The organism is Stenotrophomonas maltophilia group sp. vghtpe118 (genome assembly GCF_052605195.1).
In genome coordinates this window covers 1,298,299-1,409,386 of record NZ_CP199672.1, presented here as the reverse complement: position 1 = coordinate 1,409,386, position 111,088 = coordinate 1,298,299, and the positions used below count along the sequence as shown (strand labels likewise).

106 protein-coding genes and 8 tRNA genes (2 of these 114 running past the window's edge) are annotated in these 111,088 nt (G+C 66.6%); 72 read left to right on the top strand and 42 right to left on the bottom strand.

All coding sequences use genetic code 11. From position 1 onward, the window contains the following. The 17 genes from nuoH to ACUDTM_RS06585 all read left to right on the top strand — a co-directional run. Nucleotides 1–278: the 3' end of an NADH-quinone oxidoreductase subunit NuoH gene (gene nuoH / locus ACUDTM_RS06665; protein WP_072168488.1), read on the top strand. It extends 817 nt beyond the left edge of the window; 278 of the gene's 1,095 nt are visible here — the last part of the coding sequence; the start codon falls outside the window, past its left edge; the stop codon is at nt 276–278. A 3-nt stretch (nt 279–281) separates the two neighbouring features. Then, complete coding sequence (nuoI, locus tag ACUDTM_RS06660; RefSeq protein WP_005417924.1) at nt 282–770, top strand: NADH-quinone oxidoreductase subunit NuoI; 489 nt, start codon at nt 282–284, stop codon at nt 768–770. Between the two features lie 9 nt (nt 771–779). Further along, the gene (locus tag ACUDTM_RS06655; protein ID WP_005417923.1) at nt 780–1,436 is read left to right on the top strand and encodes an NADH-quinone oxidoreductase subunit J; all 657 of its coding nucleotides are present in this window, start codon (nt 780–782) and stop codon (nt 1,434–1,436) included. Further along, the gene (gene nuoK / locus ACUDTM_RS06650; protein WP_005417921.1) at nt 1,433–1,738 is read left to right on the top strand and encodes an NADH-quinone oxidoreductase subunit NuoK; all 306 of its coding nucleotides are present in this window, start codon (nt 1,433–1,435) and stop codon (nt 1,736–1,738) included. The genes ACUDTM_RS06655 and nuoK overlap by 4 nt, the downstream gene beginning before the upstream one ends. 7 nt (nt 1,739–1,745) lie before the next feature. Continuing rightward, a complete protein-coding gene (gene nuoL / locus ACUDTM_RS06645; protein ID WP_445391220.1) occupies nt 1,746–3,911 on the top strand; it encodes an NADH-quinone oxidoreductase subunit L in 2,166 nt (721 codons plus the stop codon). Between the two features lie 23 nt (nt 3,912–3,934). Next, nucleotides 3,935–5,443, top strand: a complete 1,509-nt coding sequence (locus ACUDTM_RS06640) for an NADH-quinone oxidoreductase subunit M (protein ID WP_227836938.1) — start codon at nt 3,935–3,937, stop codon at nt 5,441–5,443. Between the two features lie 15 nt (nt 5,444–5,458). Continuing rightward, nucleotides 5,459–6,919 (top strand): NADH-quinone oxidoreductase subunit NuoN, encoded by a 1,461-nt coding sequence (gene nuoN / locus ACUDTM_RS06635; protein ID WP_049415243.1) that lies wholly within the window; start codon nt 5,459–5,461, stop codon nt 6,917–6,919. A gap of 127 nt (nt 6,920–7,046) precedes the next feature. Continuing rightward, nucleotides 7,047–7,123 (top strand) — tRNA-Met (locus ACUDTM_RS06630). Nucleotides 7,124–7,205: 82 nt separating this feature from the next. Beyond that, nucleotides 7,206–7,282 (top strand) — tRNA-Met (locus ACUDTM_RS06625). A gap of 366 nt (nt 7,283–7,648) precedes the next feature. Further along, on the top strand, nt 7,649–8,239 hold the full coding sequence (gene rimP / locus ACUDTM_RS06620; protein WP_005417913.1) for a ribosome maturation factor RimP: 591 nt from the start codon (nt 7,649–7,651) through the stop codon (nt 8,237–8,239). A 4-nt stretch (nt 8,240–8,243) separates the two neighbouring features. After that, complete coding sequence (gene nusA / locus ACUDTM_RS06615) at nt 8,244–9,755, top strand: transcription termination factor NusA (protein ID WP_005417911.1); 1,512 nt, start codon at nt 8,244–8,246, stop codon at nt 9,753–9,755. A gap of 92 nt (nt 9,756–9,847) precedes the next feature. Then, nucleotides 9,848–12,496 carry a translation initiation factor IF-2 gene (infB, locus tag ACUDTM_RS06610; protein WP_053499259.1) on the top strand — a complete coding sequence of 883 codons (2,649 nt, stop codon included), beginning with the start codon at nt 9,848–9,850 and terminating at the stop codon, nt 12,494–12,496. 132 nt (nt 12,497–12,628) lie between these two features. After that, nucleotides 12,629–13,012 carry a 30S ribosome-binding factor RbfA gene (rbfA, locus tag ACUDTM_RS06605; protein WP_005410447.1) on the top strand — a complete coding sequence of 128 codons (384 nt, stop codon included), beginning with the start codon at nt 12,629–12,631 and terminating at the stop codon, nt 13,010–13,012. A gap of 105 nt (nt 13,013–13,117) precedes the next feature. Further along, nucleotides 13,118–14,026, top strand: coding sequence for a tRNA pseudouridine(55) synthase TruB (gene truB / locus ACUDTM_RS06600; protein ID WP_134972535.1), 909 nt, complete (start codon nt 13,118–13,120; stop codon nt 14,024–14,026). 173 nt (nt 14,027–14,199) lie between these two features. Next, a complete protein-coding gene (rpsO, locus tag ACUDTM_RS06595) occupies nt 14,200–14,460 on the top strand; it encodes a 30S ribosomal protein S15 (RefSeq protein ID WP_005417886.1) in 261 nt (86 codons plus the stop codon). 151 nt (nt 14,461–14,611) lie between these two features. After that, the gene (pnp, locus tag ACUDTM_RS06590; protein WP_005417884.1) at nt 14,612–16,720 is read left to right on the top strand and encodes a polyribonucleotide nucleotidyltransferase; all 2,109 of its coding nucleotides are present in this window, start codon (nt 14,612–14,614) and stop codon (nt 16,718–16,720) included. 280 nt (nt 16,721–17,000) lie between these two features. Then, entirely contained in the window at nt 17,001–18,191 is a 1,191-nt protein-coding gene (locus ACUDTM_RS06585) for a glycoside hydrolase family 18 protein (RefSeq protein WP_188240779.1), read from the top strand. A 37-nt stretch (nt 18,192–18,228) separates the two neighbouring features. Here ACUDTM_RS06585 and ACUDTM_RS06580 read toward each other — a convergent pair whose 3' ends face one another. The 3 genes from ACUDTM_RS06580 to ACUDTM_RS06570 are packed head-to-tail and all read right to left on the bottom strand — an operon-like array spanning nt 18,229 to nt 20,358. After that, nucleotides 18,229–19,788: a PepSY-associated TM helix domain-containing protein gene (locus ACUDTM_RS06580; protein WP_445391219.1), complete on the bottom strand. Its 1,560-nt coding sequence runs from the start codon at nt 19,786–19,788 to the stop codon at nt 18,229–18,231. Nucleotides 19,789–19,798: 10 nt separating this feature from the next. Beyond that, a complete protein-coding gene (locus ACUDTM_RS06575) occupies nt 19,799–20,062 on the bottom strand; it encodes a hypothetical protein (RefSeq protein WP_061478092.1) in 264 nt (87 codons plus the stop codon). Next, the gene (locus ACUDTM_RS06570) at nt 20,062–20,358 is read right to left on the bottom strand and encodes a hypothetical protein (protein WP_005410439.1); all 297 of its coding nucleotides are present in this window, start codon (nt 20,356–20,358) and stop codon (nt 20,062–20,064) included. Before ACUDTM_RS06570 ends, ACUDTM_RS06575 begins: the two co-directional genes overlap by 1 nt. Nucleotides 20,359–20,786: 428 nt before the next feature. Here ACUDTM_RS06570 and thrS point away from each other — a divergent pair, with 428 nt between their 5' ends. The 11 genes from thrS (at nt 20,787) to ACUDTM_RS06515 (ending at nt 29,237) form a co-directional block, all read left to right on the top strand. Then, nucleotides 20,787–22,688, top strand: coding sequence for a threonine--tRNA ligase (thrS, locus tag ACUDTM_RS06565; RefSeq protein WP_262222731.1), 1,902 nt, complete (start codon nt 20,787–20,789; stop codon nt 22,686–22,688). A gap of 48 nt (nt 22,689–22,736) precedes the next feature. Then, on the top strand, nt 22,737–23,279 hold the full coding sequence (gene infC, locus ACUDTM_RS06560; protein WP_080104334.1) for a translation initiation factor IF-3: 543 nt from the start codon (nt 22,737–22,739) through the stop codon (nt 23,277–23,279). Nucleotides 23,280–23,545: 266 nt separating this feature from the next. After that, the gene (rpmI, locus tag ACUDTM_RS06555; RefSeq protein ID WP_005410436.1) at nt 23,546–23,743 is read left to right on the top strand and encodes a 50S ribosomal protein L35; all 198 of its coding nucleotides are present in this window, start codon (nt 23,546–23,548) and stop codon (nt 23,741–23,743) included. A gap of 11 nt (nt 23,744–23,754) precedes the next feature. Next, nucleotides 23,755–24,114 (top strand): 50S ribosomal protein L20, encoded by a 360-nt coding sequence (gene rplT, locus ACUDTM_RS06550; protein WP_005410435.1) that lies wholly within the window; start codon nt 23,755–23,757, stop codon nt 24,112–24,114. Nucleotides 24,115–24,307: 193 nt separating this feature from the next. Beyond that, nucleotides 24,308–25,303: a phenylalanine--tRNA ligase subunit alpha gene (locus ACUDTM_RS06545; protein WP_072169124.1), complete on the top strand. Its 996-nt coding sequence runs from the start codon at nt 24,308–24,310 to the stop codon at nt 25,301–25,303. A gap of 87 nt (nt 25,304–25,390) precedes the next feature. Further along, nucleotides 25,391–27,772 carry a phenylalanine--tRNA ligase subunit beta gene (pheT, locus tag ACUDTM_RS06540; RefSeq protein WP_438914978.1) on the top strand — a complete coding sequence of 794 codons (2,382 nt, stop codon included), beginning with the start codon at nt 25,391–25,393 and terminating at the stop codon, nt 27,770–27,772. A 27-nt stretch (nt 27,773–27,799) separates the two neighbouring features. After that, a complete protein-coding gene (locus ACUDTM_RS06535; protein WP_005410432.1) occupies nt 27,800–28,099 on the top strand; it encodes an integration host factor subunit alpha in 300 nt (99 codons plus the stop codon). Next, nucleotides 28,080–28,436, top strand: coding sequence for a MerR family transcriptional regulator (locus ACUDTM_RS06530; protein ID WP_053518690.1), 357 nt, complete (start codon nt 28,080–28,082; stop codon nt 28,434–28,436). The genes ACUDTM_RS06535 and ACUDTM_RS06530 overlap by 20 nt, the downstream gene beginning before the upstream one ends. Before the next feature lie 68 nt (nt 28,437–28,504). After that, nucleotides 28,505–28,581: transfer RNA gene (locus tag ACUDTM_RS06525), tRNA-Pro, on the top strand. A gap of 117 nt (nt 28,582–28,698) precedes the next feature. Next, nucleotides 28,699–28,899, top strand: coding sequence for a hypothetical protein (locus ACUDTM_RS06520; protein WP_088496157.1), 201 nt, complete (start codon nt 28,699–28,701; stop codon nt 28,897–28,899). Next, complete coding sequence (locus tag ACUDTM_RS06515; RefSeq protein WP_188240782.1) at nt 28,896–29,237, top strand: low molecular weight protein tyrosine phosphatase family protein; 342 nt, start codon at nt 28,896–28,898, stop codon at nt 29,235–29,237. Before ACUDTM_RS06520 ends, ACUDTM_RS06515 begins: the two co-directional genes overlap by 4 nt. A 203-nt stretch (nt 29,238–29,440) precedes the next feature. On the opposite strand, the gene ACUDTM_RS06510 is transcribed toward ACUDTM_RS06515, so the two are convergent. Further along, on the bottom strand, nt 29,441–29,956 hold the full coding sequence (locus ACUDTM_RS06510) for a DUF3011 domain-containing protein (protein WP_088496159.1): 516 nt from the start codon (nt 29,954–29,956) through the stop codon (nt 29,441–29,443). A gap of 242 nt (nt 29,957–30,198) precedes the next feature. Between ACUDTM_RS06510 and ACUDTM_RS06505 the strand changes: the two genes are divergently transcribed. After that, nucleotides 30,199–30,594, top strand: coding sequence for a hypothetical protein (locus tag ACUDTM_RS06505; RefSeq protein WP_061478088.1), 396 nt, complete (start codon nt 30,199–30,201; stop codon nt 30,592–30,594). Nucleotides 30,595–30,606: 12 nt separating this feature from the next. Here ACUDTM_RS06505 and ACUDTM_RS06500 read toward each other — a convergent pair whose 3' ends face one another. Further along, nucleotides 30,607–31,299 carry an aspartate/glutamate racemase family protein gene (locus tag ACUDTM_RS06500; protein ID WP_088496163.1) on the bottom strand — a complete coding sequence of 231 codons (693 nt, stop codon included), beginning with the start codon at nt 31,297–31,299 and terminating at the stop codon, nt 30,607–30,609. A gap of 86 nt (nt 31,300–31,385) precedes the next feature. Here ACUDTM_RS06500 and ACUDTM_RS06495 point away from each other — a divergent pair, with 86 nt between their 5' ends. From ACUDTM_RS06495 to ACUDTM_RS06475, 5 genes are all read left to right on the top strand, one after another. Then, nucleotides 31,386–31,697, top strand: a complete 312-nt coding sequence (locus tag ACUDTM_RS06495) for an ArsR/SmtB family transcription factor (protein ID WP_072169128.1) — start codon at nt 31,386–31,388, stop codon at nt 31,695–31,697. Next, nucleotides 31,697–32,047: a polyketide cyclase gene (locus ACUDTM_RS06490; protein ID WP_134971698.1), complete on the top strand. Its 351-nt coding sequence runs from the start codon at nt 31,697–31,699 to the stop codon at nt 32,045–32,047. The genes ACUDTM_RS06495 and ACUDTM_RS06490 overlap by 1 nt, the downstream gene beginning before the upstream one ends. 37 nt (nt 32,048–32,084) lie before the next feature. Next, the gene (locus tag ACUDTM_RS06485; RefSeq protein WP_005417839.1) at nt 32,085–32,693 is read left to right on the top strand and encodes an ATP-dependent Clp protease proteolytic subunit; all 609 of its coding nucleotides are present in this window, start codon (nt 32,085–32,087) and stop codon (nt 32,691–32,693) included. A gap of 98 nt (nt 32,694–32,791) precedes the next feature. Beyond that, on the top strand, nt 32,792–33,433 hold the full coding sequence (locus ACUDTM_RS06480; RefSeq protein WP_072169130.1) for a LysE family translocator: 642 nt from the start codon (nt 32,792–32,794) through the stop codon (nt 33,431–33,433). 94 nt (nt 33,434–33,527) lie between these two features. Continuing rightward, complete coding sequence (locus tag ACUDTM_RS06475) at nt 33,528–33,701, top strand: DUF1328 domain-containing protein (protein ID WP_005417836.1); 174 nt, start codon at nt 33,528–33,530, stop codon at nt 33,699–33,701. A 22-nt stretch (nt 33,702–33,723) separates the two neighbouring features. On the opposite strand, the gene ACUDTM_RS06470 is transcribed toward ACUDTM_RS06475, so the two are convergent. From ACUDTM_RS06470 to ACUDTM_RS06460, 3 genes are read right to left on the bottom strand one after another with little or no spacing between them, the layout of a single operon-like run. Next, nucleotides 33,724–34,056: an SMR family transporter gene (locus ACUDTM_RS06470; protein WP_053499229.1), complete on the bottom strand. Its 333-nt coding sequence runs from the start codon at nt 34,054–34,056 to the stop codon at nt 33,724–33,726. A 33-nt stretch (nt 34,057–34,089) separates the two neighbouring features. Then, nucleotides 34,090–34,323: a DUF1653 domain-containing protein gene (locus ACUDTM_RS06465; protein ID WP_072169132.1), complete on the bottom strand. Its 234-nt coding sequence runs from the start codon at nt 34,321–34,323 to the stop codon at nt 34,090–34,092. 12 nt (nt 34,324–34,335) lie between these two features. Beyond that, on the bottom strand, nt 34,336–34,620 hold the full coding sequence (locus tag ACUDTM_RS06460) for a hypothetical protein (RefSeq protein WP_445391218.1): 285 nt from the start codon (nt 34,618–34,620) through the stop codon (nt 34,336–34,338). A 401-nt stretch (nt 34,621–35,021) separates the two neighbouring features. On the opposite strand from ACUDTM_RS06460, the gene ACUDTM_RS06455 reads away from it, so the two are divergent. From ACUDTM_RS06455 to ACUDTM_RS06445, 3 genes are all read left to right on the top strand, one after another. After that, nucleotides 35,022–35,228: a hypothetical protein gene (locus tag ACUDTM_RS06455; protein WP_072169134.1), complete on the top strand. Its 207-nt coding sequence runs from the start codon at nt 35,022–35,024 to the stop codon at nt 35,226–35,228. A gap of 132 nt (nt 35,229–35,360) precedes the next feature. Further along, a complete protein-coding gene (locus ACUDTM_RS06450) occupies nt 35,361–35,927 on the top strand; it encodes a DUF3011 domain-containing protein (protein WP_445391217.1) in 567 nt (188 codons plus the stop codon). Between the two features lie 174 nt (nt 35,928–36,101). Next, on the top strand, nt 36,102–36,305 hold the full coding sequence (locus tag ACUDTM_RS06445; RefSeq protein ID WP_005417823.1) for a hypothetical protein: 204 nt from the start codon (nt 36,102–36,104) through the stop codon (nt 36,303–36,305). A gap of 132 nt (nt 36,306–36,437) precedes the next feature. On the opposite strand, the gene dxs is transcribed toward ACUDTM_RS06445, so the two are convergent. Then, on the bottom strand, nt 36,438–38,345 hold the full coding sequence (gene dxs, locus ACUDTM_RS06440; protein WP_061478102.1) for a 1-deoxy-D-xylulose-5-phosphate synthase: 1,908 nt from the start codon (nt 38,343–38,345) through the stop codon (nt 36,438–36,440). 105 nt (nt 38,346–38,450) lie between these two features. Further along, a complete protein-coding gene (locus ACUDTM_RS06435) occupies nt 38,451–39,116 on the bottom strand; it encodes an HNH endonuclease (protein ID WP_032954353.1) in 666 nt (221 codons plus the stop codon). A gap of 323 nt (nt 39,117–39,439) precedes the next feature. On the opposite strand from ACUDTM_RS06435, the gene ACUDTM_RS06430 reads away from it, so the two are divergent. Further along, nucleotides 39,440–40,791, top strand: a protein-coding gene (locus tag ACUDTM_RS06430) for an IS3 family transposase (RefSeq protein ID WP_445391216.1) whose coding sequence is annotated in 2 segments (ribosomal slippage) — nt 39,440–39,887 and nt 39,887–40,791 — 1,353 coding nt in all. Because the reading frame shifts where the segments join, the coding sequence is not laid out codon by codon here. 155 nt (nt 40,792–40,946) lie between these two features. On the opposite strand, the gene ACUDTM_RS06425 is transcribed toward ACUDTM_RS06430, so the two are convergent. The 5 genes from ACUDTM_RS06425 to ACUDTM_RS06405 form a co-directional block, all read right to left on the bottom strand. Further along, nucleotides 40,947–42,737, bottom strand: a complete 1,791-nt coding sequence (locus tag ACUDTM_RS06425; RefSeq protein ID WP_438914470.1) for an acyl-CoA dehydrogenase C-terminal domain-containing protein — start codon at nt 42,735–42,737, stop codon at nt 40,947–40,949. 64 nt (nt 42,738–42,801) lie between these two features. Continuing rightward, a complete protein-coding gene (locus ACUDTM_RS06420; RefSeq protein ID WP_072169136.1) occupies nt 42,802–43,278 on the bottom strand; it encodes an NDR1/HIN1-like protein in 477 nt (158 codons plus the stop codon). A 142-nt stretch (nt 43,279–43,420) separates the two neighbouring features. Further along, entirely contained in the window at nt 43,421–43,972 is a 552-nt protein-coding gene (locus ACUDTM_RS06415) for a lipocalin family protein (RefSeq protein WP_005417806.1), read from the bottom strand. Between the two features lie 159 nt (nt 43,973–44,131). Next, a tRNA-Phe gene (locus ACUDTM_RS06410) sits at nt 44,132–44,207 on the bottom strand. Between the two features lie 71 nt (nt 44,208–44,278). After that, nucleotides 44,279–44,354: transfer RNA gene (locus tag ACUDTM_RS06405), tRNA-Phe, on the bottom strand. Between the two features lie 364 nt (nt 44,355–44,718). Here ACUDTM_RS06405 and ACUDTM_RS06400 point away from each other — a divergent pair. Next, nucleotides 44,719–45,744 carry an NADP-dependent oxidoreductase gene (locus tag ACUDTM_RS06400; protein ID WP_088496594.1) on the top strand — a complete coding sequence of 342 codons (1,026 nt, stop codon included), beginning with the start codon at nt 44,719–44,721 and terminating at the stop codon, nt 45,742–45,744. 44 nt (nt 45,745–45,788) lie between these two features. Here ACUDTM_RS06400 and ACUDTM_RS06395 read toward each other — a convergent pair whose 3' ends face one another. Then, nucleotides 45,789–46,631 (bottom strand): bifunctional transcriptional activator/DNA repair enzyme AdaA, encoded by an 843-nt coding sequence (locus ACUDTM_RS06395; protein WP_334271393.1) that lies wholly within the window; start codon nt 46,629–46,631, stop codon nt 45,789–45,791. A 132-nt stretch (nt 46,632–46,763) separates the two neighbouring features. On the opposite strand from ACUDTM_RS06395, the gene ACUDTM_RS06390 reads away from it, so the two are divergent. After that, the gene (locus tag ACUDTM_RS06390; RefSeq protein WP_072169139.1) at nt 46,764–47,525 is read left to right on the top strand and encodes an SDR family oxidoreductase; all 762 of its coding nucleotides are present in this window, start codon (nt 46,764–46,766) and stop codon (nt 47,523–47,525) included. A gap of 6 nt (nt 47,526–47,531) precedes the next feature. On the opposite strand, the gene ACUDTM_RS06385 is transcribed toward ACUDTM_RS06390, so the two are convergent. Then, nucleotides 47,532–48,017: a hypothetical protein gene (locus ACUDTM_RS06385; protein WP_072169140.1), complete on the bottom strand. Its 486-nt coding sequence runs from the start codon at nt 48,015–48,017 to the stop codon at nt 47,532–47,534. A gap of 159 nt (nt 48,018–48,176) precedes the next feature. On the opposite strand from ACUDTM_RS06385, the gene ACUDTM_RS06380 reads away from it, so the two are divergent. Then, the gene (locus tag ACUDTM_RS06380; RefSeq protein ID WP_162838143.1) at nt 48,177–48,347 is read left to right on the top strand and encodes a hypothetical protein; all 171 of its coding nucleotides are present in this window, start codon (nt 48,177–48,179) and stop codon (nt 48,345–48,347) included. 62 nt (nt 48,348–48,409) lie between these two features. Here ACUDTM_RS06380 and ACUDTM_RS06375 read toward each other — a convergent pair. Next, nucleotides 48,410–48,485: transfer RNA gene (locus ACUDTM_RS06375), tRNA-Ala, on the bottom strand. Nucleotides 48,486–49,003: 518 nt separating this feature from the next. On the opposite strand from ACUDTM_RS06375, the gene ACUDTM_RS06370 reads away from it, so the two are divergent. Then, nucleotides 49,004–51,334 (top strand): TonB-dependent receptor, encoded by a 2,331-nt coding sequence (locus ACUDTM_RS06370; protein ID WP_088496275.1) that lies wholly within the window; start codon nt 49,004–49,006, stop codon nt 51,332–51,334. Nucleotides 51,335–51,409: 75 nt separating this feature from the next. Here the strand turns inward: ACUDTM_RS06370 and ACUDTM_RS06365 are convergent, their stop codons facing one another. Together ACUDTM_RS06365 and rnd are read right to left on the bottom strand one after the other, a co-directional pair. After that, nucleotides 51,410–52,483, bottom strand: a complete 1,074-nt coding sequence (locus ACUDTM_RS06365) for a hypothetical protein (RefSeq protein ID WP_164093380.1) — start codon at nt 52,481–52,483, stop codon at nt 51,410–51,412. Between the two features lie 90 nt (nt 52,484–52,573). Next, complete coding sequence (rnd, locus tag ACUDTM_RS06360; RefSeq protein WP_019660532.1) at nt 52,574–53,653, bottom strand: ribonuclease D; 1,080 nt, start codon at nt 53,651–53,653, stop codon at nt 52,574–52,576. 84 nt (nt 53,654–53,737) lie between these two features. On the opposite strand from rnd, the gene ACUDTM_RS06355 reads away from it, so the two are divergent. The 3 genes from ACUDTM_RS06355 to ACUDTM_RS06345 all read left to right on the top strand — a co-directional run bounded on the left by ACUDTM_RS06355 (nt 53,738) and on the right by ACUDTM_RS06345 (nt 58,437). Continuing rightward, nucleotides 53,738–55,630 (top strand): formylglycine-generating enzyme family protein, encoded by a 1,893-nt coding sequence (locus tag ACUDTM_RS06355; protein ID WP_088496276.1) that lies wholly within the window; start codon nt 53,738–53,740, stop codon nt 55,628–55,630. Nucleotides 55,631–55,718: 88 nt separating this feature from the next. Next, entirely contained in the window at nt 55,719–56,615 is an 897-nt protein-coding gene (locus ACUDTM_RS06350) for a M48 family metallopeptidase (RefSeq protein WP_065186028.1), read from the top strand. 470 nt (nt 56,616–57,085) lie between these two features. After that, nucleotides 57,086–58,437 (top strand): IS3 family transposase gene (locus ACUDTM_RS06345; protein WP_445391216.1). Its coding sequence is split into 2 segments (ribosomal slippage): nt 57,086–57,533 and nt 57,533–58,437, totalling 1,353 coding nucleotides; the frame shifts between segments, so codons are not numbered across the junction. Nucleotides 58,438–58,608: 171 nt separating this feature from the next. Here ACUDTM_RS06345 and xseA read toward each other — a convergent pair. Both xseA and queG read right to left on the bottom strand, forming a co-directional pair. Beyond that, nucleotides 58,609–59,940 (bottom strand): exodeoxyribonuclease VII large subunit, encoded by a 1,332-nt coding sequence (gene xseA / locus ACUDTM_RS06340; protein ID WP_111007930.1) that lies wholly within the window; start codon nt 59,938–59,940, stop codon nt 58,609–58,611. 44 nt (nt 59,941–59,984) lie between these two features. Further along, nucleotides 59,985–61,055: a tRNA epoxyqueuosine(34) reductase QueG gene (gene queG / locus ACUDTM_RS06335; RefSeq protein ID WP_061478065.1), complete on the bottom strand. Its 1,071-nt coding sequence runs from the start codon at nt 61,053–61,055 to the stop codon at nt 59,985–59,987. Nucleotides 61,056–61,078: 23 nt separating this feature from the next. Between queG and ACUDTM_RS06330 the strand changes: the two genes are divergently transcribed. From ACUDTM_RS06330 to ACUDTM_RS06305, 6 genes are all read left to right on the top strand, one after another. After that, nucleotides 61,079–62,563 carry an NAD(P)H-hydrate dehydratase gene (locus ACUDTM_RS06330; protein WP_445391215.1) on the top strand — a complete coding sequence of 495 codons (1,485 nt, stop codon included), beginning with the start codon at nt 61,079–61,081 and terminating at the stop codon, nt 62,561–62,563. Next, nucleotides 62,560–63,042: a tRNA (adenosine(37)-N6)-threonylcarbamoyltransferase complex ATPase subunit type 1 TsaE gene (gene tsaE, locus ACUDTM_RS06325; protein ID WP_072168411.1), complete on the top strand. Its 483-nt coding sequence runs from the start codon at nt 62,560–62,562 to the stop codon at nt 63,040–63,042. Before ACUDTM_RS06330 ends, tsaE begins: the two co-directional genes overlap by 4 nt. An 82-nt stretch (nt 63,043–63,124) precedes the next feature. Continuing rightward, nucleotides 63,125–64,696 carry an N-acetylmuramoyl-L-alanine amidase gene (locus ACUDTM_RS06320; RefSeq protein WP_061478062.1) on the top strand — a complete coding sequence of 524 codons (1,572 nt, stop codon included), beginning with the start codon at nt 63,125–63,127 and terminating at the stop codon, nt 64,694–64,696. 121 nt (nt 64,697–64,817) lie between these two features. Further along, the gene (mutL, locus tag ACUDTM_RS06315) at nt 64,818–66,719 is read left to right on the top strand and encodes a DNA mismatch repair endonuclease MutL (protein WP_061478061.1); all 1,902 of its coding nucleotides are present in this window, start codon (nt 64,818–64,820) and stop codon (nt 66,717–66,719) included. Nucleotides 66,720–66,730: 11 nt separating this feature from the next. After that, nucleotides 66,731–67,660: a DUF1684 domain-containing protein gene (locus tag ACUDTM_RS06310; protein ID WP_188240787.1), complete on the top strand. Its 930-nt coding sequence runs from the start codon at nt 66,731–66,733 to the stop codon at nt 67,658–67,660. 2 nt (nt 67,661–67,662) lie between these two features. After that, complete coding sequence (locus ACUDTM_RS06305; protein WP_005417757.1) at nt 67,663–68,625, top strand: TraB/GumN family protein; 963 nt, start codon at nt 67,663–67,665, stop codon at nt 68,623–68,625. 74 nt (nt 68,626–68,699) lie between these two features. Here ACUDTM_RS06305 and phaR read toward each other — a convergent pair whose 3' ends face one another. The 3 genes from phaR to gluQRS form a co-directional block, all read right to left on the bottom strand. Further along, on the bottom strand, nt 68,700–69,233 hold the full coding sequence (gene phaR / locus ACUDTM_RS06300; protein WP_072168416.1) for a polyhydroxyalkanoate synthesis repressor PhaR: 534 nt from the start codon (nt 69,231–69,233) through the stop codon (nt 68,700–68,702). A gap of 182 nt (nt 69,234–69,415) precedes the next feature. After that, nucleotides 69,416–70,156 (bottom strand): acetoacetyl-CoA reductase, encoded by a 741-nt coding sequence (gene phbB, locus ACUDTM_RS06295; RefSeq protein WP_088497642.1) that lies wholly within the window; start codon nt 70,154–70,156, stop codon nt 69,416–69,418. Nucleotides 70,157–70,173: 17 nt separating this feature from the next. Further along, the gene (gene gluQRS, locus ACUDTM_RS06290; protein WP_353080622.1) at nt 70,174–71,094 is read right to left on the bottom strand and encodes a tRNA glutamyl-Q(34) synthetase GluQRS; all 921 of its coding nucleotides are present in this window, start codon (nt 71,092–71,094) and stop codon (nt 70,174–70,176) included. A gap of 93 nt (nt 71,095–71,187) precedes the next feature. On the opposite strand from gluQRS, the gene htpX reads away from it, so the two are divergent. Then, on the top strand, nt 71,188–72,054 hold the full coding sequence (htpX, locus tag ACUDTM_RS06285; RefSeq protein WP_049415827.1) for a protease HtpX: 867 nt from the start codon (nt 71,188–71,190) through the stop codon (nt 72,052–72,054). Nucleotides 72,055–72,731: 677 nt separating this feature from the next. Here htpX and ACUDTM_RS06280 read toward each other — a convergent pair. Further along, nucleotides 72,732–73,559, bottom strand: coding sequence for an inositol monophosphatase family protein (locus tag ACUDTM_RS06280; protein WP_005417749.1), 828 nt, complete (start codon nt 73,557–73,559; stop codon nt 72,732–72,734). 120 nt (nt 73,560–73,679) lie between these two features. On the opposite strand from ACUDTM_RS06280, the gene ACUDTM_RS06275 reads away from it, so the two are divergent. From ACUDTM_RS06275 to ACUDTM_RS06265, 3 genes are all read left to right on the top strand, one after another. Further along, nucleotides 73,680–74,450: an RNA methyltransferase gene (locus tag ACUDTM_RS06275; protein WP_072168405.1), complete on the top strand. Its 771-nt coding sequence runs from the start codon at nt 73,680–73,682 to the stop codon at nt 74,448–74,450. A 103-nt stretch (nt 74,451–74,553) separates the two neighbouring features. Next, the gene (locus ACUDTM_RS06270; protein WP_227836954.1) at nt 74,554–75,429 is read left to right on the top strand and encodes a phosphate/phosphite/phosphonate ABC transporter substrate-binding protein; all 876 of its coding nucleotides are present in this window, start codon (nt 74,554–74,556) and stop codon (nt 75,427–75,429) included. Continuing rightward, nucleotides 75,426–77,552 carry a putative bifunctional diguanylate cyclase/phosphodiesterase gene (locus ACUDTM_RS06265; RefSeq protein WP_005417742.1) on the top strand — a complete coding sequence of 709 codons (2,127 nt, stop codon included), beginning with the start codon at nt 75,426–75,428 and terminating at the stop codon, nt 77,550–77,552. Before ACUDTM_RS06270 ends, ACUDTM_RS06265 begins: the two co-directional genes overlap by 4 nt. 70 nt (nt 77,553–77,622) lie before the next feature. On the opposite strand, the gene epmB is transcribed toward ACUDTM_RS06265, so the two are convergent. Continuing rightward, nucleotides 77,623–78,663: an EF-P beta-lysylation protein EpmB gene (gene epmB / locus ACUDTM_RS06260; RefSeq protein WP_353080620.1), complete on the bottom strand. Its 1,041-nt coding sequence runs from the start codon at nt 78,661–78,663 to the stop codon at nt 77,623–77,625. Nucleotides 78,664–78,759: 96 nt separating this feature from the next. Between epmB and efp the strand changes: the two genes are divergently transcribed. From efp to ACUDTM_RS06235, 5 genes are all read left to right on the top strand, one after another. Then, nucleotides 78,760–79,326 carry an elongation factor P gene (gene efp / locus ACUDTM_RS06255; RefSeq protein ID WP_005410381.1) on the top strand — a complete coding sequence of 189 codons (567 nt, stop codon included), beginning with the start codon at nt 78,760–78,762 and terminating at the stop codon, nt 79,324–79,326. Between the two features lie 205 nt (nt 79,327–79,531). Continuing rightward, nucleotides 79,532–80,875, top strand: a complete 1,344-nt coding sequence (locus ACUDTM_RS06250; RefSeq protein WP_053500540.1) for a TRZ/ATZ family hydrolase — start codon at nt 79,532–79,534, stop codon at nt 80,873–80,875. Between the two features lie 24 nt (nt 80,876–80,899). After that, complete coding sequence (gene ubiG, locus ACUDTM_RS06245) at nt 80,900–81,616, top strand: bifunctional 2-polyprenyl-6-hydroxyphenol methylase/3-demethylubiquinol 3-O-methyltransferase UbiG (RefSeq protein ID WP_049412667.1); 717 nt, start codon at nt 80,900–80,902, stop codon at nt 81,614–81,616. Next, nucleotides 81,613–82,308: a phosphoglycolate phosphatase gene (locus ACUDTM_RS06240; RefSeq protein WP_445391214.1), complete on the top strand. Its 696-nt coding sequence runs from the start codon at nt 81,613–81,615 to the stop codon at nt 82,306–82,308. The genes ubiG and ACUDTM_RS06240 overlap by 4 nt, the downstream gene beginning before the upstream one ends. An 11-nt stretch (nt 82,309–82,319) precedes the next feature. Continuing rightward, nucleotides 82,320–83,024 (top strand): squalene/phytoene synthase family protein, encoded by a 705-nt coding sequence (locus ACUDTM_RS06235; protein ID WP_072168401.1) that lies wholly within the window; start codon nt 82,320–82,322, stop codon nt 83,022–83,024. Nucleotides 83,025–83,111: 87 nt separating this feature from the next. Here ACUDTM_RS06235 and ACUDTM_RS06230 read toward each other — a convergent pair whose 3' ends face one another. From ACUDTM_RS06230 to yidD, 3 genes are read right to left on the bottom strand one after another with little or no spacing between them, the layout of a single operon-like run. Next, nucleotides 83,112–83,960, bottom strand: a complete 849-nt coding sequence (locus ACUDTM_RS06230; protein ID WP_353080619.1) for a M23 family metallopeptidase — start codon at nt 83,958–83,960, stop codon at nt 83,112–83,114. After that, complete coding sequence (locus ACUDTM_RS06225) at nt 83,960–85,306, bottom strand: dihydroorotase (protein ID WP_061478048.1); 1,347 nt, start codon at nt 85,304–85,306, stop codon at nt 83,960–83,962. The genes ACUDTM_RS06230 and ACUDTM_RS06225 overlap by 1 nt, the downstream gene beginning before the upstream one ends. Nucleotide 85,307: 1 nt before the next feature. Then, the gene (yidD, locus tag ACUDTM_RS06220; RefSeq protein WP_014037867.1) at nt 85,308–85,562 is read right to left on the bottom strand and encodes a membrane protein insertion efficiency factor YidD; all 255 of its coding nucleotides are present in this window, start codon (nt 85,560–85,562) and stop codon (nt 85,308–85,310) included. A gap of 272 nt (nt 85,563–85,834) precedes the next feature. On the opposite strand from yidD, the gene dksA reads away from it, so the two are divergent. Then, the gene (gene dksA, locus ACUDTM_RS06215) at nt 85,835–87,061 is read left to right on the top strand and encodes an RNA polymerase-binding protein DksA (RefSeq protein WP_072168399.1); all 1,227 of its coding nucleotides are present in this window, start codon (nt 85,835–85,837) and stop codon (nt 87,059–87,061) included. A gap of 675 nt (nt 87,062–87,736) precedes the next feature. Here dksA and ACUDTM_RS06210 read toward each other — a convergent pair. From ACUDTM_RS06210 to cysS, 3 genes are read right to left on the bottom strand one after another with little or no spacing between them, the layout of a single operon-like run. Beyond that, the gene (locus ACUDTM_RS06210) at nt 87,737–88,984 is read right to left on the bottom strand and encodes an MFS transporter (RefSeq protein ID WP_072168398.1); all 1,248 of its coding nucleotides are present in this window, start codon (nt 88,982–88,984) and stop codon (nt 87,737–87,739) included. Beyond that, entirely contained in the window at nt 88,981–89,433 is a 453-nt protein-coding gene (locus ACUDTM_RS06205) for a SufE family protein (RefSeq protein WP_095378134.1), read from the bottom strand. Before ACUDTM_RS06205 ends, ACUDTM_RS06210 begins: the two co-directional genes overlap by 4 nt. Before the next feature lie 54 nt (nt 89,434–89,487). Further along, nucleotides 89,488–90,864, bottom strand: a complete 1,377-nt coding sequence (gene cysS / locus ACUDTM_RS06200) for a cysteine--tRNA ligase (protein ID WP_072168397.1) — start codon at nt 90,862–90,864, stop codon at nt 89,488–89,490. 188 nt (nt 90,865–91,052) lie between these two features. On the opposite strand from cysS, the gene ACUDTM_RS06195 reads away from it, so the two are divergent. The 11 genes from ACUDTM_RS06195 (at nt 91,053) to ACUDTM_RS06145 (ending at nt 102,427) form a co-directional block, all read left to right on the top strand. Beyond that, the gene (locus ACUDTM_RS06195) at nt 91,053–91,616 is read left to right on the top strand and encodes a hypothetical protein (RefSeq protein ID WP_445391470.1); all 564 of its coding nucleotides are present in this window, start codon (nt 91,053–91,055) and stop codon (nt 91,614–91,616) included. A gap of 318 nt (nt 91,617–91,934) precedes the next feature. Then, nucleotides 91,935–92,945, top strand: coding sequence for an N-acetylornithine carbamoyltransferase (locus tag ACUDTM_RS06190; RefSeq protein WP_072168395.1), 1,011 nt, complete (start codon nt 91,935–91,937; stop codon nt 92,943–92,945). A gap of 67 nt (nt 92,946–93,012) precedes the next feature. Beyond that, complete coding sequence (locus tag ACUDTM_RS06185) at nt 93,013–94,209, top strand: argininosuccinate synthase (RefSeq protein ID WP_072168394.1); 1,197 nt, start codon at nt 93,013–93,015, stop codon at nt 94,207–94,209. Between the two features lie 152 nt (nt 94,210–94,361). Further along, a complete protein-coding gene (locus ACUDTM_RS06180) occupies nt 94,362–95,450 on the top strand; it encodes an acetylornithine deacetylase (protein WP_445391213.1) in 1,089 nt (362 codons plus the stop codon). Nucleotides 95,451–95,526: 76 nt separating this feature from the next. Then, the gene (locus ACUDTM_RS06175) at nt 95,527–96,855 is read left to right on the top strand and encodes an acetylglutamate kinase (RefSeq protein WP_445391212.1); all 1,329 of its coding nucleotides are present in this window, start codon (nt 95,527–95,529) and stop codon (nt 96,853–96,855) included. A gap of 3 nt (nt 96,856–96,858) precedes the next feature. Further along, on the top strand, nt 96,859–97,461 hold the full coding sequence (locus ACUDTM_RS06170; protein WP_188240793.1) for a GNAT family N-acetyltransferase: 603 nt from the start codon (nt 96,859–96,861) through the stop codon (nt 97,459–97,461). Beyond that, complete coding sequence (gene argC, locus ACUDTM_RS06165) at nt 97,458–98,411, top strand: N-acetyl-gamma-glutamyl-phosphate reductase (RefSeq protein ID WP_072168393.1); 954 nt, start codon at nt 97,458–97,460, stop codon at nt 98,409–98,411. The genes ACUDTM_RS06170 and argC overlap by 4 nt, the downstream gene beginning before the upstream one ends. A 20-nt stretch (nt 98,412–98,431) precedes the next feature. Beyond that, entirely contained in the window at nt 98,432–99,727 is a 1,296-nt protein-coding gene (gene argH / locus ACUDTM_RS06160; RefSeq protein WP_072168392.1) for an argininosuccinate lyase, read from the top strand. Beyond that, nucleotides 99,727–99,990 (top strand): YciI family protein, encoded by a 264-nt coding sequence (locus ACUDTM_RS06155; protein WP_111200729.1) that lies wholly within the window; start codon nt 99,727–99,729, stop codon nt 99,988–99,990. Before argH ends, ACUDTM_RS06155 begins: the two co-directional genes overlap by 1 nt. 11 nt (nt 99,991–100,001) lie before the next feature. After that, nucleotides 100,002–101,159 (top strand): glutamate 5-kinase, encoded by a 1,158-nt coding sequence (proB, locus tag ACUDTM_RS06150; RefSeq protein WP_088497652.1) that lies wholly within the window; start codon nt 100,002–100,004, stop codon nt 101,157–101,159. Continuing rightward, entirely contained in the window at nt 101,156–102,427 is a 1,272-nt protein-coding gene (locus tag ACUDTM_RS06145; RefSeq protein ID WP_353080618.1) for a glutamate-5-semialdehyde dehydrogenase, read from the top strand. The genes proB and ACUDTM_RS06145 overlap by 4 nt, the downstream gene beginning before the upstream one ends. 79 nt (nt 102,428–102,506) lie before the next feature. Here ACUDTM_RS06145 and pgaD read toward each other — a convergent pair whose 3' ends face one another. From pgaD to cydB, 9 genes are all read right to left on the bottom strand, one after another. Then, nucleotides 102,507–102,977, bottom strand: coding sequence for a poly-beta-1,6-N-acetyl-D-glucosamine biosynthesis protein PgaD (gene pgaD, locus ACUDTM_RS06140; protein WP_072168388.1), 471 nt, complete (start codon nt 102,975–102,977; stop codon nt 102,507–102,509). Then, the gene (gene pgaC / locus ACUDTM_RS06135; RefSeq protein WP_061478032.1) at nt 102,974–104,230 is read right to left on the bottom strand and encodes a poly-beta-1,6-N-acetyl-D-glucosamine synthase; all 1,257 of its coding nucleotides are present in this window, start codon (nt 104,228–104,230) and stop codon (nt 102,974–102,976) included. Before pgaC ends, pgaD begins: the two co-directional genes overlap by 4 nt. Before the next feature lies 1 nt (nt 104,231). After that, complete coding sequence (gene pgaB / locus ACUDTM_RS06130; RefSeq protein WP_072168387.1) at nt 104,232–106,118, bottom strand: poly-beta-1,6-N-acetyl-D-glucosamine N-deacetylase PgaB; 1,887 nt, start codon at nt 106,116–106,118, stop codon at nt 104,232–104,234. A gap of 1 nt (nt 106,119) precedes the next feature. Next, a complete protein-coding gene (pgaA, locus tag ACUDTM_RS06125; protein WP_111007918.1) occupies nt 106,120–108,147 on the bottom strand; it encodes a poly-beta-1,6 N-acetyl-D-glucosamine export porin PgaA in 2,028 nt (675 codons plus the stop codon). A 342-nt stretch (nt 108,148–108,489) separates the two neighbouring features. Continuing rightward, complete coding sequence (locus tag ACUDTM_RS06120) at nt 108,490–109,695, bottom strand: CynX/NimT family MFS transporter (RefSeq protein ID WP_072168385.1); 1,206 nt, start codon at nt 109,693–109,695, stop codon at nt 108,490–108,492. A gap of 222 nt (nt 109,696–109,917) precedes the next feature. Then, a tRNA-Pro gene (locus ACUDTM_RS06115) sits at nt 109,918–109,994 on the bottom strand. A 140-nt stretch (nt 109,995–110,134) separates the two neighbouring features. Beyond that, nucleotides 110,135–110,211: transfer RNA gene (locus ACUDTM_RS06110), tRNA-Pro, on the bottom strand. A 55-nt stretch (nt 110,212–110,266) separates the two neighbouring features. Then, a complete protein-coding gene (gene cydX / locus ACUDTM_RS06105) occupies nt 110,267–110,383 on the bottom strand; it encodes a cytochrome bd-I oxidase subunit CydX (RefSeq protein ID WP_072168384.1) in 117 nt (38 codons plus the stop codon). 53 nt (nt 110,384–110,436) lie between these two features. Beyond that, nucleotides 110,437–111,088, bottom strand: the 3' portion of a protein-coding gene (cydB, locus tag ACUDTM_RS06100) for a cytochrome d ubiquinol oxidase subunit II (RefSeq protein WP_053501030.1). 500 nt of this gene lie beyond the right edge of the window; only the last 652 of its 1,152 coding nucleotides appear in the window; its start codon lies beyond the right edge, outside the window; its stop codon occupies nt 110,437–110,439.

The following is a 111,088-nucleotide window of genomic DNA, read 5'->3' as shown; positions in this document are numbered from 1 at the left end:
TCTTCCTCGGCGGCTGGCTGAGCCCGGTCCAGGGCTGGGTCGATTTCGGCAATGTCTCGCCGCTGGTCGACTGGATCTGGAAGGGCGGTGCACCGTGGTTGTTCGTCAAGGTGTTCTTCTTCGCCAGTGCCTACATCTGGTTCCGTGCCAGCTTCCCGCGCTTCCGCTATGACCAGATCATGCGCCTGGGCTGGAAGGTCTTCATCCCGCTGGCCATTCTGTGGATCGCGGTTACCGCCGTCATGGTGTTCTTCGGCGTGATTCAAAAGGGCGTCTAAGTGATGAACAGGATTACCCATTACTTCAAGAGCCTGCTGCTGCTCGAACTGCTGGCCGGCCTCTGGCTGACGCTGAAGTACAGCTTCAAGCCGAAGTACACGATGATGTACCCGATGGAGAAGTTCCCGCAGTCGCCGCGCTTCCGCGGCCTGCACGCCCTGCGCCGTTATCCCAACGGCGAAGAGCGCTGCATTGCCTGCAAGCTGTGTGAAGCGGTGTGCCCGGCGCTGGCCATCACCATCGACTCGGCCAAGCGCGAGGACGGCACCCGCCGCACCACCCGCTACGACATCGACCTGTTCAAGTGCATCTTCTGCGGCTTCTGCGAAGAAAGCTGCCCGGTGGACTCGATCGTCGAAACCCACATCCTCGAGTACCACTTCGAGAACCGTGGGGAAAACATCGTTACCAAGCCGCAGCTGCTGGCCCTTGGCGACCGTCTCGAGTCCGAGATCGCCGAGCGTCGTGCCGCCGATGCCGCTTACCGCTGAGGTCGAGAGATGGATTGGGTAAATATCGCTTTCTGGGTGTTCGCCATCGCGGCAACGGTTTCGGCCGGTGCGGTGATCAGCGTGCGCAACCCGGTTCACGCCGTGCTCTGCCTGGTGCTGACCTTCTTCTCCATTGCCTGCGTGTGGCTGCTGGTGGGCGCCGAGTTCCTCGGCGTGGCGCTGGTGCTGGTCTACGTTGGCGCGGTGATGGTGCTGTTCCTGTTCGTGGTGATGATGCTGGACATCGACCCCACCAAGCTGCGTGAGGGCTGGGTGCGCTACCTGCCGGTCGGCCTCATTGTGGCGGTGGCGATGCTGGCGCAGATGCTGATCCTGATCGGCGTCAAGGCACGCTCGGTCACGCCGTTCCCGGCCGACAACGCCGCTGCGGTCGCCGCCGACAGTTCCAACATCACCTGGCTGGCACGCACGCTGTTCACCGAGTACCTGCTGCCGTTCGAGTTCGCCGCCGTCATCCTGACCGTGGCCGTGGTTGCCGCCGTGATGTTGACCCTGCGCCGCCGTACCGGCGTCAAGAGCCAGAACCCGGGCGAGCAGACCATGGTCAAGGCCGGCCAGCGCCTGCGCATGGTCAAGATGGGTGCCGAAGCACCGGTCGTGCACAGCAACAGCAAGCCGGCCACCGGCGAGGAGACCCAGCCGTGATTACCCTTGGCCACATCCTTGCGCTTGGCGCGGTGCTGTTCGCCATCAGCCTGGCCGGCATCTTCCTCAACCGGAAGAACGTCATCGTCCTGCTGATGTCGATCGAACTGATGCTGCTGTCGGTGAACATCAACTTCGTCGGCTTCTCGCGCCAGCTGGGCGATCCGTCCGGCCAGCTGTTCGTGTTCTTCATCCTGACCGTCGCCGCCGCGGAAGCCGCCATCGGCCTGGCGATCCTGGTGACCCTGTTCCGTACCCGCCGCACGATCAATGTCGGCGAAGTCGATTCGTTGAAGGGCTGATCCACAGATGGAAATCACTCTCTCCAAGAGTCTGTTGATCGCAGTGGTGCTCGCACCGCTGTTCGGCAGCATCATCGCCGGCCTGTTCGGTCGCCAGGTCAAGCGCTTCGGCGCGCAGACCATCACCATCCTCGGCGTCGCGGTGGCCTGCGGCCTGTCGATGTACACGTTCTACCAGTTGATGTGGGGCGGCGCGCAGCCGTTCAACCAGAACATCTACACGTTCTTCGAAGTCGGCCAGTACTCGGCCCACGTCGGCTTCATGGTCGACAAGCTGACCGCGATGATGATGGTGGTGGTGACCTTCGTGTCGCTGCTGGTCCACATCTACACGATCGGCTACATGCAGGACGATCCGGGCTACCAGCGGTTCTTCAGCTACATCTCGCTGTTCACGTTCTCGATGCTCACCCTGGTGATGAGCAACAACTTCCTGCAGCTGTTCTTTGGCTGGGAAGCGGTGGGCCTGGTGTCGTACCTGCTGATCGGCTTCTGGTTCAAGCGCCCGACCGCGATCTTCGCCAACATGAAGGCGTTCCTGGTCAACCGCGTCGGTGACTTCGGCTTCCTGCTCGGCATCGCCGGCGTGCTGTGGGTGTTCGGCACCCTGGACTACTCGCAGGTGTTCTCGCAGGCCGGCATGCTGGCCGACCCGCGCGCCCAGCTGCAGATCTGGGACGGCACCCTCCTGGGCATGCAGCTGCTGAACGAGCCGGTGATCTGGTCGATCGCCACCGTCATCTGTATCTGCCTGTTCATCGGTGCCATGGGCAAGTCGGCCCAGGTCCCGCTGCACGTGTGGCTGCCCGACTCGATGGAAGGCCCGACCCCGATCTCGGCACTGATCCACGCCGCGACGATGGTGACCGCCGGCATCTTCATGGTCACCCGCATGTCGCCGCTGTTCGAGCTGTCGCAGACCGCGCTGAATTTCGTGCTGTTCATCGGTGCCACCACCGCCTTCTTCACTGGCCTGATCGGCATCGTGCAGAACGACATCAAGCGCGTCGTCGCGTACTCCACGCTGTCGCAGCTGGGCTACATGACGGTTGCACTGGGCGTGTCGGCCTACTCGGCAGCCGTGTTCCACCTGATGACCCACGCCTTCTTCAAGGCGCTGCTGTTCCTGGGTGCCGGCTCGGTCATCATTGCCATGCACCACGAGCAGGACATGCGCAAGATGGGTGGCCTGCGCAAGTACATGCCGATCACCTTCATCACCATGTGGATCGGTACGCTGGCACTGGTGGGTACGCCGTTCTTGTCCGGCTTCTACTCGAAGGACACCATCATCGAGGCCGCCGAGCTGCACGCGCACCTGTCCAACAACTGGGTGGCCACCTACGGCTACTGGGCAGTGCTGGGTGGCGTGATCGTCACCAGCTTCTACAGCTTCCGCCTGCTGTTCCTGACCTTCCACGGCAAGGAGCGTTTCCGCGACGTGCATCATGACGATCATGGTCACGGCCATGACGATCACCACGCCGCCGACGCCCACCACGGCGATGCGCATCACGATGACCACGGCCATGGCCACGGTCCGCATGAGCCGCACGAAACCCCGTGGGTGGTGACCCTGCCGCTGATCCTGCTGGCCATCCCGTCGATCGCCATCGGTTTCTTCAGCATCGGTCCGATGCTGTACGGCACCGACTGGGCCGGCCACCATGCCCACGATGCCATCAAGGGCCAGGCGCATACGTTCTTCACCGGCATCGTCGACTTCTACGATCCGGCCAAGAACACCATCGGCTTCCTGGGTGAGGAGTTCCACGGCCCGGTCGCCTTCGCGCTGCACGGCATGATGGCTCCGGCGTTCATGCTGACCGTCGCGGGCTTCCTGCTGGCCGTACTGTTCTACCTGTGGAAGCCGGACCTGTCGGGCAAGGCGCGCAAGGCCTTCGCTCCGCTGGTGTCGGTGCTGGAAAACAAGTACGGCTTCGACAAGCTGTGGATCGATGGCTTTGCCGGTGGCAGCGTCAAGCTGGGCAAGGTCTCGCGCTGGATCGACAGCAACATCGTCGACGGCGTGGTCAATCTCTCGGCACGCGTTGTGGACGTCGCAGCCGGCGTGCTGCGTCGTACCCAATCCGGTTTCCTCTATCACTACGCCTTCGCGATGATCATCGGCCTGATTGCCCTGCTGGGCGTGCTGATGCATTACCTGCGTTGATGACCTGTACGGAATAAGAAGACGTGTCGAACTGGCCTCTACTCAGTGTCCTCATCTGGCTGCCGATCATCGGTGGCGCCCTGATCCTTGCGATCCGTGATGCGCAGACCGCCCGCTGGGCGTCGCTGGGCGTAGCGGTGCTGACGTTCGTGGCGAGCCTCTCGCTGCTGAGCAGCTACAACGCGGGCATCGACGGTCTGCAGTTCGTCGAGACCCATGCGTGGATCCCGGCGTACAAGATCGGCTACAACCTGGGCGTGGACGGCATTGCCGTGGCGCTGATCCTGCTGACCACCCTGGTCAGCGTGCTTGCCCTGATCGGCGCCTGGAGCGCCATCGACAAGCGCGTGAACCAGTACGTGGCGGCCTTCCTGATCCTGGAAGGCGTCACGGTCGGTATCTTCGCGGCGACGGACGCGATGCTGTTCTACGTGTTCTTCGAAGCCATGCTGATCCCGATGTTCCTGATCATCGGTGTCTGGGGCGGCCCGCGCCGCATCTACGCTGCGCTGAAGTTCTTCCTGTACACCTTCCTCGGCTCGGTGCTGATGCTGGTGGCGTTGATCTACCTGTACATGAAGGGCGGCAGCTTCCAGCTGGCCGACCTGTATGCACTGCCGCTGTCGGCCAAGGAACAGACCTGGATCTTCTTCGCGTTCCTGATCGCCTTCGCGGTCAAGGTGCCGATGTTCCCGGTCCATACCTGGCTGCCGGACGCCCACGTGGAAGCGCCGACCGCCGGTTCGGTGATCCTGGCCGCCATCGCCCTGAAGATCGGTGGCTATGGCTTCCTGCGCTTCAACCTGCCGATCGTCCCGGACGCTTCGCAGGAATGGGCCTGGCTGGTGATCGCGCTGTCGTTGATCGCAGTGATCTACGTTGGCCTGGTCGCCCTGGTGCAGGACGACATGAAGAAGCTGATCGCCTATTCGTCGATCGCGCACATGGGCTTCGTCACCCTGGGCACCTTCATTGCCCTGTGGCTGGTGCGTGAAGCCGGCAACGCCGATGCCGCCCGCCTGGGCCTGCAGGGCGCCATGGTGCAGATGATCTCGCACGGCTTCGTGTCCGGCGCTATGTTCTCCTGCGTCGGCGTGCTGTACGACCGCATGCACAGCCGCCGCATCGCCGATTACGGCGGCGTGGTCAACGTGATGCCGTGGTTCGCCACCTTCGCCATGCTGTTCTTCATGGCCAACGCGGGCCTGCCCGGTACCAGCGGTTTCGTCGGCGAGTTCATGGTCATCCTCTCGGCCTTCCAGCGTAATCCGTGGATCGCGCTGGGCGCGGCCACCACCCTGATCATCGGCGCCGCCTACACCCTGTGGCTGTACAAGCGCATCTTCTTCGGTGAAGTGGCCAACAGCCATGTTGCCGAACTGAAGGACATCAACGGCCGCGAATGGCTGGTGCTGGGCGTGTTCGCCATCGGCGTGCTGGCCCTGGGCATCTATCCCAAGCCGCTGACCGACCTGATGGAGCCCTCGATCGCGAAGCTGGCGATGCAGATCGCATCCAGCAAGCTGCTGTAATTCCAGGATTTGATGATGACCACCTCGCCGCTGCTGCCATTGACCGCCGCTGACCTGCCACCGCTCGCTCCCGAGCTGGTGCTGATCGGCAGCGCCTTCGCCCTGATGATCCTCGACCTGTTCGTCAGCAACCGGAACAAGATCGTCACCCACCTGTTCTCGCTCGCTGCGCTGGCCGTGGTGCTGTTCATGCTGGCCACCGGCGTGGGCGGGCAGGGCGAGGTCTTCCATGGCATGTTCGTGCGCGATACCGCCGCGGACGTGATGAAGACCGGGATCGTGCTGCTCAGCGGCCTGACCCTGGTCTATGGCTGGCGTTATCTGCGTGACCGCAACCTGTTCCAGGGCGAGATCCCGGTGCTGATCCTGTTCGGCACCGCCGGCATGATGATCCTGGTGTCGGCCGGCAGCCTGCTGATGGTCTACCTGGGCCTGGAACTGCTGGCGCTGTGCTCCTACGCCCTGGTCGCCAGCAACCGCGAAAACGGCCTGGCCTCGGAAGCGGCGATGAAGTACATCGTGCTCGGCTCGCTGGCCTCTGGCCTGCTGCTGTACGGCATGTCGCTGATCTACGGCGCTACCGGCAGCCTGCACCTGGACGTCATCCGTGACGCCATCCCGCACTCGGAAGAGCGCGTGCTGCTGATCACCGGTGCGGTGTTCATGATCGCCGGCGTCGCCTTCAAGCTGGGTGCGGCACCGTTCCACATGTGGCTGCCGGACGTGTACCAGGGTGCCCCGGCACCGATCGCGCTGTTCATCAGCTCGGCGCCGAAGCTGGCCGCCTTCGGCATGGCCTACCGCCTGCTGGAAATGGGCGTGGGCCCGCTGTCGACGGAACTGCAGCTGCTGATCGCCGGGCTGGCCGCAGTCTCGCTGGTCATCGGCAACCTGATGGCCATCGCGCAGAGCAATCTCAAGCGCATGCTGGCGTTCTCCACCGTTTCGCACATCGGCTTCCTGCTGATGGGCATCGCCGGTGGTGGCGCACAGGGCTATGCCGCTGCGCTGTTCTACGCACTGGCCTACGCCATCATGTCGACCGCCGCCTTCGGCGCGATCATCGCGCTGTCGCGTGCCGGCTTTGAAGCCGAGAACATCGAGGACTTCAAGGGCCTCAATGCCCGCAACCCGTGGATGGCCGGCCTGGTGCTGTGCATCATGGCGTCGCTGGCCGGCATCCCGCCGTTCCTGGGCTTCTGGACCAAGCTGGCGGTGCTGGGCGCGGCCGTCAACGGCGGCCTGCTGTGGCTGGCCATCCTGGGCGTGCTGTGCGCCGTGGTCGGCTGCTTCTACTACCTGCGCGTCATCAAGGTCATGTACTTCGATGAGCCGGTGGGCGAGGCCATGCCGCGCAACAACGACCGCGTGCTGGGTGTGGTGCTGGGCGTCAATGCCCTGGCGCTGCTGGCCCTGGGCCTGGCCTGGAACCCGATCATGGTCTGGTGCCAGCAGGCATTTGCGCATCTTGCATAAAAGTTGACACAAAGCTGCGCGATTCGTGTAATATGCGCAGCCTGAGTTGTCACTGCAGCGGTTCAGCCAGAACATCGTTGCGGTAGCCCTCCTCGAAAGAGCAGGGCAGCAGTTCAAACACTTCCGGTGCGGGGTGGAGCAGTCTGGCAGCTCGTCGGGCTCATAACCCGAAGGTCGCAGGTTCAAATCCTGCCCCCGCTACCAACTTCCGATCGGCGCCAACCGGTTTGATGAATGAGGGAAGGCTTGCAGTTTTTGGAGCCATCGCTCATAATTCCGCTTCTGATGCGGGGTGGAGCAGTCTGGCAGCTCGTCGGGCTCATAACCCGAAGGTCGCAGGTTCAAATCCTGCCCCCGCTACCAAGTAAGAAGATCGCCTTCGAAGTCCTGCTTCGAGGGCGTTTTTCTTTGGGCGGGTTCCGTTTTTGTAGGGTCGAGCCATGCTCGACTTCCGGTATGGAAAAGGGATCTGACCCGGCCCCGCACCTTGCACCAGCGCGGTGCAGCCGCTATCATCAGCGGCCTAGCAGTACCCCTGAAGGCGGCCTCCCAGCGGGAGTCCGGACCCGGAAGGAGGGCCGCAACCGGCAGGCAATGCAGGTTGCAACCGGAATCCAGTCACCGGAGTCTTTCCGGAAAAGGGGCCCAACGGGCCCTTTGTCGTTTCCGGGGCGTCATGTTTCCACGCCGGCCAAGGCCGGCACCCAACCATAGAGATCAAGGCAGGCTGTGAGCGACAAGGCAACCGACATCGCGAATCTGCTCGCCCCGACCGTTGTGTCGCTGGGCCTGGAGCTGCTGGGCGTTGAGTATCTGCCGGCCCCCGGCGGTGCGACCCTGCGCCTTTACATCGACGTGCCGCTGGCTGAACAGCCCGAGCGCATCATCAATGTCGACGACTGCGAGCGGGTCAGCCGCGAAGTCTCGGCGCAGCTGGACGTCGAAGACCCGATCAGCGGCAATTACACGCTGGAAGTGTCCTCGCCGGGCGTGGACCGTCCGCTGTTCAACCTGGAGCAGTTCGGCCGCCACCAGGGTGAATCGGCCAAGGTGACGCTGAAGCTGCCGCAGGACAACCGTCGTCGCCTGCAGGGCCGCATCGAAGCGATCGACGAGGCCGCGGGCACCATCACCTTCATCGTCGACAAGGCTGAAGTGGTCGTGTCGGCCGACAACATCGACAAGGCACGGATCATGCCCGACTGGGTGGCGCTGGGGCTGGCCCCGAGCAAGCCGACCGGTCCGGCACCGAAGCGTCCGAAGCCGAACACGAATTCTTCTTCCAACGAGCCGGCGGCAAAGAAGCCGCGCGCGGAGTGAGCCAATGAGCAAGGAACTGTTGCTGGTAGTCGACGCAGTCGCCAACGAGAAGGGCGTGCCGCGTGAAGTGATCTTCGATGCCATCGAGGCCGCCCTGGCCTCGGCAGCGAAGAAGCGCTATCCCGAGGAGGAAGTGCTGACCCGCGTGGTCATCGACCACAAGGATGGCAGCTACGAAACCTTCCGCCGCTGGGAAGTGGTGGCCGATGACGTGGTCATGGAATCCCCGGATCGCCAGATCCGCCTGATGGACGCCGTCGACGAGGCCGAAGGCGTCGAGGTCGGCGACTACATCGAAGAGCAGATCGAGAACCCGGACTTCGGCCGCATCGCTGCCCAGGCCGCCAAGCAGGTCATCGTCCAGCGCGTGCGCGAAGCCGAGCGCCAGCAGGTCGTGGATGCATGGAAGGATCGCGTGGGTGAGCTGATCACCGGTGTGGTCAAGCGCGCCGAGCGCGGCAACATCTACGTCGACCTCGGTGGCAATGCCGAAGGCTTCATTCCTAAGGACAAGGGCATTCCGCGCGACGTGCTGCGTGCCGGCGACCGCGTGCGCGGCTACCTGGCCGAAGTGCGCTCGGAGCCGCGTGGCCCGCAGCTGTTCATCAGCCGCGCCGCGCCGGAGTTCATGATCGAGCTGTTCAAGCTGGAAGTGCCGGAAGTCGGCCAGGGCCTGGTCGAAATCAAGGCCTGCGCCCGCGATCCGGGCGACCGCGCCAAGATCGCCGTGCTGGCCCACGACCAGCGCACCGATCCGATCGGTGCCTGCATCGGCATGCGCGGTTCGCGCGTGCAGGCCGTGTCCAACGAGCTCAATGGCGAGCGCGTGGACATCGTGCTGTGGAACGACAACCCGGCCAACTTCGTCATCAACGCGATGGCGCCGGCCGAAGTGCAGTCGATCATCGTCGATGAGGACAAGCACTCGATGGACCTGGCCGTTGCCGAAGACCGCCTGGCCCAGGCGATCGGCAAGGGCGGCCAGAACGTGCGCCTGGCCAGCCGCCTGACCGGCTGGCAGCTCAACGTGATGACCCAGGACCAGGTCACTGCCAAGTCGGAGGCCGAGCAGGCTGCCGCCCGCCAGCTGTTCATGGACAAGCTGGAAGTGGACGAGGAAATCGCCGGCATCCTGGTCAGCGAAGGCTTCGGCACCGTCGAGGAAATCGCATATGTCCCGGTCGGCGAACTGCTGGCCGTGGAAGGTTTCGACGAGGACATCGTCGAAGAGCTGCGCGCTCGTGCCCGCGATGCGCTGCTCAATGAGGCCCTGGCAGTCGAGGAAGGCCTTGAAGACGGCCAGCCGGCGCAGGACCTGCTGTCCCTGAAGGGCATGGACGAAGCCACCGCATATGCGCTGGCCGGCCACGGCGTGCGTACCAGCGAGGACCTGTCCGACCTGGCCGCCGACGAGGTCATGGACTTCGGCATCGAAGGACTGGATCAGGCGCGCGCCGCTGCGCTGATCCTGGCCGCCCGTGCCGAGGAGATCGCCCGACTGGAACGCGGCGAATGAGCCGGCAATGAACAGGGCCCTGAGCCGCTCAGGGCGTAGAATCCGCGCCACCTCCAGATGCGGGGGGGCGCCCACAAGATCATAGGATCCGAATGTCGCAGCAAACCACCATCCGCAAGCTTGCCGAACTGGTCAACACGCCGGTCGAAAAACTGCTGGAACAGCTGGCCGGTGCCGGCATGAAGTTCAGCGGTCCCGACCAGGTCGTGACCAGCTCCGAGAAGGTAAAGCTCCTGGGCTTCCTTCGTCGTTCGCACGGCAAGCCCGAGCAGGCCCCGGAAGAGACCGATCAGTCTGCGAAGAAGATCACGCTCAACCGCCGGAAGCAGCAGGAAGTGACGGTCAATTCCGGTCGCAGCAAGACGACCGTGAATGTCGAGGTGCGCCAGAAGCGTACCTACGTCAAGGATGGTGCTCGCGCCATGACGCCGGACGAAGAGCGCGCCGACATCCTGCGCAAGCTGGAAGAGTCGCGTGCGCGCAACCTCGCCGAACAGCAGGCCCTGGCCGAGAAGGATCGTCTGCGCGACGAGGCCATCGTCCGTGCCCGTGAGGAAGAGGCCGCCGCCAAGGAACGCGCCGAAGCCGAGAAGAAGGCTGCCGAGGAAGCTGCGGCTGCGGCCAAGGCGGCCGAGGCACTGGCCGCCAGCAAGCCCAAGCGTGCTCCGATCGACGAAACCGCGCCGCGCCCGCCGCGCGCCCCGGCCGCCGCCCCGGCTGCGCCGCGTGGTGCTCCGCCGCCGCCGCCGCGCAACGACGAGCGCAACAACCGCAGCGCGCCGCGCAACGAGCGTGGCCCGGGCGACCGCTTCGCCGGCCAGATGCACCTGTCGGCCGCCGATCGTGCGCGTCGCGGCAACAGCAACAACAGCAATTCGCGTGGACGTCCGGGTGGCCGCAACCAGTCCGGTGGCCGTCGCGACATGTCGCGTGGTGGCAACAATGCCGGCCCGCACGCGTTCGAACGCCCGACCGCCCCGGTCGTGCGTGAAGTCGCGATCGGCGAGACCATCACCGTGGCCGACCTGGCGCAGAAGCTCGCGCTGAAGGGCGGCGAGGTGGTGAAGGCGCTGTTCAAGATGGGCGTGATGGCGACCATCACCCAGTCCATCGACCACGACACCGCTGCGCTGGTGACCGAAGAACTCGGCCACAAGGCGATCCGTGCCAACGACAACGATGCCGAAGACGCGCTGCTGGCTTCGACCGGTGAAAACCAGGGCGAAGCCGTGCAGCGCCCGCCGGTGGTCACCATCATGGGGCACGTCGACCACGGCAAGACCTCGCTGCTGGACTACATCCGCCGCACCAAGGTTGCCCACGGCGAAGCCGGCGGCATCACCCAGCATATCGGTGCCTATCACGTCGAAACGCCCAAGGGCGTCATCAGCTTCCTGGATACCCCGGGCCACGCCGCGTTCACCTCGATGCGTGCCCGCGGCGCCAAGCTGACCGACATCGTGGTGCTGGTGGTTGCTGCCGACGACGGCGTCATGCCGCAGACCAAGGAAGCGATCCAGCACGCCCGTTCGGCGGGTGTGCCGCTGATCGTGGCGATCAACAAGATCGACAAGTCCGGTGCCGATCCGATGCGGGTCAAGAACGAGCTGCTCTCCGAGCAGGTCGTGGCCGAAGAGTTCGGTGGTGACATCCAGATGGTGGAGATCTCGGCCAAGACCGGCCTGGGCATCGACGACCTGCTGGACGCGGTGTCGGTGCAGGCCGAACTGCTGGAACTGAAGGCCGTCGACGAAGGCCGCGCCTCGGGCGTGGTGATCGAATCGTCGCTGGACAAGGGCCGCGGCCCGGTCGCTACGGTGCTGGTGCAGCAGGGCCGCCTGAAGAAGGGCGACTACCTGGTGTGCGGTATCCAGTACGGCCGCGTGCGTGCGCTGTTCGACGAAACCGGCAAGCAGCCGGAGTTCGCCGGCCCGTCGATCCCGGTGCAGGTCCTGGGCCTGTCCGGTGTGCCGGAAGCCGGAGACGACTTCGTGGTGGTCGAGGACGAGCGCCTGGCCAAGGATGTTGCGCAGCAGCGTGAGACCAAGCGTCGTGAGTCGCGCCTGGTCGCCACCGCTGGCAGCCGCATGGAAGACATCATGGCGACCCTGGGCAAGGGCGAGGGCCAGCAGGTCCTCAACCTGGTCATCAAGGCCGACGTGCAGGGTTCGGTGCAGGCCCTGAGCCAGGCACTGGTCGCGCTGTCCAACGAAGACATCCGCATCAACGTGATCCACTCCGGCGTCGGCGGCATCACCGAATCGGACGCCAACTCGGCGGCTGCTTCGAAGGCCACCGTCATCGGCTTCAACGTGCGTGCGGATGCTTCGGCCCGCCGCATCATTGAATCCAACGGCGTCGACCTGCGTTACTTCTCGATCATCTATGACGTGATCGATCAGGTGAAGCAGGTGGCATCCGGTCTGCTGGGCGTGGAGATCCGCGAAGAGATCATCGGTATCGCCGAGGTCCGCGACGTCTTCCGCAGCTCCAAGCTGGGCGCCGTTGCCGGCTCGATGGTCATCGAGGGCGTGGTCAAGCGCAACAAGCCGATCCGCGTGCTGCGCGACAGCGTGGTGATCTTCGAGGGCGAGCTGGAATCGCTGCGTCGCTTCAAGGAGAACGTCGAGGAAGTCCGCAACGGTACCGAATGCGGTATCGCGGTGAAGGCCTACAACGACGTCAAGCCGGGCGACCAGATCGAGTGCTTCGAGCGTATCGAAGTGCCGCGCACCCTGTAATGCTGCAAGGTGGCCCGACCAACGGTCGGGCCCTACCATGTACCTGTAGCGCCCGGCCGTTGGTCGGGCGACAATCGAATCAAAGGTAGTGCCCCACCGTTGGTCGGGCGACAACTGAACCAAGAGCTCCTCGTGCCCAAGACTTTCCATCGAACCGACCGTGTCTCCGCCCAGCTGCGCCGTGAGCTCGGCACCCTGGTGCACAACGCCGTGCGCGAGCACGGGTTGCCCTCGGTGAGCGTGTCCGACGTGGAAATCACCCGCGACATGGCCCATGCCAAGGTGTTCGTCACCGCCCTGATGCCGGAACGCTCGGCTGAAGCCGTGGCCGGCCTGAAGGAGCTGGGCTACCGCCTGCGCATGGACCTGGCCCGTGCGATGAAGCTGCGCCACGTGCCGGAGCTGCATTTCCACTACGACGATTCGGTCGACCGTGGTGAGCACATCGACAACATCCTGCGCGACCTGCCCGATACGCTGGCCGCGGAGAAGCGTCGCGAGAGCGACGAAGAATAAGCTAGCGCCGGGCCCATGCCCGGCGTCTTTCCATTCCGGCAACGCGATGCCTGTGCGGGCCGCGCCGCTGCAGCCGAGCATGGCTCGGCTCTACAACATCCTGTCATGACCCGAATTCAGTTCCGCCGCCTGGATGGCATCCTGCTGCTCGACAAGTCGACCGGCATGAGCTCCAACGCCGCCCTGCAGGTGGCGCGCCGCCTGTTCCGTGCCGAGAAGGGTGGCCACACCGGCAGCCTCGACCCGTTGGCCACCGGCCTGCTACCGCTATGCTTCGGCGAGGCGACCAAGATCGCCGGCCTGCTGCTGGGTTCGGCCAAGGCGTACGATGCCGAGATCGTCCTCGGCCAGACCACGGACACCGATGATGCCGAGGGCCAGGTACTGCTGCAGCGCCCGGTGCCGGCGATCAGCGCCGAGGCCCTGCAGGCTGCGCTGGCGCCACTGACGGGGAACATCCGCCAGCGGGCTCCGATCTATTCGGCGCTGAAGCAGGGCGGTGAACCGTTGTATGTGAAGGCCCGCCGCGGCGAGGCCATCGAGGCCCCGGAGCGCGAGGTCCAGGTGCACGCCATCGAGGTACTCGAGCAGCAGCCGGAACGGCTGCGGCTGCGCGTGACCTGTGGCTCCGGCACCTACATCCGCAGCCTGGCACGCGACCTCGGCGAACGCCTGGGCTGCGGCGCCCATATCAGTGCGCTGCGACGGCTGTGGGTCGAGCCGTTCCGTGAACCGGTGATGGTCACCCTGGACCAGCTGCGGGTGATGGCCGAGGCCGGCGACGAGGCGGGCATGGACGCGCTGCTGCTGCCGTTGGCGGCCGGCCTGGCCGAGTATCCGCGGGTCGACCTCGACGCCGCCCAGGCTCACCGTTTCTGCGTCGGCCAGCGCCAGCGTGACATGTCCTGGCCGCATGGCCTGGTGGCCGTGTTCGGTCCGGACGATGCTGTCCAGGGCCTGGGCCAGGTCGACGACAGTGGCCTGCTGGCCCCGCAGCGCCGTTTCAACCTCTGACCGGGGCAGGGTGGTTCAGCCCCGGTCCTTGTCCCGGAAGCCCCTGGCCGTTACAATTTCGCGGCCGTTTTCCGGCAACCTGCCTCGCGCAGGTTTCATCCTCGTAGTCCACGGCGAGCCTGGCGGTGCGCGAAGCGCGTTCCTGCCGGCCACGCATCACAGAGAAAAAAGAAATGTCGATCGACACCCAGAAGGTCATTGAAGACAACAAGCGCAGCGCCGCTGACACCGGCTCCCCGGAAGTCCAGGTTGCCCTGCTGACCGCCCGCATCGAACTGCTGACCGGCCACTTCAAGACCCACAAGAAGGATCACCACAGCCGCCGCGGCCTGCTGCAGATGGTCAACCGCCGTCGCAGCCTGCTCGACTACCTGAAGAAGAAGGACGTCGAGCGTTACAAGGCCCTGATCGAAAAGCTTGGCCTGCGTCGCTAAGCAACGAATCCCCCGCGGCGCAGCGATGCGCCGCGGTTTTGTTTTGTAGCACCGCAATCCCCGATTCAGGCCGGAACGATCCGGCCACCCGCTGGCGGCAAGGGTCGCCGACGGTCCAAATTCGCAGACAGCATCCCCAAGGACACCCTCCGTGGCAAAAATCACCAAAACCTTCCAGTACGGCAAGCACACCGTCACGCTTGAGACCGGCGAAGTCGCCCGCCAGGCCAGCGGCGCGGTCATCGTCAAGATGGACGACACCGTACTGCTGGTCACCGCCGTCGCCGCCAAGAGCGCGCGCGAAGGCCAGGACTTCTTCCCGCTGACCGTCGATTATCAGGAAAAGTTCTACGCCGGCGGCCGCATCCCGGGTGGTTTCTTCAAGCGTGAAGGCCGTGCAACCGAGAAGGAAACGCTGATCTCGCGTCTGATCGACCGTCCGATCCGTCCGCTGTTCCCGGAAGACTACAAGAACGAAGTGCAGATCATCGCCACGGTCATGTCGCTGAACCCGGACGTGGACGGCGACATCCCGGCCCTGATCGGCGCCTCGGCTGCGCTGGCCCTGGCCGGCACCCCGTTCATGGGCCCGATCGGCGCTGCCAAGGTCGGCTACAAGAACGGCGAGTACATCCTGAACCCGACCGTCAGCGAACTGGCTGACTCGCAGCTGGAACTGGTTGTCGCCGGTACCTCCAACGCCGTGCTGATGGTCGAATCCGAAGCCGCGCTGCTGTCCGAAGAAGTGATGCTGGGCGCCGTGACTTTCGGTCACCGCGAAATGCAGAAGGTCATCAACGCGATCAACGAGCTGACCGTCGAAGCTGGCACCAAGCCGTCGACCTGGGAAGCCCCGGCCAAGAACGACGCGCTGATCTCCGCGCTGAAGGAAGCCATCGGCCCGCGCCTGGGCGAAGCCTTCCAGGTGCGCGACAAGCTGCAGCGCCGTGACGCCATCTCGGCGATCAAGAAGGACGTGTTCGAAGCCCTGGCCGGCCGCGTGGCCGCCGAAGGCTGGAACCCGGCCGAGCTGTCGAAGGAATTCGGCGAGCTGGAATACCGCACCATGCGTGACTCGGTGCTGGACACCAAGGTCCGCATCGACGGCCGTGCGCTGGACACCGTCCGCCCGATCACCGTGAAGACCGGCGTGCTGCCGCGTACCCACGGTTCCTCGCTGTTCACCCGTGGCGAAACCCAGGCCATCGTGACCATCACGCTGGGCACCGCCCGTGACGGCCAGGTCATCGACGCCGTTGCCGGTGAGTACAAGGAAAACTTCCTGTTCCACTACAACTTCCCTCCGTTCTCGGTGGGTGAGTGCGGCCGCATGATGGGCCCGAAGCGCCGCGAAATCGGCCACGGTCGTCTGGCCAAGCGCGGCGTGCTGGCTGTCATGCCGTCGCTGGAAGCCTTCCCGTACACCATCCGCGTCGTCTCGGAAATCACCGAGTCGAACGGTTCCTCGTCGATGGCCTCGGTCTGCGGCTCGTCGCTGGCGCTGATGGACGCCGGCGTGCCGGTGAAGGCACCGGTGGCCGGTATTGCCATGGGCCTGGTCAAGGAAGGCGACCGTTTCGTGGTCCTGTCCGACATCCTGGGTGACGAAGATCACCTGGGCGACATGGACTTCAAGGTGGCCGGTACCGCTGAGGGCATCTCCGCCCTGCAGATGGACATCAAGATCGAAGGCATCACCGAAGAGATCATGAAGCAGGCCCTGCAGCAGGCCAAGGCTGGCCGTCTGCACATCCTGGGTGAAATGGCCCACGGCCTGACCGCTCCGCGTGAGGAGCTGTCGGACTACGCGCCGCGCCTGCTGACCATCAAGATCCACCCGGACAAGATCCGCGAAGTGATCGGCAAGGGTGGCTCGACCATCCAGGCGATCACCAAGGAAACCGGCACCCAGATCGACATCCAGGACGACGGCACCATCGTCATCGCGTCGGTCAACGCCATCGCTGCCCAGGCTGCCAAGGCCCGCATCGAGCAGATCACCTCGGACGTCGAGCCGGGCCGCATCTACGAAGGCAAGGTCGCCAAGATCATGGACTTCGGTGCGTTCGTCACCATCCTGCCGGGCAAGGACGGCCTGGTCCACGTGTCGCAGATCTCCAGCGAGCGCGTCGAGAAGGTCGGCGACAAGCTGAAGGAAGGCGATGTGGTCAAGGTCAAGGTGCTGGAAGTCGACAAGCAGGGCCGTATCCGCCTGTCGATGAAGGCCGTCGAAGAAGGCGAAGGCGCCAGCGCCGAATAATCGGTACTGCTGATCGTGCGGTGGGTGAGGACCGTTGGTCCTCACGCTTTCGCAAATGAGAAAGCGGGCTTCGGCCCGCTTTTTCTTTGCCTCGATGTTGTGAAGAGACGCTCATCCAGGTCGCTGCATGTCCTGCTGCAGTGCATGATCGCCGCCACGCAGCCATCGTTCTGTCACCGTTGCACGGATCGCGCCTGTCCATGGGACGACATGCCGCGACATCCGTACCGCAGCCCTATCGGTTTGCTAACGTGGCGGCGCCTTTGAACCGGGAGATCCCATGTTCCGCCAGACCGTGGCCGTCCTTGCCGTGCTGATTGCCGGTGCCTTGCCCATTGCCGCGCACGCAGCGCCCGCACAGCAGCCGATCTTCGGCGCCTATTACCCTGGTGGATCGGCCGAGCGCTATCCGGTGTCGAGCATTCCGGCCGAGCGCCTGACCCACCTGTTCTACGCGTTCTCCACCATCGAGGACGGCCGCTGCACGGTCGGTGCGGAAGCGCCGAAGAATTTCGCCGCACTGGCCGAACTCAAGAAGGCGCACCCGCACCTGCGCACGCTGATCTCCATTGGCGGCTGGGGCGCGGGCGGCTTCTCCGATGCGGCACTGACCGAAACCAGCCGCAAGCGCCTGGTCGACTCATGCATGGCGCTGTTCTTCGAGCGCCATGCAGGCAGCTTCGATGGTGTGGACATCGACTGGGAATTCCCGGTCAGTGGCGGGCCGGAGGAGCTGGCACACCGCCCGCAGGATCGCGCCAACCTGACCCGGCTTGCGCAGGCCTTCCGCCAGGCACTCGATGCGCGCGGTCGCAAGGTTGGCCAGCCGATGCTGCTGACCGCCGCGTTGGCCGCCGGTCGCCTGCAGACCGATGGCCCCTATGATCCGGCGGCGAGCTACGACCTGCCGGCGCTGGCCAGGGTGTTCGATTTCATCAACCTGATGAGCTACGACATGGGCACCGGCTTCTCGTCGGTGTCGACCTTCAATGCGCCCTTGCATGAAGTGCCGGCCGATCCGCTGGCGCCGGAGCTGCGCCGCTGGAACAACGTGGCCGGCGCGGTGCAGTACTACCGCGAGCACGGTGTACCGGCCGACAAGCTGGTGCTGGGCGTGCCGTTCTACGGGCGCGGCTTCAAGGTCACCGGCGATGCACCGGATGGCCTGTATCAGCCTTACAGCACACCGGCCGACGCCGGCGACTGGCGGGTGATCAAGGCGCGCTATCTCGACCAGCCGGGCTGGACCAGGCACTGGCAGCCGCAGGCGCAGAGCCCGTGGCTGTACAACGCCGAACAGAAGGTCTTCATCAGCTATGAAGACCCGCGCTCGATCGGGCTGCGTGCGCAGTTCGCCCGCGAGCAGGGCCTGGCCGGGGTGTTCATGTGGGAGCTGACCGGCGACGACGAGCAGGCCAGCCTGCTCAACGCCATGCTCGGCCCGTGGCAGAAGGCGCGCATCGGCGATTGAGTCGCGTGCTGGCGCCGGGCTCATGCCCGGCGACGCTTCAGTTCGCCCAGACGCTGTTCGGATCGCCGTTGCGGGCGCGGCGCTGGCTGGCGACGGCCAGGCGGGCGAAGCCGAAGGCCATGGCCAGCGCGATGGCATCGATCCAGAACAGCGGCCACTGGCCACGCCCGGCGGCGCGCCACAGCCAGTCACCATTGAGTGCACCGTGCAGGACCGGCACCAGTGCAGTGCTGATCGCTGCGGCCCACAGCAGTTCGCGCGCGGCCTGCGCGGGACGGCGCAGTGCAGCCCACAGCGCACAGGCTGCCCAGCTGCCGAAGCAGGCCCAGCGGATGCCGTGGTCGACCGCCGACGGTGCCAGCCGCTCCAGCACCAGTGCGGTGACGAACGCGACCGAGATCGCCACGCACAGGCCGATGCACACGCCGACCGTGGCCCGCGCCATGTTCACACCGGCACGTGGCTGTTGTGGCTGGCGACGCTTGCGCCGCGACTCGATCCACAGCAGGTTGCCGGAGTAGAACAGGAACGCACCGCCGAGGCCGAGCAGGAAGTACAGCCAGATCACCACGCCGTTGCCGAACTCACCGAAGTGCAGCGCGTAGGCGGCGCTGAGCGTGGCGTGGTTGGCGTCGCGCTGGCCCGGCAGCTGCGACGCGAGCAGGTTGCCGGTGGCGACGTCCAATGCCACGGCACCAAGCGGGCCGAGGGTGCCACTGGCCTCGCCGGTGATCTCGATCGTGGCGTTGGCATCGCCGCCATTGGCCAGCTTCAGGTAGGCCGGTTCAAAGTTGGCCACGCCCTGCGCGCGGGCCACTTCAAGTGCGCGCGCATGCAGCACGCGCAGGCTGCCCGGTGGCGCCGGAATCCCGCTGGCATCGCGCACCGGCGCAGTGTCCATCGCGGTCGGTACCGCTTGCAGCGCCTTGCCGTCGTAGATCAGCGGATTGAGCAGGGCCATCTGCACGAACACCAGGCACAGCAGGGCGCCCGTGACTGCGAACATCAGGTGGAAAGGCAGGCTGAGCACGCCGATCACGTTGTGCGCGTCCTGCCACAGCTGCTTCAGGTTGCGGCCCGGGCGCAGCGCGAACAGGTCGCCGAACAGCCTCGGCAGGTGGATCACCAGGCCGCTCAGCAGCGCCATGCCATACAGCAGGCTGACGATGCCCATCACATAGATGCCGGCCACCGGCAGGCCGAGGCTGTAGTGCAGTTCGTTGACCAGTTCTGCCAGTCCGGTCTGCGGCGGCGAGGGGCTGCCGGCGATCTGGCCCGGCCAGGCGTAGCGCCAGCTGCCGTCATCGGCCTGCCAGTACGCCAGGGGCTGCGGGTGTTCGGTGCCGGGGAAGGTCATGCCAACGTGGCGGCGGGCCTCCGGGTGTGTCGCCAGTACGTCTTCCAGCAGGTACTGCGCATCGTCCAGGCCCGCCGGCAAGGCGGTGGCTGCGCCCGGGGTCTGCCACAGCGGCAAGTCGTGATGGAACAGGGTCAGCGCACCCGCATAGAAGGCCACGAAAAGGCCGAAGCCGGCGACCAGGCCGACCCAGGTGTGCAGGGTGGTGAATGTGCGCAGCGTCTGCGAACTGAACTTCATGGGGGAGCTCTCATTGCACCGCGCCGGCCAGGCGCAGCAGCCCGAGCACGGCGAAGCCGGCCGCGGCGCTGCCACCCAGAACCAGCCAGGCGCGCAGTGCGCTGCGGAAGCTGAACGCCCACAGGGCGGCCAGCATCCATAACGGGATGAAGGCGATCAGGGTCGGCACCAGTGCGCGCTGCCACGGGCCGGGCGGCAGCCAGGCCAGCAGGCCGGTCGCGGCGGCCGCAAGCAGGAAGCCAGCGATGATGCCGGCGATGGCGCGCGACCACATCACGGCGACTCCGTGCCCGGGCGATGCCAGGCGGCCAGCGCCGGCAGCAGCATCGCGGCGAGCATCCAGGTGCACAGCATCGCCACCAGACCGGCAGCGAAACCGAGTTCGGCCATCCACAGCCACAATGCGGCAGCCGCGGCGACCAGGCCGATCTGGCGGCCGAGGCGACCGGCGCGGCGCAGGCGCGGCCAACGGCAGTGCGGCGAGGCGGCATAGAAGGCCAGTGCCGAAAACATCGCTGCCAGCATGCCCAGGCTGCAGAAGCCCAGGGTGGAAAGGCCGACGGTGATCATTGCGGGCGGGCGCCGCGGCAGTGGGCCGGCGAACGCGGGGCACGGGCGGGGCCGGCGGGAGCCGGTCGGAGCGGGTGGCGCATCACGAGGTCCTGGGGGAAGCGGGCAGGCTGGCACGGGGCGGGCTGCGCGGACATGGTAATCATTGCGTTTTCACGCCGCCAGCGCCGGCCATTCAGCGGACCGTACGGCAGCCCTTGGGCTTTCCGGTGCGCTGGTTTAAGATCGTCGCAGACTCTTGACTGGAACAAGGTGGCCCGCGCCCAGCGCCGGCCGAGCGTGCGACATGAGCACTACCACCGCCCACTGTTGACCTGCCCCCGAAGGCCCTGTGTTCCAGGCGCCCTCGCGGCGCTTTTTTATTGCCCGGGCCGCGGCCCGGGAACGCTTTCCAGCCCGCCCCGCGGGCCCCGCACGAAGCCAATGCGATGATCAACATTACCCTTCCCGACGGCAGCCGCCGCGAGTTCGAAAATCCCGTCAGCGTCATGGACGTCGCCCAGTCGATCGGTGCCGGCCTGGCCAAGGCCACCATCGCCGGTTCCGTCGATGGCGTGCTGGTCGATGCCAGCGACGTCATCGACCACGATGCCAGCCTGCGCATCATCACCGCCAAGGACGAGGAGGGCGTGGAGATCATCCGCCACTCCTGCGCCCACCTGGTCGGCCACGCCGTCAAGCAGCTGTACCCGGACGTGAAGATGGTGATCGGCCCGGTGATCGCCGAGGGCTTCTATTACGACATCTATTCCGAGCGCCCGTTCACGCCGGACGACATGGCCGCGATCGAGAAGCGCATGGGTGAACTGATCGCCCAGGACTACGACGTCATCAAGAAGATGACGCCGCGCGCCGAGGTGATCGAGATCTTCAAGGCCCGTGGCGAGGACTACAAGCTGCGCCTGATCGAAGACATGTCCGACGACATCCAGGCGATGGGCATGTACTACCACCAGGAATACGTGGACATGTGCCGCGGCCCCCACGTGCCGAACACGCGCTTCCTGAAGGCCTTCAAGCTGACCCGCATCTCCGGCGCCTACTGGCGCGGCGACGCGCAGAACGAGCAGCTGCAGCGCATCTACGGCACCGCCTGGGCCGACAAGAAGCAGCTCGAGGCGTACATCAAGCGCATCGAGGAAGCCGAGATGCGTGACCACCGCCGCATCGGCAAGCAGCAGGACCTGTTCCACCTGCAGGAAGAAGCCCCGGGCCTGGTGTTCTGGCACCCGAAGGGCTGGGCACTGTGGCAGGTGGTCGAGCAGTACATGCGCAAGGTCTACCGCAGCAGCGGCTACGGCGAAGTGCGCTGCCCGCAGATCCTGGACGTGAGCCTGTGGAAGAAGTCCGGCCACTGGGACAACTACCAGGACAACATGTTCTTCACCGAATCGGAGAAGCGCACGTACGCGGTCAAGCCGATGAACTGCCCGGGCCACATCCAGGTGTTCAACCAGGGCCTGCACAGCTACCGCGACCTGCCGATCCGCTACGGTGAATTCGGTTCCTGCCACCGCAACGAGCCATCCGGCGCGCTGCACGGCATCCTGCGCGTGCGTGGTTTCACCCAGGACGACGGCCACGTGTTCTGCACGGAAAACCAGATCGAGTCGGAAGTGACGGCCTTCCACCAGCAGGCGCTGGCGGTTTACCGGCACTTCGGTTTCGACGAGATCCAGATCAAGATCGCGCTGCGTCCGGAATCGCGCCTGGGTGACGACGCCACCTGGGACAAGGCCGAAGGCGCGCTGCGCTCGGCACTGACCGCCTGTGGCGTGGAATGGCAGGAGCTGCCGGGCGAGGGGGCCTTCTACGGCCCGAAGATCGAGTACCACCTGAAGGACGCGATCGGCCGTACCTGGCAGCTGGGCACCATGCAGGTCGACTTCATGATGCCGGGTCGCCTCGGCGCCGAGTACGTGGACGAGAACAGCCAGAAGAAGCACCCGGTCATGCTGCATCGCGCCATCGTCGGCTCGATGGAGCGCTTCCTGGGCATCCTGATCGAGCACCATGCCGGCCAGTTCCCGGCCTGGCTGGCGCCGACCCAGGTGGTGGTGGCCAACATCACCGATGCCCAGGCCGACTACGTCGCGGGCGTGACCAAAACCCTTGCGGAGCAAGGCTTCCGCGTCAGCTCGGATTTGCGTAACGAGAAGATCGGCTATAAAATCCGCGAGCATACGTTGCAGCGCGTGCCCTACCTGCTGGTCATCGGTGACCGCGAGAAGGAGAATGGGGCTGTAGCGGTGCGTACGCGTTCTGGCGAAGACCTGGGCAGCATGAGCCTGCAGGCCTTCATCGAGCGGCTCCACGCCGAGGGCGCGTAAGCAAAGGTCCGGTCCGGGCGCACAGGCACCCGGACCGGTTCGATACCCTTGGGAGAACGTAATATCAGCACCCCTGACAACAAACAGAACCGCAAGAATCAGGAAATCCGTGTGCCGCGCGTCCGCGTGATCGGCAGTGACGGAGAAATGATCGGCGTGTTGTCGCGCGACGAAGCGCTGTCCATGGCCGAAGATGAAGGCCTGGACCTGGTCGAGATCCAGCCGCAGGCCGATCCGCCGGTCTGCAAGATCATGGACTTCGGCAAGTTCAAGTTCGAAGCGCAGAAGAAGGCCAGCGAGGCCAAGAAGAAGACCAAGCAGGTCGAGATCAAGGAAGTGAAGTTCCGTCCGGTCACGGACGAGGGCGACTACCAGATCAAGCTGCGCAAGATGCGCGGGTTCCTTGAAGAAGGCGACAAGATCAAGGTCAACATCCGCTTCCGTGGCCGTGAAATGAGCCACCAGGAACTGGGACGTGAAATGGCCAACCGGATCGAGGCCGATCTGGGCGAGGACATCGTCATCGAATCCCGTCCGCGCCTGGAAGGGCGTCAGATGGTCATGATGATCGCGCCGAAGAAGAAGACCTGAGGCATGACGGGCCGCCTTGCGGGGCGCCTGGCTGAATGGTTCAGGGTAAAGGGGCGCCGCTGGCGTCCCTTTGCTTTTGCAGGAGGCCGGCGAAGTGCCGGCGAAAGGGTTGCAGGGGCTGGTGGCAGGGCGGTTTTGCCTGTATCATGCCCGGCTCGACCCACCCAGGACGGGTCGTACGCCGATCATGGCAGGACGGAAAGAGCGGCCCAGGCCGCCGCCAGATCAGTCAGAAACCAGGGTCATATCCCATCAAGGACATTGCAATGCCCAAGATCAAGACCAACCGGGCAGCGGCCAAGCGTTTCCGCAAGACCGCCTCGGGCAAGTACAAGTGCGGCCACGCCAACCGTAGCCACATCCTCACGAAGAAAGCGACCAAGCGTAAGCGTAATCTGCGTCAGACGGGCCATGTCCGTGCAGAAGACGCAGGCCGTCTGGACCGCATGCTCCCTTACCTCTGAGGAACTGAAAAATGGCACGAGTTAAGCGTGGCGTACAGGCGCGTCGCCGCCACAAGAAGATTCTGGATCTCGCCAAGGGCTATTACAACGCCCGTCGCAAGGTCTTCCGCGTCGCCAAGCAGGCGGTCATCAAGGCACAGCAGTACGCCTACATCGGCCGTAAGCAGAAGAAGCGCAACTTCCGTTCGCTGTGGATCACCCGCATCAACGCGGCTGCCCGCATCAACGGCCTGAGCTACAGCCGCTTCATGAACGGCCTGCTGAAGGCCGGCATCACCCTGGATCGCAAGGTCCTGGCTGACATCGCCGTGCACGACGCAGCCGGTTTTGCTGCGCTGGCCGAAAAGGCCAAGGGCGCGCTGGCGGCATAAGTCCTTCCCGATGCCGTAACCGTTCACTCGGAACGGTGTCAGGTCAAGGCAATGCATGGGGAAGGGCGCAAGTCCTTCCCCATTCTTTTTTGGGTTCCGGCGAGGCCATGGCGGCAGCGCGGGGACGGCGGTGGCGACAGGGGTCGGCCCTTCGCGCATCGCGATGGCAGATCGACTGGAGTTCCGGCCCCCCATGAGCGACATCCAATCCCTCACCACCCAGGCGCTGGCCGATGTGGCCGCCGCACAGAGTCCCGACGTGCTGGAACAGCTGCGCGTTGCCCTGCTTGGCAAGAGTGGGAGCATCACCTCGCAGCTCAAGCAGCTCGGCGCCCTGCCGGCGGACGAGCGCAAGGCCGCTGGTGAAGCGATCAACCAGGCCCGCGACGCGCTGACCCGCGCGCTGGGCGAGCGCAAGGCGCTGCTGGAAGACGCGGCGCTGGATGCGCGCCTGGCCGCCGAAGCCATCGACATCACCCTGCCGGGCCGCAACGGCGAGCGTGCCGGCCTGCACCCGATCACCCGCACCCTGGAACGCATCACCGGCATCTTCGGCCGGCTGGGCTACGAGCTGTCGGAAGGGCCGGAGATCGAGGACGACTGGCACAACTTCGAGGCGCTGAACTTTCCGCCGCACCACCCGGCGCGCGCCATGCACGACACCTTCTACTTCGGCGACGGCCGCCTGCTGCGCACGCACACCTCCGGCGTGCAGGTGCGCTACATGGGCGACCACGCGCCGCCACTGCGCATGATCGCCGCCGGCAAGGTGTACCGCAGCGACAGCGACCAGACCCACTCGCCGATGTTCCACCAGGTCGAAGGCCTGCTGGTGGACGAGCATTCGACCTTCGCCGACCTGAAGGGCACGCTGGCCGAGTTCGTGCGCGCGTTCTTCGAGCGCGATTTCGAGATGCGTTTCCGCCCCAGCTACTTCCCGTTCGTGGAGCCGGGCGCGGAAGTGGACATTGCCTGGCAGCAGCCCGACGGCAGCACTCGCTGGCTGGAAGTGCTGGGCTGCGGCATGGTCCATCCGAACGTGCTGCGCAACGTCGGCATCGATCCGGAGCGCTACACCGGCTTCGCGTTCGGCATGGGCGTGGAGCGTTTCGCGATGCTTCGTTACGGCGTCAACGATCTGCGCGCGTTCTTCGAGAACGACGTGCGATTCCTGAAACAGTTCGCGTAAGCCGCAGCCACGTAGAGCCGAGCCATGCTCGGCTGCTCCTAAATTTGCAGGCCCAGGCGCATGCGCCGGGCCCACCAGGGTGACACCATGAAATTCTCCGAAAACTGGCTGCGCAGCCATGTCCCGACCGGCGCCTCGCGCGATGAACTGAGTGCAGTGCTGACCGCCATCGGCCTGGAAGTGGAAGACGTGACCGCGCTGGGCGAAGGCCTCGATCACGTGGTCGTGGCGCGCATCGTCGAGGCCGTGCGCCATCCCGAAGCTGATCGCCTGCAGGTGTGCAAGGTCGACGCCGGGCAGGGCGAACTGCTGCAGATCGTCTGCGGCGCACCGAACGCGCGCCCGGGCCTGGTCGCGCCGCTGGCCATGGTGGGTGCGCAGATCGGCGAGCTGAAGATCAAGCCGGCCAAGCTGCGCGGCGTGGAGTCCAACGGCATGCTGTGCTCGGCCAAGGAGCTGGGCCTGGACAACGATGCCTCCGGCCTTCTGGAGCTGCCCGATGACGCACCGGTCGGCCATGCCCTGATCGAGTACCTCGGCCTGCCGGACGCCAGCATCGAGATCAAGCTGACCCCGAACCGCGCCGACTGCTTCAGCCTGCGCGGCATCGCCTACGACGTCGCCGCCGCCACCCGCAGCGAAGTGCTGGACTTCGCCGCTGACGCCATTCCGGCGGTCGGCAGCCGTGAGCTGAGCATCCAGCTCGACGCTGGCGCCGAAGCGCCGCGTTACCTGGGCCGCGTCATCGAAGGCGTCAACGCCGCCGCCAAAACCCCGTTGTGGATGGCCGAGCGCCTGCGCCGCAGTGGCGTGCGTCCGGTCTCGCTGCTGGTCGACATCACCCAGTACGTGATGCTGGAGCTGGGCCAGCCGATGCATGCCTACGACCTCGGCACCCTGCAGGGCAGCATTGCCGTGCGCCGTTCGCGCGCGGGCGAGACGCTGAAGCTGCTGGACGGCCGCGATGCCGCGCTGGACGAGAGCTTCCTGGTGGTCACCGACGCCGATCGTGCGATCGGCCTTGCCGGCCTGATGGGCGGCTTCGACACCCGCGTCACCGACGCGACGACTGCCGTGTTCCTGGAAGCCGCGCACTTCGCGCCGGCTGCGATCATGGGCCGTGGCCGCAAGCTGGGCCTGCACACCGATGCCGGCCACCGCTTCGAGCGCGGCGTCGATCCGGCACTGCCGCGCACCGCCATCGAATACGCCACCCGCCTGGTGCTGGACCTGGCCGGCGGTACCCCGGCGCCGGTCACCGAGGCCGTGCGCGCCGATGACCTGCCGCAGCCGGCGACGATCGTACTGCGCCGCGCCCGCATCACCCGCGTGCTCGGCATCACCATCGACGATGCGGAAGTCGAGCGCATCCTGCGCGCGCTGGGCATGGACGTGGCTGCCACGGCCGAGGGCTGGCAGGTCGCCGCGCCGAGCCGCCGCTTCGACATCGCCATTGAAGAAGACCTGATCGAAGAGCTGGCCCGCATCCACGGTTACGAGCAGATCCCGACCACGCTGCCGGGCGGTGCCTCGCGCGTGGCGATGCCGAGCGAGACCCAGCTGGACGCGCTGAGCGTGCGTCGCCAGCTGATCGCCCGCGACCTGCAGGAAACCGTCAATTTCGCCTTCGTCGACGATGCCCTGCTGGCCCAGTGGCAGCTGCGCGACGGCCTGGTGCCGCTGGCCAACCCGCTGTCGGCCGAACTGGCTGTGATGCGCCCGTCGCTGCTGCCGGGCCTGGTCGCCACGCTGGGCCGCAACGCCGCCCGCCAGCTCGGCCGCGTGCGCCTGTTCGAGCTCGGCCGCGTGTTCGCCCAGCAGGCCGGAGATGGCCAACTGGCACCGCTGGAAACGCCGCGCGTGGCGGCAGCTGTCTGCGGTGAGGCGCAGGCGGTGCAGTGGGGCCTGCCGACCCGCAAGGTTGATTTCCATGACCTGAAGGGCGACCTGGAATCGCTGGCGGCTGCCAGTGGTGCGGTACTGGAGTTCCGCCCGTCGTCCCGTGCCTACGGCCACCCGGCGCGGTCGGCCGAGGTGTTCCGCGATGGCGTGGCGATCGGCTGGATCGGCCAGATCCACCCGCGCCTGGCCAAGGCGATGGATATCGAGGCCGATGTCTACGCCTTCGAGCTGGATCTGGAACCGCTGACCGCCCGTCGCCTGCCCCGTGCCGGCGAGCTGTCGCGCTTCCCGGCGGTGCGTCGCGACTTGGCGTTCCTGGTGCCTGAACAGGTGGCCTGGGCCGATCTGGCCGCGACCGTCCGCCAGGCCGCCGGCCCGCTGCTGCGCGACCTGAACCTGTTCGACCGCTATGTTGGCCAGGGCGTCGAGCCGGGGTTCAAGAGTCTCGCTATGGGCTTGATTTTGCAGGACAAGTCGCGCACTCTGACGGACCGCGACGTGGATGCGGTGGTGGCCGAGGCGGTCGCTGCCATCGAGCGTGAACACCACGCCCGGATCCGCGGCTGAGCGGGCAGCACTCGGGGGTAGCAGGCAATGGCATTGACCAAGGCGGAGATGGCGGAAAAGCTGTTCGACGAAGTCGGTCTGAACAAGCGGGAAGCCAAGGAATTCGTCGACGCGTTTTTCGATGTGCTGCGTGAAGCATTGGAACAGGGACGTCAGGTGAAGCTGTCGGGTTTCGGTAATTTCGATCTGCGGCGCAAGAACCAGCGCCCGGGTCGCAACCCCAAGACCGGCGAGGAAATTCCGATTTCCGCCCGTACGGTGGTTACCTTCCGTCCGGGCCAGAAGCTCAAGGAGAGGGTGGAAGCTTATGCTGGATCCGGGCAGTAATCGCGAACTACCGCCGATTCCGGCCAAGCGCTACTTCACCATCGGTGAAGTCAGCGAGCTGTGCGACGTCAAGCCGCACGTCCTGCGCTACTGGGAAACCGAGTTTCCCAGCCTTGAGCCGGCCAAGCGCCGAGGCAACCGCCGCTACTACCAGCGCCATGACGTGCTGATGGTGCGGCAGATCCGCAGCCTGCTGTACGAACAGGGCTACACCATCGGCGGTGCACGCCTGCGCCTGGAGGGTCCCGATGCCCGCGAGGAATCGGCGCTGAGCAACCAGATCATCAAGCAGGTGCGCATGGAACTGGAAGAAGTGCTGCAGTTGCTGCGCCGCTGATCCCATTTCCATCGTAATCCGCTATACTTCACGGCCCGCCGCACTGGCGGGCACATCGCAGCATCAGTCGGGGCGTAGCGCAGCCTGGTAGCGCATCTGCCTGGGGGGCAGAGGGTCGTCGGTTCGAATCCGGCCGTCCCGACCACTGTGATGAATCAGGAAGCCCGCGCAGCGATGCGTGGGCTTTTTTGTGCGTGCGGTGTATGCTGCGCGCCACTCGTACTACCGCGGCTGCTGAACCCGGTACTCACGAGAACACATCATGGAATCTGCAAGAAACCGTGCCTGGCGTCGCAGCCAAGCCCGCAACCGTGGTGGCGACCGCGCCACGACGGCCTACCGCTACAAGCCCGAGAAGAACTGGAAGCTGCTGTATACGCGGGATGCCAAGCTCGCGCGTGCACGCCAGCTGGGTTTCACCTATCCGGTCCTCAGCGCCCGCCAACTGCAGGAACAGGAATGATCAACCTGCTGTTCGTCTGCAGCCGCAACCAGCTGCGGAGCCCGACCGCCGAAGCCATGTGGCGACGGCGGCCCGGCTTCAACGCGCTGTCGGCCGGCACCAGCCCGCACGCACGACGCCCCATCGGCCCGGCGGATATCCGCTGGGCCGATGTCATCTTCGTGATGGAGGCCAAGCACCAGCATCGCCTGCAGGCCGCGTACGCGCGCCTGCTGGAACACAAGCGCGTGCACTGCCTGGACATCCCCGACGACTATCGCTGCATGGATCCGGCGTTGATGGACCTGCTGGCCGCCAAGGTGGCCGTGTACCTCGATCAACTGCCGGCAAAGCGGTAGATCAGCTCCGGATCGCCTTCGTCCAAACCCTGCACGATGTCGCTGCCGGTGAGAACCCGAGGCGAGCATCGCCTCGCGGATATGCAGCATCGTCGAGGAAGGATCGGGTGGCGTCATCGAAGGCTCCTGGGCTGGATGCGCCCGGTCCATCGATCACGTCGGCCGTGTCTGCGTATCCGCCACAGCCAGCGTGTGGTCGGCAGTCAATACACGCGGAACTCGGCACGGCAGCCGTCGCTGACCCACACCCCGCGGCGGTCCCAGCCCCAGTTGCGGTCCTCGACGCACGGCGTCACCGACTTCTGCTTGACCAAGCGCACTCCATGGCGCACCCGGATGCGGCATTCCTTGTCCTTCTGTTCGTAGGACTCGCAGACCAGGCGCTCGCCGTCGTCATCCCGGTCACGGTCCCGGCCGCGCCCCGGCCAGCGGCCGCGTCCCTGTTCGTCGGCCACGAACTCAGCGCGGCAGCCTTCGGTGACCCAGAGCATGCGGCGGCTCTGGCCCCAGTTCTGGTCCTCGACGCAGCGGGTGACCGACAGCTGTCTGGCCATGCGCATGCGGCCTTCGATCGGGCACTGCTGGGTCTTGTTGAACTGCGACTCGCAACGCAGCGGCGGAATGTGATCGCTGACGTAGTCCTGGGCGGCCACCGTGGTGGCCACCAGCAGCAGGGCCAGGGCGGAGGTGGCAATGGGCGGCAACAGGCGATGGGTCATGGAGAGCCTCGGCAGGGGGAATGGGCCGCAAGAATGGACCAGCTCGAGGCCGTCGGAACGGATCGTTCCGGCGCTGGCTCAGTGGGGATTTAGTAGTGCGCACCGGCCCATGCAGGGCCTTACATCCCTTATCATCGCGGCACATCCGATCGCATCGGCTTACACCTTCTTACATGTCTCCCACGCATGCCGGCGCAGCCTGTGGCTGCCGTCACTGGCGTGCAGCCGGCTTGCGGAGGAGGATGCGCGGACCACGACGACCACAGGGGGTTGCGTTGATCAGCAGTACCGTCATTCATCGCTCGGCTGGCGCAGAGGCTGGGCAGGTGCGTGTCCTGGACACCACGTTCAAGGGCAAGCATGTGTTCATTGCGTGGGGCCTGCGCGGGCCGGAACTGACCCGCAGCGCAGACCCGCCCGCCACCGTGGCTGCGCGCAAGGCGTTGCACGCCGTGGCCGGCCACAGCGAAGGGCCGCGCAGCCCGGAGGTGTTCATCGCTAACCAGTCGGCGGTGGCGATTACCGTCTATCGGCTGCTGACCGAAGCGCGTTCGGGCGATGCCATCTTCTTCCTGTGTGATTCGCAAGCCGTGGTCGACTGGCTGATCACCGCACTGGAAGTCCAGGGCGAAGGCTGACGCTGCGCGCGGTCAGGCCAGCGCCGCGTCCACCGCCGCAAGCGCGTGCAGGGTGGTGGTGTCGAACAACGGCACCGCACTGTCTTCGGGGCGCACCAGCAGCATGATCTCGGTACAGCCGAGGATGATCGCTTCGGCGCCGCGCGCGACCAGCCGCGCGATCACGCCGGCGTACACCTGCCGCGAGTGCTCGCTGACCACGCCGGCGATCAGCTCCTGGTAGATGATGTCGTGCACGCAGCGGCGATCATCAGCCTCCGGAACCAGTACCTGCAGCCCGAAGCGGTCCTGCAGCCGGTCGCGGTAGAACGCCTGCTCCATGGTGAAGGCGGTGCCGAGCAGTCCCACCTTGCGGATGCCGGCCTGCAGGATCGCCGTGGCGGTCGGGTCGGCGATATGCAGCAGGGGCAACCGGCACTCGGCTTCGATCCGGTCGGCCAGCGTGTGCATGGTGTTGGTGCAGATCACCAGCAGCTCGGCGCCACCGGCCTGCAGTCGCCGTGCAGCATCGAGCATGTGGTTGCCCAGCACATCCCACCGACCGTCGTGCTGCAACTGCTTGATGCCGGCGAAATCCACCGACCACAGCAGCAGTTGCGCCGAATGCGCGCCACCGAGGCGGTTCCGCACCGCCTCGTTGATGAGACGGTAGTACTGCGCGGAGCTTTCCCAGCTCATGCCGCCGATCAGGCCAAGGGTCTTCATGCTCAGCTCCATGCCAGGAAGCCGTCATTGCAGCACAACCGATGCGGGACTTGCACGACACATTAGTGATCGCTAATGTATAGGCCATGATCGAGAACGCCCTGTTCAAGGCGCTGGCCGACCCCACCCGCCGCCATATCTTCGAAAAGCTGGCCGATGGCGGGCAACATGCCAGCGCGCTACGCGAGGGCATTGCGATCAGCCAGTCTGCGATGTCCCAGCACCTGGCAGTGCTGCGCGATGCAGGGCTGGTGCGTGAGCAGCGTCAGGGACGTTTCGTCCACTATGAAGTCGATCCGCGCGGGCTGGCCCACATCGGTCGCTGGCTGCAGCGTTACCGGGCCTACTGGCCGGCGCGGATGTCCGCACTGCAGAACCTGCTGGAGGAGATGGACTGATGGACGATGTTCTGGAGGAAGCGGCTCCCGCGCTGGTGATGGAGCAGCGGTTGCCTGCGCCACCGGAACGGGTCTGGCGCGCACTGTTCGATCCGGCACTGCGTGAGCGCTGGTTGCCTGCCGCCGATCTTGCCGATCCACAGCCCTGCCTGTGCGAGGAGGGGCGGGAGCTGGGATTCCGCTTGCGCGATGCACAGCCCCCACATCTGCACAGCCTGGTGTGTTTCCGGCTGCGCGGTGATGAGGATGGGGGAACGGTGCTGACCATCGTGCACCGGCTCACCGACCGGCGCGCGCTGATACCGCCGGCGTCCAACGATGACCATCGCACGGTGATGCGCGCGGCGTGAGCCGGCGCCTGGATCGAACGCTACAGGGAGCAGGCACATGCGGGACAGAATGCAGCTGGTACCGATGGTGGTGGAACGCAGCGAGCGCGGTGAGCGCTCCTATGACATCTACTCGCGGCTCCTGCGCGAGCGCATCATCTTTCTCAACGGCGAAGTCGATGACACCGTATCGGCGCTGGTCTGCGCGCAACTGCTGTTCCTTGAATCTGAAAATCCGGAGAAGCCGATCCATCTGTACATCAACTCGCCGGGCGGGGTGATCTCCAGCGGCTTGGCGATGTACGACACGATGCAATACATCTCGGCCCCGGTGCATACGCTGTGCATGGGCACCGCGCGGTCGATGGGTTCGTTCCTGCTGATGGCCGGCGAGCCGGGTCACCGCGCGGCGCTGGCCAATGCCAGCCTGCATGTGCACCAGCCGCTGGGCGGGGTGCAGGGCCAGGCTTCGGACATCTTCATCCACGCCGAGGAGATGCAGCGCACCAAGCAGCGCATCACCCAGCTGTATGCGCGGCATTGCGGACGCAGTTTCGAGGAGGTCGAACAGACCCTGGACCGCGATCGGTTCATGAGTGCCGAGCAGGCATGCGAATGGGGCCTGATCGACCAGGTACTGGTACGGCGCGACGCGCTCGCGGCCTGAGTCTGCCTCTGTAACCACCGCATCCATGCTGCACTGTGTGTGCCGCGCCAGGCCGGCGCACTCTATGCTGGTTGGATGTTCTGAAGTGGACGCCTGATATGGCCCTGCATACCTGGTGGTGGTTCCTGGCCACGGTCTTCGTGCTGTGCGGGACGCCCGGGCCCAACATGCTGCACATCCTTGGCCGCAGCGTCGGGCTGGGGTTCCGTGGCAGTGTGCCGGCCATGGCCGGCTGCCTGCTGGCGATGCTGCTGGTGCTGGCGGCTTCCGCAGCGGGCCTGAGTGCGCTGCTGCATTCCTCGCCGATGCTGTTCGAGGTGCTGCGCTATCTCGGTGTGGCCTACCTGGCCTGGCTCGGCATCAAGGCCTGGCGTGACAGTTGCCGGCCCGCACCCGCGGTGGCCGATGCTGCCGAGGTCACACTGGCGCCGGTACATGGCGCAGGCGCGGTGTTCCGCGGCGGCCTGTGGGTCGGCCTGAGCAATCCCAAACTACTGCTGTTCGCCGCAGCGTTCCTGCCACAGTTCGTGGACCCGTCGCGCAGCCAGGCCGTGCAGTACAGCGTGCTGGTGGCAACCTTCGCGGCCTGCGAACTGTTCTGGTACGTGATGTACGCAGCCGGTGGCCACGGCCTGCGCCGTTGGCTTGCAAAGCCATTCGCACGGCGCTGGTTCGAGCGGCTGGTGGGAAGCGTGTTCCTGGCCTTCGCAGTGGCGTTGTTGCGCTTCCGGCCGCGTTGATTCACGCCGCACACGCGGCCCGTTCACGAGCGCCGCATCGGTGGCGGCCTAGCCTGATCGCACCGTTTGCATTCCCTGCAGGGAAAGGATCGACATGATCAAGTGGGCCATCATCTTCGCCATCATCGGCATCATCGCGGGCGTGCTGGGCTTCGGCGGCATCGCTGGCGCCGCCGTGGGCATCGCCAAGTTCCTGTTCTGGGCAGGCATCATCATCGCCGTGGTCCTGTTCCTGATCGGCATGAGCGTGGCGAAGAAGGTCAGCTAGCGCCAGTCGCGCAGCAGCGTCTTCAGTGCGCGCTGCTGCGCGAGAACAGATTGATCACCAGTACGCCGGCGCAGATCAGGCCTATCCCGATCAATGCCGGTGCATCCAGCCGCTGCTTGAACACCACCAGGCCGATCAGCGAAATCAGCACGATGCCGACGCCGGACCAGATTGCATAGGCGATGCCGGTCGGCACCGACTTCATGGTGACCGACAGCAGGTAGAAGCACAGCCCATAGCCAACCAGCGCGCCCACTGTCGGCCACAGCCGGCTCATGCCGTCCGAGGCTTTCAGCAGTGACGTGGCGATCACTTCCAGCACGATGGCGGCGGCCAGGTAGATATAGGGGTTCATCGCGGGCTCCGGGTCACTGCGGGTCGCACCGGATCAATCGTCGATGCGAGCGAAGCGCGCCTGCGGGCCGTGTTCGCCCGGAACCTGCTCGATGAACATCGGGTAGGGGCGTACCCACAGGCCGCCTTCGCCATAGAGTGCGCGATAAAGCACCATCGGTTCCAACGTCTCGCTGCTGCGGACGATATCAATCACCTCGTATTCGCCGCCCTTGAAGTGGCGATACCGGCCACGGACGAGATCGGGCAGGGGAGTCAGCTCAGCCATGGCAGGGCGTGCTCACTTGCGCGCCGGGCTGGCAGGCTTGGCGCAGTACGCGTCGATGGCCTCGGCCGTGTTGGCCAGGCCCTGCGCCTGCGCCAGTTCCCAGGGGCGCTCGCAGCGCTGGCTGTGTTCGCACCACTGATAGCCAGCAGCGCCGATACAGCCGTGTGCGTCACGGTCGCCCCCCACCACCGGCGTCGCTGGCGACGCCTCAGCGGCATCAGCGCGCGCGGTCGCCGTGTCCTGGCTGGCACAGGCGGCCAGAACCAGCAGCGCTGGAATCAGAAGAAGCACCTTCATGCGCGAGCTCCGTGCGTAAAGCGACATTTTCTGTCGCAAATAGCCCGTCAGCAAGCGCTCAATGCACGGCGGCGCGGATCAACTCTTCGATCAGGATCAGATAGCAGGCCACGAAATAGAACTTCAGCAACGTCGAACGCTGGTGCGGGAGGAAGGTGCGCATGTGGAAGGGGCCCCTGTTGATGACGGTAGTGTGAAGCCAGCCTGACTCCGTGACAAGGATCACGGAATGAACGGGCTAAACGGACTCAGGGATGTGAGGAAAGCCGAGATCCGATGCGAGGGCGCGGCATTTTCGTACAAATCTGATAGGCCATCCCGGAGGCGGTCGCTAGCCTGATGGTGTAACGGCAAGCGGCCAACTGCCTGCCACTGCACCCTTTCATCCGCAGGAGACTCCGATGGTCATCACCGTCCAATGCAATGCCCAGCGCTGGTCCGTACTGCATCCGCAGCTGAGCGACACCACGGGTTACGCGCGGGGCGCCGACGCCTTTGATGCCGCCGCCGCGCTGGCCCTGGAGCATCACCGCCGCACCGGCCAGCGCAGCACGGTGCGGGTCGAGGCGCTTGGCAACACGGTAGACGCGCTTTACGTTGGAGAGTGACGCCAGCCCCCTTGGTGCAGTCAGCCACGGTTGAGTTGTTTGAATGGGGGAACAACTGCCATCGCCGCTCCCTCTGTGCGCCGGGCCGTGAATCCCGGATGCTTGCGCCATCGTATTCATCTGGAGATCTCGATGGGCAAGGCACTCACCTGGCGCACCCTGGCCTGCACCCTGTTGCCGATGCTGGCGGCCGCCGGCGGCGCCCAGGCGCAGAGCTATGGCTACGGCTACGACGACGACCGCTATGGCGGCCGCGATGGCAGTGGCATCGTGCGCTGCGAGTCGGTCAAGAACCGCAGCAATGAGTGCCGCCTGGATGGCCGCGCGCGGTTGATCCGCCAATTGTCCGGTTCGCCCTGTGTGGAAGGTGAGACCTGGGGCCAGTCGCGCAACGGCGTCTGGGTCACACAGGGGTGCCGTGCCGAATTCGTTGGTGAATACCGCCGCGGCCGCGGCTGGGGCGGCTGGGGCGGCAATGGCGGCGGCTGGGGCAACGGCAATGGATGGGGTGGTGGCGATGTGGTCACCTGCCATTCCAATGGCCACCGGCAGGAGTACTGCGATGCCCGCATCCGCCGGGGCGTGCGCCTGATCCGCCAGGACTCGCGCAGTGCCTGCATCGAAGGCCAGAGCTGGGGCTGGGATCGCCGCGGCATCTGGGTGAGCGATGGCTGCAGGGCGCAGTTCCAGGTGAACTGAGCTTTACGGGTTCAACCCGTGAAAATCAGAATAATCTGATACAGCTCACATTTTGAACGACGTATCGTCTGTGATCAGGGCGCCCTGCGTGCCCTGATACCCGGTGATGTCGATTGCCGTAGCCGGCATCAGCATCGCGCCGCCGTCGATACGCTGCCTCAAGGAGTGAGCTGCATGTTGATCCGCCTGCAATGCGAACAGCGCCAGTGGCGCGTGCTGCACCCGGATAGGCCGGAGCCGATCGAGTTCCGTGATGGCGCACGAGCCTATGACTTTGCCGAGACCCTGGCCCGCCTGCACTTCGTCGACACCGGGCAGCGCGCCGCCGTGCGCGTGGAGGCCAGCGGGGCGTTCGTGGAAGCGGTCAGTTACGGTTGAGCGTGGGGCGCCTGCTGGGGCAGGCCTGCGGGGTTCGGCCATCCACGCATGGCGTGGAACCACCTGCTTCCACCGTGGAAGGTGCGAGCCTTCGGCTGCACCTTCCCGTGATGCGTGGATTCCTGATCGGCCTCAGCCCGCGGCACTCAGCGGCGGGCTGCCTGCGGCCAGCTGTGGCCAACGCTTGAGCACGGCGGCGCGGATGCCGGCCGCATCGATACCGGCTTCGGCCAGCAGGTCCTCGCGGCTGGCGTGGTGTTGGTAGCTGTCGGGCAGGCCCAGGTGCAGGATCGGACGCAGCACGCCTTCGGCATTGAGCAGCTCACCGACACCGGAACCGGCACCACCGGCCACGACGTTGTCTTCGATCGTGACCAGGCCCTCGTGCTGGGCGGCCATGGCCAGCACCAGCTCGCGATCCAGTGGCTTGATGAAGCGCATGTTGACCACGCTCAGGCCCAGTTCGCGGCCGACCTGCTCGGCGGCGGGCACGGTGCTGCCGAAGGCAAGCAGGGCGATGCGGTTGCCCTGCAGGCGCAGCTCGCCCTTGCCGATCGGCAGGGTCGACAGGTCGGTGCCGGCCGCAACGCCGGTACCCGTACCGCGCGGGTAGCGCACGGCAGCCGGACCCGGGTGCTGCAGGCCGGTGCTGAGCATCTGCCGGCACTCGGCTTCATTGGAGGGTGCCATCACCACCATGTTCGGCACGCAGCGCAGGAAGCTGAGGTCGAGGTTGCCGGCGTGGGTCGCGCCGTCCGGACCGACCACGCCAGCGCGGTCGATCGCAAACAGCACGTCCAGATCCTGGATCGCCACGTCGTGCACCAGCTGGTCGTACGCACGCTGCAGGAAGGTGGAGTAGATCGCCACCACCGGCTTGCCCCCCTGGGTGGCCATGCCGGCGGCGAGGGTGACCGCGTGCTGCTCGGCGATCGCCACGTCGAAATAGCGCTGCGGGTACTCCTTGCTGAAGCGCACCAGGCCAGAGCCTTCGCGCATGGCCGGAGTGATGCCGTAGAGGCGCGGCTCGGCGGCGGCGGCATCGCACAGCCAGTCGCTGAATACATCGGTATAGGTCGGCTTCTTGGCCCCGGCCTTGGCCACCAGGCCCTTGTCCGGATCGAATGGGCCCACGGCGTGGTAACCGATCTGATCGCCTTCCGCCGGCTCGTAGCCCTTGCCCTTGGTGGTCATCACATGCAGCAGCTTCGGGCCCTTGGAGGCGCGCAGCGTCTTCAGGGTGGACAACAGCGCCGGCATGTCGTGGCCGTCGATCGGGCCGGTGTAGTGGAAGCCCATTTCCTCGAACATCGTGGAGGGCACGAACATGCCCTTCCAGTGTTCTTCCCAGCGCTTCACGAAACGCGCCGGGTTGTTCTTCTTGTCACCGAGGATCTTCTTGCCACCTTCGCGCAGCGCGTTGAGCGTACGGCTGCCGGTCGCTCGGCCCAGCATCTTGGTCAGGCCGCCCACTGCCTCGGAGATCGACATGTTGTTGTCGTTGAGGATCACCAGCAGGTTCGGCTCCGGCTCCATGCCACCAGCGTGCATCAGCGCCTCGAACGCCATGCCGGCAGTCATCGCGCCGTCACCGATCACTGCCACGACCTTGCGGTCGTCGCCTTCGGACTGGCGGGCGATGGCCATGCCGAGCGCGGCCGAGATCGAGGTGGAGGAGTGGCCGACGCCGAAGGTGTCGTACTCGCTTTCCTCGCGCTTCGGGAACGGCGCGACACCGTCCTTCTGCTTGACGGTATGGATCTCGTCGCGGCGGCCGGTCAGGATCTTGTGCGGGTACGTCTGGTGACCGACGTCCCAGACCAGTTGATCGACCGGGGTCTGGTACAGGTAGTGCAGGGCCACGGTCAGTTCGATCACGCCCAGGCCGGCGGCGAAGTGGCCTCCGCTCTTGCCCACCGATTCGATGAGGTAGGCGCGCAGTTCGTCGGCGACCGCCCTCAATTCGGATTCGTCGAACGTGCGCAGGTCATCCGGTGTCTGGATGCGCGCGAGGCGGGGATAGCGGGCAGAGTCGATCATCATGTTCGCACTTTTTCTGAACGCCCATTTTCGCCCTCAAACGGGGGTGGGGCAAGCAAACGCCGCCGTCCGTGACAGGACGGTGAGGGTTGCATGTTCGGGCGTTCAGGTGCTGAGTTTCGAGCGCTTGGGCAACTGCGCCTTCAGGAAGGCCATCTGGTCGGCCAGGATGTTGCGGTTGGACAGGATCAGGTGCTCGATCCAGCTGGGCCGGTAGGGCACTGCCAGCAGGGGCATGCCGGCCTGCTGCGGGGTGCGGTCGCTCTTGCGCGAATTGCAGTGGAAGCACGCGGTGACCACGTTTTCCCAGCAGTCCAGGCCACCTTTGGACAGCGGCATGACATGGTCGCGGGTGAGCGTGGGGCGGGTGAACTGCTGGCCGCAGTACATGCACAGATGGGCGTCGCGGGCGAACAGGGCCTGGTTGGTCAGGTTCGGCGTCGGGTCGATCGCGCGGGAGCGGGCGTGGCCGCGGGCAGCGATGATCGGGTGCAGGTCCATGCCGCTCTGCAGGCCGCTGAAGCGGTTGGTGCCACCGTGGATGTGCAGGCAGGGATCGCCAAGCGTCCAGGCCACCGCCTCGCGGGCGTAGAGGCAGGCCGCATCCTGCCAGGTGATCCAGTCCAGTACGCGTCCGTGGGCATCAAGCGAGAGCAGCCGGACCGAACCGGGGCGATGCAGCGTCGTGGCGTTGGGCGATGCTTCGGCGCCCGGAGCAGAAAACGGAGCTCCGGCTTCGATCAGACCCAAGCGTGTAGTGTCTGTCTCCATCGGGAGAACAGCTTATACCTGAATGTTGACGATTTGTGTATCGCCGACAGGCGATACACAAATCGTCAACATTCAGGTCCGCGCATTCCTCCTATCCCCCGCACCTGTCGGTGCGCCCCCCTTAACAAAGGGGGGCTTTTCTCCAGATGGATTCCGGTGGTTCTCATCCGCGCGTGGCGTGGATCTACGGCAGTTCGCGGGGAACTGTCAGAGGCGGGGCGGTGTGGGGTGGCAGGACCGTTGGCGCCATGGATGGCGCCATCGAGCCCCCATGGTGAAGTGACCCCCGGGAGTTGGACATCAGATCCAACCCCGAGGGATACATGAACAGATACGACGCGCGTTTCAAACTGCAGGTCGCCAAAGAGGCCTGCAAGACCTCCACATCGGTCAAAGCCGTTGCTCGTCGCTACGGCCTGGAGTTCTCCACGGTCAGGCGCTGGGTGGCGACCTATCGGCTGCATGGTTGGCGCGGGTTTCGCCGCCAGGCCCAGTCCTATGACCTCGCATTCAAGCTGGCTGTCCTGAAGAAGATGGGCCAGGACGGCATGTCCGGGCGGGAGGCCGCCACTTACTTTCAAATTGGCGATGCCGGCGCGGTGGGTCGGTGGCGTCGCCTGTATGCTCAAGGCGGTGCCCAAGCGCTGGCACCACCTCCGCCGCCGCCCCGAAAGCCGATGAAAAAGACCCGCTCGTCCAAGCCACCTGAGGAAATGAGCCGCGATGAGCTGCTCAAGGAAGTCGCCTATCTGCGTGCGGAGACCGACTACCTAAAAAAACTCGATGCCTTGATCCGGGAAGAGCAGGCGGCGCAGGACGCAAAGCGCAAGCCATCCAAGGATTGAGGCAGGTTCATACGCTGTCGCTTCTGCTCGAAGCGGCAGAGCTGTCACGCAGTACGTTCTATTACCAGAACCATGTCCTGGCCCATCCGGATCAGGATGAGGCAGCCCTGTGCGAGCGCATCCGGGCAATCTACGATCAAAGCCAAGGGCGCTATGGGTATCGCACGGTGACGCTGGAACTGGCCAATCAGGGCCATCGGACCAATCACAAGCGGGTACAGCGCCTGATGGGGGAGATGGGCCTGAAATCACGGGTACGCGTGAAGCGCTACCGGTCCTTCAAAGGGGCCGCCAATGTTGTGGTTGGCAATGACCTCAATCGCCAGTTCCATGCCGAGCGGCCCAACCAGAAGTGGGTGACCGACGTCACCGAGTTCAAGGTGCAAGGCATGAAGCTGTACCTGTCGCCGATCATGGACCTCTACAACGGTGAAATCGTGGCTTATCAGATCAAGCGCCAGCCTGTGTTCGATCTGGTAGGTCAGATGCTGGAGGAGGCCATCAAGAAGCTTTCGCCGGATGAGCGGCCAATGATCCACTCCGACCAGGGCTGGCAGTACCAGCATGAGAACTACCGGCACATGCTGGAAAAGCACTCGTTGAAGCAAAGCATGTCCCGACGTGGCAACTGCTTGGACAATGCGGCAATGGAAAGCTTCTTCGGGACGCTGAAGTCGGAGTTCTTCTACCTGAACAGATTTGACAGCATCGAAAGCCTGGAGGCCGGGCTGGTGGAGTACATCAAGTACTACAACCAAGAGCGAATCAGATTGAAATTGAAGGGGCTAAGCCCGGTAAAGTACCGGGAACAGGCCCAAGCAGCCGCCTGACCCCACCGTCCAAGTCTCGGGGGTCACTTCATGGATGGGTTTACGGCGTGTCCTGCCAGGCCACACCGCCCCGCCATCCACCGGGATGCAGCTGTTGCTGTTGCGGTTGCCGGCCAGCGGCCGGCACTACCGCGGGTGCCGGGCGGCAGCCCGGCTCAGACGCCGAATCGCTCGTCGTCTATCGCCATCAGCGGGGCGGCGCCGGACTGGATCGCGGCGGCGTGGCTGAGGGTGCGCGGCAGCACGCGGGCGAAGTAGAACCGCGCGGTCTCGCGCTTGCCCTGGGCGAAGGCGGCGCCGTGCGCGCTGGCATCGGCGGCGGCCACGCTGCGGGCCCACCAGTAGGCCAGCACCACGTAACCCGAATAGAACAGGTAGTCGTAGCTGGCCGCGCCCAGTTCGTCCGGATTGCCGGCCGCGCGCTGGAGCACATCCATCGTCAGCTTGCCCCATTCGGCGGCCTTGGCGCGCAGCGGGCCAATGAACTCGGCCAGCGCTTCGTTGCCCTCGTGTTCCTTGGCGAAGGCTTCGATCTCGGCCAGCATCAGCTTCAGGCCGGCGCCCTGGCTGGACGCGGTCTTGCGGCCGATCAGGTCCAGCGCCTGGATGCCGGTGGTGCCTTCATACAGCGTGGTGATTCGGGCATCGCGGGCCAGCTGTTCCATGCCGTGTTCGCGGATGTAGCCGTGGCCGCCGAAGCACTGCAGGGCGTTGTAGGTGTTCTCGATGCCCCATTCGGTCTGGCAGGCCTTGGAGATCGGGGTCAGGAAGCTCACCAGGGTGTCGGCGCGCTCGCGCTCGGCCGCATCTTCGGCATGGTGGGCGACGTCGATCAGGGTTGCGGCGTGCAGCGCCAGCAGGCGGCTGCCTTCGACCAGCGACTTCACCGTCAGCAGCATGCGACGCACATCCGGGTGGACCAGGATCGGGTCGGCCGGCTTGTCAGGGAACCTTGCACCACTCAGGGCGCGCGACTGCAGGCGCTCACGGCTGTACTTCAGCGCGTTCTGGTAGGCGCGCTCGGACAGGCCGATGCCCTGCAGGCCGACCCCCAGGCGCGCGGTGTTCATCATGGTGAACATCGCCTGCAGGCCCTTGTGCGGCTGGCCGACCAGGTAGCCCTGCGCGCCATCGAAGTTCATCACGCAGGTGACCGACCCCTTGATGCCCATCTTGTGCTCGATCGAGCCGCAGCGCAGTGCGTTGCGCTCGCCGACGTTGCCGTCGCGGTCGACCTTGAACTTCGGGGTGACGAACAGCGAGATGCCCTTGGCACCCGGGGGAGCGTCGGGCAGCTTGGCCAGCACCAGGTGCACGATGTTCCCGGTCAGGTCATGCTCGCCGGCGGTGATGAAGATCTTGGTGCCGGTGATCGAATAGCTCCCATCGGCGTTCGGCTCGGCCTTGGTCTTGAGCAGGCCGAGGTCGGTACCGCAGTGCGGTTCGGTCAGGCACATCGTGCCGGTCCAGCGGCCCTCGATCAGCGGCTTGAGGAAAGCCTCGTGCTGCCAGGCCTCGCCGTGCTGCTTCAATGCTTCGATCGCGCCGTGCGAGAGCAGCGGGAAGTTGCCCCACGCCAGGTTGGCGGCGTTGATCATTTCGTTCAGCGGCACGCCCAGGGTGTGCGGCAGGCCCTGGCCGCCCAGCTCCGGCGAGGCGGTCAGGCCGGTCCAGCCGCCATCGACGAACTGGTCGTAGGCCTGCTTGAAGCCGGGCGGGGTGGTCACTTCACCGGTGGCCTGGTCGAGCACGCAGCCGATCTCGTCGCCGACGCTGTTGAGCGGGGCCAGCACGGTGGCGCTGAAGCGGCCGGCTTCCTCCAGCACGGCATCGACCACGTCGGCGGTGGCGTCGGTGAAGCCCAGGCGGGCGAACAGGGGTTCGACCTTGAGCACGTCGTGCAGGGCGAAACGGAGGTCGGAAAGCGGGGCGGTGTAGCTGCTCATCGGTACGTCTCGATTTGATCAGGGCAGGGGAGAGCGGCGCCGGGCGCCGCCACGAAAGGCGGGTTCAGCGCAGCACGCCGGGCAGGCCGGGGGCCTGGTTGAGGGTGCTGCGGCTGCTGATGTCGAAGCTGCGCTGCTTCTTTTCCTGCGGCGTGGCCGCCACCGTTCCCTTCAGGCCATAGGCCAGGGTGCGGTTGCTGGCCAGCGCATCGGCCACCACCAGGCGCGCGGCCGAGCTGGGCACGAGGTCGACATTGATGACGTCGGCGGAGGTGCCGCCGATGGAGATGCCGGGCTTGGCCTGCAGGGTGCCGGCTTCGTTGTCGCCGACGGTCAGCGCCAGCGAGACGTCATCGAAGGTCATCGGCATCGAGCTGAAGTTCTGCAGGCGCAGGGCCACGGTCCAGTTGCCGTCGGCACGCACGGTCAGCTGCTGCAGGCTGGCCGCCGGTTCCGAAACACGCTTGACGATGCCGTTGTTGCAGGCAACAAGGGCGAGGGTGCACAGGACAATCAAGGCGATACGGAAACGGTGGAGCATGGGCGCAAGTCCTCTGGAGGGGTGCGTTTGAATAAGCATACTACGGCGTATGGTCGTTTGGATCGCCTGTGGCGACCCGTCGCAGAGGGTAGCGCGTGAAGATGGTGGCCGGGCGTGCGCGGCGCCGCGGTTGCGACGCGGTTCAATCGGCGGGCGTATCGCGAAGCGGGGCCATCAGGCGCAGCGGGCGCAGGTCGTAGCCCATGGCCTCGGCTTTTTCTTTCAGCGCTTCGAAGCGTGCGCGATCCATTTCCGGCAGGCGCGAGAGGATCCACAGGTACTTCCGGTCCGGTTCACCGACCAGCGCCCACTGATAGTCCGGATCCAGCGCCAGCACCCAGTAGTCGGCCCAGACCAGCGGGACCCAGCTCAGCCAGTCCGGCGCGAAGCGCACCTGCAACTGGCCGGGATGGCCGGCCACCGCGCGAGCCACGCCTTCGGCGACCACGCGCTCACCGTCGCCGTTGCGGCAGGCGTTGGTGACACTGATGCGGCCATCGCTGCGCAGTCCGTAGTTGGCGGTGATCTCGCCCACGCACTGCTTCTGGAACGAGACCGGAAGATGCGCAATCTCGTGCCACTGGCCGGCGTAGCGATCGATGTCCAAGCGCTCGACCGCGCGCACAGGTTCAGTGGCGATCACCGGGAAAGCGGCCAGCAGCAGGCAGGCGAACAGGGCGGGGCGCAGAGGCATCGTCAGGCTCCAGGCAGGAGTCTGGAGCGTAGGTGCCGCCGCGCATGCCGGTGTAAATGTTTCGTCAACCGGGCGTGTGCGCAGGCGCCGCATCCGCCACTCGTGCAGTGCGCGAAGCACGGACAAAAAAAGACCTGCATCTCTGCAGGTCTCGAAAGATGGTGGCCGAAGACGGAATCGAACCGCCGACACGGGGATTTTCAATCCCCTGCTCTACCAACTGAGCTACTCGGCCAAACTGTGTGGCAATCACGATCAACTGCGATTCCCGAAAAAAAGACCTGCATTTCTGCAGGCTGTCGAACGTGGTGGCCGAGGACGGAATCGAACCGCCGACACGGGGATTTTCAATCCCCTGCTCTACCAACTGAGCTACTCGGCCACGTAGTTCATTGCAGCGAGGTCGCTGCCAAGGACGCGCATATTACGGAGGTCAGCCGCCTACGGCAAGCATTTTGGCAAAAAACCTTCACATTGCCGTCTGCGCAGGCGCAAGTACTTGATCCGCCGTCGCCGAGAGGGGGCGCGCTGGATGCCGATTCAACCGGGCGCGGCGGCGCGGTGATCATCGCGTGCGGCGGAATTCAGCGGGCCACGGTGATCGACAAACGCGGCGTGGCGCGGCCTGCGCGTGGACGGCACCGATACCGGACATGGAACGCTGTTTTCGTGACCGCCATGGGGGAACGCTGCGGCGTAGTGTCGGCGTTCCTTTCCTGATGCTGGCAACAGCAGAGACCGTCGTCATGTCCGACTCATCGACCACCACCCGCATCGTGCTGGCGTCGCGTCCGCAGGGGGCGCCCGCCGCAGCCAATTTCCGCCTGGAGCAGGCCGCGCTGCCGCCCTTGGGCGACGGCGAGGTGCTGCTGCGCAATCGCTATCTCTCACTGGACCCGTACATGCGTGGACGCATGGATGAGGGACCGTCGTATGCCGCGCCGGTGGCAGTGGGGGCTGTGATGGAAGGCCAGACCGTGGCCGAGGTGGTGCAATCCAGGGCTGAGGGGGTCGCAGTGGGCGAACGGGTGCTGGCGCCGGGCGGGTGGCAGACCCACGCCGTGCTGCCGGCCAAGGCGCTGGGCCGCCGCCTGGACCTGGCCGGGCTGCCGTTGAGTACGGCGCTGGGGGTGTATGGCATGCCGGGCTTCACCGCCTATTCCAGCCTTCATGAAATCGCCCGCCTGCAGCCGGGAGAGACGCTGGTGGTGGCCGCCGCAACGGGGCCGGTCGGCGCGACCGTGGCGCAGTTGGCCAAGCTGCAGGGCGCGCGCGTAGTGGCCATCGCCGGTGGCGAGGCCAAGCGTGCCTATCTGCGAACGCTGGGCGTGGATGTGGCGCTGGATCATCGCGCGGCTGATTTTGCCGAGCAGCTGCGCGCGGCGGTACCTGCGGGTATCGACGTGTACTTCGAGAACGTCGGGGGCCATGTACTGGACGCGGTGCTGCCGTTGCTCAACGACTTCGCCCGCATTCCGGTGTGCGGCACCATCGCCACCTACAACAATCGTGGTGTCGCGCAGCCTGGCCCGGACCGCCTGCCGGCGCTGTTCAGCCAGATCCTGCGCCAGCGCCTGACCGTGCGCGGTTTCATCGTGCACGACTTCAAGCACCTGTGGCCGGACTTCGAGCGCGAGATGGCGCAGTGGCTGCGTGAGGGCCGCATCCAGTACCGCGAGGATGTAGTGGAAGGGCTGGAAAATGCACCGGAGGCGTTCTTCGGGCTGCTGCTGGGGCACAACTTCGGCAAGCTGGTGGTGAAGCTGGACTGAGGGCTTGGCCGGTGCCGGACAAGGTCGGCGGCTTGCGGGTCGCGTCAGCCGTTGGCGACCTTTTCCCGGCGCAGCAGTTCGCGCTTGCGTGCCACGCCCCAGGCATAGCCGGACAGGTCGCCGTCGCGGCGCACCACCCGGTGGCAGGGCACCGCCACAGCCAGCGGATTGCTTGCGCAGGCGCGTGCCACCGCGCGGCTCGATCGCGGCGCGCCGATACGCGCGGCGATCTCCGCATATGAGGCCGTCTGTCCACGCGGAATCTGCTGCAGCGCCTGCCATACACGTTGCTGGAACGCCGTGCCGCGGATGTCCAGCGGCAGCGTGGCGCCTCGCGAGGGATCCTCGACCAGGCCCACCACCTGTGCCACCAGTTGCTCATAGCCGCTGTTGGCCCCGACCAGTTCGGCCTGGCGGAAGCGCTGCTGCAGTGACTGCAGCAGCGCTTCCGGATCGTCGCCGAGCAGGATCGCGACGACGCCGGTGGCACTGCTGGCCACCAGCACGCTGCCCAACGAACTTTCGGCAAGCGCGAAGTGGATGACTTCGCCGCGACCACCGGCACGCCATTGCTTCGGCGTCATGCCCAGCAGCTTCGGCGCGTTCTCGTAGAAGCGTCCGCTGGAGCCGAAGCCGGCATCGTGGAAGGCGTCGGTGATGCGTTCCTTCTGCTGAAGTCCGCTGCGCAGGCGATCGGCGCGCAGCGCTGCAGCGTACTGCTTCGGGGTCAACCCGGTGGCCTGCTTGAACAGGCGATGCAGCCGGGTCGGGCTGCAGCCAGCGATGGCGGCCAACGCCTGCAGCGAGGGCTCGTCGAGGCTGGCCTGCAGATGGCGGCAGACCCGTTCGACACGGGCATCGGGAGCGGTGGTGGCGGCGCTTTCCATGGATGGATTCTGGCACGTGCCGGTTCTACGGAAACTCCGTTTCCTGCACCGGGTCGGGAGGCCCGGAAACGGAGTGTCGGCAGGCGAGAGGCGCGGCATCGTGGTGGCCACTCCACAACCGGTACCACCCTCATGCGCCTGAACAACAAGATCGCCCTCATCACCGGTGCCAGTGCTGGCATCGGCCGCGCCAGCGCGCTGCGCTTTGCTGCCGAAGGGGCAAAGCTGGTGCTCAATGCACGACGCCCACAGCCGCTGCTGGTGCTGGCCGAGCAGATCCGCGCCGCCGGTGGCGAGGTGGTGGTGCATGCCGCGGACGTGGCTGATCCGGCCACGGCACCGGCGCTGGTGGAACTGGCCCAGCAGTCATTCGGTGGGTTGGACATCGCGCTCAACAATGCCGGCATGCTCGGCCCCGGTGCACCGGCAGCAGAGTTCCCGGTGGATGCGTGGCGCGAGGTGATGGCCACCAATCTCGATGCCGCCTTCCACGCCGCACGCGCCCAGTTGCCGGCGTTGCTGGCACGCGGCGGTGGCTCGCTGGTGTTTGTCGGCACCTTCGTCGGCCACACCGTCGGCTTCCCGGGCATGGCGGCCTATGCGTCGAGCAAGGCCGGCTTGATAGGCCTGAGCCAGGTGATTGCCGCCGAATACGGCGCGCGCGGCGTGCGCAGCAACGTGCTGTTGCCCGGTGGCACCGATACCGAAATGGGCCGGCAGGCCGCACCGACCGGCGATGCCCGCGACTTCGTGCGCTCGCTGCACGCACTCAAGCGCATGGCCGAGCCGGAAGAGATCGCCAATGCGGCGTTGTTCCTGGCCAGCGATGAAAGCAGCTTCGTTACCGGTACCGCAATGCGCGTTGAAGGCGGCGTGTCGATCACCCGAACCTGAGCGCCGTCACGCGCGAGGCGAGTAGCGGATGCCGCTGCTGGCCATGAATCCCTTCGGGTCGAACCGGGCCCAGGCCTCGCCCCAGCTGAAGCGGGCGTGGCCGCCTGCCAGTTTGCGCCCCAGTGCCGTGGCCAAGGTGCGCCGCATGAAAGCGACTTCGGCATCGATCGCGGCCTGGGTCGGCCAGCCGTCTTCCAGTGTTGCACCGGGCAGATCGACGCTCATTGTCACCATGTCGAGCCGTTGCCCGTGGAAGCCCAGGCTGATGCCAGCGGGCGCACCGCCCAGGCTGAGCCGGTGCAGGCTGAGCCAGTGATAGCCGGTGCCGACATCGCGCTCCCCTCGCACCAGAGGGGCAAAGGCGACGCGCGCTTCGTCCAGTGACAGGGTGGGGCCGATCAATGCGGGCAGGTTGCCGAGCTGGATCCTGCCGTCGGTCGCATTGAGGAGCATCGGCAACGCGTGAGCTGCGTGCTGGGCAGGGGAGGGCATGGAACACAGGTGAGCGTGGTGCCCCGGATTCTGGCCGCGTGGGGCGCTGTCGGCAAGCCGCTTCCTGCACACGATGTTGGCATGGGACTGACCCGCGGCTCACCCGGCAACCTCTAGCGTGGTGGCAACGTTGGCCTGCTGCCGGCGAGGGAGTTTTCGATGAACGAGCAAAGCAGGGATCAGGACCCGAAGCAGGGTATCCAGGAAAGCCGCCAGGACAGGAAGCAGGACGATGTGGCCAAGCAGCGGCCGGGGCAGCGCGATCAACAGGTGCGCGATGCGCACTCGCGCGGCCCGCAACGCAAGGATGGTGACCAGGAGCCGGCCTGAGCCGGAGGCGCTGAAAAGAAAAAACCCGCAGATCATGGCGATCTGCGGGTTCTTCTGAAGAGTGGTGGAGCCAAGGAGGATCGAACTCCTGACCTCGTCATTGCGAACGACGCGCTCTCCCAGCTGAGCTATGGCCCCACGGCAGGCTTTCAGTGTAGCGCCGCCCGCCGCGCTTGCCAAGCGCCCGGCCGGGACGGGGCGGGGACGGGATCCACCGCCGTCCCGGACCGTTTCAGGCCAGGGCCTGCCGCAGCAGGGCGAATTCGACAGAGACCAGGCGTTGCGCAAGGCAATGCCGGGGGCGGCAGCAATGAGCAGTCGTTCCGCGAAGCCGCGACGCCGTAGCGCGAAGCCGTGGCGCCGTAGAAGTAAAGGCGAGAGTTGGTTTCGCAGCGCGCACGCGGGCGACTTGCGAGGGTCGATGTCGCGCTGACCCGGCTGCCAGGAGCTTCGGGATCAGATCCGTTTTCCTTGGGAGAACGGAGCTGACCCCAAGGTGGTGCCGGCGGACTGTGCCGAAACCGCTTGTTTCGCCGGGTTCGGGTGCCGCGCAACGAAATCGTAACAATTTGGGGGATAATGGCCGCTTGCGCAGTTTCCCCCCTTTTTGCCGCCCGGCTCGCGCAGGCCGCACGGACGCCTCCTCAGAGCATTCCATGCCCTCCCATTCCGATTCCCGCCGCCTGTCGGGTCTGTCGTCTTCCTTCGTTTCCTTCCGCCGCCATCCGCTGGCCCTGGCCTGTGCCGGCCTGGCCCTGGTCGGCAGCTTCGGTGCCGCCGCGCAGGACAGCGCGCCGACCCCGACCGGCCTGGACACGATCACCGTGACCGCCGAACACCGTGAGCAGAACCTGCAGGAAGTGCCGGTTTCGGTGGGGGTGGTGCAGGGCGAGCGCATGCGCGACTTCACCGCCGGCGGCGACGACACCCTGCTGGCACTGTCCGGCCGCGTGCCGAGCCTGTATGCGGAAACCACCACCGGCCGCATCTTCCCGCGCTTCTATATCCGTGGCCTGGGCAATATCGACTTCTATCTGGGTGCCTCGCAGCCGGTGTCGATCATCCAGGACGATGTGGTGCTGGAGCACGTGGTGCTGAAGTCCAACCCGGTCTATGACGTGGACCAGGTGGAAGTGCTGCGCGGCCCGCAGGGCTCGCTGTTCGGCCGCAACACCACCGCCGGCATCGTCAAGTTCGACACCCTGAAGCCGACCCAGGACTACACCGGTCGGGTCAACGCCAGCTACGCGACCTACAACAGCGTGTCGATCGACGGCGGCTTCGGCGGCCCGATCAACGACATCGCTTCGTTCCGCGTGTCGGCGCTGTACCAGCACCGCGATGACTACGTCGACAACACCTACAAGGGCCCGAGTGCCGACGGCACGGTCAGCCCGAAGAAGAACGCGATGGGCGGCTTCGATGACCGCAACGTACGCGCGCAGCTGCTGCTGACCCCGAGCGACCAGTTCTCGATCCTGGCCTCGGCCCACGCCCGTGACTACGAAGGCACCTCGACCCTGTTCCTGCGCGGTGCGCTGACCAAGGGCTCGAACAAGACCGACGTGCCGCGCGACCAGGTCGCCTACGACGAAGCCGACAACAACCCGCAGGCCTACAAGACCTACGGCGGCTCGGTGAAGGCGCGCTACGACTTCGGCGCGATCGACTTCACCTCGATCACCGCCTACGAGACCACCTCCGGTTACAGCCGGGGCGACACCGACGGCGGCGCTGCGGTGAACTTCCCGGTGAACGGCGTACCGAACGGCTACGGCCAGTCGATGGGCCGCATCCGTGACCTGGACCAGTGGACCCAGGAATTCCGCCTGGCCAGCCATGACGACAGCGCGCTGCAGTGGCAGGCCGGTGCCTTCTACTTCAACGGCAGCGACACCACCGACTTCTACCAGCGCGCCTGGTTCCTGCAGGGCGCGGCCCGCAACCCGAACAACTGGGTGCGCCTGCGCAACAAGAACACCTCGTGGGCCGGTTTCGGCCAGCTGAGCTATGCCTTCACCGACAAGTTCACCGTCACGGCCGGCCTGCGCCAGACCCGGGACGAGAAGCACACCCGCCTGCTGAAGACGGCTGACACTGCCGCTGGCGTGGTCACCTACAAGGGCCGCACCGACGTCAAGATGTCCGACACCACTCCGAGCTGGGATCTGAGCGCGATGTATCAGATCACGCCGGACGTGAGCGTCTATGCCAAGGTCGCCCGCGGCTTCCGCGGCCCGACCATCCAGGGCCGCTCGGCCGTGTTCAATGCCGACTTCACCACCGCCGATTCCGAGACCATCCTGTCCTGGGAAGCAGGCGTGAAGAGCAGCCTGTGGGACAACCGCCTGCGCTTGAACGCCACCGCGTTCACCTACACCGTCAACGACATCCAGCTCAACGGCAACGATTCGGACGGCAACGGCGTGCTGTTCAACGCCGACAAGGCCAAGGCCTATGGTTTCGAAGCGGACATGGAGCTGCGCCCGATCCCGAACCTGACCCTGAGCGCCGGCCTGAGCCTGCTGCACAGCGAGATCAGGGACAAGCGCGTCTACGCGCAGGTCTGCGGCCTCAACGGCCAGGTGGTGTGCACGGTGAATGACCCGACCATCAAGGTCGGTGCCAACACCTTCGCGCAGATCGACGGCAACCCGCTGCCGAACGCGCCGAAGTACAACGTCAACCTGGCCGCCCGTTACGACTTCCCGGTCAGCGACGCGGGCACCATGTTCGTCTCCACCGACTGGAACAAGCAGGGCTACACCAGCTTCGTGCTGTACGACAGCAAGGAGTTCAACTCCAAGGGTGATTTCGAAGGCGGCCTGAAGATCGGCTACTCGGGCAACTACGGTGCCTACGAAGTGGCGCTGTTCGCGCGCAACATCACCAACGAGAAGAACCTCAAGGGTGTGATCGAGAACTACATGGCTGCGGTCTACAACGAACCGCGCACCGTCGGTGTCTCGCTGAACATGAACTGGTAAGCCTTACCCGTTCGTTTAACGGAAACGGCGCTCATCGAGCGCCGTTTTTCGTTGTCGGGCATGGCTCATCCGTGCTCAGGGTGTGGCGCTGACGCCCTTGCCCAGCGCCGCATCGGACGGCGCACTGGGACCCAGCACCTGCAGCTGCATCGCCTCCATCCGCTCCAGTACCTTGCGCTGCGTGCCGTTGAGGCCGCGCGAGGTAATTGCGATGTGCTTGCGTGCAGCCTCCAACGGCGCGGGTTGGTAGTGCACCCTGAAGCGGCGCAGGGCGCAGCCCGTCAGCTTGTCGACCGGTGCGCAGTCGTTGGCGTTGAAATCGATATCGCCGTCGGCGGCAACAATGAAGGGGCTGAGCAGGATCTGCCCTTCGCGGGCAGTGAAGGCCAGTGGCGCGTGGGCCTTGGCGATGACCGCCTGGATGCGTACGGCAGGGATGTCTTCAGGGACAATCCTGTCATCCCAGTAGCCTTCGGTCGGGCGCGAGGTTTCGTAGTTCTGGGTGCCCCATGCCACGCAGTTGCCGGAGGCCACATGCACCGAGATGCAGACCTGCTGGGAGTGCTGATCGGTCAGGACGCCGGGTGGTACCCAGACCTTCTTCCAGGAATAGAAACGGTAATCGACGTCGGCCAGGCGGGTGGCGCCGATGTCCTTCGATACTTCGTCCGTGGTCCCCAGCGGCTTCAGCTTGGCCACGCGGGTGTTCAGGCGGTAGTTCTCCGCACCGTTCAGCAGATAGGTGCCTGGCGGAATCAGATGCACCTCGAACACGTCCATCAACACCGTCCTCTGCGGGCCGGTTTCCAGTTCGTTGGTGTTGAACAGCTGCACATAGCCCTGGGAGGGAATATCCTCGTGCTGGAAGGACACCCGCGTCGAGAACCCGGGTAGGTCGGTCGAGCGGTTGCCCAGATGAAAGCCGGGGACCGGAGAGCCGACGCCTGGCCCGCCGTTGTGCACGACATATGGGGCCGGCACCAGCACGGCAACCAGACCGTCGCGGGTGGCACCGTCAATGATGTCCACCAGCTTGGCTGTGTTCTCCTTTTCCTGTGCATAGGAAAGCGGTGCGGCCTGCCCGGAGCATGCCAGGCCCAACGTGGTTAGCAGCAGTGCGCAGGCGGTCGCGATCTTGAGGGTGTGCATCGACGTCTCCTTGTCAGTACCGCCAAACCCTAGCACGGCCCCTGCAGGCTTGAGGTGCACGGCGCCGGCGTGGTCCGGCGCCTTGTGCCATCAACGTGCGGGCAGCAACGCCTGCAGCCGCGACTCCAGCTCCTGCTGGCGCCAGCCGGCCAGTGCGGCCGGCCATTGGCGGCGCTCCAGGTAGCTTTCCAGATGCTTGCGCGAGGCCAGCACGCCATCCGGCAGGCCCAGCTCGCGGCTGCGCTCGGCAACGGCGTCCTGCAGCCTCTTCAGTGCCTGCTTGTTGGTGTCGTTGGCGGGCAATGCCAGCGGTGCCTCGGCCTCATCGGCCAGCGGCGTGTCCAGCGCCTGCCACACCGCGCCGGCGAGCTTGCGCGGTGCCTTCGGGAACTGTTCAAACAGCGTGGCCAGCGCGGCGGCATCGGCCGGTGGCGTGCGTGCCAGCGTGGCGGCCAGTTCGTTGTCCAGGATCCAGCTGCGCGGCCGGTCGCTGCTGCGTGCCTGCACATCACGCCAGCGCAGCAGGCGCAGCAGGCGGCGCTGCGCGGGAGCATCGAGAAACTGCGCTGAGCGCATCGCCAGATGCGGCCAGCGGTCCTCGTCATTGGCGACGCTGGCCAGCAGGCGCTCGCCGTCGTCGTGCAGCCACTGCTGGCGGCCCAGCGCCTGCAGCTTGGCATCAATCGCGTCATGCAGCGCGAACAGATGCTCGACGTCGTCGGCGGCGTATTGCAGTTGCGACTCCGAGAGCGGACGGCGCATCCAGTCCGAGCGCGTTTCGCCCTTGGCCAGCGCCACGCCGGTGATTTCCGCGACCAGCTTCTGGTAGCCCATGCCGCCACCAATGCCGGCCAGCGAGGCGCCGATCTGTGTGTCGAACAGCGGTCGCGGCAACACGCCGCAGGTCCACTTGAAGGCAACCAGGTCTTCGCTGGCGCTGTGCATCACCTTGGTGATCGATTCATCGGCCAGCCAGGGCGCCAGTGCCTCGGTCATGCCGGGAATCAGCGGATCGATCAGCAGGATGTCCTGCCCGACCGCCATCTGCACCAGAGCCAACTGCGGCCAGAATGTGCGTTCACGGATGAATTCGGTGTCCAGGCCGATGCGGGCCGGACGCTGCTGGAAGTACGCATCCAGCTCGGCGGGGGTGGTGATCCAGGTTGCCACGGGTCAGGGCCTACTACTCGGGTTTGCTCAGGCAGGGGAGAATAGCCTAACGTCGGTCCGCGTCCGTGCCGAAGGAGATCCTGCTTGCGTTTTCCGCTGTCGTCCGTGCTGTGCACCGCTCTGGCCGTGGCCCTGGCCGGTTGCACACCGTCGCCCTCGGCGACACCGGAGCCGGGGCCGGCTGCCGGCGAAGACGCGCGGCCGCAGGAAGGTTCACTGGCGGAGCCGACACCGGGGGCCGGGCAGGGCAGCGTCACCATCGCCGGTGAGGATGCCACCGAGGACGTGCAGCGGTGGACACCGCCACGGGTCGACCGGCAGGGCCGCAGCGTCGCCCAGCTGCGTCGCGCAGCCGAAAAGGCGTTCAGCGAAGGGCACCTGTACGAGGACGCCGACGCGGCGGTTCCGCTGTGGCTGGCGGTACAGGAGGAAGACCCGGATGACCGCCTGGCCCGCAGCGGCCTGCAGCGTGCTCGCCAGCGCCTGCAGCAGCAGGCCGATGCCCTGCTGGTTCGGCCACTGCGGCAGCGCGAGGCGCTGGCCGAGGCGAGTCGCCAGGCGCTGGTGCTGCTGACCCTGGCGCCGAAGGATGAGAAGGTGCGCGCGCTGCAGGGCCGGGTGGAGCTCGCCCAGCGCGTGGTGGCCTATAACCGTGCTGGCGAGGAAGACCTGCGGTCGGGGCGGATCGGTGAGGACGGTGACGGTGCGATCGGCAACTTCCGTGAAGCGCTGGCTCTGGACGAACACAACAGCCGGGCGCGGCAGGGCCTGGCGGCGGCCGAAAGTGGCCTGATCCGCCGGGCCGAGGACGCCGCGCGCGTACGCGACTTTGCCAGTGCGGGCACCTGGCTGGCCGAAGCCAGCAAGGTCCGTGACTCGTCACCGACCATTGCCGATGCCTTTGAGCGCATCGAGCAGATCCGCGCCGCCGCGCTGCTGCAGCTGCGTGATGAGGGCCTGCGCGAGCTGGCGACGCCGCAGGGGCTGAAGCCGGCGCGCGAAAAGCTGGCCGAGGCCCTGCGCATCGCCTTGCCGGGGGATGCGGTGGTGGCCCAGCTGCGCGAACGCATCGATCTGGCCACCCATTACGGCAGCTTCCGCCCGGGCCAGGTGTTCAGCGACGCGATGCGTGATGGTGGGCGCGGTCCGCAGATGGTGGTGGTGCCGCATGGCGGCTTCCAGATGGGCGCGGGTGATGCCGAGCCCGGTTCCACCGACGCCGAGCGCCCCTCCCATTACGTTCGCTTTGACCGCGGCTTCGCGATGGCGATCACCGAGGTTACCGTCGGCGATTTCGAGCGCTATGTGAGGTCGACCAATGCACGACCACGTGCGACCCGGCGCGGCCACTCGGTGGTCTATGACGAGCGCAGCGGCAATTTCATCCGCCGCAGCGGCGTCGACTGGCGTTCGGATTACGATGGCGCGCGCGCACTGGGCAACTCGCCGGTGATGCATGTCAGCGTGCGGGATGCCGAGAACTACGCGGCATGGCTGTCCGAGCAGACCGGACGCAGCTACCGGCTGCCGAGCGAGGCCGAATTCGAATATGCGCTGCGCGCCGGGAACAGTGGCCGCTACCCCTGGGGAGACGCCGGTACGCCGCCGCCGGGCAGCGGCAACTTCACCGGCAGCAAGGACGTCTCGCCTTCGGGTCGGCACTGGCACAACGCTTTCATCGGCTATGGCGATGGCTGGTGGGGACCGGCGCCGGTGGCCAGTTTCCAGGCCAATGCTTTCGGCCTGCACGACATGGCCGGGAATCTGAGCGAATGGGTGGCCGACTGCTGGCACGCCAGCTACCGGCGTGCGCCGTCCGACGGTGTCGCCTGGTTCAACCCGGGCTGCCGGTCACGGGTGATCCGGGGCGGCAATTGGGCCAATGCGCCCGAGCAGACTCGTGCGGCCTGGCGGCAATCGCAGGATTCGGACACCACCAATGCGCGCATCGGCTTCCGTCTGGTGCGCGGCATCTGAGCGGCATCGGGCTTCACCCGCTGCTGGCGTCCGCGCACTAAGATTGCGCCGTGCCCGCCAGCCGGCGGGGTCTGCTGGAAGACCACCGATGCGCAACGATCCCTTTTCCCGCTCGCCCCAAGGCCCGCAGCGACGCGGCCTGTTCGGCAACATCCGCTGGTGGGTGCTGCTGCTGGCGGCGGGCTATGCGGTGTTCTACTGGTTCTCCAATCGCACCGTCGATCCCTACACCGGCGAGAAGGTGATGATCGACAGCAGCCTGGATGCGCGCCAGGAGACCGCGCTCGGTCTGCAGGCCTACCAGCAGATCCTCGCGCAGGAACGGCCGATGGATCCGAATGCGCCGATCGCGCGCGATGTGCGCGACATCGCGCAGCGCCTGATCGCCAAGGTGGATGTGGTGGAGACCGCGCTGGCACAGGAGCACGGCGTGCAGCCGGCGCATTTCGCGCGGGATTTCCAGTGGGAAGTGAATGTGATCCCGTCCGAGCAGGCCAATGCGTTCTGCCTGCCGGGCGGCAAGATGGCGGTCTACACCGGCCTGGTGCCGGTGGCGCGTACGCGTGATGCGATGGCGGTGGTGATGGGCCATGAGATCGCCCACGCGCTGCTGCGCCATGGTGCGCAGCGGATGGCGCAGCAGAAGCTGACCCAGATCGGGCAGATGGCCGGTGCCGCCAGCGGCATGGATGCGCAGCAGCAACAGATGATGATGTCGGCGATGGGCTACGGGTATCTGCTGCCCTATGCACGCAGCCACGAGACGCAGGCCGATGAAGTGGGGCTGATGCTGGCCGCAGCGGCGTGCTTCGATCCCCGCGAGGCGGTGCCGCTGTGGCAGCGCATGGGCCAGGCCAGTGGCGGCCAGGCGCCGCCGGAGTTCGCTTCCACCCACCCGAATCCGGGCACCCGCATCCAGAACCTGCAGGCACTGATGCCGAAGGCGCTCGAGTACCGGCAGAAGTTCTGCGAGCAGGCAAAGTAGGGGGTTGTTCGTCAGGGCTGCGCCCTGCACCTGCGGTAGTGCCGGCCGCTGGCCGGCAACCTCAACGGCAACAGCAACAGCGTGCATTCCGTGGGATGGCGGGGTGGGTCCGGTTGCGGGGGCCGCTGCAAGTACGTCCATGTAAGCTCGGTCGCCGCATCCATGCGGCTCACGCCCCCGCAACCGGACCCACCCCGCCTTCGACAGATTTCTGCTGCTGTTGGTAGGTGTCGACCTTGGTCGACACGGTAGATCCACGCCATGCGTGGATGCTTGTCGATCTCGATTCGATGTATTCGATTTCGATGGAGATTCATCCACGCATGGCGTGGATCTACCCCATCGCGGAAAACTGTCAGAGGTGGGGCGGTGTCGGAGTGCGGGGTGTCAGCCGCATGGATGCGGCTGCCAAGCCCCCATGGTGAAGTGACCCCCGGGAGTTGGACATCAGATCCAACCCCGAGGGATACATGAACAGATACGACGCGCGTTTCAAACTGCAGGTCGCCAAAGAGGCCTGCAAGACCTCCACATCGGTCAAAGCCGTTGCTCGTCGCTACGGCCTGGAGTTCTCCACGGTCAGGCGCTGGGTGGCGACCTATCGGCTGCATGGTTGGCGCGGGTTTCGCCGCCAGGCCCAGTCCTATGACCTCGCATTCAAGCTGGCTGTCCTGAAGAAGATGGGCCAGGACGGCATGTCCGGGCGGGAGGCCGCCACTTACTTTCAAATTGGCGATGCCGGCGCGGTGGGTCGGTGGCGTCGCCTGTATGCTCAAGGCGGTGCCCAAGCGCTGGCACCACCTCCGCCGCCGCCCCGAAAGCCGATGAAAAAGACCCGCTCGTCCAAGCCACCTGAGGAAATGAGCCGCGATGAGCTGCTCAAGGAAGTCGCCTATCTGCGTGCGGAGACCGACTACCTAAAAAAACTCGATGCCTTGATCCGGGAAGAGCAGGCGGCGCAGGACGCAAAGCGCAAGCCATCCAAGGATTGAGGCAGGTTCATACGCTGTCGCTTCTGCTCGAAGCGGCAGAGCTGTCACGCAGTACGTTCTATTACCAGAACCATGTCCTGGCCCATCCGGATCAGGATGAGGCAGCCCTGTGCGAGCGCATCCGGGCAATCTACGATCAAAGCCAAGGGCGCTATGGGTATCGCACGGTGACGCTGGAACTGGCCAATCAGGGCCATCGGACCAATCACAAGCGGGTACAGCGCCTGATGGGGGAGATGGGCCTGAAATCACGGGTACGCGTGAAGCGCTACCGGTCCTTCAAAGGGGCCGCCAATGTTGTGGTTGGCAATGACCTCAATCGCCAGTTCCATGCCGAGCGGCCCAACCAGAAGTGGGTGACCGACGTCACCGAGTTCAAGGTGCAAGGCATGAAGCTGTACCTGTCGCCGATCATGGACCTCTACAACGGTGAAATCGTGGCTTATCAGATCAAGCGCCAGCCTGTGTTCGATCTGGTAGGTCAGATGCTGGAGGAGGCCATCAAGAAGCTTTCGCCGGATGAGCGGCCAATGATCCACTCCGACCAGGGCTGGCAGTACCAGCATGAGAACTACCGGCACATGCTGGAAAAGCACTCGTTGAAGCAAAGCATGTCCCGACGTGGCAACTGCTTGGACAATGCGGCAATGGAAAGCTTCTTCGGGACGCTGAAGTCGGAGTTCTTCTACCTGAACAGATTTGACAGCATCGAAAGCCTGGAGGCCGGGCTGGTGGAGTACATCAAGTACTACAACCAAGAGCGAATCAGATTGAAATTGAAGGGGCTAAGCCCGGTAAAGTACCGGGAACAGGCCCAAGCAGCCGCCTGACCCCACCGTCCAAGTCTCGGGGGTCACTTCATGGACGGGTTTACGGCGTCCCCGCACTCTGGCACCGCCCCGCCAACCCGCGGAATGCCAGCTTTTGCTGTTGCTGTTGAGGCTGCCGGCCAGCGGCCGGCACTACCGCGGGTGCAGGGCGCAGCCCTGCCGAACAACCCTCTACTTGACCTGCACGTCGATCACGCCGTCGCCGACGCGGGCCTGCAGGGCGTCACCAGGTTGCACCTGGTCGATGCGCCGCACCAGCGCACCATCGTCGCTGCGGGTCAGGATGCTGTAGCCACGCGCCACGGTCGCCAGCGGGCTGACTGCTTCAAGTGAACGCGCCAGTCCGCGCAGTCGCAGTGCATCGCGCTCCAGCAGACGCTGCATCGCTGCCTGCGGCCGCCCACGCAGGGCGGTCAGGCGACGCTGCATCGCGTCCAGCTGGCGCTGCGGATGATGCCCACGCAGTACCGCAGACGCGTGACGCAGGCGCGCGGCACGGCGCTCCTGCTGCTGGTTGAACGCGGCATGCAGGCGCCGGCCCAGATCGAGCTGGCGTCGACGCAGCAGATCCAGTCGTGCCTGCGGGCTCTGGGCGTTCAGGCGCAACAGGGCGCGGTCGGCGCGCTGCATCGCCTGCTGCATCGCATGCCGTTGCAGCTGCACCATGCGGGCGGCCGTGCGGCGCAGGCGCAGGGCCAGTTCGCGCTGGTCGGGTACCAGCAGCTCGGCCGCCACCGAGGGCGTTGGTGCACGCAGGTCGGCGGCGAAGTCGCTCAGGCTGAAGTCGGTTTCGTGGCCCACCGCCGAGACCACCGGCGTGCGGCTGGCGGCGATCGCACGGGCCAGTGTTTCATCGTTGAAGGCCCACAGGTCTTCCAGCGAACCACCACCGCGGGTCAGCAGGATCACGTCGTAGCGGCCACTGGCATCGGCGGCCTGCAGCAGCCGGGTGATCTGCGCGGCGGCACTGCTGCCCTGTACCAGGGTCGGCAGCAGGTCCACTTCCAGCAGCGGGAAGCGCCGGCCGAGCACGCTCAGCACGTCGCGCACGGCGGCGCCGGTGGGCGAGGTGATCACGGCCAGGCGCTGCACGTGCGCCGGCAGCGGCCGCTTGCGTGCCGGGTCGAACAGGCCCTCGGCCTCCAGCCGTGCCTTCAGCTCCTCGAAGGCGCGGCGCAGCGCGCCTTCGCCGGCTTCCTCCATGTGGTCCAGCACCATCTGGTACTCGCCACGGGCGTCGTACAGGGTCACCTTGCCGCGCACCAGCACGCGCATGCCTTCGCGCGGCACGAACTTCAGGTACTGCGCCTTCATCCGGAACATCGCCGCACGCAGCTGCGCGCGCGCGTCCTTCAGGTTGAAGTAGAGGTGTCCGGAGGCAGGACGCGCCACGCTGCCCAGTTCGGCCTCGACCCAGATCGCCGGGAAGCTGCCTTCCAGCAGGTCGCGGGCCAGGGTGTTGAGCTGGCTGGGGGTGAGGATGTCGTTGTTGCGTGGCTGCATGGAAACGGCGTGCTGCGGGCGGAACGGGGGCTCAGGATCGCACGTCAGCGCGCCGTGTGCTGGCCCAGTGCCCACTGCACGTGTTCACGCACCAGCGGCGAGGGATCGTCGATGCGGGTCTGCAGCGCAGCCAGCGCTTCGGCCGAGGACGGCGCATTGCCCAGCGCCACGGCGATGTTGCGTAGCCAGCGCTCATGGCCGCTGCGCCTGATCGGGCTGCCTTCGGTGCGGCGCAGGAACTCGGCTTCGTCCCAGGCGAACAGCTGGTCCAGGCGCGCGGTATCGAGGTTGTTGCGCGCGCGGAAATCGGCTTCGTCGGTGCGCTTGGCGAACTTGTTCCAGGGGCAGACCAGCTGGCAGTCGTCGCAGCCATAGATGCGGTTGCCGATCAGCGGGCGCATCTGTTCGGGAATGGCGCCGTCGTGTTCGATGGTCAGGTAGGAAATGCAGCGCCGCGCGTCCAGCCGCTGCGGGCCGGTGATGGCCTGGGTCGGGCAGACATCGATGCAGCGCGTGCAGGTGCCGCAGTGCGCCGTGGCCGGCGTATCGATCGGCAGCGGGATGTCGATGTAGATCTCGCCGATGAAGAACCAGGAACCGCCATGGCGGTCGATCAGGCAGGTGTGCTTGCCGATCCAGCCGAGCCCGGCGTTGCGGGCCAGTGCGCGCTCCAGGACGGGGGCGGAATCGACGAACACGCGGTAGCCCAGTGGTGCGACTTCGTCGTTGATCTGCGTGGCCAACTTCTGCAGGCGGTTGCGCATCAGCTTGTGGTAGTCGCGGCCCAGCGCATAGCGCGCCACGTAGGCGCGGCCCGGGTCGGCCAGCGTCGCCCACGCTTCGGTGTCATCCTTGTGGCTGTAGTCCATGCCCACCGAGATCACGCGCACAGTGCCGGGCAACAGCTCGGCCGGTCGTGCGCGCAGGGTGCCGTGGCGCGCCATCCAGTCCATCGTGCCGTACAGGCCCTGGCCCAGCCAGTCGGCCAGGTGCGCCTCGTCCTCGCCGAGCTCGATACCGGCGATGCCGCAGCGCTGGAAGCCATGCGCGCGGGCCAGTTCGCGGATGCGCTGCACGGCCTGGGCTGGATCGACGGGGGAGGGGGCGAGGGACATGCGCACCAGTATAAAATCCCTGCATGGCCAACCTCGCCGATCTGTTCGATTCCGCTGCCGCGCGTGCGCTGGATGCCCAGGCGTCCACCCTGGCGGGGGATGCTGGCTGGGGACTGATGGCGCAGGCCGGCCAGGCCGCCTGGCAGTGCCTGCTGCAGCATTGGCCGCAGGCGCAGCGCATCGGCGTGGTGGTCGGTGCGGGCAACAATGGCGGCGACGGCCTCGTGCTGGCTCGCCACGCGTTGCAGGCCGGACGCGAGGTGAGGGTGATCGCCCTGCCGGGCCGGGCGCCATCGACCGCGCTGGCGCAGCGTGCAACATCGGAGTTCAGGTCCGACGGCGGCGCCATCACCGAGTTCGACGGCGCGCTGCCCGAGGCCGACCTCTGGGTCGATGCCCTGTTCGGGCTGGGTTTCGATCGCGCGCCGGAGGGCGCGGCGCAGGCGCTGATCGTTGCGATCAATGCGCAGGCGGCACCTGTGCTGGCCCTGGATGTGCCCAGTGGCGTCGATGCCGACCGCGGTGCGGTACCCGGCGCGGCAGTACGCGCTGCGCTGACCCTGCAGTTCATCGTGGCCCATCGCGGGCTGTACACCGGCGACGCGCTGGATCATTGCGGGCACAAGGCCCTGGCACCCCTGCAGTTGCCCGCGGCCGCATGGCAAAGCGTGTCGCCTGCCGTGGAGTACTGGACGCAGGCACGGTTGCCGGCCCTGTTGCCGCCGCGCCGCGCAAATACCCACAAGGGTGAATCCGGCCACGTGCTGTGCGTCGGCGGCAACCACGGCAGCGGCGGTGCCATCGCCATGGCAGCCGAGGCCGCCTTGCGCGCAGGGGCGGGGCTGTTGAGCCTGGGCACCCGCCTCGACCACGTCGGTCCACTGCTGGCTCGGCTGCCCGAGGCGATGACCCACGCGTTGGAAGACGGCGAAGCGCTGCCGGCCTTGCTTGACAGGGCGGAGGTGGTGGCGATCGGGCCCGGTCTGGGCCAGGACGAATGGGCACGCGCGCTGTTTGCGCGGGTGCTGGCCAGCGCCAGACCACTGGTGGTCGATGCCGACGCGCTGAACCTGCTGGCGCAGGATCCGCGTGCCTTGCCCGGCGCCGTCCTCACACCGCACCCGGGCGAGGCCGCACGCCTGCTCGGCTGCAGCACCAGCGACATCCAGGCCGATCGCTACGCCTGTGCGCAGACGCTCGCCGAGCGTTTCCACGCGGTGGTGGTGTTGAAGGGCGCCGGCAGCATCGTGGCGGCGCCCGGGCAAACGCCCCGGTTGATCGCCGCCGGCAATCCCGGCATGGCCGTGGGGGGCATGGGCGACCTGCTCACCGGCATCATCGCCGGCCTGCGTGCGCAGGGCCTGGCCGCCTTCGATGCCGCCGCGGCGGGCGCGTTGCTGCATGCGCTGGCCGGCGACGCGGCTGCCGCTGACGGTGCACGCGGCCTGCTTCCTACTGATCTGCTGGCGCCGTTGCGGCGACTGGCCAACCCGGAATGCTTCCCATGACCGATTTCTTCCTTGCCGACAGCGACGCCACCGAACTGCTCGGGCAGTGGCTGGCGGCCACCCGGCCGCCGCAGGCGCTGATCGAACTGCGCGGCGACCTGGGCGCCGGCAAGTCCACTACGGCCCGCGCGCTGCTGCGCGCGCTGGGCGTGCGGGGCGCGATCCGCAGCCCCACCTACACCCTGGTCGAGCGCTATCCGCTGGCCAGTGGCGGTGAGGCGTGGCACCTGGACCTGTACCGCATCGGCCAGGCCGGTGAGCTGGATTTCCTAGGCCTGGACGAGGGCAGCGCGGTGCTGTGGCTGGTGGAATGGCCGGAACGGGGCGCCGGCGCGCTGCCGCCGACCGATCTGGTGGTAGCGCTGGAGATCGAAGGACAGGGGCGCCGTGTCCGTCTCACCGGAGCCAGCGACGTTGGACATGAATGGCTGAAACGGCTGCCCCAAGGGGGCGACTTGCAGGCCATTTCTGTCGGCTGACGAGAACAAAGATCGGCAGGTTACGGATTATTAAGGAAAAAGGTGTTGCATTCCGTTCAGCGCGGTGATTGAATCCTGAGCCATGCGCCCGGGGAACCGTCTCATCGCCATCTGTGCCGCCGTCGGACTGGGTCTGGCGAGCGTCAGTGCGTGGGCGGGTGAAGTCCGCCAGGTGCTGCTGAACACCGGCGCGACCGGCACCCGTGCCGAGATCTCACTGGTCGGCAGTGGCGGCTACAAGACCCTGTCGCTGGCCGGCCCGAACCGCCTGGTGGTCGATTTCCCCGACTCCAGCGCCGTACGCAACCTGAAGATGCCGGCCGCGCAGGGTGTGGTCACGGCGGTACGTACCGGACAGCCGGTCCCGGGCACTTTCCGTGTCGTGTTCGACCTTGCCGAATCGGTGGCGCCGTTCCGCCCGCAGATGCAGCGCGAGGGCAATGAATCCAAGCTGGTGATCGAATGGCCGGGTGATGGCCCTGCCGTGGCCACAACCAGCCGCCCGGCGACGCCACCGGCGGTGCAGCCGCAGGCGGCCGCTGCGGGGGGCTCAGTCGCGCCCACGCCGGCCGAGAACGCGCAGTCACGCACCGATGCTGCGCGGGCCACCGCCCTGCTGACCGCACAGGTGCAGCAGCAGGCCAGCGCCAGCGCCGCCGCACCCGCCACGCCGACCCCCGCACCGACCAGCGCGCCGGCCCAGGTTGCTGCGGCAGGTGTCGCGGCCAGCAGCACGCCTTCATCCTCGCCGGCTGCAATCCTCGCCGGCCAGCGCACTGCTGCGGTGGTGACCACGCCGCCGGCAACGGCCCCTACACCGGCACCGACGCCGGCCGAGCCGCCGCGTCCGGCCATGCCCAGCGATGCATCGCGCATCCGCATGCAGCCCGGCATGCGCCACCTTGTGGTGGCGATCGATCCCGGTCATGGTGGTCAGGACCCGGGTGCGATCGGCCCGACCGGCAAGCGCGAGAAGGATGTCACCCTGGCCGTGGCGCGTGAGCTGGCCCGCCAGGTCAACGCCACGCCGGGCCTGAAGGCCTACCTGACGCGCGACAGCGACGTGTTCATCCCGCTGCCGATGCGTGCGCAGAAGGCGCGTGCGAACAAGGCGGACATCTTCATTTCGATCCATGCCGACGCGGCCGAGAACCGTTCGGCCACGGGTTCGTCGGTGTACGTGCTGTCGACCAAGGGTGCCTCTTCGCAGCGCGCCCGCTGGCTGGCAGACAAGGAAAACGCGGCCGATCTGGTCGGTGGCGTTCGCCTGCAGCAGACCGAGGGCACGCTTGCCAATGTGCTGTTGGACCTGGCGCAGAGCGGCTACATGAAGGCGTCCGAAGACGCCGCCGGCCACGTGCTGGGCGGCCTGAAGCGGATCGGCAACAACCACAAGCCGAACATCGAGCGCGCCAACTTCGCGGTGCTGCGCACGTCGGACATGCCAGCGATGCTGGTGGAAACGGCGTTCATTTCCAATCCGGATGAAGAGCGCCGCCTGACGGACCCGGCTTACCAGCGCAAGGTCGCTGGCGCTGTGCTGGATGGTGTGCACACCTTCTTCAGCCGCCAACCGCCGCCGGGCACGTTGTATGCCGCCCGCGCGCAGGCCGAGATCGACGCCGCAGCCACCATGGCCGGCGGCAGCAAATAACCCGCCGAAGGCGGGTTTCTGCTTTCTGCAGAGTCGAGCCGCGCTCGACTGGGCCTTGCGGGTAGCCCGTCAGTCGAGCATGGCTCGACTCTACCCTTGGCCGCTCCGTTATCATCCCCGCATGACGTCTGCTACCCATCCGCGCCCGATCCGGCCGTTGCCGGAGATCCTGATCAACCAGATCGCCGCCGGCGAAGTGGTCGAACGACCCGCGTCGGTGGTCAAGGAACTGGTCGAGAACGCGATCGACGCCGGCGCCAGCCGCGTTGATATCGATCTTGAAGAGGGCGGCGTGCGCCTGATCCGCATCCGCGACAACGGCAGTGGCATCGCGCCCGAGCAGTTGCCACTGGCAGTGTCGCGCCATGCCACCAGCAAGATCGCCGATCTTGACGATCTCGAATCGGTGGCCACGCTCGGTTTCCGGGGAGAAGCGCTGCCGTCGATCGCATCGGTCAGCCGCTTCACCCTGTGCTCGCGGCGCGCGCACGACGAGCACGGTTCGGCACTGCAGATCGAAGGCGGCAAGATCGGCGAGGTGACCCCGCGCGCGCATGCGCCGGGCACCACGGTGGAAGTGCGTGAGTTGTTCTACAACGTGCCGGCGCGGCGCAAGTTCCTGCGCGCCGAGCGTACCGAACTGGGCCATATCGAAGAGTGGCTGCGTTCGCTGGCGCTGGCACGGCCGGATGTCGAGCTGCGCGTGTCGCACAACGGCAAGGCCTCGCGGCGCTACAAGCCGGGCGATCTGTATTCCGATGCACGCCTTGCCGAAACGCTGGGCGAGGATTTCGCCAACCAGGCCGTGCGCGTGGACCACAGCGGCGCCGGCCTGCGCCTGCATGGCTGGATTGCGCAGCCGCATTATTCGCGCGCGAGCGCCGACCAGCAGTACCTGTACGTCAACGGTCGCTCAGTGCGTGACCGCAGCGTCGCCCACGCAGTGAAGATGGCCTACGGCGACGTGCTGTATCACGGCCGCCAGCCGGCCTATGTGCTGTTCCTCGAACTGGATCCGACCCGCGTCGACGTCAACGTGCATCCGGCCAAGCACGAGGTGCGCTTCCGCGATTCGCGGCTGGTCCACGATTTCGTCTATCGCACGTTGAAGGATGCGCTGGCCGATACCCGTGCCGGCATGTCGGCGCAGGAGATCGGTGCCGGCCCCGCACATCCGGCGGACGCCGCCGCCGTCCCGACGGCATCGAGCGCCGGCGCGTCGGGGTTCGGGCTGGTGCGTGGGGCTGCGCCCGGCTCGGGAGGTGGTGGTGGCGGATTTTCAGGCTGGCGTCCGCAGCAGCCGCTGGGCCTGCAGGTGGCCGATGCACCGGCCGCCTACGCCGCGCTGTATGCCACGCCGGCCGGTGCCGAACGCGCAGCGGCGTTGCCGCCGATGCCGAGCGAGAACGGGTTGCCGGTAACCAGTGCCGACGCGGGTGTACCGCCGCTGGGCTACGCGATCGCGCAGCTGCATGGCATCTACATCCTGGCCGAGAACGCTGAAGGCCTGATCGTGGTCGACATGCATGCGGCCCACGAACGCATCGGCTACGAGCGCCTGAAGAATGCGCACGATGGCATCGGCCTGCAGTCGCAGCCGTTGCTGGTGCCGATCACGCTGGCGGTGGGCGAGCGCGAGGCCGACACCGCCGAAAGCGAAGCCGACACACTGGCGGCGCTCGGCTTCGAGGTGACCCGGGCCGGCCCCGGGTCGCTGCACGTGCGCAGCATTCCGGCACTGCTGGCGCATGCCGAACCGGAAGGACTGCTGCGCGACGTGCTGACCGACCTGCGCGAGCACGGCCAGAGCCGCCGCGTGGCCAGTGCACGCGACGAGCTGCTGTCGACCATGGCCTGCCATGGCGCGGTGCGTGCCAACCGGCGCCTGACCGTGCCGGAAATGAACGCGCTGCTGCGCGACATGGAAATCACCGAACGGTCCGGCCAGTGCAACCACGGCCGACCGACCTGGGCCCGTTTTTCGCTGGCGGAGATCGACCGCTGGTTCCTGCGCGGACGTTGAGGGGAGCATCGATGCGTTATCGGGGAGTGGCGGGCCTGCTGGCCGCCGTGGTGTTGGCCGCCTGCAGCCCGGCAACTCCGCCGGCGCCGACGGTCGCTGAAGATCCGGCCTACGCGGCCGCGCAGCAGCAATGGCGTGTAGCGCGCTACCAGGACCTGACCCGGCCCGATGGCTGGACGGCCCTGGTCGGCCTGCACTGGCTGCAGAACAAATCCCATTTCGTTGGCAGCGGCGCCACCAACGGTATCCGCCTGTCGGTCGGCCCGGACAGGCTGGGCCTGCTGCGCCGCGACGGGACGCAGTGGTGGTTCACGCCTGAAGCCGGTGTCGATGTCAGCCACGACGGCCAGCCGGTGCGTGGCCGCATCCGCGTCGACACCGACAAGGACGCGCAGCCGACGCTGCTGGCCTTCGATGGCGGCAAGGGCCAGCTCAGCATCATCCGCCGGGGGCCACGGGACGCGCTGCGGGTCAAGCATGCCGAGGCACCTGCGCGGCGTGATTTCGCCGGCCTGCAGTACTGGCCGGGCGGCGCGGACTGGCAGGTGCAGGCGCGTTTCATCGCGCATCCGCCGGGGAAGACCTTGCCGATCGTCGACATCACTGGCTTGACCACCGAGATGCCCAATGCCGGTGCAGTGGAGTTCGAACGTGATGGCCGCAGCTGGCGCCTGGAGGCCATCGGTGCGCCCGGGCAGCCACTGTTCCTGATCTTCGCCGACCGCACCAGCGGCCGCGGCAGCTATCCGGCCGGGCGCTATCTGGATACCGATGCCCCCGCTGCAGACGGCACGGTGCGCATCGATTTCAACCATGCCTACAACCCACCGTGCGCGTTCACCGCCTACGCGACCTGCCCGCTGGCGCCGCCGGAAAACCGGTTGGACCTGCGCGTGGAAGCGGGCGAGAAGGCCTACCACCTGCCTGAAGGAGAAGGCTGACCATGCCGATAAAACACCTGTTCCGTACCGCGCTGTTGCTGGCGGCCTGCGCAGTGGCGCCACTGGCCACGGCCCGCGATGGCCAGGCCAGCCCTGCCGCGGCCGCGGCCGCAACGGCGGCCAAGCCGCCGGTACCCCTGTTGTGGAAAGTCACCGGCCCGGGCGATGCACGCGTGTACCTGCTGGGATCGTTCCATCTGCTGAAGCCACAGGACTACCCGCTGTCGCCCGATGTCGAGCAGGCGTTCGAAGCCTCGCAGCGGGTGGTGTTCGAACTGTCGCCGGAAGACATGCAGTCGCCCCAGCTGGCCAGCCGCATGGTGCAGGCTGCGACCCGCACCGATGGCAGCGAGCTGAAGCGTGATCTGGATGCGGCCACCTGGCAGAAGCTGCAGGCCTTTGCTGCCCAGAACCAGTTGCCGCTGGCGCAGATGCAGGGCATGAAGCCGTGGTTCGTCGGTCTGAGCATTTCGATCGGGCAGATGCAGAAGCTGGGCCTGGACCCGGCGCTGGGCCTGGACCGCCACTTCATGGAACGTGCGCAGAAGACCGGCCGCAAGACCGCGGGACTGGAAGATATCGATACCCAGATCGGCATGCTGGACGGGATGACGGTGCAGGAACAGCGGCAGATGCTGGCCGAAGCACTGGACCAGGCCGGCAAGGCCGATGAGCAGGCGCGGCTGCTGCATGATGCATGGCGTCGCGGCGACGAGCGCCTGCTGTGGACCAAGATGGCGGCAGAAATGCGCCAGCAGTATCCGCAGCTGTACCAGCGCATCAACACCGGTCGCAACGATGCCTGGGTGCCGAAGCTGCAGCCGTACCTGCAGGCCGGGCAGGGCGGTACGCTGGTGGTGGTCGGCACGCTGCACCTGCTGGGCAGTGATGGCGTGGTCGAGAAGCTGAGGGCGAAGGGCTACAAGGTCGAGCGCGTGTGCACGGGGTGCAAGGCCAAACGCTGACGCACGGTTGGCGCGATGCCAAACAAGACGGCGCGCCAGGGGCGCGCCGTTTCCGTATCAGCCGTTGCTGCAGCTCAGCGGCGGGTCTTGCCGCCGGTGCCGGTACCGGTGCCGGGTTCGCCGGGCCTGTTGCCGGTTCCCGTTCCGGTGCCGCCCGGGCGCGGGCCACCGAAGCCGCTGCCCATGCTGCGCTGGAATTCCTGCCACAGCTCCAGGTTGCGCTCGGTCAGCTGGTTCATCATCGCCCACGGGGTCTGGCCCAGCAGGTTGCCCATCTGCTGGCGGAACTGCTGCTGCTGGTCGAGGAAGACCTGCATGCTGCGCTCCAGGTAGTTGCCCATGAAGCCCTGCAGGGAATCGCCGTAGAAGCGGATCAGCTGGCTCAGCAGCTGGGTCGAGAGCATCGGTTCGCCGTCCTGTTCCTGGTCGGCGATGATCTGCAGCAGGACCGAACGGGTGAGGTCGTCGCCGCTCTTGGCGTCGCGGACTTCGAAGTCTTCACCGTCCAGGATCAGCTGGCGCACGTCCTCGATGGTGATGTAGCTGGAGATCTCGGTGTCGTAGAGACGGCGGTTCGGATACTTCTTGATGATGCGGGTCGCAGCCATGAAGCGGTACTCGTCACAGTAGACGCGCAGCATGGCGCAGTGCAGCAGCGGTTGCAACCGCCCCAGCCCCCGCCGGGCTTGGCTTTCAGCAGCGATCATGTTGCGCAGCAAGGGTTTGCGTGCTGCGCAGCATGACCATCGGCAGGGGCCGTCAGCGCATGCCGCAACGGCCCCTGCGCGGCTTACCAGCCCATGTGGTGGCCGCCGTTGATGTCCAGGTTGCTGCCGGTGATCCATGAGGCTTCCTCGGCCACCAGGAAGGACACGCCATAGGCGATTTCCTCCGGCTTGCCGAGGCGCCCGGTGGGGATGTCGGCGATGATCTTGGCGCGTACGTCCTCCGGAACCGCCATCACCATGTCGGTGGCGACGTAGCCGGGCGAAATGGTGTTCACGGTGATGCCGAAGCCGGCGTTCTCGCGGGCCAGCGAAATGGTGAAGCCGTGCATGCCGGCCTTGGCCGCGGCGTAGTTGGCCTGGCCGTACTGGCCCTTCAGGCCGTTGATCGAGCTGATCTGGATGACCCGGCCCCAGCAGCGGCGCCGCATGCCTTCGATCACCGGACGGGTGACGTTGAACACCGAATTGAGGTTGGTGTTGATCACATCGTGCCACTGGTCCGCGCGCATGCGGTGGAACGTCGTGTCGCGGGTGATGCCGGCATTGTTGACCAGGATCTCGACCGGGCCCAGCTCGGCCTCGACCGCACGCACCAGCGCCTCGGCGCTGCCTGGATCGGAGACATCGCCCGGGAAGATCGACACGTTGTAGCCGCGCTCGGTCATCGCCTGCTGCCATGCGCGGGCCTTGCCCTCGTCGCGGTAGTTGGTGGCGACCCGGTGGCCCTGGTCGGCCAGGCGTTGGCAGATGGCGGTACCGATGCCGCCGGTTCCGCCGGTGACCAGTGCGACGCGAGATGTCATGGAATGCTGTCCGGGAATCAGGTGGGGGAAGGGGGATTCTGCAACATCGGCGCGGAAAGTGCGCCGGCCGGCAACAGGATGTCGGTCCGCGGCAGTCGAACCGGGTCGAATGCCCGTTGCGCAGTGTGCAGCAGCGCATCCCGGTCATCGGCGCCGTCCAGTGCGGCAGGGGCCTGGCCCAGCAGTTGCCAGAGCGCGCGCAGTACCGGCACCGGCCGTGTACTGTCCACCGGCAGCGACGCCAGCGACTTGGACAGTTTGTGGCCGGGGGCGTCGAGCAGCAGCGGCAGGTGCCAGTAGCGCGGCACCGCCAGGCCCAGCGCCTGCTGCAGCAGGATCTGCCGCGCGGTGGAATCGAGCAGATCGGCGCCGCGCACCACTTCGGTCACCCCCTGCGCGGCGTCATCGACCACCACCGCCAGCTGGTAGGCCCAGCAGCCGTCGGCACGGCGCAGCACGAAGTCGCCGACTTCGGCATGCACGTCCTGCTGCTGCGGGCCACGCAGCCCATCGTCGAAGTGCACGACGCTGCCCGGTGGCACGCGGAAGCGGACGGCGGGGTCCGGTCGCGGTTGCCGCGCAACGCAGCGGTGGTGGATGCCGCCGCTGGCAGCCAGTTCGCTGCGGCTGCAGTGGCAGATGAAGGCCTGGTCGCTGACCAGCAGCACGTCCAGCGCGGCCTGGTAGGCCTCGCCTCGAGCGCTCTGCCACAGGACCGGGCCGTCGTGGACCAGGCCGAACGCAGCCAGTGCCTGCAGCTGTGACTGCGCGGCGCCGGGCACGGTACGCGGCGGGTCAACGTCTTCGATGCGCAGCCGCCACAGGCCGCCGTGGTGGCGGGCCAGCAGCCAGCTGCCGAAGGCGGCAAGCAGGGATCCGGGGTGGAGCAGGCCGGTCGGCGAGGGCGCGAAGCGGCCGCAGGGAACAATGGCGGTCATGCAGGCTGAATCGTCGGTCAGGTTGGCGCTTGAATTCAAGCTGAGCGCACCGCAAATTGACGGATATCGACCCCTTCCGAGCCGGATTTTCCCATGTTCACCCGTATTGCCCTGTTCCTGGCGACCAACCTCGCGGTCCTGATCCTGGCCGGCATCGTCATGTCGATCCTGGGCGTGGACGCGCGTTCGATGAGCGGCCTGCTGGTGATGGCCGGCATCTTCGGTTTCGGTGGCTCCTTCATCTCGCTGCTGCTGTCCAAGTGGATGGCCAAGCGCTCCACCGGTGCGGTGGTGATCACCGAGCCGCGCAACCAGACCGAGCGCTGGCTGCTGGCCACGGTCGAGCGCCAGGCCAAGGCCGCCGGCATCGGCATGCCGGAAGTGGCCGTCTATGACGGCCCGGAGATCAATGCCTTCGCCACCGGTGCCAACCGCAACAACGCGCTGGTGGCGGTGTCCACCGGCCTGCTGCACAACATGAGCGAAGACGAGGCCGAAGCGGTGCTGGGCCACGAGATCGCCCACGTCGCCAACGGTGACATGATTACCATGGCGCTGCTGCAGGGTGTGCTGAACACCTTCGTGATCGTGCTGGCCCGCGTGGTCGGCGGCATCATCGACAGCGCGCTGTCGGGCAACCGCGAAGGCGGCGGCCGTGGGTTCGCCTACTACATCATCGTGTTCGTGCTGGAGATGGTGTTCGGCCTGTTCGCCACGATGATCTCGATGTGGTTCTCGCGCCACCGCGAGTTCCGCGCCGATGCCGGCGGTGCCTCGCTGGCCGGTCGCCAGAAGATGATCGCCGCGCTGGAGCGCCTGCAGCTCAACCATGGCCAGAGCACGCTGCCGACCCAGATTGCCGCCTTCGGCATTTCCGGTTCGACGGCCAAGAAGCTGTTCATGAGCCACCCGCCGCTGGAAGAGCGCATCGCCGCGCTGCGGGCGTCGACGGTGGCGTAAGCTTCTGCTTTCAAGGTAGTGCAGGAACGCCTGGCCGCGCGCCGGGCGTTTTTGTTGGCGCGCCGACGCATCTGTGGCGCCGGGTACGACCCGGCGAGAGTCATTTCCGCGACCGCGGAGGGGTGTCACTTTCTTTGCTCCTGCAAAGAAAGTAACCAAAGAAACACGCCGCCGGGGCGCGAGCCGTCGCTACGCGCCGGTACCCTGCGCTTCTCGGCGAATCAGGGGACGGCGCCGAACTCGCTGCGCTCAGACATCGGCGCCTCTTTGCCCCTGATTCCCCTGCGATGCTCGGCTCGCTCAAGGCGGACTGGAAGGTCAAGATCAAGATCAAGAACAACAGCATCCCCCGTCGCGAAGATGTACTGGGTGCAGCTGTGGCATTTGACCTTGGGTCCGCCTTGAGCGAGCCGAGCACCGCAGGTCCGGCGAGGGCGAAGAGGTGCGGGTGTCTGAGCTCAGCGAGTTCCCGCACCGTCCCTCGGCGGGCCGAGGAGCGCAGGGCACCGGCGTGCGCAGCACGTCGGCTCGCGCCCTGGCGGAGCGTTTCTTTGGTTACTTTCTTTGCGCGCAAAGAAAGTGACACCCCCCGCGGTCGCGGAAACGAATCTCCGTGCGCACAAACGAAAACGGCACCCTCGCAGGCGCCGTCTCCATGAACCGCTTTACGCAAAACCTCAGAACTTCGCGTCGAACTCGGCGGCGTAGCCGGTGTTCACCAGCACCTTCTGCAGCGACTCGGCCACCTTCAGGTTGCCGGCCACGATCTGGTGGGTCTCCGGGCCACGGTTGTCCATGCGGCCCAGGGTCGCGCCCTTGAAGTCACAGACCTTGCCGCCCGCCTCGCGGACCAGCAGCAGGCCGGCGGCGATGTCCCACGCCTTCACACCGGCCTCGAAGTAGGCGTCGGCACGGCCGCAGGCCACGTAGGCCAGGTCCAGTGCCGCCGAACCGGTGCGGCGGATGTCCTCACCGTGCACCAGCAGGGCGTCGACCGCCTTCAGCTGGGCGCTGGCGCGGCTGCGCTCGCGCGGGGCGAAACCGGTGTGGATCATCGTGCCTTCCAGATCCTTGCGGTCGGCCACGCGGATGCGGCGGTCGTTCAGCACGGCGCCGGCACCCCGGCTGGCGGTGAACAGTTCATTGCGCAGCGGGTCGAAGATGACCGCGTCGGTCGGCTCGCCGTTCTCTACCAGCGCGATCGACACGCAGTAGTGCGGCACGCCACGCAGGTAGTTGCTGGTGCCGTCCAGCGGGTCGATGACCCACATCTGGCGGCGCTCGCCCTGCACGCCACCTTCTTCGCCGAAGATGCCGTAGTCCGGGTAAGCGCGCTTGAGTTCCTTGACGATGACCTTTTCCGCGTCCGCATCCACTTCGCTGGCGTAGTCCATCCGGCCCTTCTGCACCACGTTCAGTGCCTCGAGCTTGTTGATGTTGCGCAACAGGACGTTGCCGGCGAGGCGGGCGGCCTTGACCATGACGGTGACGGCGGGTTTCTGCATGGCGTGGGCTCCCGGAAAGGCAGAAGAGATGGACTGGCGGGGGAAAAGAGCGGGTCCGGCGCAGTGGCCGGCCGCACAGTTTACCATTGGTCATCGTCCAGCTCGACCTTTTCCCTGTTCATGTCCCAGTTTCCTGCCACCACCCGCCTCCGATTCGTCCTGGTCGGTACCCAGCACCCCGGCAACATGGGGGCCGCCGCCCGTGCCCTGAAGACCATGGGCCTGGCCCGCCTGGTGCTGGTCGCCCCCGAGAAACCGCTGGACGAGGAGGCCTTCCGCCGCTCTGCCGGTGCCGAAGATGTGCTGGGGGACGCCCCGGTGGTCGCCACCCTGGCCGAGGCCGTGGCCGATTGCCGCCTGGTGCTGGGCTGCACCGCGCGTGCCCGCCGCGTGCAGCTGGAGGAGTACCTGCCGGCCGATGCCGCCGCTCGTGCGGTGGCCAAGGCGGGCGAGGGCGCCGAGGTGGCGCTGGTGTTCGGCCGTGAGCGCACTGGCCTGACCAACGAAGAACTGCAGCTGTGCCACGCGGCGGTGCACATCCCGTCCGATCCGGCGTTCAGCTCGCTCAACCTGGCTGCCGCCGTGCAGGTGCTGGCCTATGAGACACGCATGCAGCTGCTGGGCGCGCAGCCGGCCGCGGACGCCGAGCCCGGTTTCCGCGAACAGGCAGCAAGCCATGAACAGATGGAGAGTTTCTTCGCCCAGCTTGGCGACACCCTGGACGAGATCGATTTCCACAAGGGCCGCGCGCCGGAATCGGCGATGCGCAAGCTGCGCCGGCTGTTCCTGCGCAGCGAGCCGAGCGAGCAGGAAGTGCGCCTGTTGCGCGGCATCCTTGCCGACACCCAGCGGATGGCGCGGCTGGCGCAGGCGGGCAACAAGGACAGCTGACGACGTTCTCATTTTTTCGGGTAGTCTGTCCGGATACCCAGGGGGGATGAAGCCTGTGTCGGGTCTGCGAAGGGCAGTGCAGAGGGGACTGCTGAGCCTGGTCATGATCCTGCTGGCCGGGACGGTGCATGCAGCACCGGACCGGGTGCTGGTGCTGGGCCGGATCAGCGATGATCCCAAGGCCCATTACGAGCAGCTGCAACCGTTGCTGGACTATGTAGTGGCACGCATGCACGACGTCGGCATCAAGGAAGGGCGGATCCTGATGGCACGCGACCCGCAGCAGATGGCCAGCTATCTGCGGCGGGGGCGGGTCGACTGGGTCACGGAAACGTCGGGTACGGCGGTGGCACTGGGCCAGCGCAGTGGCGCGCGGCCGCTGCTGCTGACCGAGCGCAATGGCGTGCGTGAGTACCAGACCGTGTTCTTCGTGCGTCGCGACAGTCCGATCCAGCGGATCCAGGACCTGCGCGGGCATCGCCTGGCGCTGCAGAACACGGCGTCCACCAGTGCCTACCTGGTGCCGGTGATGACGCTGCTGCAGGAGGGGCTGGCGCCGCAGATCCTGGCCGGTGTGTGGGACGTGCCGGGCCGGGACAGCGTGGGGTACGTGTTCGCACGTAGCGAGTTGAACATCGCCACGTTCGTGCACAAGGGCATGGTCGAAGTGGGGGCGGTGAGCAGCGTGGACTGGAATGACGAGCGACGGATGCCTGCAGCATTCCGGCGCGACTTCCGCGAACTGCTGCGCACCGAACCCTACCCACGGGCGGTGGAAATGGTTCGCGCCGACCTTGACCCGCGGGTGCGTGACCGGCTGCAGGACGTCCTGCTGCAGGCGGCCAGCGACCCGCAGGCACAGGGGGCGCTGCATCGGTTTTTCGGCACTTCCGGTTTCCACCGCGTCGATGCGCATGCGCAGCAGCGGCTGGATGAATTGAAACAAGGATTGACGCGCGTGCGGATGGAAGTGGAATGAAGTGGCTCGGCTCGGGAATGCAGGCCCGGTTCCTGCTGGCGATGGGCGGGGCGATGGTCGTGGTGGTGGCGATCCTGGCGGTGTTGCTGGGGCGGCAGGCGGCGATGCAGGGCGAGGTGCGCAACCTCAGTGGTGGCGTCATCCATGAACTGTTCGACCGCAGCGTGCGCAGCCGCGGCGAAGCAATGGCGCGCGAGCTGTCCGACGCGCTGGCCAACCCGTTGTACTACCGCGACCTGGACCAGGTCGGTGCGCTTGTGCGCAGCACCGCACGGCAACCGGTCGTGCGCTATGTGCTGGTGTTCGACGAACGCGGCCGGCTGGTGCATGACGGCTCGATAGAGGTGTCCGGCTTCGGCCAGCCGATGACCGACCCGCTGGCCCCCAAGGCCGCGGTGGCGCAGGCGCTGGTGGTGCAGGAATCGCCCAAGGTGCTCGACAACACCATGCCGATCATGGTCGGCAACCAGCGCATCGGCGGCGTCCGCGTCGGCATGGCGCTGGACGAGGTGCAGCAGCGCGAACAGGCCGCCAATGCCACGCTCGGCGAGCGCCTGCAGCAGGTCGGCAGCCGCCACCTGGGCTGGCTGCTGCTGATGCTGGGCCTGCTGGTGGTGATCGGCGTGGTGGTGATCCTGTACGTGCAGCGCACCCTGGTGGCGCCGATCCGGGACCTGGCCGCTGCGGCGCGCCGCATCGAGGCTGGCGACTACCAGGCGCCGCTGGCCGAGAACACCCGCGACGACGAAGTCGGCGAGCTGGTGCGCGGCTTCGCCCGCATGCGCGATGCCATCGCCCGCCATGACCGCGAGGTGCGGCGCATGGCCTATACCGATGCGCTGACCGGGCTGACCAACCGGCTGGCATTCCGGGAAGCGCTGGACCATCGCCTGATGGCCGCGCGCGCATCCAATCATCGGCTGGGCCTGCTGTTTGCCGATATCGACGACTTCAAGCGCGTCAACGACACCCTGGGCCATGAGGCCGGTGACGAAGCGCTGTTGCAGTTCGCGCAGCGCATCGGCAGTGCGGTTACCGAAGCCGGTGGCGATGAAGCGCTGCTGGCCCGCTTTGGCGGCGACGAGTTCGTGATCCTGGTCGGTGATGGCGACGTGGCGGCCAACGCACGGCTGCTGGCCGAAGTGCTGGTGCGCGAGCTGGGCAAGCCGCTGGTGGTGCAGGGCCGGGAACTGTTCCTGGGCACTTCGATCGGCGTGACCCTGTTCCCGGACGATGCCGCTGATGCGACCACGCTGCTGAAGAACGGCGACATCGCCATGTACCAGGCCAAGATGGCCGGCAAGAACTGCTACCGCTATTACAGCCGTGCGATGGACCACGCGGTCGAGCGCCGCGTGCACATGGAGCAGGAGCTGCGCGGGGCCTGGGAGCGCGGCGAGCTGCGCCTGGCCTACCAGCCTATCTTCCGCATGCGCGACCGGCGCATGGTCGGCGTGGAAGTGCTGCTGCGCTGGCAGCATCCGACCCTGGGAACGATTCCGCCGTCGGTGTTCATCGAAGTGGCCGAGCAGAGCGGGCTGATCGAGCTCATCGGCCCGAAGGTGCTGCGTGCGGCCTGCATGGAAGCCTCGCAGTGGCCACGCGGGGCGGGCGGCGATGATCTGTTCGTGTCGGTGAATGTGTCGCCGCGGCAGCTGCGCGGCGGTGAACTGCCGGCATTGGTCGCGCAGTGCCTGCATGAGTCCGGGCTGCCGGCGTCGCGCCTGCACCTGGAACTGACCGAAACCGCGGTGATCGGCGACGAAATGGTTGCCGCGCAGCTGCTGGACAAGCTGCACCGCACCGGCGTGAAGGTCTGGCTGGACGATTTCGGTACCGGCTTCTCCGGTCTCAGCCATCTTCGCCAGGTGCCGGTGGACGGCGTGAAGATCGACAAGAGCTTCGTGGCCGACATGCAGCGCGATCCCGACGATCTGGCGCTGACCACGGCGATCATCGCCATGGCCCACGCACTGGGCATCACCGTGGTGGCCGAGGGCATCGAGCAGCAGGCCCAGTTCGAACTGCTGGTGCAGCGCGGCTGCGATCTCGGCCAGGGCTACTGGCTGAGCCACCCGGTGACCGCCACCGAAGTGGTGCGGATGATCGAGTCGGGCCTCTGACCGACACAAACGGGGACGGAGGGGATTAAGTCGCTTATGCATTGCGACTTAATCCCCTCCGTCCCCTTTTTTACAGCGGGCGCTTGCTCGGGTCGCCGGGCAGTTCGCGCACCAGTTTCGGGATCAGATAACCGGACAGGCGTGCGGTCAGGCCGGCAATCAGTGCCTTGGCCTGGGCATCATCCACTTCGAAGTGGGCCACGCCTTCGACCCGGTCCAGCTGGTGCAGGTAGTAGGGCAGCACGCCCGCGGCGAAGCTGCGCTCGCTCAGGTCCTGCAGGGCCTGCACGCTGTCGTTGACCCCGCGCAGCAGTACCGCCTGGTTCAGCAGCTGGGCGCCGACGCCGCGCAGGCGGGCCATCGCCGCGTCCACGCTGGCGTCGAATTCGTTGGCGTGATTGGCGTGGACCACGATCGCCAGCGGCCATGGCAGGCTGCCCAGCCAGCACACCAGTTCATCGTCCACGCGTTCCGGCAGCACGATCGGCAGCCGGGTATGGATGCGCAGGCGGCGGATATGCGGAATCGCGCGCAGGGCGTCGGTCAGCTCGACCAGCTTGTGCGTGGCCAGTGACAACGGGTCACCGCCGGACAGAATCACCTCATCGATGTCCGGGTCGGCCGCGATGGCGGCTACGGCCTCCTGCCAGCCACCCTTGGCGGCGTTCTCCGCGGCATAGTCGAAGTGGCGGCGGAAGCAGTAGCGGCAGTTGATCGCGCAGCTGCCCGTGGCGACCAGCAGGGCGCGGCCACGGTACTTCTGGATGACGCCGGTGGCCTTCCTGGCGGCACCATCACCCACCGCATCGAAGCTGAACCCGGGCGCCGGGCGCATTTCCTCGTCGATCGGCAGCACCTGGCGCAGCAGCGGGTCGGCCGCATCGCCCACACGCATGCGGGCCACGAAGCCCTCGGGCACGCGCAGTGCGAACTGGTTCATGGCCGCCTCCGAGACACCCAGCGCCGCCGCGTCCAGCTGCAGCCGGGCCAGCAGGGCGTGCGGGTCGCGCAGCGCCTGGCGCCAGAGCTGCTGCCAGCGCGCGGGGGCGCCTGGCGACTGGGGCCGGGGGAAGGCGGAAAGCTGCATGGAGAGGGGGCCTGCGGTTATCATGGGGGCAGAAAAACAGTCGCCCACCGGCATTCGGTGGGCTTTCCATTCTAACGGCTCGCCGCACCCGCGGCGTTTCTGCCACTCAGGAGTTTACGCATGGCCAGCTACGGCATGAACGACGTCAAGAACGGGATGAAGATCCTGGTCAACAACCAACCGGCCGTCATCATCGACACCGAATACGTCAAGCCGGGCAAGGGCCAGGCCTTCACCCGCGTGAAGTACCGCCTGATCAAGGACGGGCGTACCCAGGAAGTGACCATGAAGTCGACCGACTCGCTGGATGCAGCCGACGTCGTCGATACCGACATGAACTTCATGTACAGCGACGGCGAATACTGGCACTTCATGGATCCGGAGTCCTTCGAGCAGGTCCAGGCCACCAAGGCTGGCATGGGCGGCGCCGAGAAGTGGCTGAAGGGCGAAGAGTCCTGCGTGGTCACCCTGTGGAATGGCGAGCCGATCTTCGTTCAGCCGCCGAACTTCGTCGAACTGAAGATCACCGAAACCGATCCGGGCGTCCGTGGCGACACCTCGGGCGGCGGCGGCAAGCCGGCCACCCTGGAAACCGGTGCCGTGGTGCGCGTGCCGCTGTTCGTCAACCAGGACGAAGTGATCCGTGTCGACACCCGTTCGGGCGAATACTCCGCACGCGTCAAATAAGGTTCCGGCCGCAGGCCGACCTTGCTGTAGAGCCGAGCCATGCTCGGATACGCGCCAGTGCATTCGCGCTGGCGCTCCCATGATCTGCTTCGGCAGATCATGGGCCGCGCTTCACGGGTCTCCAGACCCCGCCGCTTCGCGGCAGCCCCTGACTCAGGGGCGTGTTCCCCAGAAGTATCTCGCCGCCCCCAGCCAGTGAGCCCGCATGAGCGATAGCCCGCACCTCCCCGAAGCCTGCGACCTGCTCATCGAAGCCGGTCATGTCGTTCCGATCGAGCCGCATGCGGTGGTGCTGGAAGACCATGCCGTTGCCGTGCGTGGCAGCGAGATCGTGGCCATCCTGCCGCGTGCCGAGGCGCGCGCACGCTTCCGTGCCGCACAGGTGGTCAGCCGCCCCGAGTCGGCGCTGATGCCGGGCCTGGTCAACGCGCACACGCACAACCCGATGACCCTCCTGCGCGGCGTCGCCGACGACCTGCCGCTGATGACCTGGCTGCAGCAGCACATCTGGCCGGTGGAAGCGGCGGTGATCGGCCCCGAGTTCGTCGCCGACGGCACCACCCTGGCCATCGCCGAGATGCTGCGCGGCGGCACCACCTGTGCCAACGAGAACTACTTCTTCGGCGACGTGCAGGCTGCGGTCTACAAGAAGCACGGTTTCCGCGCACTGGTTGGCGCGGTCATCATCGATTTCCCCACCGCCTGGGCCAGGACCGACGACGAATACTTCGCCAAGGCCGGTGAACTGCATGATCAGTGGCGCACCGATCCGCTGATCGGCACCGCGTTCGCGCCGCATGCGCCGTACACGGTCAACGATGCCAACTTCGAGCGGGTGCGGATGCTGTCCGACCAGCTCGACATGCAGGTGCACCTGCATACCCACGAGACCGCGCAGGAGATCAACGATTCGATCAAGCTGCACGGCCAGCGCCCGCTGGCGCGGCTGGATCGGCTCGGCCTGGTCAACGACCGCCTGATCGCGGTGCACATGACCCAGCTGACCGATGCGGAAATCCACCTGTGCGCCGAACGCGGCGTCAGCGTGGTGCATTGCCCGGAATCGAACCTGAAGCTGGCCTCCGGTTTCTGCCCGGCCTGCGCCCTGCAGCGCGCCGGCGTGAACCTGGCGATCGGCACCGATGGCTGCGCCAGCAACAACGACCTGGACATGTTCAGCGAGAACCGTACCGCAGCGATCCTGGCCAAGGCCGTGGCCGATGATGCCACCGCGCTGGACGCGGCCACCACGCTGCGCGCAGCGACGCTGGGCGGCGCCCGTGCGCTGGGCTTTGCTGACCGCATCGGTTCGATCGAAGTCGGCAAGCAGGCCGACCTGGTCTGTGTCGACCTGTCGGCGCTGGAAACCCAGCCGCTGCACAACGTGCTGTCGCAGCTGGTGTATGCCACCGGCCGCCAGCAGGTCAGCGACGTCTGGATCGCCGGCAAGCCGAAGCTGGTGCAGCGCGAGCTGGTCGGCATGGACCTGCCGGGCATCATCGCCAACGCGCGCCAGTGGCGCGAGCGCATCCGTCATATCCGCGCCTGATCCCTGGCGCCGCAAGGACCCCTCATGACTGCCCCCCACGCTTCCTCCAATTTCGATCAGGCCGAGCTGGACAAGTTCGCCGCGCTGGCCAACCGCTGGTGGGACGCTGACGGCCCGCAGAAGCCGCTGCATGCGCTGAACCCGGTGCGCCTGAAGTACGTGGCCGACCGCGTACCGTTGCGTGGCGCGCGCGTGCTCGACATCGGCTGCGGTGGCGGGCTGCTGAGCGAAGCGCTGGCGCAGGCCGGCGCCGACGTCACCGCCATCGACCTGGCCCCGGAACTGGTGAAGGTCGCGCGCCTGCATGCGCTGGAAAGCGGCGCCAAGGTCGACTACCGCGTGCAGGCCGCCGAGGATCTGGCCGCCGAGCAGCCGGGAAGTTTCGACGTGGTCACCTGCATGGAAATGCTGGAGCACGTGCCAGACCCGGGCGCGATCATCGACGCCTGCAAGCGCCTGCTGAAGCCGGGCGGCCACCTGTTCCTGTCGACCATCAACCGCACCGCGGCCGCCTTCGCGGTGGCGATTGTCGGCGCCGAGTACGTGGCGCGGCTGCTGCCCAGGGGCACCCACCACTACCAGGAATTCATCAAGCCGGCCGAGCTGGCGCGCTGGCTGCGCGAGGCTGACCTGCAGCTGGTGGATGTCAGCGGCATGGCCTACGAGCCGTGGCGCAACCATGCCCGCCTGAGCAGCCGCACCGACATCAACTACCTGGCCTACGCGGTCAAGCCGGCATGACCTCCGCCCGCTTCCCGCGTGCGGTGCTGTTCGACCTGGATGGCACGTTGCTGGACAGCGCGCCGGACTTCGTCGCCACCTGCAATGCGATGCTGGCCGAGCGGGGCCGGGCAGCGATCGATCCGACGCAGCTGCGGCCGGTGGTCTCCAAGGGCTCGCGCGCGATGGTCGGGGCCGCTTTCCCGGACCTGGATGCCGCTGCGCGCGATGCATTGATCCCGGAATTCCTGCAGCGCTACGAAGCGCTGATCGGCCAGCACGCGGTGCTGTTCGACGGCGTGGCCGGCATGCTCGCCGCGCTGGATGAGGCCGGTACGGTATGGGGCATCGTCACCAACAAGCCGGAGTACCTGGCGCGCCTGATCCTGCCGCAGCAGGGTTGGCAGCAGCGCTGCGCGGTGCTGGTCGGCGGTGACAGCCTGGCCGAGCGCAAGCCGCACCCGCTTCCACTGCTGCACGCTGCGCAGGCCATTGGCATGGCCGCCGAAGACTGCGTGTACGTGGGTGATGACGAGCGCGACATCATCGCTGCACGTGCTGCCGCGATGCCGTCGGTGGCGGCGCTGTGGGGCTACCGCCTGCAAAGCGACGATCCGCTGGCCTGGCAGGCCGACGTGCTGGTCGAGAACGCTGAACTTCTGCAACTGGCCAGTCTCTGGCCGACCCGGCCGGCAGCCCCGGCCCAGCCGTAAGGAATCCCGTAGTGAGCAGTACCGCGCTGGACAGTTTCCTCGACAAGTGGCGCAGCCGTTGGCCGGAATGGTCGGTGGCCGCCCCGTTCGTGGCCGAACCGCAACGCGAGCTCGCAGTGGCGTGGTTTGCGCTGCTGCAGGAGTTCGACGACATGCTCAACACCAGCGGCGATCCGCTGCCCGCCGATGCCAAGCTGGCGTGGTGGGGCGAGGAGCTGCGCAGCTGGGCAGGGCATCGTTCGCGCCATCCGCTGGGCCGTCTGCTGGAGCCGGTGCGTGCGCCGTGGGTGCAACTGGCCGAAGCACTGCCGGACCTCGTTGAAGCGCGTACCGTTGCGCTGGATGCAGCCGGTGCCGAGCGTGCGCTGGTCAATTACGCCGACGCCGTGGCCGCAGTGGAAGCGGCCTTGTTTGCCGACAAGCCGCGCACCGGCGCCGGTCGTGCGGTGCAGCTGCAGACCCTGGCCCAGCGCCTGCAGGACGCCGGCGTGGCCGGTGTGCCGCGCAGCCTGTTGGATGAGGATTCCAGCACGGCCGCGCAGCGCTGGGCCCAGTACCTGTTGAAAGGATGGGGCAGCCGCGTGCCGGGCCCGCGCCCGCGGCGCGTGTGGTCGAGCCTGGCGCGCGCCCGCGTTGCCGCGCAGGCCGCAGGCAAGCCAATCGAAGCCACCCCGGTGCGCACGTTGCTGCGCGTGTGGTGGGCTGCCCGCGGTTGATCCAACTGTCTGGTAGTGCCGGCCGCTGGCCGGCAGCTCGGGCACTGCAGAATTCATGCGGTTGCCGGCCAGCGGCCGGCACTACCGTTATTTGCGTTCCAGCACCAGCAACGGGTCGATGCGGGTGTCGAACCAGTTCATGCCCCAGTGCAGGTGCGGGCCGGTGGCACGGCCGGTGGCGCCGACGGCAGCGATCACCTGGCCCTGCTCCACACGATCGCCAACTTTGACGTCGATGCGCGAAAGGTGCAGGAAGTTGGAGCTGACCCCGAAGCCGTGGTCGAGCAGCAGCGTGCCACCGGTCAGGTACAGGTCCGGACCGGCGAAGGTCACGATGCCGGCCGCCGGCGCCTTCACCGGGGTGCCGGTCGGCACCGCGATGTCCATGCCGGAGTGACCGGCCCCCGGCTGCCCGTTGTAGACGCGTGCATTGCCGAAGCGGCCGCTGATGCGGCCCTGTACCGGCCAGATGAAGGTCTGGGTGAAGTCGGTGCGGTCGTCATCGCGGGCACGTGCGGCGGTCACCTGCGCCTGTTCGCGCTTGATCCGCTCGGCGATCGCCGCCGGCGGATTGACCGTCTTCGGTGGCACCCCGTTGACCCGCTCGGTGGGCCAGTCGCGCGGCGTCACCGCAATGGTCGCGGTCTCGCTGCCACCATCGGGGCGTTGCACCTGTACGCGCAGCGGACCCTTCTCGTCGCGGCCGATGCCGAACACCACGCTGCCGTAGCCGCTCACCCGCAGCTGGCGGCCGGCGTACTGCACGCGACTGCCTGCGGGCACCTTGCCGATCACCAGCGCGCCCTGCGAGGCACTGGCCGGGAACACCACGCGTCTGTCGATCAGGCTGCCGATGCCATCCTGCGCGTTGGCCGAAGATGTGCAGAGCAGGGGCGCGGCCAGCAGCAGCGCCCCGATCATCAGTGCCGAACGCATCAGCGGTCGTAGGTCATGCGCTGGCCGGCGGGCTCACCCACCAGCTTGCTGCCGTCCCACACCAGCTGGCCGTTGACCCAGGTGGAGGCGATGCGCGAGCGGAAAGTGGTGCCTTCGAACGGCGACCAGCCGCACTTGGACAGCACGTCCTCGCGCTTGACGGTGAACGGCACGTCCTCCACCAGCACCAGGTCGGCAAAGTAGCCTTCGCGCAGGAAGCCGCGTTCTTCCACGTCGAACAGCTGCGCCGGCGCATGTGCGAATTTCTGCACCACCTGCTCGCGGGTCAGCTTGCCTTCGTGCACCCGCTCCAGCGCGGCCACCAGCGCGTACTGCACCAGCGGCAGGCCCGACGGCGCCTGCGCGTAGGGCTTCTGCTTCTCTTCCCAGGTGTGTGGCGCGTGGTCGGTGGCCAGCACGTCCAGCACGTCATCGGCCAAGGCAGCGGTGATTGCCTCGCGGTCGGACACTTCCTTGATCGCCGGGTTGCATTTGATCAGGTTGCCCTTGGTCGCGTAGTCCGGGCGCGCGAAGTGCAGGAAGTGCACGCAGGTTTCGGCGGTGATCTGCTTGCGGCTGCCATCGGCGCGGATCAGCGGGCCCTTCTCGAACAGCGCCAGCTCATCGGCGGTGGAGATGTGCAGTACGTGCAGGCGGGTGCCGTGCTTGCGTGCCAGCGACATTGCCAGGCGGGTCGACTTGATGCAGGCTTCGCGCGAACGGATGTCCGGGTGCATGTCCGGGGTCAGCGCATCGCCGTACTTTTCCTGGAAGGCCTTGAGGTTGGCATCGATCATCGGCGTGTCTTCGCAGTGCGTGATGATCGGGGTCGGGCATTCGCGGAAGATCGCGTCCAGCGTTTCCGGGTTGTCGACCAGCATGTTGCCGGTCGAAGCACCCATGAACACCTTCACGCCCGGGGCCTTCTTCGGGTCCAGGGCACGGATCGCGTCCAGGTTGTCATTGCTGGCACCGTGGTAGAAACCGTAGTTGGCCCAGGCGCGGCCGCGCGCGAGCTCGTACTTGGCTTCCAGGATGGTTGAATCCAGCGTCGGCGGGTTGGTGTTGGGCATGTCCATGAAGCTGGTCAGGCCACCGGCCACGGCGGCCGCCGATTCGCTGGCGATGTCGCCCTTGTGGGTCAGGCCCGGTTCGCGGAAGTGCACCTGGTCATCGATCATGCCGGGCAGCAGCCAGCGCCCGGCCGCGTCCACCACCTGCTCGCCGTCGCGCGGCGCGAGCCCGCTGCCGATCTGCGCGATGCGGCCGTTCTCGATGCGCAGGTCACCATCGAAGGTGCGGCCTTCGTTGACCATGCGGGCGTTGGTGATGAGGGTGGAGGACATGTCAGTGTTTTCCTGTGCAACGGCAAGAGGGGGCGTTGGGGGACTCGGGCACGGGATCGAAGCCGCCGGGATGGAACGGATGGCAGCGGCCCAGCCGGCGCGCAGCCAACCAGCTGCCGCGCAGCGGGCCGTGCCGCGAGATGGCGTCCATCGCGTATTCAGAACAGCTCGGCACGAAACGGCAGCGCGGCCCCAGCAGGGGGCTGATGAAGCGCTTGTAGAAGCGCAGCAGGGCAATGAGCAGGCGCGAGATCACCCAGTCATCTTATGCCAGTTGGCATGAAGGACGCATTTGTGCAGGATGGGGCGTTGGTCGCATGTCGCCGATGGCCTGCGACCGGTACCAGCACCGTCGGGTGCTGGCCAGGTTCCGTACCGCGCAAGGCGGTCCGTGTTCGTCGGACTGCCCTCCAGGGCGCCTTGGCTCCAGGACTGAATGGAGCAGGGTGCCGAGGTTGCTGCTGCGGGTCGGGTAGGCTATAAAGGCCCGCTTTCCCGGGCCCCGGGAAATCCAAGGAAGAGCGTTTCGTGGCTGCTAAAAAAACTGCAAAGAAGGCCGCAACGGCCGCCAAGAAAACCGCCAAGCCTGTTGTGAAGAAGTTGGCGGCAAAGCCCGTTGCCAAGAAGCCGGCCAGCAAGCCGGCGACCAAGGCAGCGTCCTCGCAACCGGCGGCCAGGAAGGCCACCGCAAAGAAAACGCCGGTCAAGGCAACCAAGCCGGTGGCGAAGAAGGCCGCTGCGCCCGCCAAGGCCAAGCCAGCCGCCGCCAGCAAGAAGGCGCCGGTGAAGAAGACCGTCAGCAAGGCCGCGCCAGTGAAGAAGGCCGCCGCCAAGCCGGTGGTCAAGAAGGCCGCCGCCAAGCCAGCGCCGAAGGCGGTGGTGAAGAAGGCTGCAGCCAAGCCGGTCGCCAAGCCCGTAGCAAAGAAGGTCGCTGCGGCTAAACCGGCCGCCACGCCCGCCGCTGTAAAGAAGGTTGCCAAGAACGTTGCCGCGCCGGCCGCAAAGCCGACCCCGGCCCCAGTAGTGAAGTCCGCACCGAAGCCTGCTGCCAAGCCGGCTCCGGCCAAGCCTGTCCCGGCCAAGACCGTGGCAGTGGCGGCAGCCCAGCCGGCCTCAACGCCGGCCCCGGCCGCCGCTCCTGTCGCTTCGAAGGCCCCGCAATCCAAGAATCCCGTGCCCGTTTCGAAATCGCCTGCCAAAACCGCCGTGAAATCCGATTCCGCCCCGAAGACCGTGTCGCGCCCTGTCGGCAAGGTTGCCGTGGCCGTCGCCGCCCGCTCGGCAGCACCGGCCCCGCGCAGCAAGTACAAGGTGGTCGAGTACAAGACCGACGAGGCCACTGGCCGCCCGATCCTGCCGGCTGGCTACAAGCCGTCCTCGGAAGAGGAATACATGAGCCCGCTGCAGCAGGAGTATTTCCGCCAGCGCCTGCAGAACTGGCGCGCGGACCTGGTGGAAGAGTCCAAGCAGACCATCGAGAACCTGCGCGAGGAAGTGCGTGACATCGGCGACGAAGCCGAGCGTGCGACCCGCGAGACCGAGAACTCGCTGGAACTGCGTACCCGCGACCGCTACCGCAAGCTGATCGGCAAGATCGACAGCACCCTGAAGCGCCTGGAAGCAGGCGACTACGGCTACTGCGTCGACACCGGCGAAGAAATCGGCTTGGAGCGCCTGGAAGCGCGCCTCACCGCAGAGCGCACCATCGACGCCCAGGAGCGTTGGGAGCACCTGCAGAAGCAGCAGGGCGACTGATTCCAGTTCGTTGTCTGGTCATGCGAAAAACCCGGCTTCGGCCGGGTTTTTTGTTGGGTTCGTGTTGGCTGCGTAGAGCGGCGCCTTGCGGGTATCGGCGTGAGCCTGCGGGTGGGTCCGGGCAGGACAGGCTGCAAGTACATCCCTGTAAGCTCGGCCGCGGCATCCATGCCGCGGACGGTCCTGCCCGGACCCTCCCGCAGGCTCTCGACGGTTTCCTGCGTGCGCGGCCGATGTAGAGCCGAGCCCACGCTCGGCTCAGGCCGAAGCCGGAGGGCAAGGAAGAGCAAAAGCAAAAGCAAAAGCAGAAGCAGCCAAGCATGGCTTGGCTCCACCAGGAGCGGTCATGCGTGCGCTCGCGGCTGTTGGGTCCGCCTTGTAGCGAGCCGAGCACCGCAGGGGAGTCAGGGGCGAAGAGGCCGCTCGATCCTGTAGAGCCGACTGCTAGTCGGCTGGCTCTCCGCGCCGTCCCCTGATTCGCCGAGGAGCGCAGGGCACCGGCGCGCAGCGCCGGCTCGCGGATGGCGGCGTGTTTCTTTGGTGACCTTCTTTGCACGAGGAAAGAAAGGCACACCCCGCCGCGGTCGCGGAAGTAGCCCGCCGGGCGCGGCCCGGCGCAACCGCTGCGTGGGCGCACGGAAATACGCAGCCGAGCATGGGCTCGGCTCTACAGGTTCACTGCAGGTCGCGAAGATTCAGTTTCCGCAGCGTTGGGTTCTTCCACGCGGTGATCCCGGCCACGCTCAGCACCGCGAATCCGCCCAGCACCACCGCCGGCACCAGGCCGAGCAGCTTCGCCATCGTGCCGGCATAGAACGCGCCCAGCTCGTTGGACGAACTGATGAAGATGCCGTTGATCGACGATACGCGACCGCGCATCTCTTCCGGCGTAGCCAACTGCAGGATGGTCGAGCGGATCACCACCGAGACGCCATCGAACGCGCCGTAGAACAGCAGGATCAGCGCCGACAGCCAGAAGTGCTGCGACAACCCGAAGCTGATCACGCACAGGCCGAAGCCGGCCACCGCGAACAGCAGGACGCGGCCGGCATTGCGCTGCAGCGGGTGGCGCGCCAGCCACAGGCCCACGCACACCGAGCCCAGCGCCGGCATCGCGCGCAGGATGCCCAGGCCTTCCGGGCCGTGGTGCAGGATCTCGTGCAGGAACGCCGGCAGCATCGCTACCACGCCGCCCAGCAGCACCGAGAACATGTCCAGCGCCATCGCGCCGACCATGATCCGGTTGCCGACCACGAAGCGCGCGCCTTCGGCGATGCTCTTGAAGATCGGTGCGGCCGGACCGGTATGCACCGGTTCTTCCACCTTCAGCGTGGCCAGGCAGGCCATCGCCACCAGCGCAAAGGCCGTAGCCACTGCGTAGGACAGACCCTTGCCACCGAAGCCGACCAGCACGCCACCCAGTGCCGGGCCGGCGATCATGCCGGCCTGGAACACCACCGCGCCCAGGCCGGCGCCACGGGCGAACTGGTCACGGGCCAGCACGCGGGCGAACAAGGCGTTGTAGATCGGCGACAGGAAGGCGCGGACCATGCCGGTCAGCGCGATGGCCGCATAGATCGGCCACACGCCGTCAATCGGCAGCCAGCCCATGGCTACGCTGGTCAATACCAGTGCAGTGGCGATCAGCCCGCAACAGGCGACCATGCCCAGCCGACGGCGCGGCAGGTGATCCACCAGGTAACCGGCGAACGGAGCCACGCAGAAGAACGGCACGACCTCGGCCAGGCCGATCAGGCCCAGCGAGAACGGATTGCGGGTGACTTCGTAGATGTGCCAGCCGACAGTGACCGCGACCACCTGGTAGGACAGCATCGCGAAGATGCGGTAGGCCAGCAGCCTGGCGAAACCGGGGCGGGACAGCAGGCCCAGTGCACTGTCTTCGGCTGTGGCGGGTTCGCTCACGACGGGTCGCGCTGCAGCTGCGCCTGCGCCGTCTCGCGGATGAAGGCCAGCATCGCCGCCACACCATTGCTGCGGGTGGGCGAGAGGTGGCGGGCCAGGCCGATGTCCTGGATGTAGCTCGGCTCGGTGTCCAGGATCTCCTGCGCCGAGCGCCCGGAGTACACGCGCAGCGCCAGGAAGATCAGGCCGGAGACAATCGCCGAATCGCTGATGGCATGGAAGCGCAGCGACTGCGCGTTGCCATCGGGCACGATCCAGACCATCGACTGGCAGCCGAGCAGGCGATGCTCTTCGGTCTTCCATTCTTCCGGGAAGGGCGGCAGCTTGCGGCCGAGGTCGATCAGGTACTGGTAGCGCTCGGACCAGTCGCCGAAGAAGCCGAATTCCTCGGCGATGGCGGCCTGGGCCTCGGCGGCGGTGGGTTCAAGCGGGAACGGGGAGTCGGTCACAACAGTCTCTACGGTGGGGGCGTGGCCGGCGGACCGGCCACGGGGCAGGGCAGGTCAGCTGCGCTTGCGCGACCAGCGAACGCCCTGCGGGGTGTCATCCAGCACGATGCCTTCGGCGGCCAGCTGGTCGCGGATGGCGTCGGCACGGGCGAAATCGCGTGCCTTCTTGGCCGCGGCGCGCTCGTCGATCAGGCCCTGGACGCGGGCATCGTCGTCCTCGTCGCCCGCTGCGGTGCCGAACCACTGCGCCGGGTCGGCCTGCAGCAGGCCCAGCACCAGGCCCGCACCGAGCAGCTCGCCCTTCAGGCGTGCCTGTTCGGCCGGGTCGGTGGCACGACGCGCGTCGGCGGCGATGCGGGCCACTTCGGCCAGCGCCTGGGGTGTGTTGAGATCGTCGTCCAGGGTCGCTTCGACGCTGGCGGGGATCACTGCCGTGGCCTCGATCGACGCCAGTTCGCGCAGGGTGCCGTACAGGCGGTCCAGGGTGCGCACCGATTGTTCGATCAGCGCATCAGACCAGTCCAGCGGCTGCCGGTAGTGGGCCGACAGCAGGGCCAGGCGCAGCGCCTCCGGCGGATGCTGGCGGACCAGGTCGTGTACGCGCTCGATGTTGCCCAGCGACTTGCTCATCTTGGCGCCGCCGAAGTTGAGCATGCCGTTGTGCAGCCAGAAACGGGCGAAGATCCTACCTCCGTGGGCGCATTCGCTCTGCGCGATCTCGTTCTCGTGGTGCGGGAACTGCAGGTCGACGCCGCCGGCGTGGATGTCGATGGTCTCGCCCAGGTGGGCTGCGGCCATCGCCGAGCATTCGATATGCCAGCCCGGACGACCCCGGCCCCACGGCGATTCCCAGCCGGGCAGGTCGTCGCTGGACGGCTTCCACAGCACGAAATCACCCGGGTCGCGCTTGTACGGGGCCACGTCGACACGGGCACCGGCCAGCATTTCTTCCGGGTCACGGCGCGAGAGCTTGCCGTAGCCGTTGAAGCTGGCGACCGCGAACAGTACGTGACCCTCGGCGGCGTAGGCATGACCATTGGCGATCAGCTGCTCGATCATGGTGATGATCTGCGGCATGTGCGCGGTCACCTCCGGCTCGATGTCCGGCGGCACCACGCCCAGCGCGGCCATGTCTTCACGGTAGGCGGCGGCGAACTTGCCGGTGATGGTGCTGATCGGCACGCCCTGCTCGCGCGCAGCGGCGTTGATCTTGTCGTCCACGTCGGTGATGTTGCGGGCGTAGCGCAGCGCGCCGAAACGGCGCCGCAGCAGATCGGCCAGCACCCCGAACACCACTGGGCCACGGGCGTTGCCGATGTGCACGTAGTTGTAGACCGTGGGGCCGCACACATACAGGGTCGGACAGGCCGGGTCGAGCGGAGTGAACGGTTCGAGCTGGCGAGTCAGGTTGTTGTGCAGGCGCAGGGTCATGGGGCTGTGGCTGGGGGACAAGCCTGTGATTTTAGAACGTGTCGGCCTCCTTTGGGGGCACTGGCTGCCACCGGTGGACGCCGGGTCCATCCTGGGTGGGGTGGGCAGGAGCAGCGTGGACGGGTAATGTTCAGCCCCTTGCGCTCGCCACTGCCTACACTATTGCCGTGTCCTTGCTCCCGTCGCCAATGAAATCCACCGCGTTGCTGACCCTGGCCTGCCTGTCGGCGCTGCCCGCCGTGGTGCTGGCCCAGGAGACCGAGCCCCGCAACCGGGTGGTGATCGTGGAGAACGTGAAGTTCGACTACGCCCAGGTGCTGAACGTCGAGCCGGTGTTGCAGACCCTGCGCGCGACCCGCACCGAGGAGCACTGCGAGCCGGTGTCGACACGGACCCTGGCCCCGGTGAACGTGACCGGCGAGGAGCCGGTCGAGGACAAGGGCCGGATCAGCCGCTTCTGGGATTCGGTGCGCTCGATGTTCAAGCGCAGCGACGAGGAGCCCTCCGAAGAGGCCGGCCCCGAAACGCCGGCCCCAGCGCCTGCCAACAATGGCCCGATGCTGACCCGCGACTGCCGCATCGTGCCGGTGGGGCGTGAATTCCGCCGGCCCATCGCCTACGACGTGGACTACGTCTACAAGGGCACCAAGTATCGGTCGCGGCTGCCGGAAGACCCGGGCAACCGGCTCAAGATCCGGGTGTCGATCACCCCCTGGGTCGGTCCGGAGCAGGGCGCCGCCGGCAATCCCTGATTCTGCGACCCCGGCCCCTTGCGCCGGTCACGGCCGCATGCAAAGATATTCGGCCATGAAGCTCACCGACTTCCAGCACGACAGCAGCGCAGCCCGACAGGCGTCTGGCATGACCTCGCGTGCGCGTCGACCGGAACCCCACATTCTCGCTGGGTAACCGGAGCTTTTTGCTGTTCGTCCGAAAAAAACCCAGCCCGCCGGCTGGGTTTTTTCGTTTCCGCCTTCTGAAAGCTGCAACTGCAACCTTTTCGTTTCACCTTTGCTTCCTGTTTTCCCTTCCACCGCGTCGAACCCGGCGCCGCCACGCAAGGAAAGATGATGTCCCCCAAGCACTTCCTGAACACCCAGGACTGGAGCCGCAGCGATCTCGACGCGCTGCTGACCCAGGCCGCGCTGTTCAAGCGCAACAAGCTCGGCGACCAGCTCAAGGGCAAGTCGATCGCGCTGGTGTTCTTCAACCCTTCCATGCGTACCCGCACCAGCTTCGAACTGGGCGCATTCCAGCTCGGTGCCCACGCGGTGGTGCTGCAGCCGGGCAAGGATGCGTGGCCGATCGAGTTCAACCTCGGCACGGTGATGGACGGCGATACCGAAGAGCACATCGCTGAAGTGGCCAAGGTGCTGGGCCGTTACTGCGACATCATCGCGGTGCGTGCGTTCCCCAAGTTCGTCGACTGGGCCTACGACCGCCAGGACATCGTCCTCAACAGCTTCGCCAAGTACTCGCCGGTGCCGGTCATCAACATGGAGACCATCACCCATCCGTGCCAGGAGCTGGCCCACATCATGGCGCTGCAGGAGCACTTCGGTACCCAGGACCTGCGCGGCAAGAAGTACGTGTTGACCTGGACCTACCACCCCAAGCCGCTGAACACCGCCGTGGCCAACTCGGCGCTGACCATCGCCACCCGCATGGGCATGGACGTGACCCTGCTGTGCCCGACCGCCGACTACATCCTCGACGAGCGCTACATGGGCTGGGCCGAGCAGAACGTGGCCGAGAGCGGTGGTTCGCTGAAGATCAGCCATGACATCGACAGCGCCTACGCCGGCGCCGACGTGGTCTACGCCAAGAGCTGGGGTGCGCTGCCGTTCTTCGGCAACTGGGAACCGGAAAAGCCGATCCGCGACCAGTTCAAGCACTTCATCGTGGACGAGCGGAAGATGGCGCTGACCAACAACGGGGTGTTCAGCCACTGCCTGCCGCTGCGCCGCAACGTGAAAGCCACCGATGCGGTGATGGATTCGCCGCAGTGCATCGCCATCAACGAAGCCGAGAACCGCCTGCACGTGCAGAAGGCGATCATGGCCGCCGTTGCCGGGCGCTGATCCAACACTTCAGCCGACCAGCGGTCGGCTCTACCGAATTCCCATCCCCCAAGTGGACCTGATCCCCATGAGCAACAAAGACGTCGTTCTCGCCTTCTCCGGCGGCCTGGATACCAGCTTCTGCGTGCCCTACCTGCAGGAGCGTGGCTACAACGTGCACACCGTGTTCGCCGACACCGGCGGCGTGGATGATGAAGAGCGCGATTTCATCGAGAAGCGTGCCGCCGAGCTGGGCGTGACCAGCCATGTCACCGTCAATGGTGGCCCGGCCATCTGGGAAGGCTTCGTCAAGCCGTTCGTGTGGGCCGGCGAAGGCTACCAGGGCCAGTACCCGCTGCTGGTCTCGGACCGCTACCTGATCGTCGATGCCGCGCTGAAGCGTGCTGCCGAGCTGGGTACCCACATCATCGCCCACGGCTGCACCGGCATGGGCAATGACCAGGTCCGCTTCGACCTGGCCGTGAAGGCGCTGGGTGACTACCAGATCATCGCGCCGATCCGCGAGATCCAGAAGGAACACACCCAGACCCGCGCCTACGAGCAGAAGTACCTGGAAGAGCGCGGCTTCGGCGTGCGCGCCAAGCAGCAGGCCTACACCATCAACGAGAACCTGCTGGGCGTGACCATGTCCGGCGGCGAGATCGACCGTTGGGAAGCCCCGGGCGAAGGTGCGCGTGGCTGGTGCTCGCCGCGCAGCGAGTGGCCGGAACAAGCGCTGACGGTCACCCTGAAGTTCGTCGAAGGCGAAGCGGTTGAACTGAACGGCAAGGCGCTGCCGGGCGACCAGATCCTGGCCCAGCTCAACAAGCTGTTTGCCCCGTACGGTGTTGGCCGCGGCGTCTACACCGGCGACACCGTGATCGGTCTGAAGGGTCGCATCGTGTTCGAGGCCCCGGGCCTGGTCTCGCTGCTGGCCGCGCACCGCGCGCTGGAAGATGCCGTACTGACCAAGCAGCAGAACCGCTTCAAGCCGGACGTGGCACGCAAGTGGGTGGAGCTGGTGTACGAAGGCTTCTACCACGACCCGCTGAAGACCGACATCGAAGCCTTCCTGAAGTCCTCGCAGGCCAAGGTCAACGGCGAAGTGGTGCTGGAAACCCGCGGTGGCCGCGTCGACGCGGTGGCGGTGAAGTCGCCGCACCTGCTCAACACCAAGGGTGCCACCTACGCACAGTCGGCCGACTGGGGCGTGGAAGAGGCTGAAGGCTTCATCAAGCTGTTCGGCATGAGTTCGACTGTCTATGCGCAGGTCAATCGCGGTTGACCTGTGACGGGGGCGCCGGCCGCTGGCCGGCGCCTCGCAGCGTCAATGGAAGGTAGTGCCGGCCGCTGGCCGGCTCGTGGCACGGCTGGATCATTGCGGAGCCGGCCAGCGGCCGGCACTACCGATTTCGAACCCTACGGATATTCAGACACATGCTTGAACAGACGCTCGATCACCTGCAGGCCCTGGTGTCCTTCGACACTCGCAACCCGCCGCGTGCGATCACCACCGGTGGCATCTTCGATTACCTGCGCGCGAACCTGCCCGGCTTCAACGTCGAGGTGATCGACCATGGCGCGGGTGCGGTCAGCCTGTACGCCGTGCGTGGGACGCCGAAGTACCTGTTCAACGTGCATCTGGATACCGTACCGGACTCGCCGCACTGGAGTGCCGATCCGCATGTGATGCGCCGCCTGGACGACCGTGTGGTCGGCCTGGGCGTGTGTGACATCAAGGGCGCCGCCGCTGCGCTGGTGGCGGCGGCCAACGCCAGTGATGGCGATGCCGCCTTCCTGTTCTCCAGCGACGAAGAAGCCAACGACCCGCGCTGCATCGCCGCGTTCCTGGCCCGTGGCCTGCCGTATGAAGCCGTACTCGTGGCCGAACCGACCATGAGCGAAGCGGTGCTGGCGCATCGTGGCATCAGCTCGGTGCTGATGCAGTTCGCCGGCCGTGCCGGCCATGCGTCGGGCAAGCAGGATGCGGCTGCCAGCGCATTGCACCAGGCCATGCGCTGGGGCAATCGCGCGCTGGATCATGTGGAATCGCTGGCCTCGGCGCGCTTCGGTGGACTGACCGGCCTGCGCTTCAACATCGGTCGCGTCGAAGGCGGTATCAAGGCCAACATGATCGCACCGGCTGCTGAGGTGCGCTTCGGGTTCCGCCCGCTGCCGTCGATGGACATCGATGGCCTGCTGGCGACCTTCGCCGGTTTCGCCGAGCCGGAAGCCGCCGTGTTCACCGAGACGTTCCGTGGTCCCAGCCTGCCCGCCGGTGACATCGCCGAGGCCGAGAACCGCCGCCTGCTGGCGCGCGACGTGGCCGATGCGCTGGAGCTGCCGATCGGCAATGCCGTGGATTTCTGGACCGAGGCGTCGCTGTTCTCGGCCGCTGGCTACACCACACTGGTATTCGGCCCGGGTGACATCGCCCAGGCACACACCGCCGATGAGTTCGTGACGCTGGACCAATTGCAGCGCTATACCCACGCCATGCACCGGATCATCGCCGCCGGCGCCTGATCGACCCTACAACGCCGCCATGCCCCGGGCATGGCGGAACTGCAACGCGGCGACCGCCGCCTGTGACGAAACCGAAATGTCTCCTGCCCTCCAGCCCCACCGCCAGACCCGCAAGACCATCGTGCGCCTGCTTTCCAGCATGGCCAGCGCGAAGGAGATCAGCCAGTACCTCAAGCGTTTCTCGCAGCTGGACGCCAAGCGCTTCGCCGTGGTCAAGGTCGGCGGCGCGGTGCTGCGCGACGATCTCGACGCGCTGACCTCTTCGCTGTCGTTCCTGCAGGAAGTCGGGCTGACCCCGATCGTGCTGCACGGCGCCGGCCCGCAGCTGGATGCCGAGCTGTCGGCGGCCGGCATCGAGAAGCAGACCGTGAACGGCCTGCGCGTGACTTCGCCGGAAGCACTGGCGATCGTGCGCCGGGTGTTCCAGCAGTCCAACCTGCGCCTGGTCGAGGCGCTGCAGCAGAACGGCGCACGTGCCACCTCGATTACCGGTGGCGTGTTCGAGGCCGAGTACCTGGACGTGGACACCTACGGCCTCGTCGGCGAGGTGAAGAAGGTCAACCTGGCACCGATCGAGGCCAGCCTGCGTGCCGGTTCGATCCCGGTCATCACCAGCCTGGGTGAAACCGCCGGTGGCCAGATCCTCAACGTCAACGCCGACTTCGCCGCCAACGAGCTGGTGCAGGAGCTGCAGCCGTACAAGATCATCTTCCTGACCGGCACCGGTGGCCTGCTGGACGAGGCGGGCAACGTGATCGATTCGATCAACCTGTCCACCGAGTACGACCACCTCATCGCGCAGCCGTGGATCCACGGCGGCATGAAGGTGAAGATCGAACAGATCAAGGACCTGCTCGACCGCCTGCCGCTGGAGTCGTCGGTGTCGATCACTCGCCCGGCCGACCTGGCCAAGGAACTGTTCACCCACAAGGGCTCGGGCACGCTGGTGCGCAAGGGTGAGAAAGTGCTGCGCGCCACCGCCTGGAGCGAGCTCGACCTGCCACGGCTGAAGGGCCTGATCGAATCCAGCTTCGGCCGCACCCTGGTGCCGGACTACTTCGAAAAGACCAGGCTGCTGCGTGCCTATGTCAGCGAGAACTACCGCACCGCGGTGATCCTCACCGACGAGGCCGAAGGCGTGTACCTGGACAAGTTCGCCGTGCTCGACGATGCGCAGGGCGAAGGCCTGGGCCGCGCGGTCTGGAACGTGATGCTGGAGGAGACCCCGCAGCTGTTCTGGCGCTCGCGCCACGGCAACCCGATCAACCACTTCTACTACGCCGAGTCCGATGGCTGCTACAAGCAGGACCATTGGAAAGTGTTCTGGTTCGGTGCCGATGGCATCGACCGCATCAAGACCTATGTCGACCACTGCGCCCAACGCGCGCCGAGCCTGCTGGGGTGAGCGATGAGTCCTCCTGACGTGTGGAACACGGTGCCTACCCTGCGCGGCCAGCACGTGGCGCTGCAGCCGCTGCAGCTTGAGCATGTCCCCGGCCTGCGCGCTGCCCTCGAAGGCAGCGGCCTGGACCAGCTCTGGTACACCCAGGTGCCGTCACCGCAGCAGGTCGAGCACTATGTGCAGGCCGCGCTGCAGGCGCACGCCGAAGGCAAGGTGCTGCCGTTCGTGATCCGCGACGCCGCCGGTGACATCATCGGCAGCACGCGCTTCTACGACATGGATGCCAGCGTGCCCAAGCTCAGCCTCGGCTACACCTGGTACACGCCGCGCGTGCAGCGCACCGGCGCCAACACCGAGGCCAAGTTGTTGCTGCTGCAGCACGCCTTCGAGGCCATGGGCTGCATCAGCGTGGTGCTGGAAACCAGCTGGTTCAACGTCACCTCGCGCAACGCCATCGCCCGCCTCGGCGCCAAGCAGGATGGCGTGCTGCGCAACCACAAGCGGCACGCCGACGGCACGCCGCGCGACACCGTCATCTTCTCCATCATCGATGCGGAATGGCAGGGCGTGAAGCGCCACCTGCAGTACCGCCTGGACAGTCACGCATGAACGATTCGACTTTTACCCTGGGCATCGTCGGTGCCCGCGGCCATACCGGCGCCGAGCTGATCAAGCTGGTGGCCGCGCATCCGCGCCTGAAACTGGCCTTCGTCTCTTCGCGCGAGCGCGCCGGGCAGCGCCTGTCCGACCACCACCCGGAATTCCAGGGCGAGCTGCAGTACGAAAACCTGGACGCCGATGCGGTGGCGGCCAAGGGCGTGGACGCGGTGATCCTGGCCCTGCCCAACGGCCTGGCCGCGCCGTTCGTGGCCGCGCTTGAAACCGCGAAGCCGGACACCGTCATCGTCGACCTCTCGGCCGACTACCGTTTCGACAACAGCTGGTACTACGGCCTGCCGGAGCTGACCCGCGGCCGGTACAACGGCCAGAAGCACATCAGCAACCCGGGCTGCTATGCCACCGCGATGCAGCTGGCGGTGCATCCGCTGCTGGACCTGCTGGCGGGTCCGCCGCAGTGCTTCGGTGTCTCCGGCTACTCCGGTGCCGGTACTACGCCGTCGGACAAGAACAACGTCGAACTGCTGGCCGACAACCTGATGCCCTACGCGCTGACCAACCACGTGCACGAGCGCGAGGTGTCCGTACAGCTGGGCGTGGCGGTCGAGTTCATGCCGCACGTCGCGCCGCACTTCCGTGGCATCACGCTGACCGCCAACCTGTGGCTGAACCGCGTACAGACCCGCGAGCAGATCGTCGAGCGCTTCCAGCAGGCCTATGCCGTTGAACCCTTGATCGAGGTGGTGGACGAAGCGCCGTGGGTCAGCCGCATCGCCGGCCGCCACGGTGCCCAGGTCGGTGGCTTCACGCTCGCGCCGGGCGGCAAGCGCGTGGTGGTGGTGGCGACGCTGGACAACCTGCTGAAGGGCGCGGCCACCCAGGCCATGCAGAACCTCAACCTCGCGCTGGGCATCGACGAACTGACGTCGATCCCGCACTGAACACGCCTTCCGGAGCCCCCATGGCAGACCTTCTTTGGCAGAAGCCCGGCGTCGCTGTCGACGCCCAGATCCAGTCCTTCCTCGCCGGCGACGACGTGATCCTCGACCGCGAGTTCTTCCTGCATGACATCGCTGCCAGCGCCGCGCATGCGCAGGGCCTGCAGCACATCGGCATCCTCAGTGCCGATGAGCTTGCCGGACTTCTGCGCGAACTGGAGATCCTGGCGCAGGACTTCCGCGAAGGCCGCTTCGTGCTGGATACGCAGTACGAGGATGGCCACTCGGCGATCGAAGCGCGCCTGACCGAACGCCTTGGTGATGCGGGTCGCAAGATCCACACCGGCCGCAGCCGCAACGACCAGATCCTGGTCGCCACGCGCCTGTGGCTGAAGGAGAAGCTGCAGCGCGTTGCCCAGCTCAGCACCGAAGTGGCAAAGGTCGCGCTGGACCGCGCGCAGGCCGAGAAGGACCTGCCGATTCCCGGTTATACCCACATCCAGCGTGCCGTGGTGTCCTCGGCCGGCATGTGGTGGGCGGGCTGGGCCGAGGCCTTCATCGACAACGCCATCCGCGCCCGTGACACCCATGCACTGGTCGATGCCAATCCGCTCGGCACCGCCGCCGGCTACGGCGTGAACCTGCCGCTGGACCGCGAGCACACCACCGCCGCGCTGGGCTTCGCGCGCATGCAGGTCTCGCCGATCTACGCGCAGCTGTCGCGCGGCAAGTTCGAGCTGGCCGCGCTGGAAGCGCTCGGTGGCGCCACGCTGGACCTGCGCCGCATTGCGTGGGACCTGTCGCTGTTCACCAGCGCCGAGTTCGGCTTCGTCGCGCTGCCGGCGCAGTACACCACCGGCAGTTCGATCATGCCCAACAAGCGCAATCCGGATGTGATCGAGCTGATGCGCGCCACCCACGCCAGCGTCGCCGCTGCGCGCACCGAGATCGAGCAGCTGCTGTCGCTGCCGTCCGGCTACCATCGCGACCTGCAGTCGTCCAAGGGTGCCATCTTCCACGGCTTCGGCCGTGGCCTGGCCGCGCTGGAGCTGCTGCCGGCGCTGCTGGCCAACCTGGAATGGCGCGACGACAGGCTGCGTGCGGCGATCGATTCGGGCATGTATGCCACCGACGTGGCGGTGGAAGCGGCCGTGGCCGGTGTGCCGTTCCGCGAGGCCTACAAGGCGGCTGCGGCCGGTGCCGACAGCGCAGGGCAGGGACGCACGCCGGAAGGCAGCCTGGCTGCGCGTGTATCGCCGGGCTCGGCCGCTGACCTGCGCCTGGACGAACTGCGCGCGCGCTGGCAGGCGTTGTCCTGATGGCGGCCACGGTGTATCTGGTGCTGGCGATGCGCCGGTCGGACTTCAACGATGCAGCGGTGCAGCCGCATCGCGATTTCCTCGATGCGTTGCAGGCGCAGGGCAAGCTGCAGCTGACCGGTGGCTTCGCCGATGGCAGCGGTGGCGCCTACGTGCTGTGCAACGTGGACAGCCTGGCGCAGGCGCAGGCCATCGTCGCCACCGATCCGCTGGTGACGATGCAGGCCTCCGACCTGACCGTGCACGAATGGAACACCCGCTGAGAGCCTGACCGATGATCCAGCACGCTGCCCATGTCGCCTCGCCGTTCCCCGAACAAGCGCTGCCGCCGTGGCGGCGTGCGGTGCTCAAGGTTGGCAGCAGTCTGCTGGCAGCCGATGGCGGCGGCCTGTCGCCACGCCACGCGCTGGGCCTGGCGCAGTTCGTCTCAGCCAATGTCCTGGCCGGGCGCGAGGTGGTGATCGTGTCTTCCGGCGCGGTCGCTGCCGGGCGCGCAATCCTGCCTCGGGCCGATGAGCCTGGCGCGGCGATGGCGGCGAGGCAGGCCCTGGCCGCGCTCGGCCAGGCACAGCTGATCGGGCTCTGGCAGCGCTTCTTCGAGCGCCCGGTGGCGCAGGTGCTGCTGACCCACGACGACCTGCGCAACCGCCGCCGCTACCTCAATGCACGCGCCACGTTGAGTGAACTGTTGCGCCTGGGCGCATTGCCGGTGGTCAACGAGAACGACACCGTGTCGGTGGATGAGCTCAAGCTCGGCGACAACGACAACCTGGCTGCCACCGTGGCGGCGCTGGTCGACGCCGATGCGCTGTTCATCGCCACCGACATCGATGGCCTGTACAGCGCCGACCCGCGCACCGTGGCCGATGCGCGGCCGTTGCACGACGTGCCGGAGCTGGGTGACGAGGTGCTGGCGATGGCGGGCGGCGCCGGCTCGCGCGCCGGTACCGGCGGCATGAGGACCAAGCTGGAGGCGGCGGCGAAGGCCGGGCGCCTGGGCATCGAAACCTATCTGTTCAATGGCCGCAGCGGTGACGTGGTGCGCGCGCTGGCGCAGGATCGCCTGTTCGGCACCCGCATCCATGCCGCACGCAGCCGCGAGGCCGCCCGCAAGCACTGGCTGCGGCATGCACCGCTGGCCGAGGGCGTGATCGTCATCGATGCCGGTGCGGCACAGGCGATGCGCGAGAAGGGCGCCTCGCTGCTGCCCGGTGGCATCACCGGTGCAGAGGGCGTGTTCCGCCGCGGCGATATGGTACAGGTGTGCTGGAACGCGCCGCAGGGCCGTGTCTGCGTGGCCCGTGGCGTCAGCCAGTATGCTGCCGACGACGTACGCCGGATTGCCGGCCACCATTCGCGCGACATCCAGGCCGTGCTCGGCTACAACTACGGCGGCAGCGTCGTCCATCGCGACGACCTGGTGCTGCCATGACCGGATTGAAGGACACACCGATGAGCGAGATCGAAGCGCAGGCGCGTGCCTGCCGTGATGCGGCGCAGATCGTTGCCGGCCTGGACAGTGCGGCACGACGCACGCTGCTGCTGGCGATGGCGCAGGCGCTGGAAGTGAATGCAGGGTTGATCCTGGCCGGCAATGCACGTGACCTCGCCGCCGCGCGCGAGAAGGGCGTGGGCAGCGCCATGCTCGATCGTCTGGCACTGGACCCGCCGCGCCTGTTCGCGATGGCCGAAGCCGTGCGCGAAGTGGCTGGATTGCCAGATCCTGTCGGCGAGGTCACCCGCGATGACGTGCGCCCGAACGGCATCCGCGTGCAGAAGGTGCGCGTGCCGCTGGGCGTGATCGCGATGATCTACGAGGCGCGCCCGAACGTGACCGCCGAAGCCGCGGCGCTGTGCCTGAAGGCGGGTAACGGCGTGATCCTGCGCGGTGGTTCCGAGGCAATTCACTCCAACACCGCGATCGCGCAGGCACTCGCCGGTGCGTTGAAGGCCAACGGGGTACCGCCGGCCGCCGTGACCGTGCTGACTGACCTGCGCCGCGAGGCGATGCTGGAACTGCTGCAGCTGCATGAGCTGATCGACCTGGCGATTCCGCGCGGTGGCGAAGGCCTGATCCGTTTCGTTGCCGAGCATGCGCGGGTGCCGGTGATCAAGCACTACAAGGGTGTCTGTCATCTGTTCGTGGATGCCAGCGCCGACCTGGGCAAGGCCATCGACCTGCTGGTGGATGGCAAGTGCAGCCGGCCAGCCGCCTGCAATTCGCTGGAGACACTGCTGGTACACCGTGACGTAGCCGATTCCTTCCTGCCGCGCGTGGCGCAGGCGCTCGGCCAGCGTGGCGTGCAGCTGCGCGCCGATGCGCAGTCGCAGCCGCTGCTGCCGGGCAGCACGGCGGCGACCGAGGAGGACTACGCCGCCGAGTTCCTCGACCTTGTGCTGGCCGTGCGCGTGGTGGACGACCTCGATGCGGCCATCGCGCACATCCGCCGCTATACCTCCGATCACACCGAAGTGATCGCGACCGCAGACGCCGGCCATGCCGAGCGTTTCGTTACTGCGCTGCGCTCGGCGGTGGTGACGGTCAATGCCTCATCGCGCTTCTCCGATGGTGGCCAGCTGGGCCTGGGCAGCGAAATCGGCATTTCCACCACGCGCCTGCATGCCTATGGCCCGATGGGTCTGGAAGCGCTCACTGTCGAACGTTTCGTGGTGCGTGGCGAAGGGCAGACGCGCACATAAGTGGATCCACGCCATGCGTGGATGTTCTTCGCGGCAGACCCCGGTGCCGACCAAGGCCGGCATCCACCGGGCTGTCGGGCTACACCACCTCGCGGCGGATGCCGACCGGGCGTGCGTGATCATCCATGTGCAGCGTGGCGGCCTTGCAGCTCATCAGGCGTTCGGCCAGGCCGGTGCTGGCACCCAGATCGGCGGCTACTTCGTTGAGGCTGGCCAGTGGCCGCGGCAGGCGGCGCTCGCGGCCACGGAAGCGGGCACGGTTGTACTCGGCCCAACCGATCAGCAGCACGCTGGCGCACAACAGCATCAGCGGCAATGCCACCAGCACGTAGGGATCGAACTGGCTTTGCCGTTCGTACAACTGCTGCCAGGCCAGCTGGCCGCCAACCAACCACGAGAACAGGGTCACCAGGGGCGCCCACAGGTAGAAGTAGAAGCCCCAGAACGCCAGGGTGACGAATCCCCAGGCGGTGCGCTGGAAGCGCGGCTGGCGGTGTGGCTTGCGGATCATCCGTGAGTCGAAGCGGTTGGAGGGGCGTTGCGCGTTCATCGGATCCCCCGGTCAGGGCTGGTCCAGGTGGCGCGCTTGCTGCGACGGCGCAGCAGTGTCTTCGGCAGCGCCACCAGGGTGGTGGAAAGGCTGATCAGCCAGTACGCCATCGGGTACCAGATGACCCAGAAATAGTTGCGTCCAATCTGTGTTTCGTAACGCCGGTCGATGATCAGGCTGCTGGCGAACTGCAGCAGGCAGACCAGCGCCAGGATCACGCCATGCCACTGCGGCAGCAGGCTGGCGATATGCAGCTGCGGCGGCAGCTCGATGAACTTGCCCAGTGCCCACAGCAGCACGATGAACAACATGGTGTAGGCCCAGATCACGCTCAGCACGTACTCCAGCAGCACGCCCCACATGCGCCGCTCTTTCCAGTGCAGCAGCGAGCGCGCGTGGCGCAGCATCACCTCCACGCCGCCCTGGGCCCAGCGCAGGCGCTGCCGCCACAGGCCCTTGAGGGTCTCCGGCATCAGGATGAAGCACAGCGCATTGGGTTCGTAGCGGATGTCCCAGTGCGCGCGCTGCAGGCGCCAGCTGATGTCGATGTCCTCGGTCACCATGTCATCCGACCACCAGCCCACCTGGTGCAGGGCGGTACGGCGGAAGCCGGCGATCACCCCGGAGATGGTGAAGATGCGCCCGTATACGCGCTGCGCGCGCTTGATCATGCCGATGATCGAGGAAAACTCGGCCACCTGCAGGCGCCCGAGCAGGGTGGAGCGGTTGCGGATGCGCGGGTTGCCGGTGACCGCACCGACCCGGTTGCCGCTGACCAGGTGCCAGACCATCCAGTGCAGCGCATGTTCCTCCAGCATTGCATCGCCGTCGATGCACACCAGGTACTCCGAGCGAGCGGCCAGTGCGCCCATGCGCAGCGCATTGGCCTTGCCCAGGTTACGGTCCAGGTGCAATACGCGCAGCCGCGGGTGCCTTGCCGCCAGCACATCCAGCCGCGCGCCGGTGTCATCGCTGCTGCCATCATCGATGGCGATCACTTCGTAGTCGGCGGGGTAACGCTGGGCCAGCGCCGCAGTGAGTGTGTCATCCAGGTTCTCTGCCTCGTTGTGGCAGGGCACCAGCAGGCTCGCGAAGGGCGGATCGACCATCAATGGAGGGTCGTTGCGCGGCCGCGAGTGGCGTTCGCGCCGGTAGTAGTAGTAGAGGCCGCCGGACATCCAGAAGAACGCCATCACCATCGGGTAGTAGAAGGCGAACTGGAACAGGACCTGCAGCAGCGGATGCATGTCCATGTCACTTCTCCGGGTACGGGAAGGTGCCGGCGGACATCGCCGCGCGGGCATCGCGGGTGGAGGGCTGGTCGGCGATGAAATCGTCCGGGTACCAGGCGAAGTGGTGCACGCCCTGCGCCTGCAACTGGCGGATCTGTGCGCGCAGGCGCTCGGCGGGAATCGGTTGCCCGTTGCGCCAATCGACGGTCTGCAGCTCGAACAGGGTGTGCTGCAGCTGCGGGTCATGTGCGCGTACTGCGGCCAGCAGCTGGTCCAGCCAGCGCTCGGGGTGCTGGCTGCCTTCCATCCACGGCATCGCCATCAGCGCGGTCTGGTCATAGGCCTTGTTGAACAGGTCCAGGCGCTGCGCGAACCAGGCCTCGCTCTGCGGGCGGAGCACCGGCTCAGCGTACAGGTTGCGCACGGTGGCCAGTTTCGGGCGCCAGCGTTGCGCGCTGTCGCGCAGCGCCAGGGTGAAGCTGATCAGCGCCTGCGTGCGCGCGCTGCCATCGCCCCCGGCTGCCAGTGTCGGCAGCTCGGTGTCGCGCAGGTAGCCGTCGTCATGGAACAGCAGGCCTTCAAAGTAGGAATTGACCGCCAGGTCCTCGTAGATGTCGAGCATGATCTGGCGGGCCTTCGGGTTGGTGAAGTCCAACCGGTACATGCCATCGGGATCGCCGTTGCGGATCGCCAGCGCCTTGCGCTGCGCCAGGTCGGGCAGCTCGAAGCCAAGCACCGGCAGCCATGCGTAGACCTTCACGCCGGCGCGGGATTTCAGTTGCCAGGCAACGCGGCTGAACAGGTCCGCCCGCATCGGCATGTGACGGTTGGGGAAGTACAGCGCATCGGCAGTGTTGTTGCCGTCCGGATCGGCGAATGCCTGCAGGTAGACGTGCGTCGGCGCGATGCGCTTGACCCGTTCGACCAGCGCATCGAGGTTGCGTGCCTGCTGCGTCGGGTCTGCGTCGTAGACATCATCCAGGTCGATCTGCAGGGCACGGATGCCATCGAGCGCGACATCGCGGCGCAGCTCGTAGGCCAGCCCTTCCACGGTCGGGTTGTCGCTGACCAGGAAGCGCGCCAGACCATGCAGGTCGCTGGCCACCGGCGTGCTGCGGCCCTCCAGATCGAAGGACACCGGCATGCCCAGCTGTTCGGCGATGTCGTTGCTCAACTGGTTGTAGGCGGCGTATGGCCAGACGATGGCGCGCGGGCGCACGCCCAGGTGCTGCTTGATGCGCTGCACGCTGCGCGAGAGATCGGCGCGCAGGCGCTGCTCATACTGCGTTTCAGTCTCGTACCTGTGCGTGGCCGGGCTGTAGATGCGGGTGACCACGGCGGGCGTTGAATTGCCCTGTGGATTGGCGAGCACGCCGTGGTGCAGGTCGTCGGTGTGGCTGGCCACTTCGATCAGGCCGCTGTCGTGCATCTGCTTCAGCTGCGCCCAGGTGACGAAGTCATCGCGGCCGAACGGCCGGTAGCCGTAGTCGATGGTGCGGCCCGGAGCCATGTCCACGTAGTCGGTGATCACCGCCACCAGCGCCGGGTAGCGGTAGGCCTGCAGCAATGGGAAGGCCTTGTCGTAGACGCTGCGCAGGCCGTCATCGAAGGTCAGCAGCACAGGCTTGGGCGGCAGCGTGGCCCGCCCCTGCGAGGCATCGATCACCTGCGACAGCGAGACCGGGTGATAGCCATGCGCGCCCAGCCAGTCCAGGTGTGCGGCAAAGTTCTGCGTGCTCACCGCATAGGTATCGGCATCGCCCTTGGCCGCGACCTGGTCGCGGATGTCGTGGTAGCTGAGGATCAGCAGGCCATTGTCGATCGCATCGAGATGCGCGGCCTGCTGCGCCAAGGCCGGTGGCGTGATGGCCAGCAGCAGGAGCACGATCAGTCGCAGGAAGCAGGCCATGTCAGTCTCCCCAGCGCAGTGCGGCTTCGAAGCCGATATGACGCTCGCGGTGGCCGTCGTAGACCGGCCGCGACCAGCGCACGCCGTACTCGAACACGCGGCCCGGGCCCAGCTGCCATTCGTGCATGTACGACACCGACGGCACCAGCGCACTGCCGAAGCCGTCCTGCCAGTAGTCGCCCAGCGAGACCGTCAGCCGGTGGCGGAAGTGGCGTTCGTAGTGCCGCCACAGCTGCTGGTCGATGCGCAGCCCGATCTCGACCATGCGGTCGCGCTTCGGGTTGAAGTAGGGCGCATCGTCGCGGCTGCCACGACTGGTGTAGGCACTGGCGAGGCCATCGATCAGCCAGCGCGGGCGGGTCAGCAGGCGCTGTTCAAGGCGGGTGCTGAACAGTTCGCGGTGGTTGCCATCGTCATAGCGGAAGCGGCTGGCGCCGAACGTCCAGTGGGTGAGCTCGCTGCGCCGGTAGTCCACCTGTGCGCTCATGCTGTCGGCGGTGATGCCGGCCGCGCGCGCCTGCATCGAGGCTTCTGGATCATTGCGCGCGGCCACCAGGCCGGCGTGCCAGTAATCGTTGAACTGCCAGCCGACGCCGGCCCGCAGGCCGGTATCGCCGATGTGGTCGTTGGCGCGCAGGACGGCCGCTTCCGCATCCAGCTGCCCGAAGCGGTAGCGCACGCCCGCACCCAGCCACAGGGGATCGATGCGCTGGTCCTGGAAATCGGTCGAGCGCCGGTCGGCCAGGGCGAACAACCGCCAGCGGTCATCAAGGATCGGTGTCTCCACTTCCACACCGTAGTGGCGATCGTTGTTGCCCAGTGGCGAGGTGCCACCGCCACCGGAGCTGCGGCCGATGTCGGTCCATGCCTTCAGCTGCCAGCCGCGATGCGCACGCCAGGCCTGGTCCATGCGTTCGACGGCCGGTTGGGTGGGATAGCGTGCGACCAGGTCATCGTGCAGCGGCCGCGCCAGGTCGTCGCGCTGCAGGGCGACGTAGGCCTCTTCCATGCCCAGCCGCGGTTCGATGTCACGCGGGTCCAGCGCGTGTGCCATCTGCTGTCGCTGCAGTGCCCTGCGTGGCCAGCCGCGCATCATGTAGACGCTGCCCAGCGCACTCTGCAGGCCTCCGTTGCCGGCTGCGATGTCCACCATCGACTCCAGATCGTGCTGCGCAGTGACCAGGTCGCCGCTGTAAGCGCGCACCATTGCCAGGTTGAGATCGGCCTCGTAGCGTGACCAGTTCACGTACGGTGATTTGCCATTGCTCCAGCGCCACGCCGGCTCCTTGTCGCGCCATGCCTGCAGCAGGTCGATCGCCTTTTCCTGCTGCTCGCTTTCCAGGTAGGCGTAGGCCAGTTCCGAATGCGAGGCGTCGCGCGCCGGATCGCCAGCGACGGCCGCCTGCAGTACCGGAATGGCTTCTTCCGGGTGCAGGGTGCCCATCAACGAATCGCCCACGGCAGGCAGCACGTAGTCGGGCAGGGTGTGGCCTTCGGCCTGCAGGGCTCGTGCTTCCTCACGCACCTGTACATGGCGGCCCAGCCGGTTGAGCAGGATCAGCCGGTCCATGCGGATGCGCAGTGGCGCCTGCGAGGGTGGGGTGCCTTCGCCGCCAACGTAGCGCTGCATGCGCGCCAGGGTCGACTCGGCTTCTTCCAGGCGGCTGTCCTCGCTGCTGCTGTAGGCCAGGCTCCAGACCACGAGTTTGGCCAGGTAGTCGCCTTCCAGGCGCTGCTTCTGGGCGTCGTCGAACAGCTGCGGCCGCTGCTGGTACAGCTCCCAGGCGCGCCAGGCATTGCCGATGTCGCCCAGGGTCAGCACGCGCAGCTTGAACAGCAGATCGTCGTTGGGCTGCTGCTGGCTGGCGCGCTCGATTGCGCCGAGCGCATCCAGCCAACGGGCCTGGTCGCGGTAGCGGCCGATCTCGGCCAGGGCCGCGTCGCGGTCGGTCGGAGCCGCGCCGCTGGCCCAGGCCAGAGCGGTGCATGCGAGGCCGACGCAGAGCGCCAGCCGGCGGTGGACGACCATTGGGGACCCCCTTGGCTTCCGAACCAGACAACCTGTGAAAATGTGACGCAAATCACATGCCAGTATTTGGCGTGGCCGTGGCCTGCGTCACTCCCTTCGTGCATTCCCGCCCATTGAAGACGGATACAACCCGGACAGCGACCTGCAATGTCTTGTCTGAAACGAGAGTCCCCCGCACACCGAGTGGTGGCCTGGGCGGCGCCGCCGCCCCCATGCCCGATGCCGGCACGCGGCAAGGAAGGGCATTCGTGGGCACTATCCGCCCGCAATTGTCAGTCCGGCGTCAAGATTGCCCGGTGTCTGACGAGCGGTAGGCGGGGCCGTCTGGCGGCCCCGGCCGGGCTACCAGAGATCTTCCAGCTTGCGGGGCTTGCAGGCGACCCACGAAGCGCACAGCATCAGGGTGGCGCAGCCGAACAGGAAGCTGAACGGGAGCGTCCAGCCATTGCTGACGGTATGCAGCCAGCCGACCAGGAACGGGCCCAGGCAGCTGAAGCTGTAGCCCACGCCCTGCATGAAGCCCGACAGCGCGGCCGAGCCGGCCGGGGTGCGGGTGCGCAGGTTGATCAGGGTCAGCGCCAGCGGGAAGGTGGACGGGCCGACGCCGAGCAGGCAGGCCCACAGCAGGGGCGCCTTCATCGGCGCCAGCAGCAGCCCGGTGAAGGCGATCACGAACGAGAAGAAGCCGATCAGCACCAGCGGGAACGGGTTCTGCATGCGTACCGCCATCGACGGAATGACCAGTGACGGCAGCAGGCCCAGTGCCGAGAACACGGCCACCATCACGCCGCCGAACGCGGGCGTGCCACCGGCCTCGACCACGATGCGCGGCAGCCAGGTGAACATCGAATAGGTCATCAGCGAGGTCATGCCGAACATCAGCGTCATGCTCCAGCCCAGCGACGTGCGCCAGACCTTTCCGTGCGGCTGCGCGGTGGGATCGGCGGCGTCGGCCAGCGGCTTCGGTGCGCGCCTGGCCAGCAGCAGCCACGGCAGCGCGGCGGCCAGTGCAAGCAGCGCCCACATGCCCAGCGACACGCGCCAGCCTGCAGCGTTGGCCATCGGTACTGCCAGTAGCGCCGGCAGCATCGTGCCCAGCTGCAGCACGCTGATGTAGAGCGTGCTCATGGTGCCGACCTTGTTGGCGAAGTAACGCTTCACCAGCGGCGGCACCACCACGTTGCCGATGCCCATGCCGGCCAGCGCGATTACCGAGCCCAGCAGCAGCGTGCCGACGTTGCCGGCGCTGGAGCGCAGCAGCAGGCCGGCCATCGCCATCGCCATCGCCAGCAGTGTGGTGCGTTCCAGGCCCAGGCGCCGCGCCAGTGCCGGCGTGGCCACGCCGAACAGCGCGAACGAGGCGGTCGGCAGCATGCCCAGCACGCCGGTCATGGTGGTGCCGAAGCCGAACTGCTGGCCGAGCACGTCCAGCAGCGGGGTGATCGAGGTGACCGCAGTGCGCAGGTTGACTGCTGCCAGCAGGATCGCGGCAAACGCGAGGACGCGACCGTGCAGCAGCGACGGCGAATCGGAAGTGGAGGAACTCATCGATGGTCCTTGCAGGTGTCGCACGCCGCAGCAACGGCATGCAGCGCCGGCATCGGTCTACGCCGAAGCGGCAGGTGGGGGTGGGGGCTGCAGGTGGGCCGGCAGCGCGGCCATTGTACGTGTGCGCTCCGGCAAGGTCCCGTCATGCGGGCGGCCTGGCGCGGGGTACAAAAAAACCCGGAGGACAGTGATGTCTTCCAGGCTTCTTGGTGACCACCGAAGTGGTCGGGGAGACAGGATTCGAACCTGCGACCTCTACGTCCCGAACGTAGCGCTCTACCAGACTGAGCTACACCCCGAAGGGAGCCGCCTATTCTAGCGATTCACCCCGATGGCGGCAAGGGGTGAATGCTGTTTTCTTCACACCGCCGAAGCAGTGCCACCTCAGGGAACAAAAAAGCCTGGATGACTTCACCAGGCTTCAATGCGACCACGTGAGTGGTCGGGGAGACAGGATTCGAACCTGCGACCTCTACGTCCCGAACGTAGCGCTCTACCAGACTGAGCTACACCCCGAAGGAGCCGCCTAAGATACCGTGTGAAGGCCAGGGCGGCAAGGCTTTTTTACAGCTCAGCGACGATTTCCGTTCTCGATGCGGTTCTGCTCGCGGGCTTCGAACCACATGCCGTTGAGGATGGCCACCGTCGAGGCGAGGCCGGCACCGAGAATCCAGGCGAAGTACCACATAGTCAATCTCCATTGTTCAAGGGTGTGCCGACCGTCGGCCGGCACACCGGCAATCAGTAGGCGTTCGGGTTGTTGCCCATCTCTTCGGTGGTGGTCTTGCCCTTCAGCACACGGTACACCCAGGTGGTGTAGGCGAGGATGATCGGCAGGAACACCGCCGTGGCCAGCAGCATGATCCACAGGGTCAGGTGGCTGGACGAGGCATCCCACACGGTCAGGCTGGAGGTGGGCTGGCTCGAGGACGGCAGCAGGAACGGGAAGATGGCGAAGCCGACGGTCAGGATGATGCCGGCGATAGCCGCACCGGAGGCGATGAAGGCCAGGCCACCACGACGGGCACGCAGCAGCACCGCACTGGCCAGCAGGCCCGCCAGGCCGAGCAGCGGGGCCAGGATCGTGGCCGGCATCGCGCTGTAGTTGCGCATCCAGCCACCGGCGGCGCCGAGTTCGGCGGTCTTCAGCAGCGGATTGGTGGCGCCATCGGTAACCACCTGCGAGGTGATCTGGTAACCCGGCAGGCCGAAGGCCACCCAGGCGCCACCCACTGCGAACAGCACGAAGGCGATGATTGCCGCGATGCTGCCGAAGCGGGCAGCACGCTCGGCCACCGGGCCGTCGGTCTTGATCACCAGCATGGCCGCACCGTGGGCGACCAGCATCGACACGCTGAGCAGGCCGGCCAGCAGCGCGAAGGGCATCAGCAGG

Excerpts from the sequence above, each read along its gene's own strand:
- ACUDTM_RS06275 (WP_072168405.1), top strand. The coding sequence starts at position 73,680 with ATGTCCCAGTTTCCTGCCACCACCCGCCTCCGATTCGTCCTGGTCGGT.
- ACUDTM_RS06240 (WP_445391214.1), top strand. The coding sequence starts at position 81,613 with ATGACCTCCGCCCGCTTCCCGCGTGCGGTGCTGTTCGACCTGGATGGC.
- proB (WP_088497652.1), top strand. The coding sequence starts at position 100,002 with ATGATCCAGCACGCTGCCCATGTCGCCTCGCCGTTCCCCGAACAAGCG.
- nuoI (WP_005417924.1), top strand. The coding sequence starts at position 282 with ATGAACAGGATTACCCATTACTTCAAGAGCCTGCTGCTGCTCGAACTG.
- ACUDTM_RS06400 (WP_088496594.1), top strand. The coding sequence starts at position 44,719 with ATGTCCGACTCATCGACCACCACCCGCATCGTGCTGGCGTCGCGTCCG.
- ACUDTM_RS06575 (WP_061478092.1), bottom strand. The coding sequence starts at position 20,062 with ATGTGGTCGCGCGCCATCGCCGGCATCATCGCTGGCTTCCTGCTTGCG.
- cydX (WP_072168384.1), bottom strand. The coding sequence starts at position 110,383 with ATGTGGTACTTCGCCTGGATTCTCGGTGCCGGCCTCGCCTCGACGGTG.
- tsaE (WP_072168411.1), top strand. The coding sequence starts at position 62,560 with ATGACCGATTTCTTCCTTGCCGACAGCGACGCCACCGAACTGCTCGGG.
- ACUDTM_RS06380 (WP_162838143.1), top strand. The coding sequence starts at position 48,177 with ATGAACGAGCAAAGCAGGGATCAGGACCCGAAGCAGGGTATCCAGGAA.
- ACUDTM_RS06370 (WP_088496275.1), top strand. The coding sequence starts at position 49,004 with ATGCCCTCCCATTCCGATTCCCGCCGCCTGTCGGGTCTGTCGTCTTCC.
- ACUDTM_RS06475 (WP_005417836.1), top strand. The coding sequence starts at position 33,528 with ATGATCAAGTGGGCCATCATCTTCGCCATCATCGGCATCATCGCGGGC.
- ACUDTM_RS06495 (WP_072169128.1), top strand. The coding sequence starts at position 31,386 with ATGATCGAGAACGCCCTGTTCAAGGCGCTGGCCGACCCCACCCGCCGC.
- argC (WP_072168393.1), top strand. The coding sequence starts at position 97,458 with ATGAACGATTCGACTTTTACCCTGGGCATCGTCGGTGCCCGCGGCCAT.
- ACUDTM_RS06520 (WP_088496157.1), top strand. The coding sequence starts at position 28,699 with ATGGAATCTGCAAGAAACCGTGCCTGGCGTCGCAGCCAAGCCCGCAAC.
- ACUDTM_RS06145 (WP_353080618.1), top strand. The coding sequence starts at position 101,156 with ATGACCGGATTGAAGGACACACCGATGAGCGAGATCGAAGCGCAGGCG.
- ACUDTM_RS06225 (WP_061478048.1), bottom strand. The coding sequence starts at position 85,306 with ATGTCCTCCACCCTCATCACCAACGCCCGCATGGTCAACGAAGGCCGC.
- ACUDTM_RS06465 (WP_072169132.1), bottom strand. The coding sequence starts at position 34,323 with ATGGCTGAGCTGACTCCCCTGCCCGATCTCGTCCGTGGCCGGTATCGC.
- ACUDTM_RS06305 (WP_005417757.1), top strand. The coding sequence starts at position 67,663 with ATGCCGATAAAACACCTGTTCCGTACCGCGCTGTTGCTGGCGGCCTGC.
- ACUDTM_RS06530 (WP_053518690.1), top strand. The coding sequence starts at position 28,080 with ATGCTGGATCCGGGCAGTAATCGCGAACTACCGCCGATTCCGGCCAAG.
- mutL (WP_061478061.1), top strand. The coding sequence starts at position 64,818 with ATGACGTCTGCTACCCATCCGCGCCCGATCCGGCCGTTGCCGGAGATC.
- ACUDTM_RS06365 (WP_164093380.1), bottom strand. The coding sequence starts at position 52,483 with ATGCACACCCTCAAGATCGCGACCGCCTGCGCACTGCTGCTAACCACG.
- ACUDTM_RS06450 (WP_445391217.1), top strand. The coding sequence starts at position 35,361 with ATGGGCAAGGCACTCACCTGGCGCACCCTGGCCTGCACCCTGTTGCCG.
- nusA (WP_005417911.1), top strand. The coding sequence starts at position 8,244 with ATGAGCAAGGAACTGTTGCTGGTAGTCGACGCAGTCGCCAACGAGAAG.
- ACUDTM_RS06175 (WP_445391212.1), top strand. The coding sequence starts at position 95,527 with ATGTCTCCTGCCCTCCAGCCCCACCGCCAGACCCGCAAGACCATCGTG.
- rpmI (WP_005410436.1), top strand. The coding sequence starts at position 23,546 with ATGCCCAAGATCAAGACCAACCGGGCAGCGGCCAAGCGTTTCCGCAAG.
- ACUDTM_RS06585 (WP_188240779.1), top strand. The coding sequence starts at position 17,001 with ATGTTCCGCCAGACCGTGGCCGTCCTTGCCGTGCTGATTGCCGGTGCC.
- rpsO (WP_005417886.1), top strand. The coding sequence starts at position 14,200 with ATGTCGATCGACACCCAGAAGGTCATTGAAGACAACAAGCGCAGCGCC.
- ACUDTM_RS06330 (WP_445391215.1), top strand. The coding sequence starts at position 61,079 with ATGGCCAACCTCGCCGATCTGTTCGATTCCGCTGCCGCGCGTGCGCTG.
- argH (WP_072168392.1), top strand. The coding sequence starts at position 98,432 with ATGGCAGACCTTCTTTGGCAGAAGCCCGGCGTCGCTGTCGACGCCCAG.
- htpX (WP_049415827.1), top strand. The coding sequence starts at position 71,188 with ATGTTCACCCGTATTGCCCTGTTCCTGGCGACCAACCTCGCGGTCCTG.
- truB (WP_134972535.1), top strand. The coding sequence starts at position 13,118 with ATGACCCGAATTCAGTTCCGCCGCCTGGATGGCATCCTGCTGCTCGAC.
- ACUDTM_RS06195 (WP_445391470.1), top strand. The coding sequence starts at position 91,053 with ATGAAATCCACCGCGTTGCTGACCCTGGCCTGCCTGTCGGCGCTGCCC.
- dxs (WP_061478102.1), bottom strand. The coding sequence starts at position 38,345 with ATGATCGACTCTGCCCGCTATCCCCGCCTCGCGCGCATCCAGACACCG.
- ACUDTM_RS06425 (WP_438914470.1), bottom strand. The coding sequence starts at position 42,737 with ATGAGCAGCTACACCGCCCCGCTTTCCGACCTCCGTTTCGCCCTGCAC.
- ACUDTM_RS06385 (WP_072169140.1), bottom strand. The coding sequence starts at position 48,017 with ATGCCCTCCCCTGCCCAGCACGCAGCTCACGCGTTGCCGATGCTCCTC.
- ACUDTM_RS06580 (WP_445391219.1), bottom strand. The coding sequence starts at position 19,788 with ATGAAGTTCAGTTCGCAGACGCTGCGCACATTCACCACCCTGCACACC.
- ACUDTM_RS06395 (WP_334271393.1), bottom strand. The coding sequence starts at position 46,631 with ATGGAAAGCGCCGCCACCACCGCTCCCGATGCCCGTGTCGAACGGGTC.
- pgaD (WP_072168388.1), bottom strand. The coding sequence starts at position 102,977 with ATGAACGCGCAACGCCCCTCCAACCGCTTCGACTCACGGATGATCCGC.
- ACUDTM_RS06155 (WP_111200729.1), top strand. The coding sequence starts at position 99,727 with ATGGCGGCCACGGTGTATCTGGTGCTGGCGATGCGCCGGTCGGACTTC.
- ACUDTM_RS06250 (WP_053500540.1), top strand. The coding sequence starts at position 79,532 with ATGAGCGATAGCCCGCACCTCCCCGAAGCCTGCGACCTGCTCATCGAA.
- ACUDTM_RS06485 (WP_005417839.1), top strand. The coding sequence starts at position 32,085 with ATGCGGGACAGAATGCAGCTGGTACCGATGGTGGTGGAACGCAGCGAG.
- ACUDTM_RS06570 (WP_005410439.1), bottom strand. The coding sequence starts at position 20,358 with ATGATCACCGTCGGCCTTTCCACCCTGGGCTTCTGCAGCCTGGGCATG.
- thrS (WP_262222731.1), top strand. The coding sequence starts at position 20,787 with ATGATCAACATTACCCTTCCCGACGGCAGCCGCCGCGAGTTCGAAAAT.
- nuoL (WP_445391220.1), top strand. The coding sequence starts at position 1,746 with ATGGAAATCACTCTCTCCAAGAGTCTGTTGATCGCAGTGGTGCTCGCA.
- ACUDTM_RS06490 (WP_134971698.1), top strand. The coding sequence starts at position 31,697 with ATGGACGATGTTCTGGAGGAAGCGGCTCCCGCGCTGGTGATGGAGCAG.
- ACUDTM_RS06320 (WP_061478062.1), top strand. The coding sequence starts at position 63,125 with ATGCGCCCGGGGAACCGTCTCATCGCCATCTGTGCCGCCGTCGGACTG.
- ACUDTM_RS06190 (WP_072168395.1), top strand. The coding sequence starts at position 91,935 with ATGTCCCCCAAGCACTTCCTGAACACCCAGGACTGGAGCCGCAGCGAT.
- ACUDTM_RS06535 (WP_005410432.1), top strand. The coding sequence starts at position 27,800 with ATGGCATTGACCAAGGCGGAGATGGCGGAAAAGCTGTTCGACGAAGTC.
- cysS (WP_072168397.1), bottom strand. The coding sequence starts at position 90,864 with ATGACCCTGCGCCTGCACAACAACCTGACTCGCCAGCTCGAACCGTTC.
- ACUDTM_RS06415 (WP_005417806.1), bottom strand. The coding sequence starts at position 43,972 with ATGCCTCTGCGCCCCGCCCTGTTCGCCTGCCTGCTGCTGGCCGCTTTC.
- ACUDTM_RS06480 (WP_072169130.1), top strand. The coding sequence starts at position 32,792 with ATGGCCCTGCATACCTGGTGGTGGTTCCTGGCCACGGTCTTCGTGCTG.
- ACUDTM_RS06120 (WP_072168385.1), bottom strand. The coding sequence starts at position 109,695 with ATGAGTTCCTCCACTTCCGATTCGCCGTCGCTGCTGCACGGTCGCGTC.
- pgaA (WP_111007918.1), bottom strand. The coding sequence starts at position 108,147 with ATGGTCGTCCACCGCCGGCTGGCGCTCTGCGTCGGCCTCGCATGCACC.
- ACUDTM_RS06230 (WP_353080619.1), bottom strand. The coding sequence starts at position 83,960 with ATGCGTTCGGCACTGATGATCGGGGCGCTGCTGCTGGCCGCGCCCCTG.
- efp (WP_005410381.1), top strand. The coding sequence starts at position 78,760 with ATGGCCAGCTACGGCATGAACGACGTCAAGAACGGGATGAAGATCCTG.
- ACUDTM_RS06280 (WP_005417749.1), bottom strand. The coding sequence starts at position 73,559 with ATGCAGAAACCCGCCGTCACCGTCATGGTCAAGGCCGCCCGCCTCGCC.
- ACUDTM_RS06515 (WP_188240782.1), top strand. The coding sequence starts at position 28,896 with ATGATCAACCTGCTGTTCGTCTGCAGCCGCAACCAGCTGCGGAGCCCG.
- gluQRS (WP_353080622.1), bottom strand. The coding sequence starts at position 71,094 with ATGACCGCCATTGTTCCCTGCGGCCGCTTCGCGCCCTCGCCGACCGGC.
- ACUDTM_RS06510 (WP_088496159.1), bottom strand. The coding sequence starts at position 29,956 with ATGACCCATCGCCTGTTGCCGCCCATTGCCACCTCCGCCCTGGCCCTG.
- nuoN (WP_049415243.1), top strand. The coding sequence starts at position 5,459 with ATGACCACCTCGCCGCTGCTGCCATTGACCGCCGCTGACCTGCCACCG.
- xseA (WP_111007930.1), bottom strand. The coding sequence starts at position 59,940 with ATGCAGCCACGCAACAACGACATCCTCACCCCCAGCCAGCTCAACACC.
- ACUDTM_RS06460 (WP_445391218.1), bottom strand. The coding sequence starts at position 34,620 with ATGAAGGTGCTTCTTCTGATTCCAGCGCTGCTGGTTCTGGCCGCCTGT.
- ACUDTM_RS06270 (WP_227836954.1), top strand. The coding sequence starts at position 74,554 with ATGATCCTGCTGGCCGGGACGGTGCATGCAGCACCGGACCGGGTGCTG.
- ACUDTM_RS06545 (WP_072169124.1), top strand. The coding sequence starts at position 24,308 with ATGAGCGACATCCAATCCCTCACCACCCAGGCGCTGGCCGATGTGGCC.
- ACUDTM_RS06470 (WP_053499229.1), bottom strand. The coding sequence starts at position 34,056 with ATGAACCCCTATATCTACCTGGCCGCCGCCATCGTGCTGGAAGTGATC.
- ACUDTM_RS06445 (WP_005417823.1), top strand. The coding sequence starts at position 36,102 with ATGTTGATCCGCCTGCAATGCGAACAGCGCCAGTGGCGCGTGCTGCAC.
- ACUDTM_RS06505 (WP_061478088.1), top strand. The coding sequence starts at position 30,199 with ATGCGCGGACCACGACGACCACAGGGGGTTGCGTTGATCAGCAGTACC.
- ACUDTM_RS06185 (WP_072168394.1), top strand. The coding sequence starts at position 93,013 with ATGAGCAACAAAGACGTCGTTCTCGCCTTCTCCGGCGGCCTGGATACC.
- ACUDTM_RS06310 (WP_188240787.1), top strand. The coding sequence starts at position 66,731 with ATGCGTTATCGGGGAGTGGCGGGCCTGCTGGCCGCCGTGGTGTTGGCC.
- pgaC (WP_061478032.1), bottom strand. The coding sequence starts at position 104,230 with ATGGACATGCATCCGCTGCTGCAGGTCCTGTTCCAGTTCGCCTTCTAC.
- rplT (WP_005410435.1), top strand. The coding sequence starts at position 23,755 with ATGGCACGAGTTAAGCGTGGCGTACAGGCGCGTCGCCGCCACAAGAAG.
- ACUDTM_RS06350 (WP_065186028.1), top strand. The coding sequence starts at position 55,719 with ATGCGCAACGATCCCTTTTCCCGCTCGCCCCAAGGCCCGCAGCGACGC.
- queG (WP_061478065.1), bottom strand. The coding sequence starts at position 61,055 with ATGTCCCTCGCCCCCTCCCCCGTCGATCCAGCCCAGGCCGTGCAGCGC.
- ACUDTM_RS06455 (WP_072169134.1), top strand. The coding sequence starts at position 35,022 with ATGGTCATCACCGTCCAATGCAATGCCCAGCGCTGGTCCGTACTGCAT.
- epmB (WP_353080620.1), bottom strand. The coding sequence starts at position 78,663 with ATGATAACCGCAGGCCCCCTCTCCATGCAGCTTTCCGCCTTCCCCCGG.
- ACUDTM_RS06265 (WP_005417742.1), top strand. The coding sequence starts at position 75,426 with ATGAAGTGGCTCGGCTCGGGAATGCAGGCCCGGTTCCTGCTGGCGATG.
- pgaB (WP_072168387.1), bottom strand. The coding sequence starts at position 106,118 with ATGGCCTGCTTCCTGCGACTGATCGTGCTCCTGCTGCTGGCCATCACG.
- infB (WP_053499259.1), top strand. The coding sequence starts at position 9,848 with ATGTCGCAGCAAACCACCATCCGCAAGCTTGCCGAACTGGTCAACACG.
- ACUDTM_RS06420 (WP_072169136.1), bottom strand. The coding sequence starts at position 43,278 with ATGCTCCACCGTTTCCGTATCGCCTTGATTGTCCTGTGCACCCTCGCC.
- phbB (WP_088497642.1), bottom strand. The coding sequence starts at position 70,156 with ATGACATCTCGCGTCGCACTGGTCACCGGCGGAACCGGCGGCATCGGT.
- ACUDTM_RS06655 (WP_005417923.1), top strand. The coding sequence starts at position 780 with ATGGATTGGGTAAATATCGCTTTCTGGGTGTTCGCCATCGCGGCAACG.
- pheT (WP_438914978.1), top strand. The coding sequence starts at position 25,391 with ATGAAATTCTCCGAAAACTGGCTGCGCAGCCATGTCCCGACCGGCGCC.
- ACUDTM_RS06500 (WP_088496163.1), bottom strand. The coding sequence starts at position 31,299 with ATGAAGACCCTTGGCCTGATCGGCGGCATGAGCTGGGAAAGCTCCGCG.
- phaR (WP_072168416.1), bottom strand. The coding sequence starts at position 69,233 with ATGGCTGCGACCCGCATCATCAAGAAGTATCCGAACCGCCGTCTCTAC.
- ACUDTM_RS06390 (WP_072169139.1), top strand. The coding sequence starts at position 46,764 with ATGCGCCTGAACAACAAGATCGCCCTCATCACCGGTGCCAGTGCTGGC.
- ACUDTM_RS06435 (WP_032954353.1), bottom strand. The coding sequence starts at position 39,116 with ATGGAGACAGACACTACACGCTTGGGTCTGATCGAAGCCGGAGCTCCG.
- ubiG (WP_049412667.1), top strand. The coding sequence starts at position 80,900 with ATGACTGCCCCCCACGCTTCCTCCAATTTCGATCAGGCCGAGCTGGAC.
- ACUDTM_RS06170 (WP_188240793.1), top strand. The coding sequence starts at position 96,859 with ATGAGTCCTCCTGACGTGTGGAACACGGTGCCTACCCTGCGCGGCCAG.
- ACUDTM_RS06180 (WP_445391213.1), top strand. The coding sequence starts at position 94,362 with ATGCTTGAACAGACGCTCGATCACCTGCAGGCCCTGGTGTCCTTCGAC.